The organism is Streptosporangium jomthongense, from assembly GCF_042650425.1.
GTDB lineage: Bacteria > Actinomycetota > Actinomycetes > Streptosporangiales > Streptosporangiaceae > Streptosporangium.
The window spans coordinates 1-111,363 of record NZ_JBHSBC010000045.1 but is presented as its reverse complement, the minus strand read 5'-3'; the positions used below and the strand labels follow the sequence as shown (position 1 = coordinate 111,363).

The 111,363-nt window shown below is 71.5% G+C and carries 98 protein-coding genes; 46 read left to right on the top strand and 52 right to left on the bottom strand.

The window, feature by feature from the left end; all coding sequences use genetic code 11:
• Positions 1-10: 10 nt before the first annotated feature.
• Positions 11-898 carry an SIR2 family NAD-dependent protein deacylase gene (locus tag ACFOYY_RS34880; protein WP_352011728.1) on the bottom strand — a complete coding sequence of 296 codons (888 nt, stop codon included), beginning with the start codon at positions 896-898 and terminating at the stop codon, positions 11-13.
• Positions 899-1,688: 790 nt separating this feature from the next.
• On the opposite strand from ACFOYY_RS34880, the gene ACFOYY_RS34875 reads away from it, so the two are divergent.
• Together ACFOYY_RS34875 and ACFOYY_RS34870 are read left to right on the top strand one after the other, a co-directional pair.
• Entirely contained in the window at positions 1,689-2,918 is a 1,230-nt protein-coding gene (locus ACFOYY_RS34875) for an FxsB family cyclophane-forming radical SAM/SPASM peptide maturase (protein ID WP_386195418.1), read from the top strand.
• Positions 2,915-4,261, top strand: coding sequence for an HEXXH motif domain-containing protein (locus tag ACFOYY_RS34870; RefSeq protein WP_386195416.1), 1,347 nt, complete (start codon positions 2,915-2,917; stop codon positions 4,259-4,261). Before ACFOYY_RS34875 ends, ACFOYY_RS34870 begins: the two co-directional genes overlap by 4 nt.
• Before the next feature lies 1 nt (position 4,262).
• Here ACFOYY_RS34870 and fxsT read toward each other — a convergent pair whose 3' ends face one another.
• On the bottom strand, positions 4,263-6,800 hold the full coding sequence (gene fxsT / locus ACFOYY_RS34865) for an FxSxx-COOH system tetratricopeptide repeat protein (RefSeq protein ID WP_352011548.1): 2,538 nt from the start codon (positions 6,798-6,800) through the stop codon (positions 4,263-4,265).
• A 260-nt stretch (positions 6,801-7,060) separates the two neighbouring features.
• Here fxsT and fxsA point away from each other — a divergent pair, with 260 nt between their 5' ends.
• Both fxsA and ACFOYY_RS34855 read left to right on the top strand, forming a co-directional pair.
• Positions 7,061-7,225, top strand: a complete 165-nt coding sequence (gene fxsA / locus ACFOYY_RS34860) for an FxSxx-COOH cyclophane-containing RiPP peptide (RefSeq protein WP_352011547.1) — start codon at positions 7,061-7,063, stop codon at positions 7,223-7,225.
• A 252-nt stretch (positions 7,226-7,477) separates the two neighbouring features.
• On the top strand, positions 7,478-9,454 hold the full coding sequence (locus ACFOYY_RS34855; RefSeq protein ID WP_352011546.1) for a tetratricopeptide repeat protein: 1,977 nt from the start codon (positions 7,478-7,480) through the stop codon (positions 9,452-9,454).
• Here ACFOYY_RS34855 and ACFOYY_RS34850 read toward each other — a convergent pair.
• Both ACFOYY_RS34850 and ACFOYY_RS34845 read right to left on the bottom strand, forming a co-directional pair.
• The gene (locus ACFOYY_RS34850; RefSeq protein WP_352011545.1) at positions 9,441-10,277 is read right to left on the bottom strand and encodes a hypothetical protein; all 837 of its coding nucleotides are present in this window, start codon (positions 10,275-10,277) and stop codon (positions 9,441-9,443) included. The genes ACFOYY_RS34855 and ACFOYY_RS34850 overlap by 14 nt on opposite strands.
• Positions 10,278-10,382: 105 nt before the next feature.
• On the bottom strand, positions 10,383-10,811 hold the full coding sequence (locus ACFOYY_RS34845) for a DoxX family protein (protein WP_386195413.1): 429 nt from the start codon (positions 10,809-10,811) through the stop codon (positions 10,383-10,385).
• Between the two features lie 81 nt (positions 10,812-10,892).
• On the opposite strand from ACFOYY_RS34845, the gene ACFOYY_RS34840 reads away from it, so the two are divergent.
• Complete coding sequence (locus ACFOYY_RS34840) at positions 10,893-11,453, top strand: MarR family winged helix-turn-helix transcriptional regulator (protein ID WP_386195411.1); 561 nt, start codon at positions 10,893-10,895, stop codon at positions 11,451-11,453.
• Between the two features lie 6 nt (positions 11,454-11,459).
• Here the strand turns inward: ACFOYY_RS34840 and ACFOYY_RS34835 are convergent, their stop codons facing one another.
• From ACFOYY_RS34835 to ACFOYY_RS34815, 5 genes are all read right to left on the bottom strand, one after another.
• Complete coding sequence (locus ACFOYY_RS34835) at positions 11,460-11,765, bottom strand: hypothetical protein (RefSeq protein WP_386195409.1); 306 nt, start codon at positions 11,763-11,765, stop codon at positions 11,460-11,462.
• Positions 11,766-11,866: 101 nt separating this feature from the next.
• Entirely contained in the window at positions 11,867-13,054 is a 1,188-nt protein-coding gene (locus ACFOYY_RS34830; RefSeq protein ID WP_386195407.1) for an acyl-CoA dehydrogenase family protein, read from the bottom strand.
• Between the two features lie 2 nt (positions 13,055-13,056).
• A complete protein-coding gene (locus tag ACFOYY_RS34825; protein ID WP_352011540.1) occupies positions 13,057-14,004 on the bottom strand; it encodes a hydroxymethylglutaryl-CoA lyase in 948 nt (315 codons plus the stop codon).
• On the bottom strand, positions 14,001-16,040 hold the full coding sequence (locus tag ACFOYY_RS34820; protein ID WP_386195405.1) for an acetyl/propionyl/methylcrotonyl-CoA carboxylase subunit alpha: 2,040 nt from the start codon (positions 16,038-16,040) through the stop codon (positions 14,001-14,003). Before ACFOYY_RS34820 ends, ACFOYY_RS34825 begins: the two co-directional genes overlap by 4 nt.
• 7 nt (positions 16,041-16,047) lie before the next feature.
• Entirely contained in the window at positions 16,048-17,616 is a 1,569-nt protein-coding gene (locus tag ACFOYY_RS34815; RefSeq protein WP_352011538.1) for a carboxyl transferase domain-containing protein, read from the bottom strand.
• A gap of 100 nt (positions 17,617-17,716) precedes the next feature.
• Here ACFOYY_RS34815 and ACFOYY_RS34810 point away from each other — a divergent pair, with 100 nt between their 5' ends.
• The 3 genes from ACFOYY_RS34810 (at position 17,717) to ACFOYY_RS34800 (ending at position 21,413) form a co-directional block, all read left to right on the top strand.
• Complete coding sequence (locus ACFOYY_RS34810) at positions 17,717-18,325, top strand: SACE_7040 family transcriptional regulator (RefSeq protein ID WP_352011537.1); 609 nt, start codon at positions 17,717-17,719, stop codon at positions 18,323-18,325.
• Between the two features lie 286 nt (positions 18,326-18,611).
• Complete coding sequence (locus ACFOYY_RS34805; RefSeq protein ID WP_362775694.1) at positions 18,612-20,822, top strand: thiamine pyrophosphate-dependent enzyme; 2,211 nt, start codon at positions 18,612-18,614, stop codon at positions 20,820-20,822.
• A gap of 114 nt (positions 20,823-20,936) precedes the next feature.
• Positions 20,937-21,413 carry a hypothetical protein gene (locus ACFOYY_RS34800; RefSeq protein ID WP_386195402.1) on the top strand — a complete coding sequence of 159 codons (477 nt, stop codon included), beginning with the start codon at positions 20,937-20,939 and terminating at the stop codon, positions 21,411-21,413.
• A 188-nt stretch (positions 21,414-21,601) separates the two neighbouring features.
• On the opposite strand, the gene ACFOYY_RS34795 is transcribed toward ACFOYY_RS34800, so the two are convergent.
• Together ACFOYY_RS34795 and ACFOYY_RS34790 are read right to left on the bottom strand one after the other, a co-directional pair.
• Entirely contained in the window at positions 21,602-22,741 is a 1,140-nt protein-coding gene (locus ACFOYY_RS34795; RefSeq protein ID WP_362775690.1) for a magnesium and cobalt transport protein CorA, read from the bottom strand.
• 19 nt (positions 22,742-22,760) lie between these two features.
• Positions 22,761-23,237, bottom strand: coding sequence for a nuclear transport factor 2 family protein (locus ACFOYY_RS34790; RefSeq protein ID WP_352011533.1), 477 nt, complete (start codon positions 23,235-23,237; stop codon positions 22,761-22,763).
• 279 nt (positions 23,238-23,516) lie between these two features.
• Between ACFOYY_RS34790 and ACFOYY_RS34785 the strand changes: the two genes are divergently transcribed.
• From ACFOYY_RS34785 to ACFOYY_RS34745, 9 genes are all read left to right on the top strand, one after another.
• Positions 23,517-24,233 (top strand): M50 family metallopeptidase, encoded by a 717-nt coding sequence (locus ACFOYY_RS34785; RefSeq protein ID WP_352011532.1) that lies wholly within the window; start codon positions 23,517-23,519, stop codon positions 24,231-24,233.
• A 151-nt stretch (positions 24,234-24,384) separates the two neighbouring features.
• Positions 24,385-25,143, top strand: coding sequence for a sensor histidine kinase (locus tag ACFOYY_RS34780; protein ID WP_352011531.1), 759 nt, complete (start codon positions 24,385-24,387; stop codon positions 25,141-25,143).
• 151 nt (positions 25,144-25,294) lie between these two features.
• A complete protein-coding gene (gene lanKC / locus ACFOYY_RS34775; RefSeq protein WP_386195399.1) occupies positions 25,295-27,889 on the top strand; it encodes a class III lanthionine synthetase LanKC in 2,595 nt (864 codons plus the stop codon).
• A 56-nt stretch (positions 27,890-27,945) separates the two neighbouring features.
• Positions 27,946-28,077 (top strand): SapB/AmfS family lanthipeptide, encoded by a 132-nt coding sequence (locus ACFOYY_RS34770; protein ID WP_352011529.1) that lies wholly within the window; start codon positions 27,946-27,948, stop codon positions 28,075-28,077.
• A 40-nt stretch (positions 28,078-28,117) separates the two neighbouring features.
• The gene (locus ACFOYY_RS34765) at positions 28,118-28,249 is read left to right on the top strand and encodes a SapB/AmfS family lanthipeptide (protein WP_366280410.1); all 132 of its coding nucleotides are present in this window, start codon (positions 28,118-28,120) and stop codon (positions 28,247-28,249) included.
• Between the two features lie 65 nt (positions 28,250-28,314).
• Positions 28,315-28,446, top strand: coding sequence for a SapB/AmfS family lanthipeptide (locus ACFOYY_RS34760; RefSeq protein WP_366280410.1), 132 nt, complete (start codon positions 28,315-28,317; stop codon positions 28,444-28,446).
• A 136-nt stretch (positions 28,447-28,582) separates the two neighbouring features.
• The gene (locus tag ACFOYY_RS34755) at positions 28,583-30,289 is read left to right on the top strand and encodes an ABC transporter transmembrane domain-containing protein (protein ID WP_386195397.1); all 1,707 of its coding nucleotides are present in this window, start codon (positions 28,583-28,585) and stop codon (positions 30,287-30,289) included.
• Entirely contained in the window at positions 30,286-31,998 is a 1,713-nt protein-coding gene (locus ACFOYY_RS34750; RefSeq protein WP_386195395.1) for an ATP-binding cassette domain-containing protein, read from the top strand. The genes ACFOYY_RS34755 and ACFOYY_RS34750 overlap by 4 nt, the downstream gene beginning before the upstream one ends.
• Positions 31,995-34,016, top strand: a complete 2,022-nt coding sequence (locus ACFOYY_RS34745) for a prolyl oligopeptidase family serine peptidase (protein ID WP_386195393.1) — start codon at positions 31,995-31,997, stop codon at positions 34,014-34,016. The genes ACFOYY_RS34750 and ACFOYY_RS34745 overlap by 4 nt, the downstream gene beginning before the upstream one ends.
• Here ACFOYY_RS34745 and ACFOYY_RS34740 read toward each other — a convergent pair.
• Positions 34,005-34,661, bottom strand: coding sequence for a response regulator transcription factor (locus ACFOYY_RS34740; RefSeq protein WP_352011523.1), 657 nt, complete (start codon positions 34,659-34,661; stop codon positions 34,005-34,007). The two genes, ACFOYY_RS34745 and ACFOYY_RS34740, sit on opposite strands and share 12 nt — an antisense overlap.
• Before the next feature lie 519 nt (positions 34,662-35,180).
• Here ACFOYY_RS34740 and ACFOYY_RS34735 point away from each other — a divergent pair.
• From ACFOYY_RS34735 to ACFOYY_RS34720, 4 genes are all read left to right on the top strand, one after another.
• Entirely contained in the window at positions 35,181-36,398 is a 1,218-nt protein-coding gene (locus tag ACFOYY_RS34735) for a hypothetical protein (protein WP_386195390.1), read from the top strand.
• Positions 36,388-37,617 (top strand): hypothetical protein, encoded by a 1,230-nt coding sequence (locus tag ACFOYY_RS34730; protein ID WP_386195388.1) that lies wholly within the window; start codon positions 36,388-36,390, stop codon positions 37,615-37,617. The genes ACFOYY_RS34735 and ACFOYY_RS34730 overlap by 11 nt, the downstream gene beginning before the upstream one ends.
• 23 nt (positions 37,618-37,640) lie before the next feature.
• Positions 37,641-40,742, top strand: a complete 3,102-nt coding sequence (locus tag ACFOYY_RS34725) for a chromosome partitioning protein ParA (RefSeq protein WP_386195386.1) — start codon at positions 37,641-37,643, stop codon at positions 40,740-40,742.
• A 72-nt stretch (positions 40,743-40,814) separates the two neighbouring features.
• The gene (locus ACFOYY_RS34720) at positions 40,815-42,161 is read left to right on the top strand and encodes a threonine/serine exporter family protein (protein ID WP_352011519.1); all 1,347 of its coding nucleotides are present in this window, start codon (positions 40,815-40,817) and stop codon (positions 42,159-42,161) included.
• On the opposite strand, the gene ACFOYY_RS34715 is transcribed toward ACFOYY_RS34720, so the two are convergent.
• From ACFOYY_RS34715 to ACFOYY_RS34705, 3 genes are all read right to left on the bottom strand, one after another.
• Entirely contained in the window at positions 42,155-42,718 is a 564-nt protein-coding gene (locus tag ACFOYY_RS34715; protein WP_352011518.1) for a TetR/AcrR family transcriptional regulator, read from the bottom strand. The two genes, ACFOYY_RS34720 and ACFOYY_RS34715, sit on opposite strands and share 7 nt — an antisense overlap.
• Positions 42,719-42,823: 105 nt before the next feature.
• Positions 42,824-46,627, bottom strand: coding sequence for an AAA family ATPase (locus ACFOYY_RS34710; protein ID WP_386195383.1), 3,804 nt, complete (start codon positions 46,625-46,627; stop codon positions 42,824-42,826).
• Positions 46,628-47,773 carry an exonuclease SbcCD subunit D gene (locus ACFOYY_RS34705; RefSeq protein WP_352011516.1) on the bottom strand — a complete coding sequence of 382 codons (1,146 nt, stop codon included), beginning with the start codon at positions 47,771-47,773 and terminating at the stop codon, positions 46,628-46,630.
• A 147-nt stretch (positions 47,774-47,920) separates the two neighbouring features.
• On the opposite strand from ACFOYY_RS34705, the gene ACFOYY_RS34700 reads away from it, so the two are divergent.
• Positions 47,921-49,408, top strand: coding sequence for an alpha/beta hydrolase family protein (locus ACFOYY_RS34700; RefSeq protein ID WP_362775665.1), 1,488 nt, complete (start codon positions 47,921-47,923; stop codon positions 49,406-49,408).
• Between the two features lie 223 nt (positions 49,409-49,631).
• Positions 49,632-51,215, top strand: coding sequence for an LCP family protein (locus tag ACFOYY_RS34695; protein WP_386195381.1), 1,584 nt, complete (start codon positions 49,632-49,634; stop codon positions 51,213-51,215).
• A gap of 389 nt (positions 51,216-51,604) precedes the next feature.
• On the opposite strand, the gene ACFOYY_RS34690 is transcribed toward ACFOYY_RS34695, so the two are convergent.
• The 3 genes from ACFOYY_RS34690 to ACFOYY_RS34680 are packed head-to-tail and all read right to left on the bottom strand — an operon-like array spanning position 51,605 to position 52,857.
• Positions 51,605-51,805, bottom strand: coding sequence for a DUF397 domain-containing protein (locus ACFOYY_RS34690; protein ID WP_386195379.1), 201 nt, complete (start codon positions 51,803-51,805; stop codon positions 51,605-51,607).
• 33 nt (positions 51,806-51,838) lie between these two features.
• Positions 51,839-52,021, bottom strand: a complete 183-nt coding sequence (locus ACFOYY_RS34685; protein WP_386195441.1) for a DUF397 domain-containing protein — start codon at positions 52,019-52,021, stop codon at positions 51,839-51,841.
• Between the two features lie 8 nt (positions 52,022-52,029).
• On the bottom strand, positions 52,030-52,857 hold the full coding sequence (locus ACFOYY_RS34680; RefSeq protein ID WP_386195377.1) for a helix-turn-helix domain-containing protein: 828 nt from the start codon (positions 52,855-52,857) through the stop codon (positions 52,030-52,032).
• Between the two features lie 290 nt (positions 52,858-53,147).
• Here ACFOYY_RS34680 and ACFOYY_RS34675 point away from each other — a divergent pair, with 290 nt between their 5' ends.
• The 3 genes from ACFOYY_RS34675 to ACFOYY_RS34665 all read left to right on the top strand — a co-directional run bounded on the left by ACFOYY_RS34675 (position 53,148) and on the right by ACFOYY_RS34665 (position 54,448).
• Positions 53,148-53,432: a hypothetical protein gene (locus tag ACFOYY_RS34675; RefSeq protein WP_362911524.1), complete on the top strand. Its 285-nt coding sequence runs from the start codon at positions 53,148-53,150 to the stop codon at positions 53,430-53,432.
• On the top strand, positions 53,429-53,878 hold the full coding sequence (locus ACFOYY_RS34670) for an ATP-binding protein (RefSeq protein ID WP_386195375.1): 450 nt from the start codon (positions 53,429-53,431) through the stop codon (positions 53,876-53,878). Before ACFOYY_RS34675 ends, ACFOYY_RS34670 begins: the two co-directional genes overlap by 4 nt.
• Before the next feature lie 90 nt (positions 53,879-53,968).
• Entirely contained in the window at positions 53,969-54,448 is a 480-nt protein-coding gene (locus tag ACFOYY_RS34665) for a hypothetical protein (protein ID WP_386195373.1), read from the top strand.
• A 4-nt stretch (positions 54,449-54,452) separates the two neighbouring features.
• Here the strand turns inward: ACFOYY_RS34665 and ACFOYY_RS34660 are convergent, their stop codons facing one another.
• Together ACFOYY_RS34660 and ACFOYY_RS34655 are read right to left on the bottom strand one after the other, a co-directional pair.
• Positions 54,453-56,441, bottom strand: a complete 1,989-nt coding sequence (locus ACFOYY_RS34660; protein WP_386195371.1) for a hypothetical protein — start codon at positions 56,439-56,441, stop codon at positions 54,453-54,455.
• Between the two features lie 25 nt (positions 56,442-56,466).
• Entirely contained in the window at positions 56,467-56,775 is a 309-nt protein-coding gene (locus ACFOYY_RS34655) for a hypothetical protein (RefSeq protein WP_362775649.1), read from the bottom strand.
• A 161-nt stretch (positions 56,776-56,936) separates the two neighbouring features.
• On the opposite strand from ACFOYY_RS34655, the gene ACFOYY_RS34650 reads away from it, so the two are divergent.
• Entirely contained in the window at positions 56,937-57,383 is a 447-nt protein-coding gene (locus ACFOYY_RS34650) for a helix-turn-helix domain-containing protein (protein WP_362911529.1), read from the top strand.
• Positions 57,384-57,484: 101 nt separating this feature from the next.
• Entirely contained in the window at positions 57,485-57,784 is a 300-nt protein-coding gene (locus ACFOYY_RS34645; protein ID WP_352011505.1) for a hypothetical protein, read from the top strand.
• A 73-nt stretch (positions 57,785-57,857) separates the two neighbouring features.
• Here the strand turns inward: ACFOYY_RS34645 and ACFOYY_RS34640 are convergent, their stop codons facing one another.
• Both ACFOYY_RS34640 and ACFOYY_RS34635 read right to left on the bottom strand, forming a co-directional pair.
• On the bottom strand, positions 57,858-58,862 hold the full coding sequence (locus tag ACFOYY_RS34640) for an enolase C-terminal domain-like protein (RefSeq protein ID WP_386195368.1): 1,005 nt from the start codon (positions 58,860-58,862) through the stop codon (positions 57,858-57,860).
• A gap of 460 nt (positions 58,863-59,322) precedes the next feature.
• A complete protein-coding gene (locus tag ACFOYY_RS34635) occupies positions 59,323-60,678 on the bottom strand; it encodes an MFS transporter (protein WP_352011503.1) in 1,356 nt (451 codons plus the stop codon).
• A gap of 165 nt (positions 60,679-60,843) precedes the next feature.
• Between ACFOYY_RS34635 and ACFOYY_RS34630 the strand changes: the two genes are divergently transcribed.
• Together ACFOYY_RS34630 and ACFOYY_RS34625 are read left to right on the top strand one after the other, a co-directional pair.
• The gene (locus ACFOYY_RS34630) at positions 60,844-61,473 is read left to right on the top strand and encodes a helix-turn-helix domain-containing protein (RefSeq protein WP_352011502.1); all 630 of its coding nucleotides are present in this window, start codon (positions 60,844-60,846) and stop codon (positions 61,471-61,473) included.
• A gap of 1 nt (position 61,474) precedes the next feature.
• Positions 61,475-61,915 (top strand): acyl-CoA thioesterase, encoded by a 441-nt coding sequence (locus ACFOYY_RS34625; protein WP_362775643.1) that lies wholly within the window; start codon positions 61,475-61,477, stop codon positions 61,913-61,915.
• Positions 61,916-61,973: 58 nt separating this feature from the next.
• On the opposite strand, the gene ACFOYY_RS34620 is transcribed toward ACFOYY_RS34625, so the two are convergent.
• The 5 genes from ACFOYY_RS34620 to ACFOYY_RS34600 form a co-directional block, all read right to left on the bottom strand.
• Positions 61,974-63,137 (bottom strand): VWA domain-containing protein, encoded by a 1,164-nt coding sequence (locus ACFOYY_RS34620; protein ID WP_352011500.1) that lies wholly within the window; start codon positions 63,135-63,137, stop codon positions 61,974-61,976.
• The gene (locus ACFOYY_RS34615; RefSeq protein ID WP_386195364.1) at positions 63,134-65,422 is read right to left on the bottom strand and encodes a DUF5682 family protein; all 2,289 of its coding nucleotides are present in this window, start codon (positions 65,420-65,422) and stop codon (positions 63,134-63,136) included. The genes ACFOYY_RS34620 and ACFOYY_RS34615 overlap by 4 nt, the downstream gene beginning before the upstream one ends.
• A gap of 129 nt (positions 65,423-65,551) precedes the next feature.
• Positions 65,552-66,619, bottom strand: a complete 1,068-nt coding sequence (locus ACFOYY_RS34610; protein WP_352011498.1) for an ATP-binding protein — start codon at positions 66,617-66,619, stop codon at positions 65,552-65,554.
• Positions 66,616-68,025 (bottom strand): DUF5691 domain-containing protein, encoded by a 1,410-nt coding sequence (locus tag ACFOYY_RS34605; protein WP_386195361.1) that lies wholly within the window; start codon positions 68,023-68,025, stop codon positions 66,616-66,618. Before ACFOYY_RS34605 ends, ACFOYY_RS34610 begins: the two co-directional genes overlap by 4 nt.
• Complete coding sequence (locus ACFOYY_RS34600; protein WP_386195359.1) at positions 68,022-69,452, bottom strand: SWIM zinc finger family protein; 1,431 nt, start codon at positions 69,450-69,452, stop codon at positions 68,022-68,024. Before ACFOYY_RS34600 ends, ACFOYY_RS34605 begins: the two co-directional genes overlap by 4 nt.
• Before the next feature lie 54 nt (positions 69,453-69,506).
• On the opposite strand from ACFOYY_RS34600, the gene ACFOYY_RS34595 reads away from it, so the two are divergent.
• Together ACFOYY_RS34595 and ACFOYY_RS34590 are read left to right on the top strand one after the other, a co-directional pair.
• Positions 69,507-69,935 carry a cupin domain-containing protein gene (locus tag ACFOYY_RS34595; protein WP_352011495.1) on the top strand — a complete coding sequence of 143 codons (429 nt, stop codon included), beginning with the start codon at positions 69,507-69,509 and terminating at the stop codon, positions 69,933-69,935.
• 75 nt (positions 69,936-70,010) lie between these two features.
• On the top strand, positions 70,011-71,552 hold the full coding sequence (locus ACFOYY_RS34590) for an aldehyde dehydrogenase family protein (RefSeq protein ID WP_386195357.1): 1,542 nt from the start codon (positions 70,011-70,013) through the stop codon (positions 71,550-71,552).
• Between the two features lie 581 nt (positions 71,553-72,133).
• Here the strand turns inward: ACFOYY_RS34590 and ACFOYY_RS34585 are convergent.
• Entirely contained in the window at positions 72,134-72,586 is a 453-nt protein-coding gene (locus tag ACFOYY_RS34585; RefSeq protein ID WP_386195355.1) for a hypothetical protein, read from the bottom strand.
• A gap of 188 nt (positions 72,587-72,774) precedes the next feature.
• Here ACFOYY_RS34585 and ACFOYY_RS34580 point away from each other — a divergent pair, with 188 nt between their 5' ends.
• Positions 72,775-73,584 (top strand): class I SAM-dependent methyltransferase, encoded by an 810-nt coding sequence (locus ACFOYY_RS34580; RefSeq protein ID WP_386195353.1) that lies wholly within the window; start codon positions 72,775-72,777, stop codon positions 73,582-73,584.
• 24 nt (positions 73,585-73,608) lie between these two features.
• Here the strand turns inward: ACFOYY_RS34580 and ACFOYY_RS34575 are convergent, their stop codons facing one another.
• Together ACFOYY_RS34575 and ACFOYY_RS34570 are read right to left on the bottom strand one after the other, a co-directional pair.
• Positions 73,609-74,892, bottom strand: coding sequence for a M14 family metallopeptidase (locus ACFOYY_RS34575; protein ID WP_386195351.1), 1,284 nt, complete (start codon positions 74,890-74,892; stop codon positions 73,609-73,611).
• Between the two features lie 84 nt (positions 74,893-74,976).
• Complete coding sequence (locus tag ACFOYY_RS34570) at positions 74,977-75,384, bottom strand: ATP-binding protein (RefSeq protein ID WP_362775630.1); 408 nt, start codon at positions 75,382-75,384, stop codon at positions 74,977-74,979.
• A 149-nt stretch (positions 75,385-75,533) separates the two neighbouring features.
• Between ACFOYY_RS34570 and ACFOYY_RS34565 the strand changes: the two genes are divergently transcribed.
• The 3 genes from ACFOYY_RS34565 to ACFOYY_RS34555 all read left to right on the top strand — a co-directional run bounded on the left by ACFOYY_RS34565 (position 75,534) and on the right by ACFOYY_RS34555 (position 78,264).
• Positions 75,534-76,400: a helix-turn-helix domain-containing protein gene (locus ACFOYY_RS34565; protein WP_386195349.1), complete on the top strand. Its 867-nt coding sequence runs from the start codon at positions 75,534-75,536 to the stop codon at positions 76,398-76,400.
• Positions 76,401-76,422: 22 nt separating this feature from the next.
• Positions 76,423-76,653, top strand: a complete 231-nt coding sequence (locus ACFOYY_RS34560) for a DUF397 domain-containing protein (protein WP_352011488.1) — start codon at positions 76,423-76,425, stop codon at positions 76,651-76,653.
• Between the two features lie 531 nt (positions 76,654-77,184).
• A complete protein-coding gene (locus ACFOYY_RS34555; RefSeq protein WP_352011487.1) occupies positions 77,185-78,264 on the top strand; it encodes a glycosyltransferase family 4 protein in 1,080 nt (359 codons plus the stop codon).
• On the opposite strand, the gene ACFOYY_RS34550 is transcribed toward ACFOYY_RS34555, so the two are convergent.
• A complete protein-coding gene (locus ACFOYY_RS34550) occupies positions 78,236-78,523 on the bottom strand; it encodes a hypothetical protein (RefSeq protein WP_352011486.1) in 288 nt (95 codons plus the stop codon). The two genes, ACFOYY_RS34555 and ACFOYY_RS34550, sit on opposite strands and share 29 nt — an antisense overlap.
• A gap of 151 nt (positions 78,524-78,674) precedes the next feature.
• Positions 78,675-79,751 (bottom strand): PQQ-dependent sugar dehydrogenase, encoded by a 1,077-nt coding sequence (locus ACFOYY_RS34545; RefSeq protein ID WP_386195346.1) that lies wholly within the window; start codon positions 79,749-79,751, stop codon positions 78,675-78,677.
• A gap of 123 nt (positions 79,752-79,874) precedes the next feature.
• Here ACFOYY_RS34545 and ACFOYY_RS34540 point away from each other — a divergent pair, with 123 nt between their 5' ends.
• Positions 79,875-80,627, top strand: coding sequence for an SDR family NAD(P)-dependent oxidoreductase (locus ACFOYY_RS34540; protein ID WP_352011484.1), 753 nt, complete (start codon positions 79,875-79,877; stop codon positions 80,625-80,627).
• Between the two features lie 92 nt (positions 80,628-80,719).
• Here ACFOYY_RS34540 and ACFOYY_RS34535 read toward each other — a convergent pair whose 3' ends face one another.
• Complete coding sequence (locus ACFOYY_RS34535) at positions 80,720-81,940, bottom strand: ABC transporter ATP-binding protein (protein WP_352011483.1); 1,221 nt, start codon at positions 81,938-81,940, stop codon at positions 80,720-80,722.
• A gap of 176 nt (positions 81,941-82,116) precedes the next feature.
• Between ACFOYY_RS34535 and ACFOYY_RS34530 the strand changes: the two genes are divergently transcribed.
• Complete coding sequence (locus ACFOYY_RS34530; protein WP_386195344.1) at positions 82,117-83,115, top strand: LacI family DNA-binding transcriptional regulator; 999 nt, start codon at positions 82,117-82,119, stop codon at positions 83,113-83,115.
• Here ACFOYY_RS34530 and ACFOYY_RS34525 read toward each other — a convergent pair.
• Complete coding sequence (locus ACFOYY_RS34525) at positions 83,087-83,572, bottom strand: glutathione peroxidase (protein WP_352011481.1); 486 nt, start codon at positions 83,570-83,572, stop codon at positions 83,087-83,089. The genes ACFOYY_RS34530 and ACFOYY_RS34525 overlap by 29 nt on opposite strands.
• A 220-nt stretch (positions 83,573-83,792) precedes the next feature.
• Between ACFOYY_RS34525 and ACFOYY_RS34520 the strand changes: the two genes are divergently transcribed.
• Positions 83,793-84,203 (top strand): aggregation-promoting factor C-terminal-like domain-containing protein, encoded by a 411-nt coding sequence (locus ACFOYY_RS34520; protein ID WP_352011480.1) that lies wholly within the window; start codon positions 83,793-83,795, stop codon positions 84,201-84,203.
• A gap of 322 nt (positions 84,204-84,525) precedes the next feature.
• Complete coding sequence (locus ACFOYY_RS34515) at positions 84,526-85,110, top strand: aggregation-promoting factor C-terminal-like domain-containing protein (RefSeq protein WP_386195341.1); 585 nt, start codon at positions 84,526-84,528, stop codon at positions 85,108-85,110.
• A 129-nt stretch (positions 85,111-85,239) separates the two neighbouring features.
• On the opposite strand, the gene ACFOYY_RS34510 is transcribed toward ACFOYY_RS34515, so the two are convergent.
• The gene (locus tag ACFOYY_RS34510) at positions 85,240-85,962 is read right to left on the bottom strand and encodes a hypothetical protein (protein ID WP_386195340.1); all 723 of its coding nucleotides are present in this window, start codon (positions 85,960-85,962) and stop codon (positions 85,240-85,242) included.
• 90 nt (positions 85,963-86,052) lie between these two features.
• Here ACFOYY_RS34510 and ACFOYY_RS34505 point away from each other — a divergent pair.
• Positions 86,053-86,891 (top strand): IS5 family transposase gene (locus ACFOYY_RS34505; protein WP_386195338.1). Its coding sequence is split into 2 segments (ribosomal slippage): positions 86,053-86,431 and positions 86,431-86,891, totalling 840 coding nucleotides; the frame shifts between segments, so codons are not numbered across the junction.
• 57 nt (positions 86,892-86,948) lie between these two features.
• On the opposite strand, the gene ACFOYY_RS34500 is transcribed toward ACFOYY_RS34505, so the two are convergent.
• The 3 genes from ACFOYY_RS34500 to ACFOYY_RS34490 form a co-directional block, all read right to left on the bottom strand.
• On the bottom strand, positions 86,949-87,272 hold the full coding sequence (locus ACFOYY_RS34500; protein ID WP_386195336.1) for a DUF202 domain-containing protein: 324 nt from the start codon (positions 87,270-87,272) through the stop codon (positions 86,949-86,951).
• Positions 87,269-87,610 carry a YidH family protein gene (locus tag ACFOYY_RS34495; protein WP_352011476.1) on the bottom strand — a complete coding sequence of 114 codons (342 nt, stop codon included), beginning with the start codon at positions 87,608-87,610 and terminating at the stop codon, positions 87,269-87,271. The genes ACFOYY_RS34500 and ACFOYY_RS34495 overlap by 4 nt, the downstream gene beginning before the upstream one ends.
• Before the next feature lie 88 nt (positions 87,611-87,698).
• The gene (locus ACFOYY_RS34490; RefSeq protein ID WP_352011475.1) at positions 87,699-88,100 is read right to left on the bottom strand and encodes a hypothetical protein; all 402 of its coding nucleotides are present in this window, start codon (positions 88,098-88,100) and stop codon (positions 87,699-87,701) included.
• A gap of 231 nt (positions 88,101-88,331) precedes the next feature.
• Here ACFOYY_RS34490 and ACFOYY_RS34485 point away from each other — a divergent pair, with 231 nt between their 5' ends.
• Positions 88,332-88,589, top strand: coding sequence for a ubiquitin carboxyl-terminal hydrolase 14 (locus ACFOYY_RS34485; RefSeq protein WP_352011474.1), 258 nt, complete (start codon positions 88,332-88,334; stop codon positions 88,587-88,589).
• A gap of 9 nt (positions 88,590-88,598) precedes the next feature.
• Here the strand turns inward: ACFOYY_RS34485 and ACFOYY_RS34480 are convergent, their stop codons facing one another.
• Both ACFOYY_RS34480 and ACFOYY_RS34475 read right to left on the bottom strand, forming a co-directional pair.
• Positions 88,599-90,182, bottom strand: coding sequence for a Na+/H+ antiporter (locus ACFOYY_RS34480; RefSeq protein ID WP_352011473.1), 1,584 nt, complete (start codon positions 90,180-90,182; stop codon positions 88,599-88,601).
• Positions 90,183-90,242: 60 nt separating this feature from the next.
• Positions 90,243-91,538: a hypothetical protein gene (locus tag ACFOYY_RS34475; protein WP_362911545.1), complete on the bottom strand. Its 1,296-nt coding sequence runs from the start codon at positions 91,536-91,538 to the stop codon at positions 90,243-90,245.
• Positions 91,539-91,803: 265 nt separating this feature from the next.
• Here ACFOYY_RS34475 and ACFOYY_RS34470 point away from each other — a divergent pair, with 265 nt between their 5' ends.
• Complete coding sequence (locus ACFOYY_RS34470; protein ID WP_386195332.1) at positions 91,804-93,843, top strand: ATP-dependent DNA helicase; 2,040 nt, start codon at positions 91,804-91,806, stop codon at positions 93,841-93,843.
• Between the two features lie 48 nt (positions 93,844-93,891).
• Here ACFOYY_RS34470 and ACFOYY_RS34465 read toward each other — a convergent pair whose 3' ends face one another.
• The 12 genes from ACFOYY_RS34465 to ACFOYY_RS34410 all read right to left on the bottom strand — a co-directional run bounded on the left by ACFOYY_RS34465 (position 93,892) and on the right by ACFOYY_RS34410 (position 106,173).
• Positions 93,892-94,671, bottom strand: a complete 780-nt coding sequence (locus ACFOYY_RS34465) for an SGNH/GDSL hydrolase family protein (RefSeq protein ID WP_386195330.1) — start codon at positions 94,669-94,671, stop codon at positions 93,892-93,894.
• Positions 94,671-95,102 (bottom strand): type II 3-dehydroquinate dehydratase, encoded by a 432-nt coding sequence (aroQ, locus tag ACFOYY_RS34460; RefSeq protein WP_352011393.1) that lies wholly within the window; start codon positions 95,100-95,102, stop codon positions 94,671-94,673. The genes ACFOYY_RS34465 and aroQ overlap by 1 nt, the downstream gene beginning before the upstream one ends.
• Positions 95,103-95,106: 4 nt before the next feature.
• The gene (aroB, locus tag ACFOYY_RS34455) at positions 95,107-96,183 is read right to left on the bottom strand and encodes a 3-dehydroquinate synthase (protein ID WP_386195328.1); all 1,077 of its coding nucleotides are present in this window, start codon (positions 96,181-96,183) and stop codon (positions 95,107-95,109) included.
• Positions 96,180-96,683, bottom strand: a complete 504-nt coding sequence (locus ACFOYY_RS34450; protein ID WP_352011391.1) for a shikimate kinase — start codon at positions 96,681-96,683, stop codon at positions 96,180-96,182. The genes aroB and ACFOYY_RS34450 overlap by 4 nt, the downstream gene beginning before the upstream one ends.
• Positions 96,684-96,705: 22 nt before the next feature.
• Positions 96,706-97,884, bottom strand: a complete 1,179-nt coding sequence (gene aroC / locus ACFOYY_RS34445) for a chorismate synthase (protein WP_352011390.1) — start codon at positions 97,882-97,884, stop codon at positions 96,706-96,708.
• 68 nt (positions 97,885-97,952) lie between these two features.
• Positions 97,953-98,693 (bottom strand): prepilin peptidase, encoded by a 741-nt coding sequence (locus ACFOYY_RS34440; RefSeq protein WP_386195325.1) that lies wholly within the window; start codon positions 98,691-98,693, stop codon positions 97,953-97,955.
• A gap of 59 nt (positions 98,694-98,752) precedes the next feature.
• Positions 98,753-99,361, bottom strand: a complete 609-nt coding sequence (locus ACFOYY_RS34435) for an SseB family protein (RefSeq protein ID WP_386195323.1) — start codon at positions 99,359-99,361, stop codon at positions 98,753-98,755.
• A gap of 50 nt (positions 99,362-99,411) precedes the next feature.
• A complete protein-coding gene (locus ACFOYY_RS34430) occupies positions 99,412-99,984 on the bottom strand; it encodes an OmpA family protein (RefSeq protein WP_386195321.1) in 573 nt (190 codons plus the stop codon).
• Positions 99,968-100,594 (bottom strand): hypothetical protein, encoded by a 627-nt coding sequence (locus tag ACFOYY_RS34425; protein WP_386195319.1) that lies wholly within the window; start codon positions 100,592-100,594, stop codon positions 99,968-99,970. Before ACFOYY_RS34425 ends, ACFOYY_RS34430 begins: the two co-directional genes overlap by 17 nt.
• 79 nt (positions 100,595-100,673) lie before the next feature.
• Positions 100,674-103,499: an AfsR/SARP family transcriptional regulator gene (locus ACFOYY_RS34420; protein WP_386195317.1), complete on the bottom strand. Its 2,826-nt coding sequence runs from the start codon at positions 103,497-103,499 to the stop codon at positions 100,674-100,676.
• 4 nt (positions 103,500-103,503) lie between these two features.
• Entirely contained in the window at positions 103,504-105,030 is a 1,527-nt protein-coding gene (locus tag ACFOYY_RS34415; protein ID WP_386195315.1) for a serine/threonine-protein kinase, read from the bottom strand.
• Between the two features lie 51 nt (positions 105,031-105,081).
• Positions 105,082-106,173, bottom strand: coding sequence for a barbiturase (locus ACFOYY_RS34410; RefSeq protein ID WP_362775606.1), 1,092 nt, complete (start codon positions 106,171-106,173; stop codon positions 105,082-105,084).
• A 745-nt stretch (positions 106,174-106,918) separates the two neighbouring features.
• Here ACFOYY_RS34410 and ACFOYY_RS34405 point away from each other — a divergent pair.
• From ACFOYY_RS34405 to ACFOYY_RS34395, 3 genes are all read left to right on the top strand, one after another.
• Entirely contained in the window at positions 106,919-108,235 is a 1,317-nt protein-coding gene (locus ACFOYY_RS34405) for a glycosyltransferase (protein ID WP_386195313.1), read from the top strand.
• Positions 108,236-108,335: 100 nt separating this feature from the next.
• Entirely contained in the window at positions 108,336-110,375 is a 2,040-nt protein-coding gene (locus ACFOYY_RS34400; RefSeq protein WP_386195311.1) for an acyltransferase family protein, read from the top strand.
• A complete protein-coding gene (locus tag ACFOYY_RS34395; RefSeq protein ID WP_352011380.1) occupies positions 110,372-111,262 on the top strand; it encodes a glycoside hydrolase family 16 protein in 891 nt (296 codons plus the stop codon). The genes ACFOYY_RS34400 and ACFOYY_RS34395 overlap by 4 nt, the downstream gene beginning before the upstream one ends.
• Positions 111,263-111,363 lie beyond the last annotated feature (101 nt).

Below are 111,363 nucleotides of genomic sequence, written 5' to 3'. Positions count from 1 at the left end.
CCCACCGGGTTCACGGGACCGGCCCCATCCGCCGTCGCAGCTCGCGGCAGAAATCCCTGGCCGTCCCCCAGAAGATGGATATCCGCCAGTCCTCGTAGTAACGGGCCACGTCCCGCTGGATCTGCAGGATGTCCGCCCTCGCGCCGGCGGGGGACGGCGCGAGCTGCACGCTCACGTGCCTGCGGCGGTTGATGCCGGGCACCGCCTTCACCAGGCTGTGGAACAGGAAGCGGAAGGTCCAGTCCTGCAGGCTGTACCCCATGAAGAGGATGGGCCTCCTGGTCAGTGCCTCCAGGATCGAGGTGGGCAGCATCCGCTGCCCGTCGGCCGCGCTGTCCAGCGCCAGGTTGGCGACGAACTCCAGGTAGTCGTCCTCGGCCAGCACGATCGAGGCCGGGTCTCCCAGCCTGCCGTGCAGGTGGTAGACGAGCGGCCTGTCAGGACGGGGGCCACTCCCGTCCCCGGCGAAGAGGTCCTTGGCGTAGGCGAGCCCGTCGTTCCAGGCGCACACCGCGACGTCGGGGCTTTTCCCCGCCGCCTCAAGCGACCGGAAGATGAAGTCGTCGTAGTTGGTCGTCAGATAAACCGGCAGCGGAAAACTCGCCAGCAGGCTGTGCGGTTCCAGCGGATCGAGGAAATCGGGGACCGCCCCGGCGTCCAGTTCCTGGCAGACCAGCCGTTTGACGTACACAGGGTCGCCATAACGCATGGCCGCGAACTGCGCGACCCGGGGAAGGTCGTAGTCGTTGTCGAATGGATAATCCCACCGGCGTGCCATGTTCCGGCTGAGCGCCGTCCCCGTGGGAAGGACACCGGCGCAGGCGCCCGACCCGAGAAACGGTGTGCAGTCCCCGTGTTTCAACTGGTCGAGCAGTCGTTCCCACTCGGCCTCCCCCATGTCGTGCACCTAGGGCACCACCTCGAAGACCGGGATTCCAGCGGAAACGGCTCCCCGGCGGCGCGTTTGCGCCGGTAGGGCACCCCTCCGCCCGTGGAGCGCGCCGCCTTGCCGTACGGCAGGGGCGGAACGCGGCCGCGCCCGTCCTCTCGACCGTCGTGAACGTCCGGGGGTGCGGGAAGGGTTCACCTCAGGCCTCTTCCCCGTATCGCGGCCCCGGCGTTTTCGAGTTTTTCCCGGCGTTCGGTCAACGAGACGCGGGACCTGGGGAGCGATCGGCCTCTTCTCGACGCCGTGAATATATGATCTTCACGCCCCATCGCGCCTCACATTCAGGTTTCGGTCAACCAAAAGCACACCACGACGCTATTCAAGGGAGCCTGCACCTTTTAGTGGCTTACGCGATTCTGTAATACCCCATCCCGTAAATCAACCTTCGGCGCCGGCGGCGCTTTCCTCGGGGAGGAGGAAGCCTCGCCACGGGGAGAGGGATCCGCTTCCGTGGCCTCGCGGCACGCGGGGCCCACTTCCCGAGAACGGGCCCAGGCGCCCGGAAATCACTCTATTTTACGAAATATCCTGTATACCCGTACAACATACTTACCGATGCCAACTCCACCCCCACCGGGAACTTCATCCCGAACAGCGGCTCACGTCCCGATCGGAGCGCCGCGAATTTCCGCACAGGCGTTCGGCCCGCCTCTCCTCAATGACCCCGGGCACTTTCCCCTATGCTGTAATCCCCCTGAGGCGTCACACGACCTGGTCTCGAAGCGGAGGCTGATCAGCGGTGCGCGAGTGGCCTTCGAATCTGGATGTCGAGGGTCTGACGGCCGGAGGCTGGCAGCCGACTCCGTTCCGCCAGTTCGTAGTCAAGATTCACAGCCGTTGTGATTTGGCGTGCAAGTACTGTTATGTGTACGAAATGGCGGATTCAAGCTGGCGTGACCGTCCCAAAGTCATGTCAGCCGAGATCCTCGCCGCCACGGCGGCGAGAATCGGCGAGCACGTCCGCGCCCACGACCTCGACACCGTCGAACTCGTCCTGCACGGCGGCGAACCGCTGCTCGCCGGTACGGAGCCGATCCGCGAGATCGTGACCCGCGTCCGCTCGGAGACGGCTCCCGGCACCCGTCTGAAGGTCAGCCTTCAGTCCAACGCCACCCTGCTCGACCTTCGCTACCTCAGGCTCTTCGACGAGCTGGGGGTCCGGGTCGGGGTGAGCCTCGACGGCGACGAGGCGATGCACGACCGCAGCCGCCGCCGCGTCAACGGCCAGGGCAGCCACGCGGCGGTCATGACGGCCCTCGGGCTGCTGACCTCGCCGGACTTCCGGCATCTCTTCGGCGGCCTGCTGTGCACCGTCGACCTCAGAAACGACCCGGTCGGCGCCTACGAGGCCCTCGCCGCCTTCGATCCGCCCGCCGTCGACTTCCTGCTTCCGCACGGCAACTGGTCGGCGCCCCCGCCCGGCCGGGAGGCGGGCGCCTGCGGCACACCGTACGCCGACTGGCTGATCCGGGTGTTCGACCACTGGTACGGTACGCCGCGCCGGCGCACGGACGTCCGGCTGTTCGGCGAGATCATCCACCTGCTTCTCGGCGGCTCCTCCGCGAGCGAGCAGGTGGGGCTGTCCCCGGTCGCGATGGTGGTCGTGGAGACCGACGGGGGCGTCGAACAGTCCGACCTGCTCAAGTCGGCCTACCAGGGCGCTCCCGAGACGGGCCTGCACGTGACCCGCGACCCCTTCGACGCCGCTCTCGCGCTGCCCGCGATCGCCGCCCGCCAGATCGGCGCCCTCGCGCTGGCCGCCGAATGCCGTCAATGCCCGGTGGGCGGGGTGTGCGGAGGCGGGCTCTACGCGCACCGTTACCGCGCGGGCAGCGGCTTCGCCAACCCGTCGGTCTACTGCCCGGACCTGCTCCGCCTCGTCGGGCACGTCAGGAAGACCGTGGAGAAGGACCTGGCGGCCCGGGTGGGAGCCGCAGCCGAGAGAGCGCGAGACGAAGGAGCACGATGAACCTGCGTGAACACCGGATTCCGGAGGAGATGTTCGCCGAGCTCGCCCGGGGCGGCGGCGGGACCGCGGCCGTCACGTGCCTGGCCGCGGCCCAGCACAGCAAGCACGTCCTCCTCGTGCGCGGGGTGCTGGAGGCCGCGCGGGCGTGCGGTCATCCCGAGGCCGCCGCCACCCGCCGCGCCTACGACCTGCTGGCCACGATCCAGCGCGCGCACCCCGGCGTCGTCAACGCCGTCGTCCGCCATCCGGCGGTGGGCGCCTGGGCACGGCGTACGATCAAGGCCCTTGAGTCCGGGGATCCGGAGGCCGCCCCCGCCCGGCTCGCCGCGCTCGCCGCGGTCGCCGCGATCCGCTCCGGCACGACCTGTGACATCGACGTCCCCGCGGTCGAGGGGGTGGTCACCCTGCCGTCCCTGGGACAGGCCGTCCTGTCGCCGACCGTCTCCTGCGTGACGGTCCAGTGCGATCCGGAGTGCGCCGAGGTCGCGGCAGAGGGGGTGATCGTCCGCATTCCCGCCGACCCCCGGCAGGACGCCCCCGGCTGGCGGGGGATGCGGGAGCTGTCCGCGGAGACGGACGGCACCCCGATCAACGTCGTCATCGACGACATCGACCCCTACCGCATGCCGGAGACCACGAACATGGGCGAGCGCCTCACCCAGGCCGAGGCGAGGCGCTGGCAGGAGACGCTGCACAGGGCGTGGGGCCTGCTGGTCCGCCACCATCGGACCACCGCGGATGAGGTGGCCGCGGCCATAACGGTGCTGACCCCTCTGCGGCCCCCGGCGCTGGGACAGTCGAGCTCGACCTCCAGGGAGACCTTCGGCTGCGTCGCGCTGTCGACCCCGCCCGACGCCTCGACCCTGGCCGTCACCCTGGCGCACGAGACCCAGCACGCCAAGCTCTCGGCCCTTCTCGACCTCGTCCCGCTGACCATGCCCGACGACGGGTCGCGTTACTACGCCCCCTGGCGTGAGGATCCCCGCCCGGTTCCCGGTCTTCTCCAGGGCGCCTACGCCTATCTGGGGGTGACCGACTTCTGGCGGCGTCAGCGGCACCTGGAGACGGGCCAGGCCCGGGTGCACGCGGACGCCGAGTTCTCCCGGTGGCGTGAGGCCGCCTCCATGGTGGCGCGGACCCTCATCGACAGCGGAAGGCTGACCGCCCCGGGCAGGACCTTCGTCACCGAGATGGCGCGCCGGCTCGACGGCTGGGCGGGCGAACCGGTCCCCGCGGGCGCACGGGCGATCGGTGAGGAGCGCGCGAGCCTCCACCGCGCGCGCTGGCTCAGGAACAACGGGCGGGCGGACATCTCCCCCGTGCCCCCTCCGGCGGGCACGTGAGTCACAGCGCGGGCGGGTCGAAGTCGAAGTCGAGCCGCTCACCGCGCATCGCCACCTTCACGTCGGGATGCTCGTTGGTCAGCACACGCTGGTAGCGCTCGAAGGTGTCGACCGCCAGGATGTCGGCCCATTCCTGCTCGCCCTCTGCGCGCAGGTCCGCGATCAGGTTGATGGCGCAGGCCAGGGTCAGCGGATGGTCGGTGCCCAGCAGCGCCCGCAGCTGCTCCAGCGTCCGTCCGCCCAGCTCTCTGGCGGTGTGCGTGTCGCCCTGGGCGGCCAGGTCGCTGGCCAGGTTGATGGCGCAGGTGAGCGAGTAGTGGTGCTCCCTGCCGAGTCTCACGTCGAAGCCCGCCAGTGATCTGCGGTCGAGTTCCGCGGCCTCGTCGACGTCCCCGTTGACGCGTATCAGCAGCGCGAGGTTCATGTCGCAGCCGTACTTGAAGGGATGGTCGCCGCCGTAGATGCGGGGGTAGCGGTCGGCGGTGTCCCGCAGCAGTTCGAGCGCCGCGGTGACCTCCCCCGTCGCGCGCTGCGCGTTGGCCAGGCACAGCGCCGCCGCGAGGGTGTCGGGATGGTCCCTGCCGAAGGTGCGCTCCTCGCGCTCGAAGGTCCGCTGGGCGATCTCCAGGGCCTCGTCGGTAAGCCCCGCCCTGCGTTTGGCGATGGACAGGTCCTTGGCCGTCCGCAGGGTCCAGGGGTGGTCGCCGCCCAGTTCCTGGACGCCGAACTCGTAGGCGTCCTGACCGAGGTCGCAGGCCTCCGAGTAGTTCCCGCTGAGCCTGACGACACGGGCGAGGCCGTTCCAGGAGGCCAGCACGTTGGAGGTGCTGGCGTCCGAGTTGGCCAGGCTCTGCAGTCTGTAGGCGTTCTCCTGGAGTTTGCGCGCCTCGACGTAGTTGCCCAGCAGGAGATAGTCGATGGAGAGGTTGTTCATCGCCCGCAGGGTCCGGCGGTGGCGAGGACCGAAGACGATCTCATGCTGGCGCCAGGACTCCTCATCGTGCCTGAGCGCGGCGGCGAAGTCTCCCCGGGTCCGCAGGTCGCCGCCGTGGCTGTTGGTGAGCAGGAGAGTCTCCTCGTGCTGCTCGCCGAGGATCGTCCGCATGCGGTCCAGGGTCCTGCGGTTGAGCTCGTAGGAGGCGCGGTAGTCACCGAGCTCGCGCAGGACGATGCCGAAGTGCCGCTGCGCGGAGAGCACGTACTGGTCGTCGGGACCGCTGTCGGCCCGCCACCTCTCGATGAGACGGCCGACCAGGTCACTGGCCGACTGGTAGCTCCCCGAGGAGTACAGGTAGCGCACCATGTCGAGGGCGAACCCACGGATGCCGGGCTTGCTGCTGCTCTCCACGTCCGCGGGCGTCACGTGCCCCAGCAGCTGGGAGTATCCCTGCCACAGGGCGTTGTCGTCGGGAAGACCCGGCGCCGCCGCCGCCAGAAGCAGGTGCGCCTCGTCGCGGTAGGCGGGGTGCTCCCGGGGGTCGAGGCCGTCGCGCAGCAGCGCCTGGACCAGCCGGTGGACCTGGATGGTCCGCGCGTCCGAGTCGATGCGCGCCAGGGCGTAGCGGCCGAGCTCCCTGATCGCCTTGCTCAGCAGGATCGGGTTGGCCAGGAGCGCGCCGAGCTTGGAGTCGGAGGCGAGGTCCTCGGGCAGTCCCTTGAACACGTCCCTGGGGATGGGCTCGGGACCGAAGAAGGCGCAGCATCGCAGCAGTTCGACCGCCTCGGGCAGCTTCGCCTGGAGCTGCGAGACCGACAGCGACCACGCCGCCGTCATGGACAGCGGGTAGTCCGAGGGTTTGTTGGCGTCGAGCAACTGGGTCGTCTGCTCACGCAGCAGCCGGAAGTACTCCTCGACCGACATCCCGGTCTCCGCCTGCAACGCCCCCGCCTGTTCGAGGGCCAGCGGCAGATCTCCCAGTTCCTCGGCCAGCCGCTCCGTCTCCTCGGCGCCGACCTTCCCCGGCAGCCGCTTGCCGAGGAACTCGACGCTCTCCTGCCTGCTGAACACGTCGACGGGCAGGGTCTCGACCACGCTCCCCCACGAGTGGTTGCGCGAGGTGATCAGCACGTGCCCCGGCCCTCGGGGCACGATCTCGTTGATCTCCTCCGGCTGCTCGGCGTTGTCGAAGATGAGCAGCCACTTGGAGTACGGCCTGCCCCTGCGCAGCGCGTCGAGCACGGCGGTGAACGCGTCCTCGATCCCGGTCGTGGTCAGGGACGGCAGGCCGAGGTGCGGCGCGAGACCGGCCAGTGAGGAGCGCACCAGTATGGGTTGGTCCGCCGGAATCCACCAGACCACGTCGTACTCGTGGCGGAAGCGCCAGGCGTACTCGATGGCCACGTGTGTCTTGCCCACTCCGCCGAAGCCGTGCAGGGCGTGGGGGACGACCGCGGTGACGTCGGACGTGACCGACTCGTGCAGTCTTTCGAGCAGGCTCTCCCGGCCGGTGAAGTTCTTGTTCTGCTGCGGCACCTTGCCCCAGACCTGGGGCTGGCGTCCCGGTGTCCGGGAACCCTCCGACGATTGTGCAACGGACACGCGACCGCCTCCACTCGCCCGATCCGAGATGAGTTTAGACTTCCGAACACGGCGCGCACCCATACAAAGAGGCCAGACTCCCGTTTCAATGCCACTAAATATGTTTTAGGGAGCAAATCGCCCGACTTCTTTGGTGAGCGCGGGTCGCCGGTCCCCCGATGTTAGGAGCCCCCGGCCGGACATGGAAGGATGACCGGGTAAGCCGAGCGGGCGGAAAACGGCACGGACGCCGGCCTCGCCTCCAAGCGCCAGGAGTCCAGATGAGCGAAAAGGCCACAGATTTCAGCAACGGCCTGATTGACGTCACCTCTTTGAACCTCGCCGACCTCGACCGGGTCGACGACTCTCGCCTCAGCCAGGCCTTGCGGCGCCTGCTCGACACCGAGGAAACCGGTCCGGTCGCCGGTTTCCAGTCGGCCATATAACGCCGTTCCATCCGGCCGGGAAACGCGCCCGGCGGCCGTGGGGCCGGGTTTTCCGAACCCGGCCGACGGCGATCGCCCCTCCCTCCGGCGAAGGAGACCGGAACCGATCCCCCCGGCGACTGGCCCGTCCTTCTCCTCCGCCTTATCGTGCGAAAAGCCGCTCCATCCCGAACGACCGTACGGCTCGATCTTCCTGGCCACCGCGCCGGAGCTCCCCAACGGCCCCGGCGGAGACAAGAACGGACGGGCGCCATGACGGACCCGGCGCAGGTGAGAGGTGAACCCGTCCAGCCCTACGTGGGGCTGCGTCCCTATCTGCGGGCCGACCACGCGCGTTTCTTCGCACGCGAACGGGAGACCCGTGAGGTCGCGACCATCTGGCAGGCCGCCGGGCTGACCGTGCTGTTCGGAGCGTCGGGGGTCGGCAAGACCTCCCTGCTGCACGCCGGGGTGCTGTCCCGCATCGAGACCGAGCGGGCGGACGTGCTGCCCATCGCCCGGGTCTCCCCGCGCGGGTTCTCCACCAGGGGAACGGCCAACCCGTACGTCCTGGCGCTGCTGTCGGCGTGGGCGCCGGACGAACCGTTGTCGGTGCTCGCCGGGCTGACGGTCTCCGAGTTCCTCGCCGGGCGTCCCGAGCGGACCGACCGGTACGGTGACCCCGTGCCGACCCTGGCGGCCGTCGACCAGGCCGAAGAGCTGTTCGGCGGCTCGCTTCGCGGGGAGGAGGACCGCGGCGCCCTGCTCGCCCAGCTGGTCCAGGCCGTGGACGAGCATCCGGGCCTCCACCTGCTGCTGTCGCTGCGCGAGGAGCACCTGGCCGCCGTGCTTCCGTACGAACGCCCGCTGGGCCGGGGGTCGCGGGCGCGTTTCCACCTGTTGCCCTTCACCCCCGCAGCGGCCCTGGACGCCGTGACCAAGCCGATCGAGGGCACGGGGCGGTTCTTCGCCAGGGGCGCGGCCGAACTGCTGGTCAACGACCTCCAGACGACCGTGATCGCCAACGACGAGGGGGACCGGACCATACTGACCCTGAAGTCCATAGAGCCGGTCCAGCTTCAGGTCGTCTGCTCGGCGCTGTGGGAGTCCCTGCCCCCCTCCCTGCGCGAGATCACCTCCGAGCACGTGAACCTGCACGTGAACGTCGACCGGTTCCTCACCGGGTTCTGCAGGACGGCTCTCGACGCCGTCGCCGCCGAGCACGACGTGCCCCCCGCGGAGCTCGGATACTGGCTGCGCAACGCCTTCGTCACCGAGCACGGCACCCGCAACACGGTCTACGAGGGTCTTCAGGAGACCGCGGGCATGCCCAACGCCGTCGCCAGGGCCCTGGAGGACCGTCATGTCCTGAAGGCCGAGCACCGGCTGGGAATCCGCTGGTACGAGCTGCAGCACGATCGTCTCATCAGCTCCGTCCGCGGGCCGGAACGCCCCGCCTCCTACCTCAGGGACGCACGGGAGCTGCTGGCCAGGCAGAGCTGGGAGAGCGCGGGAAGGCTCGCCGAGGAGGCGGCTCGTGTCGCGGAGTTCGACGAGGTGTGGGTGCGGGCGGAGGTGAAGGCCATCCTGGGGGAGGTCGCCGCCGCCCGGGGCGAGGTGGAGACCGCCCGCGCGCACCTCAGGGAGGCCGCTGAGACGTTCGCGGTGCTCCAGCGCTTCGACGGGGTGGCGCGGGCGCTGACCGCCGACGGGCGGCTCAGACTGGCGCAGGGTGAGTACGCCGAGGCCGTCGACGTGCTCAAGTCCGCCCTGTCGTGGGCCCCGAACGACATGTTCGTCCAGTCGGCGCTGGGGCAGGCCCTGTGGTGGCTCGGGCAGCCGCTCGCCGCCCTCGCGATGCTCAACGGAGCGGTGAACCTCGCCGGGGAGCCGCCGGTCGAGGCGCTGGCGTTGCGCGGTGAGATCCTCGCCGATCTGGGCAGGTCCGATGAGGCGTTGCGTGACCTGAACCGGGTGCGGCACCACCAGCGGGCCGGCACGGTCGCGGCCAGGGCGCTGGCCCTCGCCCAGGCGCAGCGGCTCGACGCCGCCGAGCAGGAGATCCTGGACGCCACGGGCGCGGAACCGGGCAACGGGCCGGTGCTGCTTCGGGCCGCACGGGTCAACGCGCTGCTCGGCAGGACGGGGGTCTCGGCGGATCTGGCCGCCCGCGCGCTGGAGGCGGGCGATCCCGGGCTGCCGCCGCACCTGCGCGGGCAGGCGGGACAGCTCCTGCTCAGGTCCGCCTGACGCCCGGCGCCGGGTTCTGCAGGGTTCGCTCCCCGGCCTCCGCCGCGTCGGCGGGGAGAACGGGGACCGGGGGGACGTCGTGCCGGGCGGCGTTCCAGATGTGGTCGAACTGCTCGACCCAGTATCCGTACCAGCGCTCGTCGCGCCCGCGGGTCAGTTCCAGGTGCATGCGGGAGGAGGTCGAGAGGTTGTGGAAGCCGTGGATCTCCACGATCACCCGGCCCGCCGGGGTGTCCGGGTCGAGGAGCACGAGGCTGAAGCCGGGGCTGTAGGACAGCAGGCGGTAGTCGAAGGCGCCCGGGGTCTTCCAGCGGCTCATCAGCCGCAGCCGTTCCATCGTGGTCTCCAGCGCGGCGGGCAGCCGCTGGACGGGGAACTCGACCGACTCGTCGAGCTGCCTTGACGCCTGTCTGACCGACGCCTCCTCGCGGGGGTCGAGGATGACGATCCTGACCCTGCCGTTCTCGCGCCGCAGCACGCTGTTGCGCAGGATCTCGCAGGTCTGCGCCGACAGCAGGTTGACGGCCGAGGGGGCGAAGACCCGGACGTCGCGCACCCCGGCGAACAACGACGCCGCCGGGACCGTGTCGTAGACCGACCGGTCGTACAGGACGCCCTCGGCCATCTCGGGGGTCTCATCGGGAAGCGAGCGGTAGATCAGCAGGCCGAGCCCCGACAGCAGCACCGCCCATCTGAAGTCGTCGTCCAGCCTGTCGCTGAAGAGCGAAACCAGGGCGTAGAGGACTGCGACGACGGTCAGGGCGTGGGCGTCGATGTTCCGCCGCTTCCTGAGGTCGCCGGCGACCCGCCGCAGCCATCCCACTTCGCCCCCCGGCTCCTTGGTCGTCCCCGGTCGTGGTGCCGATTGTCGCCCGCACCGGACCGGCGATCCATGGAGCCGGAGGTGACATCCAGGTTCGGCGGGCCGTCAGGAGACGCCGGCCGTACGGCGCCGCTGCCAGAGGTCGTCGAGGGCGAGAGCGCCACCACCGCTGAAGGCGATGGCGAGCAGGGCGCAGATCAGGGCCAGGACGAACTCGTAGCCCCCCTTGGCCACGTCGAAGCCGTTGGCGCCGTGGACGAAGACGATCGCCCCGAGCATGTCCAGGACGAGCAGGATCGCGGCGATCGGCAGGGCGGCGCCGAGAATGAGCGCGATGCCGCCGACCAGCTCGATCACGGCGACCGCCGGTGCCGCCAGGCCCGGCAGCGGTACGTCGATCTGCTCGAAGAAGGCCGTCGTGCCGCTCAGGCCCATGGTGGCGAACTTCTGCCAGCCGTGGACGACGAAGATCACTCCGACGCCGATCCGTGCCAGCAGCAGCGCGATCGGCCTCGCACGCTCAAGCCAAAACATGAGGACTCCCCATGGTCGTTCGAATTTGAACCACCACCTTAACTCTCTGGTTCAAATTCGAACAACCCATACACTGGAAAAGTGGCGGACACGAGATGGTTGAGTGAAGGTGAACTGGATGCCTGGATGGCCTACCTCAGGGCGACGCACCTGCTGGAGCGGCGCATCGAGGAGCAACTGAAGGCCGACTCTGGACTTACCCATCCCCACTACGAGATTCTCGCCAAGCTCTCGATCGCGCCGCAGCGGCGGCTGCGCATGAGCGACCTCGCCCGCAGGCTGGTCGTCTCGAAGAGCGGGCTGACCTACCAGATAGGGCAGCTTGAGAAACGAGGGCTGGTCGAGCGGATGGACTGCCCCTCCGACGAACGGGGCGTGCTCGCGGTGCTCACCGACGAGGGAGTGCGCTGCCTTGAGAAGACCGCGCCCGGCCATGTGGCCGTCGTCCGCGCCTTCCTGATCGACCAGCTGACCCCCGAGGAGCTGGCGACCATGGCGCGCATCATGTCGAAGGCCGCCGCGGCGATGTCCCCGAACGGCTCGCACGGCTCGCACGGTTCACCGCCCGGCTCCCCAGGCGAGTCGCAGGGTGGCTCCCCGAACGGAGACCGGCCGAGCCCGTCACAGGCCGACCCCGCCTGAGGGACCTCACCCCCGCCTCGCACGCCGTACGGCGAGGGCGATCAGCCGCATCTGCACGGCCGGCGGCGGCGGGGTCAGCGGCGCCGCGGCAAGAAGGGCCTCCAGCATGCCCGCAGACCCCCCACACTCCATGGACCCCCGGTACACCGGCCGGGTGCAGGAGCCGTGGTCGAGGAGCCAGGCGAGCAGCGTCCGGTCGGCGAGGGCGGTCACCGGCGGTACCGCGACCGCGACCAGGACAGCGCACCCCGCCCTGTCACGGGCCGTGTCCGTCCTGACCGCAACCGGCTGAAGACGCCTGGGAACCTCCATGAGGTCAGCCCGGCACGGAAACGTGCGGATTCCGTGCGGGAAACGTGGAGATCACGCACCAACCCCGGCGCCGCCGTCCTGGCGGCGCCGGGGACGGGGTCTCACAGGCTGGACAGGCCCAGCTCACGGGCGATGAGCATGCGCTGCACCTCGCTGGTGCCCTCGCCGATCTCCAGGATCTTGGCGTCGCGGTAGAAACGGCCCACCGGGTACTCGTTCATGAAGCCGTAGCCGCCGAAGATCTGGGTGGCGTCGCGGGCGTTGTCCATGGCCGCGTTGCTGGAGACCAGCTTGGCGATGGCCGCCTCCTTCTTGAACGGCTCGCCCGCCAGCATCCGCTCCGCCGCGTGGTGGTAGGCCAGGCGGGCGGTGTGGGTACGGACCTCCATGTCCGCGATCTTGAACTGGATGGCCTGGTAGTGGCCGATCGGGTGGCCGAAGGCCCGGCGCTCGTGGACGTAGCGCAGGCACTCGTCGACACAGCCCTGGGCCAGGCCGACGGACAGGGCCGCGATCGCGATGCGGCCCTCGTCGAGGGTCTGCAGGAACTGCGCGTAGCCCCGCCCCCGCTGGCCGAGGAGGTTGGCCGCCGGGACCCGGCAGTCGGTGAAGGACAGCTCACGGGTGTCGGAGCAGTTCCAGCCGACCTTGGAGTACTTCTTCGAGACGGTGAAGCCAGGCGTTCCCGAAGGGACCAGGATGGTCGAGATCTCCGGTTTACCCCCACGACCGTGGGGAGAGGCCTCACCGTCGACCTCACGATAACCGGTGATGGCGGCCACGCCGACGACGCCGGTGATGTCGGTGCCGGAGTTGGTGATGAACGCCTTGGAGCCGTTGATCACCCACTCGTCCCCGTCGAGCACGGCCGTGGTCCGCATGCCGCCGGGCACGTCCGAACCGCCGCCGGGCTCGGTCAGGCCGAAGGCGCCCAGAATCTCGCCCGAGGCCAGGCGGGGAAGCCACGTGGCGCGCTGCTCGTCCGTACCGAAGCGGTAGATCGGCATGGCGCCCAGCGAGACCGCGGCCTCAAGGGTGATGGAGACGCTGGAGTCGACCCTGGCCAGCTCCTCAAGGGCCAGGCAGAGCGCGAAGTAGTCGCCCCCCATACCGCCGTGCTCCTCCGGGATCGGCAGGCCGAACAGGCCCATCGCGCCCATCTGCCGCACGATGTCGTAGGGGAACTCCTCGCGTTCGTACAGGTCCCCGATCACCGGGGCCACCACGTCGCGGGCGAACTCCTCGACGGTCTTTCGCAGGTCCTCGTATTCCTCAGCGAGCTTGGGCATCGTCACTCCTTGACGTCCGGGGCCGTTCCCAGGGCCTGTACGACCCGGGAGGGGCTGGGGCGGCCGAGCCGCTCAGCCAGCCAGGTGCTGGTCTGCACCAGCGAGGGCAGGTCGAGCCCGGTCTCCACGCCGAGACCGTGCAGCATCCACACCAGGTCCTCGGTCGCGAGGTTGCCGGTCGCGCTCTCGGCGTACGGGCAGCCCCCGATGCCGCCGGTCGAGGCGTCGACCACGGTCACGCCCTCGCGCAGGGCGGTGAGGGTGTTGGCCAGGGCCTGGCCGTAGGTGTCGTGGAAGTGCACCGCGAGCCGCTCCGGACCGCCGAGGTCCCCGGCCAGGGCCCCGATGAGGGCGGCCACGTGCCCGGGGGTGCCCACCCCCACGGTGTCGCCCAGCGAGAGCTCGTAGCAGCCGAGGTCCAGGAGCCTGCGCCCGACGGAGACCACCTGGGCCACGGGGGTCGGCCCCTCCCACGGATCGCCGAAGCACATCGAGACGTACGCCCTGACGCGCAGGCCGTTGCCGAGCGCCCGCGCGACCACCGGCTCGAACATCTCGAACTGCGACTCAAGCGTCCGGTTCAGGTTCCTGTTCGCGAACGTCTCGGTGGCGCTGGCGAAGATCGCGATCTCCTCGACGCCGTGTTCGAGCGCCCGGTCGAGCCCCCGCTCGTTGGGCACGAGCACCGGGTAGCGCACACCGGGCACCCGTTCCACCCGTTCCAGCAGTTCGGCGGCGTCGGCGAGCTGGGGAACCCACTTCGGGTGCACGAAGCTGGTCGTCTCGATCACCCGGTGGCCCGCGGCGGCGAGCCTGGCGACGAACTCCGCCTTGACCTCGACCGGGACCGTGACCGCCTCGTTCTGCAGCCCGTCGCGCGGGCCGACCTCGTAGACGGTGACCCGCTCGGGCAGCCCCCGTGCCTCGATCCTGTACGGCTCACGCATCATGCCCGGTCCTCCCCGCCCTCGCCGGAAACCTCCGCGACGTCGACGACCGCGAGCACGGCGTCCATGTCGACCGCCTGCCCGGCCCTGACCCGCAGCTCCGTGACCGTCCCCGCGGCCGGGGCGGTCACGGTGTGCTCCATCTTCATGGCCTCGACGACGAGCAGCGGCTGGTCCCGCTCGACCCGCTCCCCGACCACGGCCTTGACCAGCAGTACCGTTCCCGGCATGGGGCTGCGGACGACTCCGTCGCCTCCCGAGCCGGCTCCCGCCCGGTCTCCCGGGTCGCCCAGGTGGTGGCGGGTCAGCGCCCAGGCGTCCCCGTCACGCCCCAGCCAGAGCGTGTCCTCGGCCCCCTGGGCCCAGCCGTAGCGCCTGCCGACCCCGTCCAGCGTGACCAGCAGGTCGCCCCCGTTCAGGGCGAGGCTCGCCCGCGCGGTCCTCCCGCCGGGCAGCCGGACCTCGGCGCCGCGCGCGGGCAGCCCGCGCACCCCGACCTCGACGACCTCGCCCCGGTTCTCCAGCCGCCAGACGGTCCAGGCGGCTCCGCCGAGACGCCAGCCGTCCGGCACCTCCCAGGGGTCGGCGACCGCCGGTACGGCGGGCGTCCGCCCGTGGTGCAGCAGCAGCGCCGCGGCGACCGGCACGTCCTCGGGCAGGCCCTCCTCGGGCAGGAGGTCGTCCAGGTTGCGTTCGACCAGGCCGGTGTCGAGGTCTCCGGCGACAACCTCGGGGTGGGTGACCAGCGCCCGCAGGAACGCGACGTTGGTCGGCACACCGAGCACCGCGGTGGCGGCGAGCGCCCCGTCGAGGCGCCGCAGCGCGCTGTCCCTGTCCGGTCCCCAGGCGACGATCTTCGACAGCATCGGGTCGTAGCCGCTGCCGACGACCCCGCCCTCGGCCAGGCCCGAGTCGACCCTGACCCCCTCGACGACTCCCTCGGGCTCGCGCAGCGCCAGCACCCGGCCTCCGGTCGGCAGGAAGCCCCTGGCGGGGTCCTCCGCGTAGACGCGGGCCTCGACGGCGTGGCCGCGCAGCCGTACCTGGTCCTGGGTGAGCGGCAGGGGCTCGCCCGCCGCCACCCTGAGCTGCAGTTCGACCAGGTCGAGGCCGGTGACCAGCTCGGTGACGGGGTGCTCGACCTGGAGCCTGGTGTTCATCTCCATGAAGTAGTAGTCGCCGGTCGTGCCCTGCACGATGAACTCGACCGTCCCGGCGCCGGTGTAGCCGACGGCCCTGGCCGCCTCGACGGCCGCCGCGCCCATCCGCGCCCTGGACTCCTCGTCGAGCAGCGGGGAGGGCGCCTCCTCGATGATCTTCTGGTGGCGGCGCTGGAGGCTGCACTCGCGCTCGCCCAGGTGGACGACGTTGCCGTGGGCGTCGGCCATCACCTGGATCTCGATGTGCCGCGGCCCCTCGACGAACCGTTCGATCAGCAGGGTCGCGTCGCCGAACGCGGCCGCGGCCGTACGGCGGGCCGACTCCAGGGCCTCGGGCAGTTCGGCGGCCGAGCGCACCAGCACCATGCCTTTGCCGCCGCCGCCCGCCGAGGGCTTGATCAGCGCCGGGAAGCCGACGCGGCCCGCGGCCTCGGCGAGGTCGTCGTCCGGTTCTGCGCCGCCGGGCACGACGGGCACGCCCGCCGCGGAGACGGTCGCCTTGGCGCGGATCTTGTCGCCCATGGCCTCGATGGCCTCCGGCGGCGGCCCGACGAACACCAGGCCCGCCCGCGCGCACTCGCGGGCGAAGGCGGGGTTCTCGGCCAGGAAGCCGTATCCGGGGTGCACGGCCTGGGCTCCGGTGGCCGCCGCGGCGGCCAGGATCCCGTCGATGTCGAGGTAGCCGCCGGCGAGCCGTACCGCGACGTCGGCCTCCCTGACGTGACGGGCGTCGGCGTCGGCGTCGCTGAAGACCGCGACGGAGCGGACGCCGAGCCTGGAGAGGGTGCGGATGACGCGCAGGGCGATCTCACCGCGGTTGGCGACCAGGACGGTGCCGAACATGCCGCGCGGGGCGGGTGCCTGGGTCACAGGTGTCATGAGGTGATCACATCCGGAAGACGCCGTAGCCGACGGGGTCGAGGGGGGCGTTGGCCGCGGCCGACAGGGCCAGGCCGAGGACCGTTCTGGTGTCGAGGGGGTCGATGACGCCGTCGTCCCACAGGCGGGCGGTCGAGTAGTAGGGGTTGCCCTGCTCCTCGTACTGCCTGCGGATGGCCTCGGGGTCGGCGCCGCCGACCGTGGAGAGCACGTTGGCGGCCTGCTCACCGCCCATGACCGAGATGCGGGCGTTCGGCCACATCCACAGGAACCTGGGCGAGTAGGCGCGGCCCGCCATCGCGTAGTTGCCCGCCCCGAAGGAGCCTCCGACGACCACGGTGAACTTCGGCACCCTGGCGCAGGCGACGGCGGTGACCATCTTCGCGCCGTGCTTGGCGATGCCGCCCGCCTCGTAGGCCCTGCCGACCATGAAGCCGCTGATGTTCTGCAGGAAGACCAGCGGGACGCCCCTGCGGTCGCACAGCTCGATGAAGTGGGCGCCCTTGAGCGCGGACTCGGCGAACAGGATGCCGTTGTTGGCGACGATGCCGACGGGGTGGCCGTGGATGTGGGCGAAACCGGTGACGAGCGTGGAGCCGTACTCGGCCTTGAACTCCAGGAAGCGGCTGCCGTCCACGACGCGGGCGATGATCTCCCGCACGTCGTACGGCGTGCGGGTGTCGGCCGGGACGATGCCGTACAGGTCGCGGGGGTCGTGCGCGGGTTCCTCGACGGGGACGCGCTCCCAGGGGGCGGGGGACCGTGGGCCCAGGGTGGCCACGATGTCGCGGACGATCCGCAGCGCGTGCGCGTCGTCCTCGGCCAGGTGGTCGGTGACGCCGCTGACCCTGGCGTGCAGGTCGCCGCCGCCGAGTTCCTCCGCGGTGACCTCCTCCCCCGTGGCGGCCTTGACCAGCGGCGGGCCGCCCAGGAAGATCGTGCCCTGGTTGCGGACGATCACCGCCTCGTCGCTCATCGCCGGGACGTAGGCGCCGCCTGCCGTGCAGGAGCCGAGGACCGCGGCGATCTGCGGGATGCCGCGCGCCGACATGGTCGCCTGGTTGTAGAAGATGCGGCCGAAGTGCTCCCGGTCGGGGAAGACCTCGTCCTGTTTGGGGAGGAACGCGCCTCCCGAGTCGACGAGGTACAGGCACGGCAGGTTGTTGTGGAGGGCGACCTCCTGGGCCCGCAGGTGCTTCTTGACCGTCACGGGGTAGTAGGTGCCGCCCTTGACGGTGGCGTCGTTGGCGACGACCACGCACTCGCGCCCGGAGACCCGGCCGACGCCGGTGATGATCCCGGCCGCGGGGGCCTCGTCACCGTACATTCCGGTCGCGGCGAGCTGGGAGAGCTCAAGGAAGCGCGAGCCCGGGTCGAGCAGGGTGCCGACGCGGTCGCGGGGCAGCAGCTTGCCCCGGGCGACGTGCCTGGCGCGTGAGCGCTCAGGACCGCCCTCCCCCGCGGCGGCGACGCGCTCGGCCAGGTCGGCGACGAGCCGCTCGTTGGTCTCCGCGTTGCCCTTGAACCCCTCACCGCCAGGATCGCAGGCGCTTCGCAGCACCGGCCAGCCACTCATGCGAGCCCCCTTGTCCGGGCCGTCCCCGACTCCGTCGTCGCGGGTTAACGGTCGCTAACGTCACCGCCGATGTTAGTCACCATTAACGTCAGCGTCTACCATGCGAGATGTGACAACCGCTCGGACCCCTGCCCGCAACCGAGGGACGCGACGCGTGGAGATCCTGGACGCCGCGGCCCAGCTGTTCGCGGCGCGGGGCTTCCACGGTGTCTCCATCGAGGACATCGGCGGCGCGGTCGGCGTCTCCGGCCCCGCCCTCTACCGGCACTTCAGCGGCAAGGAGGCGCTGCTCGCCGAGATGCTGCTCGACGTGAGCGAGCGCCTGCACGCCTCGGCCGCGGACCGGGTGACGACCGCCCCCGGCCCGGAGGCCGCGCTGGACGCCCTGCTCAGCGGCCAGATCGAGTTCGCCCTCAGCCATCCTTCGCTGATCACCGTGCACGACCGCGAGCTGGGCAACGTCCCCGAGCCCGCCCGGCGCCAGATCCGCAGGCTCCAGCGCCTCTACGTCGAGGAGTGGGTCACGGTGCTGAGCGAGCTGCACCCCGCGTGCCCGCCCGCCCGCCTGCGCGCCGCGACGCACGCCGTCTTCGGCCTGCTCAACTCGACCCCGCACAGCGCGGGCGAGCTGCCAGGGGAGGCGATGGCGCGCCTGCTGCTCGGCATGGCCCGTACGGCCCTCGCCACGCTGAACGACGACGAAAGTTAGCGTTCGTTAACAGTGGGCGAACGGGGCCGTACGTCCCGGACGTCCGGGAAGGAATGCGTCTTCTTTCGGCCCCTCACTCTTCCATTGATACGCCCAGCCGAAATCTAAGCATCATTAGGTCAAATAGACACACAAGTCGGTCTATTAGTTGATAAATCCGGCAGATGGTGTGAGTTTTCACCGACGACACCTCCCATCAGGCACGACGCCGCAAAACGGGCGGGGCGTGACGCCAAAGACCTCAAGGTGCCGGTGCGGCACTCTCCGATGGGGACATAATCGGGCTGTGGCGCGCGACGCAGTTGAGACCAATTTCACCGAGGCGGTGGCCGCCCTGTCCCCGGGGGCCCCGCGTGATCCCGGCCTTCCCGTGCGTGAGGGCACGAGCCTGACCGGGGCCCGTTGCCGGGAGTTGTTCGAGTTCCAGCTCGGCAGCAGGCTCCTGGACGTGGCCGCCCGCTGGCTGCGCGCCCAGGGGGAGGGCTTCTACACCATCGGTTCCTCGGGGCACGAGGGCAACGCCGCGGTCGCCGCCGCGCTGCGCGTCACCGACCCCGCGCTCCTGCACTACCGTTCTGGGGCCTTCTACCTGACCAGGTCCGCGATGGCCGGACGGCTGCCCGAGCAGGGGTTGCGCGACGTGCTGCTCGGCCTGACCGCCTCGGCGGAGGAGCCCATCGCGGGCGGCCGCCACAAGGTCTTCGGTCACCCCGACCTGGCGGTGATCCCGCAGACCTCGACGGTCGCCAGTCACATGCCGCGCGCGGTCGGGGTCGCCTTCGCCGTCGAACGCGCCAGGGCGCTCGGCCTGCGCTCGGCCTGGCCGGACGACGCGATCACGGTGTGCAGCTTCGGCGACGCGTCGGTCAACCACGCCAGCGCGCTGTCGGCCCTCAACACCGCGGGCTACGTCTCCTACCAGGGGGTGGCGCTGCCCCTGCTGCTCGTCTGCGAGGACAACGGCCTGGGCATCAGCGTGCGGACACCGCAGGGCTGGGTCGAGGCGGCACGCCATCCTCGGCTGACCTACTTCGCCGCCGACGGCTGCGACCTGGCCGACGTCCACGACGTGGCCCTCGCCGCCGCCCGGCACGTCCGCGAGCGCCGCTCCCCCGCCCTGCTGCACGTCCGGACCGTCCGGCTGATGGGGCACGCGGGCTCGGACGTCGAGCTGTCCTACCGGACGAAGCGGGAGATCAACGCCGACCTGGAGCGCGACCCTCTCGTCGCCACGGCCAGGCTGCTCGTCGAGGCGGGCCTGGCCACGCCGGATGAACTGCTGCTGCACTACGAGACGACGCGTGAGCATCTGCTCAAGATGGCCCTGGAGAGTTCGCGCCGCCCGCGTCTGACCTCGGCCGCCGACGTCATGGAGCCGCTGGCGCCCCGGACCCCGCGCACCGTCGCCCCGGCCAGCGCGGTCTCCTCCGGTTCCAGGGAGAAGGCCTTCGCGGGCAGGCTGCCCGAGCAGGAGGGCCCGCTCACCCTCTCCCAGGCGATCAACCGGGCTCTGGCCGACCAGCTCGCCGCCCACCCCGACGTGCTGGTCTTCGGTGAGGACGTGGCCCGCAAGGGCGGCGTCTACGGGGTCACCCGGGGGCTGCAGAAGCGCTTCGGCGCCGGGCGGGTCTTCGACACCCTCCTCGACGAGCAGGCCGTGCTCGGCCTCGCGCTCGGCTCCGGCGTCTCCGGCCTGCTGCCGGTGCCCGAGATCCAGTACCTCGCCTACCTGCACAACGCGCTCGACCAGATCAGGGGTGAGGCGGCGACGCTGTCGTTCTTCTCCCAGGGCGCCTTCCGCAATCCGATGGTCGTGCGGGTGGCCGCCTACGCCTACCAGAAGGGCTTCGGCGGTCACTTCCACAACGACAACTCCGTGGCCGCCCTCCGCGACATCCCCGGTCTCGTGGTCGCCTCCCCCGCCAGGCCCGACGACGCCGCCTCCATGCTGCGCACCTGCGTGGCCGCCGCCAGGACCGACGGCAGTGTGTGCGTCTTCCTTGAGCCGATCGCCCTGTACAACACCCGTGACCTGTTCGAGGAGGGCGACAACGGCTGGCTCTCGCCGTATGTGCCGCCCTCGCGCTGGGCCGAGACGCACGTCCCGATCGGCAGGGCCCGCAGCTACGGCGACGGCCGCGACCTGACCATCGTGACCTTCGGCAACGGCCTGCGCATGAGCCTGCGCGCCGCGGTCAGGCTCACCGCCGAGGGGTACGGCTGCCGCGTCCTCGACCTGCGCTGGCTGTCCCCGCTGCCGGTCGAGGACCTGCTGCGCGCGGCGGAGCTGACCGGCCGGGTGCTGGTCGCCGACGAGACCCGTCGCTCGGGCGGCGTCTCGGAGAGCGTGGTGGCCGAGCTGCTCGACGCCGGGTTCACCGGCCGGATCGCCCGGGTGACCTCCTCCGACAGCTTCGTCCCGCTGGGGGAGGCGGCCAGGCACGTGCTGCTCTCCGAGGCCGAGATCGAGGACGCCGCCCGCAAACTGCTGGGCTGACCTCGCGAAACCGCCCCCGCCCCGTCGTCGACGGTGTTCAATTGGCCACGCACTGTGACGACTCCGTCGCCCGGCCCGCCGTTCGACGGAGGCTCCCCCCGATCAGGAGATAGCATGACCGACGTGGCGACGACGAGCACCTGCCGGCGAGTGGCGGCGCTCGAATCCTGGGCCTTCAGGACGGGCTCGGATCTCGCCGACATCAAGGGGACGCTGGGCAACCTGCCCGTGATCATCCGGGAGGAGATCATGACGTACACCTCCCCCGTGCTCGAAGAGATCATGAACAGGATGGCCACCGGGGACGACCTGGTCGCGCTCACCGCGCGGGCGGACGGCCTGGAGACCGAGGTCAGGAACCTGGGCGTCCGGGTGGGCGGCCTGGAGACCAAGGTCGGCCAACTGGAGACCAAGGTCGACCGGCTGGACGCCAAGGTGGATGGCCTGGAGAGCAGGATGACCGCCCTGGAGACCAAGGTGGACAGCCTTGAGGCCGAGGTGAGAGGCCTGGGCGGCCGGATGGACGCCATGGAGAAACGGATGGACTCCATGGACGACAAGCTCGACCTGATCCTGGCCAAGCTCGGCTGAGCGGCCCCGCAATCCCCTGTGGCCCCGGCCGTGCGCCGGGGCCCCGTCGTGTCCCCGGGCTTCACAGAAACGTCGACAAATTCATTTACCCGGCCCGGTGAGAACACCGTCCGCCCGGCGGCGGCGCCGTACGGGAAAGGCGTTTCACAGCGGGCGGAAAACACGGAGAACGCGGACGGCCGGTTCGGTCACAACCAGTCACGGCGTTTGAAGACGATGTAGAGGGTCACGCAGACGGCCGCCATCAGGAGCACCGCGAACGGGTAGCCGAACCACCAGTGGATCTCCGGCATGACCTCGAAGTTCATGCCGTAGATGGTGCCGACGAGGGTCGGGGCGAAGAGGATCGCGGCCCAGGCGGAGATCTTCTTGACCTCCTCGTTCTGGGCGTTGCTGACCTCGGTGAGGTTGGTCATGTGCTCGTTCTGGGCCTGGGCCACCATGGTCGAGTTGACCACGAGGATGTCGTGGAGCATCTGCCGGAAGCCGCTGACCCGCTCGGCCACGGTGATCGCGTGGTCGGCGACGTCGCGCAGGTGCCGTTGCACCTCCTCGTCCATCCCGTACTTGGGCGCCCCGGCGATGAGTCCCTCGACCATCCCGAGCAGCGGCTGGGTGGCGCGCTGGAACTCGATCACCTCGCGGGACAGCTCGTAGATGCGGCGGGAGACGCCCGGCTTGTTGCTGAAGACCTCGACCTCGATCTCGTCGATGTCGTTCTGCAGCCCAGCGACCACCGGCGCGTAGCCGTCGACGACCGCGTCCAGGATGGCGTAGAACACCGCCTGCGGCCCCTTGGCGAGCAGTTCGGGGTCGCTCTCCATCCTCCTGCGGACCTGGGACAGGTCCGGGGTCTCGCTGTGCCGTACGGTGATCACGAAGTTCTGGCCGACGAAGACGTGCAGTTCGCCGAAGTCGACCTCCTCGGCCTCGTCGAGGTATCTCGCGGGGCGCAGCACCACGAACAGCGTGTCGCCGTAGCGGTCGGCCTTGGGCCGCTGGTGGGCGACGATGGCGTCCTCGACGGCCAGTTCGTGCAGGTCGAACTCCTCGGCCACGTTGACGATGACCGAGTCCTCCGGCCGGTAGAAGCCGATCCAGGCCATGCTGCCCGGCGTCCTCTTCAGGAACTCGAAGGCCTCGGGCAGGGACTCGGGGGTCACGTCCCTGAGACCGTTCACGTAGATCGCGCTGTCGATGACGTGTGAGCGAGGCGGGGGCAGCTGATCGTCCGCCCGGGGGTCCATGGAACGCTCGGGAGAGTCACGCTCTCCTCCGGAACGCCCGCGTACCAGGCTCAGTATGCTGCGCATCTGCCGATCGGCCACGCCTGTCTCCTCATCCGGCTCATCCGGCCCTCATGAAGTCCTCCAGTGACCGCATCGCCCTGCCCCGGATCGTGTCCCGGAACACCGATGTCCAGCCGAACGGCAGGCCGGTCGGCTTGCCCAGCGCCATCCTGGACCAGCGCCTGAAGTCGAACTCGTCGTGGTGCCGGACGATCAGGCCGTCCTCGAACCTGAACAGGGCGTCGATCTCGTTGATCACCGGCCTGCCGGTCCTGCCGAAGACGTAGCGGGCGGTCCAGTGCGCCGCGCCGTCGTAACGCCTGGCGGTGACGTCCCTGACGGACACGGCGACGCCGCCCTCACCGCTCAGCAGCATCCGCCACATGCCCATCACCCTGCTCCTGCCTTCGAGCTCCAGGAAGACGGGGTCGCCGAAGGTGACCTCCGGGTGGTAGCACCGTTCCATGGAGTCGAGGTCTGCGCGGGCGAAGGCCGCGTAGAAGCTCTTGATGAGCCCGGCATTCTGATCGTTCACGTGATTTCCCCCGATCACGGATGTTCCGCTGACCGAGTTTAGGCGGGGACCGGGCCTGGTGACAGCCCTGAAAGTGAGATTGGGAACCCCAGGTTCGGGGGTGAAGGTGACCGCCGAGGGACACCCGGGAGTACGGCGGGCGAACCGGCCGGGACCGTCCTGTCACGGCTTTATCGCCAGCACACCGGATGTCGTGGGACGCTTTGCTCCGGCACCGCGAAAGGCCTGAGGGAGTCAGGGAACTCGAAGGGTTCGGAAGATTCTAAGGAGAGATGGTCGTTGTCGGAGGTCTGGAGGGCCCTGACCAGGGTCCAGACGGAGCCGCCCGGATGGGCCGTGCTGCTGTCCGCGCTGGTGGCCCTGGCCGTGGTGACCTGGCCCACCTCGTGGCAGCTGTCCCGTGGCCTGGTCACGATCGCGCACGAGGGCGGGCACGCGCTGATGGCGCTGCTGACCCGGCGCAAGCTGCAGGGCATCCGGTTGCACTCCGACACCTCGGGCGTGACCCTGACCCGGGGCAGGCCGACGGGGCCGGGGATGATCCTGACCGCCGCCGCCGGATACGTCGCCCCCTCCCTGCTCGGGCTCGGCGGGGCGTGGCTGGTCTCCGCGGGGCACGTGACGGCGCTGATCACGATCGTGCTGGGCCTGCTGCTGTGCATGCTGCTGCTGATCCGCAACCTCTTCGGCGTGGTGAGCCTGCTGGCGACCGGTGGGGCGATCTTCGCCCTGACGTGGTACTCCCCGCCCGCCGTCGACGCCGTCCTGGCCCAGCTCGCCGTGTGGTTCCTGCTGTTCGGCGGGGTCAGGCCGATCCTGGAGCTGCGCCGCAAGCGCCGCCACAGCCGTACTCCCGACTCCGACGCCGACCAGCTCGCCCGGCTGACCGTCCTGCCCGCCGGGTTCTGGATCTTCCTCTTCCTGCTGGTCGCGATCGTCTGCCTGGCCTTCGGCGCCTGGCTGCTGAGCCCGCTGCCTGCCTGGCCGTCGCGCTGACCCTCACGTCCCGCCGGTGAAGGCGGGGAAAAGGGCACGGCCCGCGTCGCCGTTTCACGCCGTTCCCCGCCGAATGACGTTCTCATTCATTGACAGTTAAACGGTTTTTGCCTTTATTGCCGTATATGCACCTGCCGCACAAGGGTCGTTGATGCCGCACCAGCTGTACGCCGTCACGGCGGTCGCGGTGGGGGCCCTGCTGGTCTCGCTGGGCGTCACGATCGCCCTGGCGCTCAGGGTCGGACGGTTGCGCGCCGAGCGGGACAGAGCCGTACGGCATGCCCGGGAGGAGCTGGCCCGCGACATCCACGACCTCGCCGGGCACTGGCTCTGGCTGGCCTCGATCAAGAGTGAGCTGGCCTACCGGCACGCGGCGGACGACGAACGGCTGCGCGAGGAACTGGCCGAGACTCTCCAGGCGGTACGGCGCGCCGCACACGCCGTACGTCACGTCTCCCGGGGGAGCCGGCGGCTGTCGCTGCGGGGGGAGAGCACCCGGGCTCAGGCCCTGCTGACGGGCTTCGGGATCGACTGCTCGGTCAGCCTCGGACGGCCGGGACTGCCGGAGGACGTCAGCGCGGTGCTGGGGACCGTGGTCCGCGAGGCGGTCACGAACATGCTCAGGCACAGCGACCCGGGCAGATGTGTGATCGAGCTGACCGGACGGGACGGCCTGCTGCGGCTGAGCGTGGCCAACGACGGGGCACCCTACGAAGCGCCGCGCAGTGCACCGCGCGGGGCGCCGGACGGGACACCACCTGGGGAGTGGCCGGGTGGGGAGGAGACCGGGGGGAACGGGCTGGGCAACCTGCGGCACCGGGTCACCGGGATCGGCGGCACGTTGCGGGCGACGGCCGGTGAGGACGGCTGGTTCCGGCTCGTCGCCGAGGTACCGGAAAAGTTTTTCTGAATAATTTTCACTTATACCCTAAATGCCCAGGTAGCACCCAATCTCGCGATTAAACCTGTGAATTTTACATATGCGACCCATGGAGTTTGTAACTAGTCATTTCTCTGGTTATCCGGAATTCTTCCTTCTGGAAGACAGCAGGGAGAATGCCGTGAATGCCCAGTATGAGGTTTACTGTCTCGCTGACCGGATCTTTTACGACACCCTCGACGGTTCCCGGGGAGAGCACACCGACTTCCCCCAGGCGACCCGGGAGGTGCCGCCGGGCTGGAGGCACCAGGCCGGCGACACCTGGATGCACTACGCGCCCGCCGACGGCAGGACGCCCGCCCAGGGGTGGAAGATCCACGTCTCGGCGTGCGTCGAGGACGCCGAGCGTGCCCTTGAGGTCGTGTGGGACTACTGCGTGCCCCGGGGTGTGGCGTTCAAGTTCCTGCGCAGCCTGCCGATCATGGCCATGCTGAACTCCAAGGCCGCCGCCCGCGGGTCGAGCGGCAAGCTCGTGACGATCTATCCCGTCGACGAGGCCCAGCTCGAACTGGTCCTGAAGGAGCTCGACGAGCTGCTGCGCGGCGTCAGGGGCCCCTACGTGCTCAGCGACCTGCGCTATGGCGACGGCCCGCTGTTCGTGCGCTACGGGGGTTTCGTGCCCAGGCACTGCGTGGCCGACAACGGCGAGCTGGTGCTGGCCGTCGAGGACGACGCGGGGCGTCTCGTGCCCGACGTCCGCGGCCCCGCCTTCAGTCTGCCCTCCTGGGTACGGCTGCCCGCCTTCCTCGAATCCCACCTCGCCGCCCGCAACGCGGTCACCACCGGCGGCCTGCCGTACGAGATCGAGAGTGTGCTGCAGTTCTCCAACGGCGGGGGCGTCTACCTGGGACGGGACCGGGGCACCGGGCGACGGGTCGTGCTGAAGGAGGGGCGCCCGCACGCCGGGCTCGACGCCGCGGGACGGGACGCGGTCGCACGACTGGCACACGAACGTGACATGCTGCGCAGGCTGGCCGGTCTCGACGCGGTGCCCGAACTGCTCGACTACTTCACGCTGGGCGAGCACCACTTCCTGGTGCAGGAGTTCGTCGACGGCAACCCCCTGCAGCGGCACCTGGTGAAGCGCTACCCCCTGACCAGGGCGGTCCGCGACGAGGAGGCCGTCGCCGGCTACACCGCCTGGGCGCTGGAGATGCTTCCCAAGGTCAGGCAGGCGGTCCGGGCGCTGCACGAGCGCGGCGTCGTCTTCGGCGACCTGCACCCGAACAACATCCTCCTCACCGAGGAGGGACGCCTCGTCCTGATCGACTACGAGGTGGCGACGCTCGCCGAGGACAACGCCCGCGCCAGTCTCGGCCACCCGGCCTTCGGGGCGCCGCGCGACCGCAACGGCGTCGAGATCGACGAATACGCCCTGGCCTGTCTGTGCCTCGGGCTGTTCGCGCCGCAGCTGACCATCATGCTCCCGCTCGACCGGGCCAAGGTCCTGCACCTGGGCGAGCTGGTCACCCGGACCTTCCCGGTGCCGCCCGAGGTGGTCGAGGAGGCCGTCACGACCATCCTCGGCGCGACGGAGACGACCCCCACCCGAATCCCCCGGCCGGAGAGCGACGGCTGGCCGGAGGTCAGGGAGTCACTGGCCAGGGCCATCCTGGCCAGCGCGACCCCCGGGCGGAAGGACCGTCTCTTCCCCGGCGACATCGCCCAGTTCCGTCCCGGCGGCGGTCTCGGCGTCGCCCACGGCGCGGCCGGCGTGCTCTACGCCCTGGAACGGGCGGGTTGCGGCCGTTTCCCCGAGTATGAGGAGTGGCTGCGGCGCGGGGCGCTCGACCCCGAACCGGGCACCGGCCTCGGTTTCTACGACGGCCTGCACGGGGTGGCGTACGTGCTCGACCTGCTCGGACACCGCCAGGACGCGCTCGACATCGTCGAACGGTGCATGCGGGAGAAGTGGGAGGCCCTGGACCTGGGCCTGTTCGGCGGCCTGTCCGGCATCGGGCTCACCCTCTTCCACCTGGGCGAGACGACCGGTGAGACGGGCCTGACCGAGCTGGCCCACCGGATCGCCCGTGTCTGCGCCGACCGGCTCGGCGGCCCCGGCGACGTGCCCGAGATCAGCGGCGGGAGCAACCCCCGCGCGGGACTGATGTACGGCTCAAGCGGCCCGGCCCTGCTCCTCACCCACGCCTACGAGCGTGGCGGCGACCCCTCGATGCTCGACGGCGCGGCCGTCGCGCTCCGCCAGGACCTGCGGCGGTGCACCACAAGCGAGGACGGTTCCCTCCAGGTCACCCAGGGCTGGCGCGTCCTGCCCTATCTCGACGAGGGGTCGGTGGGGATCGCCCTGGCGCTGGGCCGCTATCTGGCCCACCGCGACGACGCGGACCTCAGGACCGCCCTCGACGGCTGCGAGCGTGTCACCGGGGCCGGCTTCTACGTCCAGCCGGGCCTGTTCACCGGCCGCGCCGGCATGATCGTGGCCCTGGGCGCCGGACGGGCCAGGACCGGAGGCTCAACGGCCCTGAACGACCTCGTGTCCGCGCAGCTGAGCGGGCTCGGCTGGCACGCCCTGCCGTACGCGGGCGGCCTGGCCTTCCCCGGTGACCAGCTGATGCGGCTCTCCATGGACTTCGCGACCGGCACGGCCGGAGTCCTCTTCGCGATGAGCACCGTGCTGCGCGACGAGCCGGTGTTCCTCCCCTTTACCGGGCCGCCCGGCGGCGCAGGCTCCCTGACCAAGGCAACGACTGCGTGAACCGCCGAGCGACCTCGACTCCCACGAACACCAAGATCGAAGGAGGTGTAGATCACATGGTACTTCTCGACCTGCAGAGCCTGGAAGCCCCCGGGGGCGGCCACGGCGGCGGCGGCGGCAGCACGCTGACCGTCCTGGGCTGCGAGTCCCACACCCCGAGCAACCTCAGCCTGTTGCTCTGCCACTGACCCCCTCACCCTTCCAGCTCACCAGAAGTGGAGTCACACCATGGTTCTTCTCGACCTGCAGACCCTGGAGACCCCCGGCGGCGGCCACGGTGGCGGCGGCGGCAGCACGCTGACCGTTCTCGGCTGCGAGTCCCACACCCCCAGCAACCTCAGCCTGCTGCTCTGCCACTGAGCCTCCCCCGAGGTTCTTCGCGTATCCCCTGGTAAGCGCTTTTCCCCCAGAAGTGGAGTTACACCATGGTTCTTCTCGACCTGCAGACCCTGGAGACCCCCGGCGGCGGCCACGGTGGCGGCGGCGGCAGCACGCTGACCGTCCTGGGCTGCGAGTCCCACACGCCGAGCAACCTCAGCCTGCTGCTCTGCCACTAGTCAAGCGGATGCCCGGGACGGCCGGCGACGGCAGCCGTCCCGGGCATCGCCCTTTCCAGGAAATACCAAGAAATCTCAGGAAATACCGGGAAATACAAGGAAGCCCTCCACGAGAACCCGCGGCGAAGGAGGAACGGTGCGGACGGCGGATCGGCTGGTCACGCGGACGCTGAGGCACAGCGGTCCCTGGCTGTACGTGCTGGTGTTCACCTCCCTGGCGGGCGCGCTCGGCGAGCTCGCGCTCCCCTACGTCCTGGGCAGGACCGTCGACACGCTCGTGGCGGCCGGGCCCGCGAGCCGTACCTGGCTGGTGACCTGCGGGTCCGTGGTGGTTCTGATCGCGGCCTGCGACGTGCTGGGCGTCTGGGCGGCCGGGGGCGGCGGCGCGCGGGCCACCCGGTGGCTGCGGCTGCGGATCCTGCGGCACGTGCTCGGGGCCGGTCCCGCGATGACCCGCCGTTTCCCCGAGGGGGACCTGGTCACCCGGATGGGCGTCAACGCCGACGAGACCGGGCGTGCGCCCGAGTCGATCGTCACCGGGGCCGCGCTGCTCGTCCCCACCGCGGGCGGCCTGGTCGCCCTCGTCCTCATCGACGTCTGGCTCGCCCTGACCCTGGTCGCCGGTCTGGTGCTCATCGCGTTCGTCCTGCGGGCCTTCCTCAGCACGACCACCTCCCTCGCCGGTGACTACCAGCGGACGCAGGCCGACATCGCCGCGCGCCTGGTCGACGCCCTCTCCGGGGCGTGCACGATCGCCGCGGCCGGCACCGAGGAGCGGGAACGGGCCCGGGTGCTCGCCCCCCTGCCCCGGCTGCGCGCGCACGCCATGGACATGTGGCGGGCCAACGCCCAGGCGGGGGTGAGGGCGGGGGCCGTGGTGCCGCTGCTCGAAGTGGCCGTGCTCGGCGTCGGCGGGCTACGGCTGGCCGGGGGCGACCTCACCGCCGGGGAGCTGTACGCCGCCGCCCGCTACGTCGTGCTCGGCGCCGGACTCGGTGCGGCGCTCGGCCACGTCGGCCGTCTGGCCAGGGCACGGGCCGCCGCGGGCCGCCTGGCGGAGCTGACCGAGGAGCCCGCGATCGCCTACGGAGGCCTGTCCCTGCCGAAGGGCCCCGGCACCCTGGAGCTGCGCGGTGTCGGCGCGGGCGTGCTCAGCGGGATCGACCTGGTCGTCCCCGGCGGCTCCTCGGTCGCCGTCGTCGGCAGGTCCGGCTCGGGCAAGTCCCACCTCGCCGCCCTCTCGGGACGGCTGGCCGACCCGGAGACCGGGCAGGTCCGCCTGGACGGCGTGCCGCTGCCCGACCTGTCCGCGGAGGCGCTCGGCGCGGCCGTCGGCTACGCCTTCGAGCGCCCGGTCCTGGCCGGTGGGACGATCTCCGGCGCCGTCGGCCTCGGCGTCGCCGAGACGGACGGCCGTGAGGCGGCCGTACACGCCGCCGCCCGTGCCGCGTGCGCCGACGGCTTCGTACGCAGGCTCCCCCTCGGGTACGGCACGCCGCTGCGCGAGGCCCCCATGTCCGGCGGGGAACGGCAGCGGCTCGGCCTGGCCAGGGCCTTCGCGCACGGCCGTCGCCTGCTCGTCCTCGACGACGCCACCTCCAGCCTGGACACCGTCACCGAGCGTCAGGTCAGCCGGGCGCTGGCGGGCGAGCTGGGAGGCCGTACCCGGATGATCGTGGCGCACCGGGCCGCGACCGCCGCCTCCGCCGACCTGGTGGTCTGGCTGGAGGAGGGGCGGGTGCGCGCCTGCGACACGCACGCCAGGCTGTGGCGGGACCCCGCCTACCGGGCCGTCTTCCAGCCTCTACCGAGCCCTCCGGTCACCGGGGCGGGTGCGTCGTGAGGGCGGCCGTACCGGGCGGTCCCGTCCGCCGGGCGGTGCTGCGCGAACCCCGCCTGCTGCTGAGGCTGGGCGCCTGGTCGGTCGCCGAGACCGCGCCCGCCCTCGTGGTCGGCCTGGCCGTGGCCAGGGCCATCGACGACGGTTTCGCCGCGGGCCGGGCCGGGATCGGCTTCGCCTGGCTCGCCGTGCTGGGCGGTGCCTGGCTGGTGGCGGCGGTGGGCGCGCGCCAGGTCGTGCTGACCGTCGGCGCCGTCGTCGAGCCCTTCCGCGAGGAGTTGCTCGACCACGTCGTCGGCGGCGCGCTGCGCCGTTCGGCCACGGCGGGGAACGGCCCAGGAACCGCCTCCGTCGCCCGGGCCAACCTCCAGGTCGAGCTGGCCAGGGACGCCCTGGCCTCGGTCATCACGGTCGTCAGGTCCTTCGCCTTCACCGTGGTGAGCGTCGTGCTCGGTCTGGGTGCCCTCGCCCCCGGTGTGCTCGTGCTGGTCCTGCCGCCGTTCGCCGCGGGCCTGTGCCTGTTCCTGCTCTCGCTGCCCGCGCTCGCCCGGCGGCAGCGGGAGTTCATCCTCGCCGACGAGCGCACCGCCGAGTCGCTCGCCGACATGGCGGGCGCGCTGCGTGACATCACCGCCTGCCGCGCCGGGTCGCGGGTGGCCGACGACCTCGGCCGTCAGGTGCGGCTGCAGGAACGGGCCGGGCGCGCCCTGGCCGGGGTGACCGCGCTGCGCACCGCCTCACTCGCCGTCGGGGGCTGGCTTCCTGTGCTGCTGATCCTGGCCGGCACCCCCTGGCTGGTACGCGGCGGGGCCGGGGCCGGGGTGATCCTCGGCGCCCTGGTCTACGTCACCCAGTCGCTCGCCCCCGCGCTGGGCAACCTCGTGCAGGGCCTCGGGATGAGCGGCGTCCGGCTGCGGGTCTCGCTCGAACGCATCCTGCGCCACGGCGCCCCGCCCCGCCCCGAGGTGGAACGGCGCGCCCCCGGGGACGGCGGGGTACGGCTGCGCGACGTGTGGTTCGCCTACGGCCCGCACGCCGAGCCGGTGATCTCCGGCCTCGGCCTGTCGATCCCGGACGGCGACCACGTCGCGGTCGTCGGCCCCAGCGGCATCGGCAAGTCGACGCTGGCCGCGCTCGTCACCGGGGTGCTGCCACCGGACGCGGGGGAGGTCCTGGTCGGCGGCGTCCCCGCGGGCCTGCTCGATCCGGCGAGCCGGGTGCTGATCCCCCAGGAGGCCTACGTCTTCCGGGGAACGCTGCTGGAGAACCTGACCTACCTGGCCGCCGCGGGAACGCCGGTCGAGGCCGTCGAGGAGGCGGTGGACGCGGTCGGGCTGACCGCCCTGGTCGCCAGGCTCGGCGGCCACTCGGCCGAGGTCGATCCGGGCCTGCTCTCCCCCGCCGAACGTCAGCTCGTCGCCCTGGCCCGCGCCTACCTGAGCCCCGCCCGCCTGGTGGTCCTCGACGAGGCGACCTGCCACCTGGACCCGGTCGCCGAGGCCGTCGCGGAGGAGGCCTTCGCCCGCAGGGGCGGCACGCTGCTGGTCGTCGCCCACCGGCTGACCTCCGCGAGAAGGGCCCGGCGGATCCTCGTCATGGACGGCGTCGACGTCCGGCTGGGGACCCACGACGAACTGCTCGCCTCGTGCCCGCCGTACGCGGAACTGGCCGGGCACTGGAACCCCGCCGAGAACCAGGAGCTTGTCCCATGATCTATCCGCCCGCCGAGCGGGAACCGGTCGTCGACCTTCTGGGCGGGCGGGCCGTACCCGATCCGTACCGGTGGCTTGAGGACGGAGACGACCCGAGGACGCGTGACTGGCTCGCCGCCCAGGACGAGCTGTGGCGTGCCCACGCCGCCACGCTGCCCGGCCGTGACGGGTGGCACGCCAGGGTTGCCGCGCTCACCGAGGCGGGGACCGCGGGGACGCCGATGTGGCGGGGCGGGCGCCGCTTCTTCCTGCGCCGTACGGCCGGGCAGGAGCACGCCGTGCTGTACACCGCCGCAGCGGGGGAGAACGTCAGGGCGCTCGTCGATCCGGGGGTGCTCGACCCCGGCGGCCTGGTCACGCTCGACCACTGGCAGCCGGACGCCGAGGGCCGTCTGCTGGCCTTCCAGCTGTCCAGGAACGGGGACGAGCACTCGCGCCTGTACGTCGCGGACGTCATGACCGGCGAGGTCGTGGACGGGCCGGTCGACCGTTGCCGCTACTCGCCGGTCGCGTGGCTGCCCGGCGGGAAGGCCTTCTTCTACGTGCGGGGGCGCAGGGTCTGCCTGCACCGGCTTGGCACCCCCGCCGACGACGACGTCGTGGTCCTCGCCGAGGAACGCTCCTACGGCCTGGGGATCAGCGGGGACGGACGCTGGCTCACGGTCTCCGCGGGCCGTCCCGGCGGCAACGACCTGTGGCTGGCCGACCTGGTCGCCTCCTCCCCCGAACGGCCCGCGCTGCGGACGGTCCAGGAGGGGACGGACGCGGTGACGGTCGCCGCCGTCGGTCCCGACGGCCGCCTGTACCTGCTGACCACCCGGGACGCGCCCCGAGGCCGGCTGTGCGTCGCCGACCCGGAGCACCCCTCACCCGAGGGCTGGAGCGAACTGGTCGGCCCCGACCCGGAGGCCGTGATCGGGGACTTCGCGATCGCGGAGGGAACCGGAGGACCGGTGCTGCTGGTCGGCCGGACCCGGCACGCGACCGGCGAGATCGGCGTCCACGACCCGGTGACCGGGGAACGGCTCGGCCTGGTCCCCCTGCCCGGCCTCGGCTCCGTCGGGCACATGTCCACCCGTCCTGAGGGGGGACACGAGGTCTGGTTCACCTACACCGACGGCGTCACCCCGGTCGGTGTCCACCGCTACGACGCGCGCACCGGGCGGACAACGCTCTGGGAGGCGGCGCCCGGCGCCGTCGAGGTGCCCGAGGTCGAGTCTCATCGGTTCGTCTGCGTCTCGGCCGACGGCACCCCGGTGCGGGTGGTCGTCCTGGCCCGCCCGGGCGCGGGTCCCCGGCCCGCCGTCCTGTACGGCTACGGCGGATTCGGGCGCCCGCTGGCCCCGTCGTACTCCGGCTACGTGCTGCCCTGGGTCGAGGCGGGCGGGATCTTCGCGTTCGCCCAGGTGCGGGGCGGCGGCGAGGAGGGGGCCGACTGGCACAGGGCGGGCACACTCGGCCGCAAGCAGAACACCTTCGACGACTTCGTCGCGGTGGCCGAACACCTCGTCGCGGAGGGCTGGACCACCCCGTCCCGGCTGGGCGTGTGCGGCGAGTCGAACGGCGGCCTGCTGGCGGGCGCGGTGCTGACGCAGCGTCCCGATCTGTTCGCCGCCGTGGTCTGCTCGGCCCCGCTGCTCGACATGGTCCGCTACGAGCGCTCCGGCCTCGGCCCCTCCTGGCGGGGTGAGTACGGCTCGGCCGACGACCCCGAGCAGTTGGGCTGGCTGCTCGGCTACTCCCCCTACCACCGGGTCGAGAAGGGCACGGACTATCCGGCGACGCTGCTGACCACCTTCGGCGGCGACTCCCGGGTCGACCCCCTCCACGCCCGCAAGATGTGCGCGGCCCTGCAGTGGGCGACCTCGGGAGACAGGCCCGTCGTGCTGCGCCACGAGGACGGCGTGGGACACGGGGCCAGGTCGGTCAGCCGGTCGGTCGGCCTGGCCGCGGACATGCTGGCCTTCCTCGCCCGGCACACCGGTCTCGAACCGGGAGCGCCTGGATCAGGCCCGTGAGCGGTAGCGGATCAGGCCGATCCGCCTGACGTCCTCGGGCCACAGCCAGCCCGACTCCTGGGCGATGGTGACCGCCTCGACCCTGGTTCTGGCCCCCATCTTGGCGAGGATCCGCGACAGGTAGTTTCGGACCGTTCCGCCGGAGAGGAAGAGCCGTTTGGCGATCTCGTTGACCGGCTCCCCCTCGGCCGCGACCTGGAGCACCTCAAGCTCGCGGGCGGTGAGCGGGTTCTCCCGCGCGTGGAGGGCGGCGACGGCCAGCTCCGCGTCGATGACCCGCTCGCCCGCGGCGACCCTGCGCACGCACTCGGCGAGTTCTCCCGCCGGGGCGTCCTTGACGACGAAGCCTCGCGCCCCGGCGTCGAGCGCGCGCCGCAGCGCGGCGGGGGTGGCCAGGCCCGTCAGCATGACGTTCTTGCAGGAGGGCAGCACCCTGGCCAGTTCGCAGGCCGCCGACAGGCCGTCGGTGCCGGGCAGCCCGATGTCGAGGAGGGCGACGTCCGGCCTGGCCCGCAGGCAGGAGGGCACCACGTCGTCGCCGTGACCGACCTCCTCGACCACCTTGATGTCATGCTCGACGGAGAGCAACGCGGCCATCGCTCCGCGAACGAGGTGCATGTCCTCGGCGATCAGGACGCTTATCACGGGTCGTGTCCCCTTTTCGGCGGGAAGCTTATGTGTTAATTGCTCCGGATGTCACCCGCGGAAATCATTGTGCTACCCGCCGGAACCGTTCGCCACCCGGATAGGCCAGACGAGTACCCACCCCCCGCGAATTACGCCTCCCCAGGGGCGCGAATCCGAACAATCGGATATCCGGAACGGCTCTTCCGCCCCCAGACCAGGTGAAATCCATCCTGCCCCGGCCTGCGTCCACGGTCCAGTCCACGACCACCCCCGCCCTGTCCACGATCGCAAAATGGACCTCCAACGCAAACATTCAAGGACTGCCACAATTCGTTAAACACGGCAGGTATCAGGAAATATCACGCATGATCGGGAATTCGCCCTGATCCATTATCCTTTGTGAGCCGGCCGGAACCCCCGTCCCCTTTCCCGCCGATCATCTTCGTGCGCCTCACGTGCCGTACGGCCCCACCGCGGGCGCGGTGCCGTACGGCGTCAGGGCCGTGATTGTCGGGCCCAAGCCTTACGGTAGGGCGCGTGCCAGAGACGAACCACGAGATCACGCTCGACTCGGCCCTCTCCGAGGAGGCCGTGCTCGCCACCTACCGCCGCATGTTCGCCGCACTCGCGCGCGACAGCGGCGCCGTGGTCGACGACCCCGTGCTGGTCGACATCGCCGAGACGCTGTTCGCGGCGTTCGCCGAGGCGGGCGAGGAGTGGCTGACCCACGAGCAGATGCGGCACGTCTGCCGGGCCTACCCCCTTGAGCTGTTCGAGAACCGTCTGCGGGTGCTCAGGGGTCTCGGCGCGATCCGTGAGGTCTTCCCCAAACCGAACCAGCTCCGCTACCGGGCGTCGTTCACCAGCGTGGTCGGGCTGATGTTCGTCCGGCGGATGATGGACGACGGCGGTCAGTCGGAGATGCACCGGCTGCTCGCCCTGGAGGACCTCAACGTCGCCGACCCCCGCACGACCATGGAGGAGGCGCGGCTCAGCGCGCAGAACCTGTCGCGGGCCTTCAGGCTGTGGGCGCTTGAGCTGATCACGCTGACCGGCGGCACCATCGAGGAGCTGCGTGAGCAGGCGCCCAAGCTCTGGGGCACCGAGGAGATCGCCCGCAGGGCGCAGAGCCTGCACGCCACGATCCTCACCCGCTGGCCCGACCTGGACCGCACCTGCACCGAGCTGCGCGCCTCGATCTACTCCTACAGTGACGCCTCCCGCCGGGCCGCGGGCCGTCTGGCCGACTCCGCGGGCACGACCAGGAACCTCACCCTGCTGCCCGCCGAGACCTGGCGGACGTTCGCCCAGACCGCGTCCAGGGAGCGGCTCGCCGCCGTGCTCGACGGGTTCGTCTTCGACGTCCCCGCGCCGTGGCACGATCCTGCGGCGATCGTCAGGGCCGTTGACGAGAGTCCCCGGCCCGCCCCCGCGCAGCCGACGCCGCCACGTTCCGCGCTGCCCGATCCCGGCCCCGCCGACTCCCACGAGCCCGGTGGCGGCGGGCTCGACCACCTCACCGCCGTCGCCGAGGCGGCCCTCGCCGGGCGGCCGAGCGCCCGGCTTGAGGAGCTTCTCACCGCGGACGGCGAGTGGGTCTCCGCGCGCAGACTGCTGGCCGACCTCGTCTCGGCCGACCTTCGTCCCGAGTCCCCCTACCGGCTGCGCTGGTCGGACGCCCTCACCGCGGACCCGGACGGGGAGCCGTCATGGCTCTCGCACGGGCTCCTGGAGAGGACGGGCCATGACGCCTGAGCTGGCGCACGCGCGGGCCAGGGCGACCGGCCCCCTCACGCTCGGCGCGGGTGAGCCCGCTCCCCCGGGGATGACCCGGCTCGGCAACCCCGACGGGACCGGTACGGCGCTGCCCGCCTGGCCCGACGGGGCGACGCCGTCCCTCCTCGACGAGTACCAGGTCGCGCCGGTGAACGTGGAGCGGGCCGGAGAGACGAGACGGGTGCTGGCCGCGGCGCTGAAGTGCTGCTGGAACGACCTGTCCGCCGATCCGTGGCCCGGCTCCCCCGCGCCGGTCGAGGACGTGCTGTCCGCCTACCGGGCACTGATCGGCCGCGGTGACGACCTCATGCGCAACTGGGCGATCGGCGCGCTGCGCCGCCTGCACGACTCGGCCTGGCTTGAGGTCGACGCCGGTCTCGTACGGCTCGGCCCCCGCTGCGCCGGCTGGCCCGCCGCCTCCCACGCCCAGCTCAGGGAGTTGCTGCGGCGTCTCCCCTCGGGAGAGGACGGCTCCACCGGACTCGACGTCCTGCCCGCCCCTGACAGGGCACAGGACAGGCCACAGGACAGGACCGGGCGGCAGGCCGCCGAGGAGACCGGGGCGGGCGCGACCGCGAGCGTCTCCGAGCCCGACGGGGTCGACGAGGACCTGCTCGCCCCCTTCGACGAGCGGCGCAGGGCCGAGATCGTGGCCGCCTTCATGGCGGTCGAGCACGCGGCCGAGCCGGTCGGCGAGGCGCGTTTCCCCGCGCTGCGCGATCCGGCGCCACGCCGTACGGTCGCGGAGATGCTGCGGCGGCGGGGCCGCGTCCTGGTCCAGGACCGTGAGCGGTGGACCTCCGGCTACGAGGACGGGACGGCCGCGCTGGCCGGGTCCTCCCTCGGGGAGGCCGAGCGCGCGGTGCTGGTGCTGGTGCTGGTCCACTCGGTGGCCATCCCCCGCGCCGACGGGCTGTTGCCCGCCGACAGCTGGCTGTCTCCGTTCCCCGCCCAGGTCGACGAGCTGCGCAGGCACACCAGGCTGCCGGTCGGCGAGCTGGACGCGGCGCTGCGGACGTTGCGCCACGCGGGCCTGGTCACGCAGGTCAAGGCGGGAGAGGAGGCCGGAGGATACGTCCCCGGGCCGCAGTTCCACCGGTTGACCCCGCAGGCCAGGCGCCGTCTGCAGGAAGAGCTGATCCTCGCCGCGGGGCCGCACACCCCGCTGGCCGCGGCCGTGAGGGCCAACCGCCGATGAGACAGAAGAAGGGAACGACAGGGGTGACCGAGCAGCCGGACCCGTCAGCCGGGGACTCGCCGGACAACGCAGGCGGGCGAGCGGGGCAGGCCAGTCTGGTGCCCGTCGAGGCCAGGGTGGCGGCGCCGGGTGAGAACGTGGTCGGCGACCGGGTGCTGATCGCCGTGCAGGCGGTCAACATCTCCCGGCTGTCCACCCACCCGGTGCCGACGGTGCCGGGGACGCTGATCGTGGTCGCCGGGGCGGGCCCGAAGGACTCCAACGGCGCGGGCAAGTCCTCGTTCATCGCGATGATCACCGCGTTGCTCGGCGACGAGCAGTGGCGCTTCGCCTCCGGGGCGAAGGCGGTCTCCGAGCTGCTGTTCAACGCCGAGCTCGCCGCGGGCGGGGGCGGAAGGACGTGGGCGAGCGCCGACCACGGCTACATCGTGGGCGTCTTCGCGAACGCCGGCGACGGGCGGGCGGGCACCGGCGGGCTGGACGACGCGCTGACCGTGTGGCTGCGGGTCAACCAGGAGGCCCCGCACCTGGAGATCCGCTGGACCCCCGGGGTGTGCGTGGCCACGGCCTCCTCGGAGGCCGAGCGGGTGACGCGGGCCGACCACCTGTGGGCGACGCTGCCCCGCTCGGCGGGCCGCAGGGACGTCGTCGCCCGTGACCTGACCAGGTTCCTGTACGGCGACCGGGTCAGGTGCGTGTCGTTCCTGTCCACCTCGGTGCGCAGCAAGGTCGCGACGAACCTGCTGTCCCAGCCGCTCAACGAGATCTCCCCCGAGCGGGTCTTCGAGGCCATCGCCGCGCTGACCGGCCTGGACACCGAGCTGGACCAGGAACGCGACGCCCGGCGCGACGAGCACGCCAAACGGGTGCGGGCGGCGCGGGCCGCCGAGTTGCTCAGGGAGTTCGAGGACGAGTCGCGGGCGCTGCTTGAGACCTTCGACCGGCGCGACCGGGCCAGGATACGGCTGGCCGAGGGGATGCGCGGCTGGCGTGGGCGGCTGGCGCGCAGGCTGGCCGACACCGCGCGGCGGGACGAGGCTCTCGCCGCCGACCTGGAGCGGGCGACGGCGGAGGGTGAGCGGGCGGCCGAGGCCGTCGCCGAGGTCCGGGCGGAGATCGCGACCCTGAAGGACGACACGCTCGACCGCGGCCTGGCCGAGGCCCGCAGGGAGCTGACTGCCCTGCAGGCGCGGACGGCCAAGCTGGACGCCGACCGCGCGGTCGCGGAGAACGCGGTCGACGAGCTGCGCGGGCAGATCCCCGGCCTTGAGGAACAGCGGCGGCTGGCCGACGGCCGTGACGTGCGGACCGCCGAGGACGAACTCGGACAGGCCAGGCTCAGGCTCAACGAGGCGCTGAAGGCCCTGGGTGTCGCCGACCGCGAGGCCGAGGGGGCCAAGGCCGCGCTCGACGACGCCGAGGGCGGCCCGGCCGCGGCACAGCTCAACGCGCTCGCCGCGGCGGGGGTCGAGGCGAGCGGCCTGCTCGACGCGCTCGACGTCGCCGAGCACGCCAGGGACGACACGGGCGGCCTTGCGGGGCGGGCGGTCGCCGCGGCTCTCGGCGCCCGTGGCTGGCCGAGGGAGCACGCCGTGGTCGTGGACGCCGCCGACCTGGCGTCCGCGGCGCGGGCGCTGGCCGCGCTGCCCGGCTCCGTGCTGGTCAGCGCGGCGGGCGTCACCGTCGTCGGGGCGTTCGAGGCGGTCACGACCGGCAGGGAGGCCCGCATCAAGGCCGCCGAGCTGCGGCTGCACCGGGCGCGTGACGCGCAGGAGGTGGCCGCGGAGACGGTGCGCGCCGCCGAGGACGGCGTCGCGGAGGCCGGGCGGCGGCTGGAGGGGGCCAGGGCCGCCGTACGGCTCGCCGACGTCGAGCGGCGGCTGGCCGAACGGCGGGCCGCGCTCACCGGTCTCACCGAGGCGCTGGCCGAGGCCGGGCCGAAGGTGGGTGAGGCGGAGCGACGGGCAGGCGCCCTCGACTTCCGTGCCAGGACCAGGAACATGGAGATCGAACGCCTTGAGGGGCGCAGGGCCGGGCACGAGGCGGAGCGCGACCGGGCGGCCGAGCGGGCGGCCGCGATCACGGCGGAGCGGCAGGCACTCGGCATCGAGGCGCTGGCCGCCGAGTGGGGCGGCACCGCGCAGAGCGCCCGCGAGTGGCTGGAGGCGCTGGGCGAGCAGGAGTCCCCGCTGACGGCCGAGGAGTGGTGGCGGACCGCGGAACGCCGCCTCGACGAGGCGCTGCGCGACACCTTCCCCGGCGAGGACGACGAGATGCCCGAGGAGCTCGCCTTCCTGGTACGGCGGCGCACCGAGCCCGGCGCCGGGCGCACCGCGCGTGAGCAGACGACCTTCCCCGGCGTCTGCGCCGCCCTGGCGTCCTACCTGCGCGGCCAGGAGGAGTACGAACGTCACCAGCGCCGTCAGATCGAGTCCCAGCTCGCCACCAGGCAGCGTGACCTCGCCGCCGCGGCGAAGGGCGCCGAGGAGGCCGCGCAGTCGACCGCCGTGCACCGGGCGGCGTTGAGCGCGGCGATCAAGGCGCGCCTCACCCGGGTCGCCGAGGAGTTCGACCGGCTGGACACCTCCTACGGCGGCTACGGCGCGACGCTGGAGTTTCCCGTGCCGCCCGCGCCCGCCGACCCCGAGCAGCGCTGGGCGTGGCGGGTCACCCCCAGGTGGCGCAGGGGCGAGGGTCAGGGCTTCGTGCCGTACAACCGGCGGGCCAACACGGCGTTGATGGACGAGAAGGCGGTCAAGCTGGTCTGCGCCGCGGCGATCGCCTCCTCCGGCGGCGGCCACCTGTGCCTCGTCCTCGACGAGCTGGGCCGCAACCTGGGCAAGGAGCACCGCAGGGAGGCCGTGGCGCTGTTCCGCAAGATCGGCGAGACCTACGGCATCACCGTGATCGGCGCGCTCCAGGACGACATGGAGCCCTACGCGGTCGACGCCTGCGGGCAGTACATCAAGCTGCGCCGCTCCTCCGACGCCATGCCGTACAACGAGCCGCCGGTGATCGTCGGTCATGACGCCCACGCGGAGCGGGTGCGGGCGCTGGCCGCCGCAGTGGGCAGGCGGACATCGGAGACGGACGGTGCGGAACAGGTGATGAGGGACGAACGGTGAGAGACGGGCGGCGAACCAGATAATCTCGCATGAGGTGCGGCCGGTGACGGCCGGGAGGGTCAGGGAGGATCGGTGTCGGCGTCGCCGCTGGATCGGACACCCCAGAAACACGACCTCTACCGGGCGATGGCGCTGGCGCTGCGGGTCGGTGAGCTGCTGCTCGGCAGCGGCGAGAGCACCGAGACGGTCTCCGGCGCCATGCGCAGGATCACCAACGCCTACGGCGTGCCGCACTGCGAGGCGGACGTCAACCTGTCGGCCATCACGCTCTCGCACGTCCCCTCCGACGGGAGCGTCCCGGTCACCGCGGAACGCCGGGTACGGCGCCGCCTGCCCGACTACGACCGGTTGATCGCGGTCCACGAGATGATCAGGGAGACCGCGGGCGGATCCATGCCGCTTGAGGAGGCCGAGTCCCGGCTGCGGAAGGTCACCCGCCGGGTCCGGGTCTACCCCGACTGGTTCCTGGTCACGGCGCTCGCGCTGATCGCGGCCTCGGCGAGCATCCTGGTCGGCGGCGGCGCGCTGGTCGCGACGGCGGCGTTCGCGGCGACCGTGCTCGGCGACCGGGCGAGCGCCTGGCTGGCCAGACGCGGCGTCGCGGAGTTCTTCCAGCTCACGGTCGCGGCGATGCTCGGCTCGCTGGTCGCGGTGCTGATGCTCGCGATCGGCGCGCCGGTGCGGGCGGAGGCCGTCGTGGTCGGCGCGGTCGTCGCGCTGCTGCCCGGACGGCCGATGGTCGCCTGCGTGCAGGACGGCATCGCGGGCGAGTACGTCACGGCGACCGGGCGGCTGTTCGAGATCTTCTTCATCCTGACCGCGATCGTGTCGGGCATCGGCATCACGCTGTACGCCGCCGTCCGTCTCGGGGTGCCGCTGACAGTGGAGAACGTGCCGTCCGCGCCGCTGCTGATCAGGCCTGAGCAGCTGCTCGGGGCCGTGGGGGTGACGCTGTCGTTCGCGGTTGCGCTGCTCGTGCCGCCCCGCCATCTGTTCGCGGCGGCGCTCGGCGGCGCGATGGTCTGGGTGGTCTTCGTACAGCTGCACGTCTGGCAGGTGCCGGTCGTCCTGGCCACCGCCGTCGCCGCGGCGGTCGTCGGGCTGTTCGGCGGCGCCTACGCCCTGCGTGCCCGGGTCCCCTCGATGGTGATCACGATCCCGGCGATCGGCTCGCTGCTGCCGGGGACCGCGCTCTACCGGGGCATGCTCGAGGTCAACCTGGGCCACGGGGGCGCGGGGCAGGAGAGCCTGCTCCAGGCCCTGTCGACCGCGCTCGCCCTGGGCGCGGGCGTCATCCTCGGCGGGGAGGTCGTGCGCGCGGTCACCGGTTCCGACCTGACCAGGAGGGTCAGGCGACGGGGTGGCCGTACCCGCGCGTTCATCAGCCGTCCCGCCGCCCGCCGTACGCGGGGCTACTGAGCCCGAAGGCCGTCCATCACCAGGCCGAGGAGGCGTTCCGAGGTGTCGTCGCCGCAGTGCTCGCCGATCCAGGCGACCGCGTTGACGAGGCGCATCAGGTCGGTCCCGGTGACGTCGTCGCGTACGGTGCCGGTCCGCTGGGCGGCGGCCAGCAGCGCCGACCCGCCCGCGCGGGTCTGCTGGCAGGCGCCGTACAGCTCGGAGGCCGGGTCGTTGAGGCTGCTCATCAGTGTCGCGGCCAGTCCCCGGTAGACGGTGGCGTGGGCCATCAGGTGGCGCGTCCACTCAAGGAGCGCCTCCTGCGGGGAGTCCGAACCGAGCAGTTCGCGGGCCTGTGTGTCGAGGGTGACCAGACCGTCGTGGAGCACGGCCTCCAGCAGCGCCCTGCGGGTGGGGAAGTGCCGGTAGAGGGTGCCGATGCCGACCCCGGCGGCCCTCGCGATCTCCTCCAGGGACGCCTCGGTGCCCTGCTCGGCGAAGGCCACCCGCGCGGCGGCCAGCAGTCGTTCGTAGTTGCGCCGCGCGTCGGCCCGCATGGGGCGCTGGGTGGTCGCCACCTTGACTCCTCACTTTCCCGGCGTTCTCCGCACATCTACTCGGAGACCGCCTCCGCATACCCTACCGCCCGGCCCGTGCCGCCGGTCAGGGCTCGTCAGGGCACGTCAGGGCACAGTGACCTCGACGGTCGAGCCCTTGCGGCCCTTGCTGACGCGTAGCTGCGCCGGGACGCGGGAGCGCAGTTCGGTGACGTGGCTGACGATGCCGACGGCCCTGCCGCCGTCGCGCAGGCCGTCGAGGATGTCCAGCACCCCGTCGAGGGTCTCCTCGTCGAGGGTGCCGAACCCCTCGTCGATGAACAGCGCCCCGATCTCGACTCCCCCGGCCTCGGCGCTGACCACGTCGGCCAGGCCGAGGGCGAGTGCCAGCGAGGTGATGAAGCTCTCACCGCCGGACAGGGTCGCCGGGTCGCGGTCCCTGCCGGTCCAGCCGTCCACGATCCGCAGGCCGAGCCCGCCTCCCGACCTGCTGCGGTCGCCCGCCGTACGGCCGAGGCCGTGTTCGAGGAGATAACGGCCGCCCGACATGCGGTCGAGGCGCTCGTTGGCCGAGTCGACCACCTGCCGCAGGCGCTCGCCGAGCACGAAGGCGGAAAGGCGCATCTTCCAGCGGTTGTCGCCCGAGGTCCCGCCGGTCAGGGCCGCCAGCCCCTCGGCGACGTGGTGACGCCGCCGCGCGGGACCCCAGCGGTCCAGGCATCCCGCCAGCTCGGCGCCGAGCGTGACGAGCCTGGCGAGCCGGGCCCGCGCCTGGTTCGCCGCGGACAGCAGCCTCGCCTGGGCGGCCTCCGCGGCGTCACGCGCGGCCCGCAGCCCGTCGAGGTCGGGTTCGGGCTCCGCGGCGGCGGCGACCAGTTCGGGGTCGGCCAGCAGGGCGGTGACCGCGACGCGTTCCCTTTCGAGCTCGCGCAGCCGTTCGGCCTTCTCCTCCCGCTCGGCCGGCGGACGGAAGGCCGCGAGCGCGTCCTCGACACCGGAGAAGCCCGCCTCGACGGCCGCGGCCGTGGCCGTGACATGGGCCGCCGCCAGCTCCGCCGTGGCCGTCCGCTCCAGCCGGGTCGCCTCGACGGCCTCCGTGAGCAGCTCCGCCTCCTCCGCCAGCCGGTCCAGCCTGGCGGCCAGTGTCGGGTCGTCGCCCCGTGCCTCGTCCAGGCGCGCGGTCAGCCGCTCGATGTCCGCGTCCAGCCTCTCCCGCCGCGTACGGCGGGCGGCCAGCGTGACCGCGAGTTCGCGCGAGAGCTCCTCAAGCCTGACCTGTTCGTCCGCGGTCCGCGCGGCCTCCTCGGCCAGCGCGGGTTCGGCCCGCGCCGACTCGGTGAGCCCGGCCAGCGCCTCCTGCGCCCGCGCGAGTTCCCGCGCGGCCTGCTCGGCCGGGACGTCCGTCTCCTCGGACGCCTCCCGGTGCTCCGCCGCCAGTTCCGCGGCGCGACCGGCCGCCTCCGCCGCCGCGGCGAACAGGGCCGCCTCCCGCGTCAGGCGCTCCCTGCGGGCCTGGACGGTCGGGTCGGCGCCGCGTGCCTCGTCGAGCCGGGCGGTCAGCCTGTCCTGTTCCGCCCGCCACTCCTCCTGGCGGGTACGGCCTCCGGCGAGCAGCCGCGCGGCGTCGGCCGCCCCGGTCCGCGCCTCGTCGAGTTCGGCCGTCAGACGCTCCGCCTTCTCGGCGAGGGCGCTCTCCGTCTCCGCGACCGCCGTCAGGGCGGCCAGCGCGCGCCGTACCTCGTCGAGGGCCTCCCGCGCCTGCTCCACGGGCGTGTCCCCGGCCACGGCGAGGGCCTCTTCGAGGCGTGAGGTGAGGGCGGCGACCGCGGTCTCGGCGTTCCTGCGCCGTTCCACGGCGGCGTCGTGGTCGGCCTGGGCGGCGCGCTCGTCCTCGGGGGTCGGGGCCCGCCCCGACCTGGCCGCCGGGTGAGGGTGTTCGGGAGAGCCGCAGACGGCGCAGGGTTCGCCGGGAACGAGTTCGGCCGCCAGTTCCGCGGCCATGCCGTCGATCCTGGCCTGCCGGAGGTCCTGGAGGCGGTCGCGAAGCCGCTGGGCGAGGTCGACGGCCTCGGCCTGGAGCGTCCTGGCGGCGTCGAGTTCGGCGCGCAGGCCGTCGCGGCGTCCGGCCGCGTCGAGTCCGGCCGCGGCGGCGGCGGCACGTGCCCGCGTCTCGGGGATCTCCGCCGCCCTGGCCCTGACCTCGGTGAGCTCCGCGGTGACCTCGGCGAGCGCGGCCGGGAGTTCCGCGCACCGCGCGCCAAGGGCCGTCTCCCGCTCCTGCGCCTCGGCGAGTTCGGCGTCGAGCACGGCCAGCGGCCCGGCCAGTTCGGCGAGCCTGGCCTCGTCGCCGCGCAACCCCTCAAGCCCGGCGAGCAGCCGCCCGTGCTCCCGTTCCCGTACGGCCAGCAGCTCGCGGGTGCGCGCCTCGTCCCCCGGACGGTGCTCCACCGGATCGGGCAGCCTGCCCAGCGCCGTGGCCAGGTGTCCTCGCGCCTCCTCCAGGGCGACGGCCAGGCCGTCCCGCCGCTCCACGGCCTTCAACCGGGCCAGCGCGGCGTCGCGCGCCGACTCCGCGGCCGGGACCCGCGCGGCGTCCAGGCGGGCGGCGGAAAGCCTTGCCTCCGCCTCGCGTCTGAGGCCGGGCAGAACCCCAAGACGGCTGTCGGTCTCCTTCTGGCGGGCTTCCAGCTCCGCGATCTCCCGGGTGAGCGTCGCACGCTCCAGGAGGTCCTTCGACAGCAGCGGTTCCTGCGTGCGCAGTTCCTCCAGCCTGGTGATCTCCTCCCGCCGGTCGAGCGCCATCGCGGCCAGCCGTTCGACGCCGGCCGCGTTCTCGCCCGCTGCCCCGGCTGCCGGCCCGATCAGGGGCAGGGCTCGGGCGACGGCGTCGGCGGCCATCCGGTGCGCCTTGGTCGCGGTCTCCTCCCGCTGCTCGGCGGCCCGGATCATGGGCAGCACCCGGTCGGCCCTGGCCGCCTCGTCGAGCACGTCCTCCAGATCGGCCCGTTCCTGCGCGCTCTCCCCGAGGGCGCGTTCGCGCGCCACCGCCTCGGCGTGGCGGCGGCGCCGGTCGGCGAGCGCGTTTCCCTGCTCAAGGGCGGCCCGCGCCAGCCGTACGGTCTCCAGGACACCGTCGTTGTCGCGGCCCGCGCCGGCCTCGGCGTCGGCGGCGAGCGCCTCGATCGCGGCGGCCCAGGCGAGCGGGTCCTCCTCGCTGGAGGAGTCCCCGGCGTTCTCGGCGAGGAGGGCGAGCAGTTCGGGGCCCGCCGCCTCCTCGATGCGTTTGACGGCGAAGTCGACCTCGGTGCGCAGGCTCTGCTGCTCGCGGAAGGCCTCGGTGCGCTGGTCGGCGAGCCACGCCTCGGCGCCGGCGTAGACCCTCACGGAGAACAGCCGTTCGAGCACCCTGCGACGGTCCTCGCCGTCGGCGCGCAGGAACCTGGCGAAGTCCCCCTGCGGGAGCATCGCCACCTGGAAGAACTGGTCGGCGTTCATGCCCAGCAGGGTGCCGATCAGCTCGCCCGCCTCGTCGACCCGCGTGGTCAGCCCGGTCCACTCGCCCGAGGGGGTGAACTCCTGGACGAGTGCCTTCTCCTTCTCCCCGGTCATGCCCTCTCCCCTGAGCTTGGGGCGCTGCCAGGCCGGGGAACGGGTGATCTTCAGCCGCCGCCCCCTGAGGGTGACCTCCAAGGCGACCGAGGGCCCCCTGCCGGGTGGGGCGTGGTCGCAGCGCAGGCTCTTGGCGTTGTCGCGCCTGCCGGGCACCCTGCCGTACAGGGCGTAGCAGAGCGCGTCCAGCACGGTGGTCTTGCCCGCGCCGGTCGGGCCGTGGATCAGGAACAGCCCCGCCTCTGCGAGAGCGTCGAAGTCGATCTCCTCCTCACCCGGGAAGGAGCCGAACGCGGTGATCCACAGACGGTGCGGGCGCATCTACGCCATCGCCTCCCTGATTCGGCAGTTCTCAATGGCCTCGCGGAGCAGCGTGGTCTCCTCGGGGTCGGCCTCCTCGCCCCGGACCTCACGGACGAAGTCGAGCGCCACCTCGATCTCCGGTTTTCCGGCGAGCCTCGGCCGTACCGCGCCCTGCTGGGTGCCGCCCTCGGGCTCGAAGGAGAGGCTGAGGGTGTGCGGGAAGCGGGTCCTGAGGCGTTCCATGGCCTCCTTCGGCCTGACCGGGTCGGTCAGCGTGACCTGGAGCCAGTGGTCCTCGTAACCCGCGTGGTCCGCCGAGGTCAGCAGGTCGTCGAGACGTCCCCTGCGCGTGGCGATCGGCCGGGGGACGGGGGCCTCGGCGAACTCCGCGCTCACCCGCCCCCGCGCGTCGACCTCCACCAGCCACGAGCCCTTCACCTGGCGCTCCTCGGAGAAGGAGTAGGCGATCGGGGAGCCCGAGTACCGTACGGTCTCACTCATCCGCTGGCGGCCGTGCAGGTGGCCGAGCGCCACGTAGTCGACGCCGTCGAAGACGGAGAGCGGGACGTGCTCGACCCCGCCGACGCTGATGTCGCGCTCGCTGTCACTGGCCCGCCCGCCGGTGACGAAGGCGTGGGCGAGCACGACCGAGCGGGTCCCCCTGCGGGCCAGGTCCGCGCGGACCAGGGACATGGCGTGCCCGAGCGCCGCGGTGTGGGTGCGTTCGGGCAGCTCCCACGGTTCGCGCACCAGCTCGGGTTCCAGGTAGGGGATGCCGTAGAAGGCCACCTGCCCGTCGCCCGAGGGGTCCTCGACGAGGACCGGCTCGCCCGCCCGCGCGGGGTCGGTGCGCAGGTGGACGCCCGCCGCGTCGATCAGGTCCGCGCCGAAGCCGAGCCTGCGCGCGGAGTCGTGGTTGCCGCTGATCAGCACGGTGCGCACCCGTTCGCCGACCAACCGCCGCAGGGCCTGGTTGCACAGGTCGACCGCGTCGACCGAGGGCAGCGCCCTGTCGTAGACGTCGCCGGAGACGACGACCACGTCGATCCGTTCGCTCCTGATCGTCTCGATCAGGTGGTCGACGAAGGCGCCCTGGGCGTTCAGGAGGCTCTCGCGGTGGAAGGAGCGGCCCAGGTGCCAGTCGGAGGTGTGGAGCACGCGCATGTCACGTGAAGCTAACAGGCCTCGAACGCACACGAGACCACTGTGACCACTCTGCTCCCATTCGTCCTGTCGGGTGTGACCGGCCGTGGGTACGCTGAAGATCGTACGTTTCTCCCGGAGGCGAACAACGACCAGGGAGCGATCGGCATGCGAGCTGGCCGAGGCGTGGTGAGCGTGGCCGCGGGTGTGGTCCTGCTGGCCCTGGCGACGGTCGGCTACACCCTGCCGCCTCCCTTCGATCCGCCGCCGCTGAACGTGGACCCGATCTTCCAGAACCTCCCCGCCCAGCCCGCCGCGGAGGCCAGGCCGGTCTCGGCGAACGGGCGTTTCTCCGTTGAGGACATCACCGTCGACGCCGGGGACACGACGCTCGACGCGACGATCCGCGCGCCGCTGTCCCCCGGCAGGCATCCCGCCCTGGTCTTCGTCCAGGGGGCGGGTCCCGGGGTGCGTGACGAGTTCACCGACCAGGCCGAGTGGCTGGCCGGGGCGGGGATCGTCACGCTCGTCTACGACAAGCGGACCGTCCGCTACGACTTCCGCAACCGCGACTTCGAGCTGCTGGCCGAGGACGCCCTGCGCCTGCTGGCCAGGCTGCGGCTGCGCGCCGACGTCGACCCCGCCAGGACCGGCCTGTGGGGGGTGAGCGAGGGCAGCTGGGTGGCGCCGATCGCCGCGGCCAGGAGCCGGGACGTCGGGTTCACCGTGCTGGTCTCCGCGCCGAACGTCTCACCGTTACGCCAGGTCACCTGGGCGCTCGGCGAGCAGCTCGACCGGCTGCACGCCCCCGCGGGGACCAGGGAGCTGCTGGTCAGGGCGATGAGCGCGGTGCACATGAACTTCCTGCGCCACGACGGCATGCCCGCGCTGCGCAGGGTGCGCGCCCCCGTCCTGGCCCTGTACGGCACGAGCGACCCGTCGATCCCGTTCGTCGAGAGCAGCAAGGCCCTGACCGGCGCGCTCGCCGAGGGAGGCAACCCCGACTACACGATCCGCTACCTGAAGGGCGCCGACCACGGCATGCGCCTGCACGGCGGCCCCTTCGCGCCCGGGTATCTGGAGACGCTGGCCAACTGGGTCACGGGACTGCCGGGAACCGCCAGACCCGCCGCGCACATCGCGGGCGCGACACCCGTACAGCGCTACGAGGCCAGCGAGGTCCCCGCGGCGCCGTGGTACGCGGGCGGGGCGGTCCTGGGGATGACGCTGTGCCTGACCGCGGTCGGCTACGTGGTCGGACCGGTGACCGAGATGGTGCTACGGCTGCGCGGGCGGCCGTCCGGCGAGACCGGCGCCAGAGTCTGGCCCCCGGTCAGGCGCAGGTTCCGGCGGATGGCGTGGACCGGCGCCGGGCTGCTGGTCTCGGTGGTCGCGCTCATCACCCTGCTGGTGCTGTTCTCGGTCAACCAGGCGGGGGCCTGGCCCGCGGTGCTCGCCGGGTGGCTGGTCATCAGGATGCTGGCCGTACTCATGCTGTTGCAGGAGGTCACGGCCGGCGCGGCGGTCGTCTCCGGGCTGCGGGAGGGCTGGCGGCCGAGCCGCCCGCAGTGGGCCGCGATCATCGGGGTGCTCGGCGGGACCGGCCTGCTGCTGGTCGCCGCGGCCTACTACGACCTGTTCTCCTTCCCCTGGTAGAGGTTCCCCTGGTAGAGGCCCTCCGGAAAGGTCTGGTTCGCCGGAGCGCATGGTCACCTCCGGACCGGGTTTCGGCCAAGAAAGTCACAGCCTTAGGAAATATGTCAGGATAAAGGCGGATTTCTTTTCCAAGGTGTTCATCCGTACGTCGCCCCTCAGCCTCGGCGCCCGCCCTACCATCTCCCCTGCGGCGCTCAAGCGCGTGGGGAGATCGGGGAAGCGGGTGCAGGACGGATCAAGGCGACCGGGACCACGGGGGCCGCGAAGGCTCGGCGCGGTCGTCGGCTGGACGGCCCTGTCGGCGATACTGCCCGGCGCGGGGCACCTACGGGCGGGATGGCGCAGGACCGGGATCGCCCTGCTGTCGGTCTACGCCCTGCTGCTGCTCGGCGTGCTGTGGGTGCTGCTCACCACCGACCTCGGAGACCTGGCCGGGCTGCTGGTCACCTCGACCTGGCTGTCCGCCATCACGATCGGCGCCCCGGTCCTCGGCCTGGCCTGGTTCGTCCTGGTCGTGCACTCCTTCACGGTGCTTCGGCCCGGCATGCTCCGCGGCCCCGCACAGGCGGTCGCGGGGGTGATCGCGGGTCTGCTCGCCATCACGGTCGTGCTGCCGTTCGGCCTGGCCGGGCAGTACGCCACGGTCTCGCAGTCGGCGCTCGACCGGATCTTCAGCGCCCCGCCGGCCACCCCCGCCCCCCGGGCCAGTTCCTCCCAGGAGAGCGATCCGTGGGAGGGCAGGACCCGGGTGAACATCCTGCTGCTCGGCGGTGACGCCGACACCCACCGGGTCGGCGTACGGACCGACAGCATCAACCTGGCCAGCATCGACGTCAGAACCGGCAACACCGTACTGCTCGGCCTGCCGCGCAACCTGGAGAACATCCGGTTCGTCCCCGGCTCCCCGATGGCCAAGCGCTTTCCCAACGGCTTCCGGCTGCCCGCCAACCCGGACGGCTCCCGCGAGGACCTGCTGTTCTCGGTCTGGGAGTACGCCGACTCCCACCCGGAGCTCTTCGGCGGACGCAAGAACCAGGGCGCCAGGACCCTCATGGAGACGGTCGGATACACATTCGGCCTGCGGGTCGACTGGTACGCCCTGGTGAACATGTGGGGCCTGGCCCGGTTGATCGACGCCATCGGCGGCCTGCGGCTGACCGTGCCGCAGGACATCGTCTTCGGCAAGTACAACGAGGGCCTGGTCAAGGCGGGGACCCGCAGGCTCGGGGGGGCGGACACCATGTGGTTCGCCCGCTCGCGCACCTTCAGCGACGACTACACCCGGATGGGCCGCCAGCGCTGCGTGCTGAGCGCCCTGCTCCAGCAGGCCGACCCGGCGACCGTGCTCTCCCGGTTCAACCGGATCGCGCTGGCCACCAGGGAACTCCTCCAGACCGACATCCCACGGCCGATGCTGGAGCACCTGGTGCCGCTGGCCCTGAAGGTGAAGAGCGCCGAGGTGACCAGCGTCCAGTTCGTCCCGCCGCTGATCAGCACCGGCTACCCCGACTGGGCCAAGATCCGCTCCCTCACCGCCAAGGCCGTCCACACCTCGTCCACCGCTTCGGCGTCCCGGGAACGACTCGCCGCCCCCGCGACTCCCACCTCAGGCACCACCGCCACGCCAGGGGTCACCTCTTCTCCGAGCGCCACCGCCTCTTCGGGCGCCACTGCTTCTCCGAACGCTACTGCTTCTTCGGGTGCCACCGCCGGCCCGAGCGGCGCGCGGGACACAGGAACCACCTCCAAGTCGGGCAAGCCGACGGAACCGGCCCCGGTCAAGGAGATCAACGAAGGCTGCGCCTGACCTCGGAGCACGGCTGAGTACGGCGCACGCCCAGCGCGCCCTCCCACACTCTGGAGCATCGGCGCCCAACCTCTGAACACGGCTGTGTACGGCGCACGCCTCGCCCCTCCCGTCCACGCCGGTCGATGCCATCGCGCCTGCGGACGACCTCGGCGAGGATTGTGGGCACGACGGCCTCAGTGAGGAGGCTCCCGGATGACCTCTGTGGGGCTCGCGGACGACCTCAGTGAGGGGGAACGGCCCACACCTCACCGCCTTGGTTAAGCCTTCTTCAGCGACGGCCTGTCCCGCCCGAGAGGCTTTTTCTCAAGGAAAGCGACCGGCGAAGGAGGGTGGCGTCGCCCGTCGCCGATCCCGGCGGTCGGCTACTCTCGATCATCCGGACCACATCAGTGGTCGAACACGCCGTTCTTCACCCCTCCGACGAAGGCGTTCCATCCGGCGGGAGCGAAAAGAAGTTTGGGACCGTCCGGGTCTTTGCTGTCACGAACGGCGACCACCCCGGGAAGGTTCACGGCCACCTCCACACACTGGCCGCCGTTGTCTCCGGAACGTGACGACTTTCGCCATGCAGCGGCGCTCAAGTCCATGCCCCCTCGCTTTCTCCGATCGCCCGAATCAGGTCAGCGGTCGAACTCACCGGTCTTGACTTCACCAACGAAGGACCGCCACGCATGAGGGGCAAAGAACAGCGTGGGACCGTCCGAGTCCTTGCTGTCACGAACGATGACCATCTCGGGAAGGTTCACGGCTACCTCCACACACTGGCCGCCGTTCCCTGAAGACAGCGATGATTTCCGCCACACGGCGGCGCTCAGGTCCACTCGCGTCTCGCTTTCTCGATCATCTTGAGGGATGCGCGTTCAGGATAAGCCCACAGACGTATCGCCTCATATCGCTCCTGAATCAGGGTCACGAGTTCGCAGTCAGCCGTGACATGCCCCTGGGCTGGTGAGTCCGCATGGACGGTGACCGGGTTCCCATCAGGAAGCTCGGCAATCATAAAGGCCCCCGCCAAACCTGGAAGACAGTCCGGGTCGACAACCTGAATGGAGACCGCAGGACGCTCAACGATCTTCAGAAGACAGTCCAATTGCTCACGCATCACCTTGGCATCGCCGACCTTGCGATGCGGTACACCGGCGTCGACGAGCACGAGGACAAGTGGAGGGCTGTCACGATCGAGGATTCGCTGTCGCCGCATTCGCGCTTCGACCTGATTCTGAACCACTTCGGCAGTGGCCCTGGGCTCCAAGCTGAAAAGGTGCCGGGCATAGGCCTCCGTCTGGAGGAGTCCAGGAATCAGGAGGGGGTCCCAGGATCGTAGGACGCGGGCGGTGGGCTCGATCTCCTCGGCCCAGCTCCGGAACCAGACCGGGCCGCCGGGCTGGGCGGTGATCCGCTCGTAGAGCCGGACGAAGGAGACACCGCCCTCGGCGCCGAAGAGCCGGTCCAGCCGCTCGGCGTCGGACTTCGACGGACTGCGGACGGCCTTCTCCAGACGGCTCACCTGGGTCTGGGTGCACCCGAGCCGGGAGGCCACGGCGGCCTGCGGCAGCTGGGCGCCCTCCCGCAGGCGGCGCAGCTCGACGCCGAACCGCACACGCGGGGACGCAGGATCAAGAGCCGGCACCACTTCCATCACATTCCCTCCCGAATTATAAAAAACTGACCTATTGCCCGGCCGGTGATACCGAATTCAGTCCCGGACAGACCAACGGCTGTCATCATCCACCCTGCTCTGGACTGCGGAACAGATACCCGACCAGGCATCAGGGGAGCATCATAAACGCACTCCCCTATCGCCGGGAGGAGCGAAGAAGAAAGCAATCAATCACCTCTGCACCGGGAAGGAAGCAACCCTCCAATGAATACGCCGATGAAATTCAGTCTCCCGGCCGGGCACGCCGGAAAGCATTCCGGAGCCCGGCCGTGACGCCTGGCGAGCAGCGCGAGAGATTCGACCACCTGGTCCGGCTCGGCCGGACGATGCACACCCTCGGCGCCTGCGTCGTCCTGGTCCTTCCCACAGCGGGTGAACCGGTTCTGGAAGTGCGGTCAGCGTCCGGCACCCTGGCCCGCGTCATCGTCATATGGCGTTCCGGCTGGGCCTTCACCTGGCGTCCGTGGTGGGCTCGAATGTGGCCGGGAGGCAAATGGGTGGCGGCCCACGCCGACAACGCCGCCGACGTCATCATGGCGGAGGTGGGCGCATGAGAGGCAACAATCCGATCGGCCATTACGGCGACACCCGGCCGAAGGCGCCTCACGACACCTGGCAGCGGAACTTCCCGGGAAAGGAGATATCCATTCCCATCGCCCGAAAATGGGCACGCGATCTCCTGACCGGGCAAATCGCCGGCCCGGTTCTCGACGATGTGCTACTCCTGCTGAGTGAGGTGGCCACCAACGCGGTCACCCACTCGAACTCGGGACGCACGCCGGGCGGGCAGGTGACCGTACGAATGACGCACGCTCCCGGCGACGTCCACGTGCAGGTGACCGACGACGACTCGTCCACCAGTGCGCCAATCGTCCGGACACCCGATCTCGACGAGGACGGCGGACGCGGCCTTTGGCTGGTGAATCTGCTCGCGACCACATGGGGGACGCACCGCGGTGAGACCACCCGATCGGTCTGGTTCCGAATCTCCGACTTCTGACGCCGAATGCGGTCAAGAACGTGGCGGAGGCGATCCGACTAGGCGAAGATCGGTATGTCTCAGCGTCAACCGTACTTTCGGAGGTAAGGCATGCGCGTCACCCGATCACTGGCCATCGGCCTGACGCTGATAATCGCGGCCTCGGGATGCACCACCTCCGAACCCTCCCTGAAGGAAGCCACCGCAGAACTCCAGAAGGACACCCACCTCCTGGAAACCGACGACCTGTTCAAAAACCCACTTATGAATCTCCATATCCTCCAACGCCCCGATAAGGACGTCCCCTGCGGAGAGAACGGATTCAAGCGAGTGTTACGAGCGACAGCAGACGAGGAGCGCAAAAAAGAAGAAAGTACCGACACCTACCTGGATACCGCCGAGAGGGTTATGCAGAACACTCTTTCCAAGACCCTGGGGTACAAAATTGAATACGACACCACCCAAATAGACACCCCAGAAGGGCGGTTCATCAAAGGCATTAAGAATACTGGGGTAAGTGTGGATGTTTACGTATCACCAGAAGCCCCCACCTGGCGACTGCGCGCACAGACGGCCTGCCTGCCGAAATAACGAGTCAATCTTCTTTTCCCGGACGTCTCAACAGATTTTCTGCCAGATCACTAGACTGGAATCGCGAAGAGTATTCAATCTCCTTGTCGAGATTGCCATTTTCGTCCATCCAGTTCTCATAGGCAGACAGCTTCGCCTGGAGCGCTTCCTCCCACTTCCCTTCACCGGCCGCTTCACGCTTGGCGTCAATTACAAGTTCTTCATATGTTTTGAGGGTACCCGTGGCCGTGTTGACGAGCTCTTGGGGCGGTCTACTCGTTGGGTAGCCTCCGCTGTAGAGAAGGTGAGCCATGTCGAACTTCATACGCCTCGCGAGGTCGGCTCGCTGCCCAGTGGCCTTTTCTACCTGCTTCTCAAAGCTGTCGTCCCACCTGTCTCCCAGGTCACTGAAGCCGTATGCCTGAAAGACCTCCCAGCCAAGGTCAATGAACTCGTTCGTGAAAGAGAATCCGCCCATCAGGAAGCCTGAGGTGTTCTTGATGAAATTGCGGGCGTGTTCACCTGCGGCGTCCTCTTCACCAAGCGCATCCTTCGTCGCCTTGAACATGACACTACTGAAGTCCCCAAACATCATGGAGATGTCACGAAAATAGTTGTCGTCACTCTGGGCGTCCAGCCGGGCGGCGGCCAGCAGGGTGTCATGCCGGAACCTGGCCATTGCCGAGTTGAAATCGGCGACAGAATTCTCTTCTCCAACGAAGGTTTTCATGAACCGGTAGGTGTCGCCAGGGCTGAGATAGAACGCGGGGGTGACCCCTGGAAGGGAAACCCAATGCTCCGGGATGCGCATTCCCGACGCTCTGTTCGCGGCCTTGTCGAAACGGGCCCCCGAGGCCAGCTCATGAACGTACGACCTGCCGATCACGCCCATAGAATCCTTGGCGGTCGCTGGCAAGGCCACGCCGAAAGGCCCTGTGACCAGCATCGTGTCCAGAGCGAAGGCGGCTGCAGCTTGGCTATGTTGTCCCGGCTTCTCGGTTGTGGCCTCGGCGCCGGACTCCAGCACCCGGCCGAAAGCGTCAGCGACCTCGTCCCCGGCACTCACCTGATCGGCGTAGTCGAGGAAGAGCTTCATCTTCTCGACCTGGCTGAGTTTGACGCCCGTCCCACCCATACCCGCGAACGCCTCACGCACCGCCGCACCGTCCCCCGCAAGCACCTCGAGGGCCATCGCCACCAGGTCGGGGGGCAGGTCGTACTTCTTGGCCTCGTCGAAGTTCGCCCGCCAGTCCTGTTCGGGGTTCTTCATGAAGTCGTCCAGAACCAGCGCGCGGGCCGCCGCACTACGCACCTTGGCGGGGGCGTTCGCCCCCTTGAGCAGCGCGAGACGGTTCCACGCGACGATCTTGCTTCCTGCTGGTTTGGTCAGATCCTCCCTGACCTTGGCGAACGCCGGGACCAGCAGGGGCGCGTTCAAAGCCGCCCCCAGTGCCTTACTGAAGGCCGCCAAGTCCTGCTTGGCGGTCTTGCTACCAGCCGCCATGAGAAGACTCGGCAGCTTAACGCGAGACTTGGCGGGCAGCAGGGCGAAAAAGGCGGCGGCGGCCTGAGGGTTGTCGGCCAGCGCGGCGACCTCGTCGGCGTGATCATGGACGAGGTTGGCCAGAGCGTCACCGTCGCTCCTGGCCAGGATGTCGTTTCCGTACATCCTGGCCAGCCCCTGAGCGACTTCCATGGACTCCAGGTCATCGGGCAGACGAACAAGCCCCTGGCCGCCCGTCATCGCGACGGCACCTCCCAGTTCGGGGGCCCCGGCACCCAGGTTTCCGACCAAATCGATCCGGCCGTGCAGCATGGAGACCTGGGTGCCGCCCCATTCGGCGATGTCGGAGATCTCCCGCAGCGCGGGGGTGCCGATCCCGTACCGGCCGAGTTTGCCCTCGTACTCCCTGCTGAACGCGGTCAGCCGGTCGGCCGCGCCCCGCAGGGAGACGGCCAGCCGCCCCATCTCATCGGGGTCGATCCCGCAGAACTCGTCGCTGTCCGCCAACACGCCTTCCCCTCAACGACTGAGGCGGTCACACCCGCCCGGCCATTTCCCGGCGCATGGCGTCCGCCTCGGACTCGGTCACCAGCGGAGGCTGCCTGCGCAGTTCCTCCTCGATCGCCTCCACGACCCGCCGGGCGAGCTGTCCCAGTCGCTGGTGCCGTGCCTCAAGCTCGGCGCCCCACTTGACGGCCGTCGGCCCCGTCCAGACCTTTCCCGACTGCATCGCTCCAACGGCGCGCTGATAGGCCTGCCGAACCTCCTGGGAACCGTACTCGGCCTCTCTCAGGAGTTGTTTCAGCCGTTCGTGCCGAGGGTTGGGCACCATCCGCTCGGTCACGCCACCCCGTCTCCCCCAGCTCACCGTGGATGGAAAAGCTGGATATCACACTAAACGCCGGATATTTACGGCGGCAGGGTCGACCCCCGTCAGTGCCGCGCCGCCGCCGTTTCGATTGCTTCGCCTGTTTCAGATAGTGCGATTACGAGGGGAAGATAGACGTGCCCGGCATTCACGTCAAGTTCTCGGTCAATCCAGGATCGATGGACACTCGAAAAGCGGCCGACGCCGCCGGGCGGCTCGAAGAGATTCTCAGGCGACACCCCGGCGAGAGCGGCGTCCGGTTCACCGCCGACCCAGGTGACGAAAATCCGCTGGTTCTCCCACGCGAGGCCCTCCTCCTGCTCGCCCACGTTCTGACGCAGGTCGCACGAGGCCGGGGCGTTTCGGTCATCCCCTCGGGGGCCGAACTGACCACCCAGCAGGCGGCGGACGTGCTGCGCGTGTCGCGCCCCTACCTGATCAGCCTGCTGGAGGCCGGCCTGATCCCTTACCGGCTGGTGGGCAGGCACCGTCGCGTCGTCACCGAGGATCTCATGGAGTACGCGCACGGGCTGTGGCCGGAAGGCAATCGCCCATCACCCGGAAACGGCACAGAAAGACCGTAGTCCATCCCCGGGAACTCCACCCGCCGTCAAAACCGTTCCCATCCCGCCGCGACCCCGCGAACCCGAAAGCAGGCCACTCCCCACGAGGAGAGCGTTAACGAATGTCGTTCTTCGACAGAAACATCGACGCGATAGACAACGCCGCAAAAATCGTATTCTTCGGAAGTCTCGCGATTCTCGCCCTGATATTCGTCACCGGCCCGGTCGGCCTGTTCACCCTCGTCGTGCTGGCCACGCTCATCGGCTCCGGGCTCGTCCTGAACGAGGTCGCGGACGCCCAGGCGCGCATGGACCAGGAGGCTGCCGAACGGGGGACACAGTGGCACGAGCGGCTGCGTGCGAACCGTGAGCGTGAGCTGCACCGCGAGATCCAGAGGCTACGACGGGAACGCGAACGTTGACCGTCCCGGCTCGTGAGTCGTGCCCGACCGACCGAGCGCGCCGTGGCGCGGTGACCATGAACTGAGCCACCGCTCAGACGGCGTAGGTCTCCTTGGCCAGGCGGCGGACACGATTGACGTCGACCGTGTGGCCCAGGCCCGGCTGGGTGAGCGGTACTGCGATCACGCCGTCCGAGGCACCCACCGGCGGTGTGACGATCTGCGCGCTGCGCGGGGGTTCGGCCACGTCGCAGGGCAGCCCGCAGCCGGGCAGGCTGGCCGCGGCGACCGTCGCCGCCCTGGCCAGGCCGGTGCCCTGGCCTCCCGAGCAGGCGATCTCCCATCCGGCCGCGGCGGCGATGTCGTGCATCCGCCGTACCTCACGCAGGGAGCCGATGGCCGAGGGGCGCAGCAGCAGCGCCCGGCCCGCGCGCGTGACCACCGCCTCGTCGAGCTCGGCGGCCGAGGAGACCTCGACCAGCACCGGGGCTGCGACGCGTTCCTGCAGGTCGGCGTGGCCCGCGAGACCGGTGAAGGGGCGCTCGATGGACGAGAGCGTGTAGGCGTCCATCGCCTCAAGGGCCCTGGCGTCGGTGTAGCCCCCACGCGCGTCGACGCCGATGCCGAGGGCGGGGTAGGCCTGACGCACCGCGCGCAGCGGCTCGACGTCCCAGCCGGGGTGGACGTCCAGGGTGACGTGGGCGTATCCGGCGCAGACGTGCCGGTTGACCCGTGCGACCAGGCTTTCCAGGTTGCGTTCCGCGCCGATCCTGACGGTGGCCATCAGCGAGGTACGGCTACCGCCGAGCGCGTGGGAGAGCGGCACGCCGCGCATCCTCGCCCACAGGTCCCAGCAGGCCATGTCGGCGGCCGGTCCGCCGGGAACGTCGCCCAGTTCGTCGGGATGCTCCCAGTCGAGGCCGATCAGCGCGCCGCTCAGCTCTTCCTGCAGGAGCCTCCAGGTCTTGGGGCCCGGGTCGACGATCTCCCCCCACCCGGTCATGCCCCCATAGTCGGTGAGCCGGACGAGGACCGCCTCGGGACGCCTGCCGTAGGGCAGAACCAGCCGGAACACCTCAAGCTCACGTACGCGCGGCATGGACCCCCTCGATTCCGTACAGATCGGGAAAACGCCTTGGGAGACGTCTCGGAAACACAATGAGTCCCGCTCTGGGGCGGGACTCCTTCTCCCAACACGAAAGGCGCTCGGCGTCTTCCCCATGGTGTCACGGCCACGGACCTCCCCGTCCGGCCGCGCCTCACGCTCAGGGCCCCGACCGTCCCCGCCCCGACCCACGTTCGGCCCCGAACCGGCCCCGGTCCAGGCCCCGCCCCGACCACGCCCCACGCTCAAACCCCGAACCGCTCCCGCCCCGAACCGGCCGGGCCTCCACCCCCGGCGCGACCTGCGCCCGGCTTCCGAACCGCCCCCGACCGTGTCCCGCCCAGCCCTCAAACCGCCCCCGGCCGGATCTCGCGCTCAAACTCCGAACCGGCCCGAATCACCCCCCGACCGCGTCCCGCTCAGCCCTCAAACCGTCCCCGGCCATGGTCCCCGCTCAGGTCCTGAAGCGGCCCCCGGCGAAGGTGCCCGTGGCGGCCACGAGCGCCGTCAGCGCGAAGCAGGCCAGGTACACCGGCCCGGACGCGCCGAAGGCCGCGACGATCGCCCCGACGACCGCGACCAGGACGACCGTGAAGACCGACTCGCCGATGCCCATCGAGGCGCTGTTCTCCCCCTCCTCCCCAGGCTTCGACAGTTCCAGGACGAGCACGGACAACGTGGGGTAGACGCTTCCGATGCCGAGTCCCACGATCGTCTCTCCGGCGACGGCCAGCGCGACCGGGACCTCGGGGAAGATCGTCAGAGCCATCAGCGCGATGCCCAGGGCGATCATGACAGGTCCCGCCCGCAGGATCAGCACCCTGCCGATCCAGCCCCGTCCGACGACCCACGAGGCGAACGCCCAGGCCAGCGCGCCCGCGGTGAGCACCATCCCGGCCGCGGCCGGTGACAGTCCCCGTTCCCCGGTGAGCATGAGCGGCAGGAAGACCTCAGCGCCGAGGGCGGTGCCGGCGACGACGCCGCGCAGCGCGATCACCGACGGCAGGCCCCGCGCGGCCCTGAGGGTGCCCGGCGGCAGCAGCCTGGGCAGTGACAGGGCCAGTACGGCCAGCCCGGCGGCCAGCAGGACGAGCCCGACGCCGCGGGCCGCTCCGCCGTACTGCATGAGGGCCGCGCCGACGGCCGTCAGCGCGGCCCAGCCGAGACGCCTGGCGATGGGGGTGCGCCTGCCCGTCTCCTCTTCACGCTCCCCTTCGGGGACGACGGCCAGGCCCCGCCAGAGCAGCAGCGCGGCGGGCAGGACGAACATCGGCACGCCGAGGAAGACCCAGCGCCAGCCGAGATGTTCGACCACGACGCCCGCGACCAGCGGCCCGGCCATGGACGGCACGACCCAGCCCGCGGCCAGGGCCGAGAACACCCTGGGGTGCATCTGTGCCGGATAGACCCGAGAGACCAGCACGTACAGCGCCACCTGGAAGATCCCGCCGCCGAATCCCTGGATGAACCGGCCGAGGACGAACACGTCCATGGTCGGCGCGATCCCGGCCACGACCAGTCCGGCGGCGAAGGCCCCGATTCCGGTCCAGAGCGGGGCCACCGGCCCGCGCAGGTCTCCCCAGCGCCCGCCGAGCACGGTCGCGACCATCCCGGCGGCCAGCGCCCCGCTGAAGGCCAGGGCGTAGAGCGCGATCCCGTCGAGTTCGCGGCCCACGACCGGCATCGCGGTGGCGACCGCGAGCGCCTCGAAGGCGACCAGAACGATCAATGCGACCATACCGACCGTCAGTGCGCGATAACGTTCGGCGAACATCCCCTCCTGGGGGGCTTCGACCACGGTGGAAGTCATGCACTGGACGGTACGGTCGCCGCCCCGCCCCGGCATCGGTCCCGTGAGTCGGCCCTTGGTCGTAGGACCACGCGCCGTAGAACCACGCCCCGCGAACCGTGCGCCGTGGGCCGTGCGTGAAAATATGTGCGACCGATCGGTCATATTGTTTGCTAGGGTGGGCGCGTGATCGACGGACGGCTTCTGCGTGGCGAGCGAACTCGCGGGACGGTGCTCGACGCCGCCGTCCGCCTGGCCTCGGTCGAGGGCCTCGAAGGCCTCTCGCTCGCCCGGCTCGCCCAGACGCTCGGCGTCAGCAAGTCCGGGCTCTTCGCGCATTGGCCCGACAAGCGGTCCCTGCAGCTCGCGATCGTGGAGCACGCCCGGCGGCAGTGGATCGAGCAGATCGTCGAGCCCGCCCTGGGCGCGCCACGGGGGCTGCCCAGGTTGCTGGCCCTGCACGAGCTCCGCCTGGACTTCTACGCCTCGGAGCGGCTGCCCGGCGGCTGCTTCTTTCAGGCCGTCGGCAGTGAGTTCGACGACCGGCCCGGGCCGGTGCGTGACGCCGTCGCCGCCGCGATCGACGACTGGATGGACCTGCTGGCCGGGCTCGCCGGGCGGGCCGTCGCCCTGGGTCAGCTCCGGCCCGAGACCGACCCCCGGCAGCTGGCCTTCGAGATCGAGGCACTCGGCGCGGTGGTGGTCGTCCACACCCGCCTGCTCCAGCACGAACGGAGCCGTGAGCACGCCCGCCGGGCCGTGCTCGACCGGCTCCGCACCCTGGCGACCGACCCCAGCATCCTCCCGGAGGCCTGACATGACGACCGCCCTGCTACCCGGGCACGTCCACCCCGTCCAGATCCACTTCGAGGACCTCGACGCCATGGGCGTCGTGCACAACGCCCGGTATGTCCTGCTGCTCGAACGGGCCCTCTCGGGCTACTGGGCCGCGCGGGGCTGGGCCTTCGACCCCTCGGAGCCGCACTTCGCCGACCTGTTCTTCGTGGTGCGCGAGTTCTCCGTCACCTACCACGCCCCCATCTCCAAGGTGGGCGAGGCGTCCGTGCACTTCTGGGTCGAGCACCTCGGCACGACCAGCCTCGTGTACGGCTTCCGCGTGCTGTCTGCCGACATGTCGGTCGTGCACGCCGAGGGCCGCCGGGTCCAGGTGAAGCTCGACCCGGCCACCCTCCGCCCCTCCCCCATCTCCCCCGATCTGCGTGAGGCCGTCGGCCCCCTGCTCTGCCCCGCGCCCTGATCGTTCCCGTCGCCCTTCGGCGGGGCCGGGCCTCCGTACCGCCCCCGCCGGGACCGGGTCAGGTGGCCGCGACCCCCAGCTCCCGCTCGGCCCACACCCCGACGTCACGGCGCTCGATGGCCGCGGCCATGAGGCCGGGGAAGGCGTCGGGGGTGCAGGCGAAGGCGGGCACGCCGAGAGCGGCGAGGGCCGCGGCGTTCTCGTGGTCGTAGAAGGGCGCGCCCTCGTCGGACAACGCCAGCAGCACGATCACCTGGACGCCCGCCGCGGTCATCTGGGCCACCCTGCGGAGCATCTCCTGCCTGACGCCTCCCTCGTAGAGGTCGCTGATCAGGACGAAGATCGAGTCGGTGGGCCGGGTGATGAGCCCCTGGCAGTAGGCGATGGCCCGGTTGATGTCGGTGCCACCGCCGAGCTGCGTGCCGAACAGCAGCTCGACCGGGTCGTGGAGCTGCTCGGTCAGGTCGACGATCGAGGTGTCGAAGACCACCAGCGAGGTCTTCAGCGAGCGCATCGAGGCGAGGACCGCGCCGAACACGCTCGAATAGACGACCGAGGCCGCCATGGACCCGCTCTGGTCGATGCAGAGCACGACCTCCCGCTGGACCGCGCGCTGGCGCCTGCCGTACCCGACGAGCCTTGAGGGCACGACGGTGCCGCGTTCGGGCAGGTAGTTGTGCAGGTTGGCCCTGATCGTGCGGTCCCAGTCGATGTCGGCGACCCGGCGGGGCCGGTTGGTCTTGGCGGCGCGGTCGAGCGCCCCCGTCACCGCCGCCTTCGTCTTCTGGGTGAGCCGGCGCTCCAGGTCGGCCACCACCTTCGCGACCAGCGCCCTGGCCGACTCGCGTGCCTTCTCCGGCATCACCCGGTTGAGGGACAGCAGGGTGCCGACCAGATGGACGTCCGGTTCCACCGCCTCGAGCATCTCCGGTTCGAGCAGCAGCCGCGTGAGGTTCAGCCGTTCGACCGCGTCCTTCTGCATGACCTGCACGACGGTCGAGGGGAAGTAGGAGCGGATGTCCCCCAGCCAGCGCGCCACCCTGGGTGCGGAGCCGCCGAGGCCCGCGCTCCGCTCACCGCCCTCCCTGCCGCCTTCCCCACCGCCGTAGAGCGCCGCCAGGGCGCCGTCCATCTGCGCGTCCACCCCGCCGAGCGCGCATCCGGTGCCGTCCGCGTCGCCGCCGAGCACGAGCCGCCAGCGGCGCAGCCTCTCGTCCGTCACGCGATCTCCGTCCTTCCCAGAAGTGCCAGCACGGTGCGCGTGGCCGCCGCCGCGCGTTCCTCGTCGATCTCCTCGGCGTCCCCGGTCATGGCGGGGCCCTCCCCGGTGCCCAGTGACCTGACCCGGGAGCCGATCGAGCGCCGCTCGGGTGCGGCGAAGGCGCCGAACGTACGGCGCAGCAGCGGCAGCACGTCGACGAACGTCTCCGGCGCCAGCCCGGTCAGCCACTCGTCGATCAGCGCCAGCAGCCGGGAGTCGTGGACCAGCAGCAGGCCGCCCCCGGACAGGAAGCCCTCGACCCAGGCGGCGGCGCGGGCCGGGGGGTGCCCAGCGGACATGGCCCTGGCCATGACGGCGCCCACCTGGCCCGCTTCGAGGTTCCCGGCGTCCAGCAGGAGCCTGGTGAGGCGTCCTTCGATCACCCCGGGCAGGCCGGAACGTCCCGAGACCCCGCGCAGCGCGCCCAGCCAACGCGCCGCCGGTGAGTCCTCCCCCTCGGGCACCGGGGCGTCCTGGAGCAGGGTCACGGCCGCGTGCACCGCGTCGACGTGTTTCAGCAGGTCGCGGGCGGCGTCCTCGTCGAGCCCGGCGGCGGCGCCGCCGAACCCGAGGCAGATCCTGGTGAGCATGGCGTCGGCGACGGCCGCCAGCCCCTCCGCGGGGGTCGCGCGCACGTCGCCGTAGCGCTGGGCGCGCACCATCGCGGGGAAGGCGGCCATCAGGTGCGTGACGTCGCCGTCCAGGGCGGCCTGTTCGGACAGGACCTCGATCACGTACGGCAGCGCGTCCGGCAGGTCGGCCAGCAGGCACTGCTCGACCAGGCCGGTGAGGACGGCCAGCGGGACCTCCCGCTTCTCCTGCCCGCCGCGTGCCAGGTCATGGACCCGGGCGACGGCGGCCGCGGGGACGGTCGTGCCCCACACGCCCGCCTCGATCAGGTCGATGTCGAACTCGGGCCGCCAGGCGAGTGTCCACGACTCACGGAAGGTGCCCTTGCCCCGGCTCTCCTTCGGCGTCCCCCAGCCGACGCCGAGCAGGCGCAGCCGGTGCAGCAGTCTGCTGCGCTCCAGGTCGAGGGGTTTGCGCAGGTCGAGGTCGTGCTCGCGGTCCAAGGCCTCCGGCTTGAGCCGTACCCGGCGCTGCTCCTGACGCAGGTGGCGCTGCAGCGGGACCATCGGGGTCGAGTCGGGGACCGTGCCCAGCCGCTCTCCCACGACCATGCGCCGCTGGACCAGTTCGACCGGCAGGTCGTCACCCTCGCAGAGCACCGCCCTGACCGCCTCGGTCGCCTCGGCGAGCCCGGCCAGCGGTCTTCCCCTGAGCGTGGCCAGGCTCCTGGCGAGCCGTACCGCCTCGATGACGTGGGCGGATGAGACGGGCAGGTCCTCGGCGCGCAGTGTGCCCGCCGCCTCGGTCAGCCAGCGCTCGACCGGACGGTCGGGCGCGGTGAACAGGTGGTGGTACCAGCCGGGCGAGGTCACCCCGGCGCCGTATCCGCTCCAGGCGGCCAGCCGCCCGTACGTCCACGGCACCCACGTCGTCTCGACCTTGACCTTCGGCAGGCCGCGCAGCAGCGCGTCGTCGGCCTTGGCCGTCGGCAGCCCGGCCCCCCAGGCACCGCCGGGTGACCCGGCGTCCGGCGGCCCGGCCAGCGCGGGCACGTGCCAGGCGCCGCAGACGACGACGATCCGCTCGTGGCCGTCCCTGATCGCCGTACGGATCGCACGCCGCATGAAGGCCTCCCGCCGGGCCTCCTCCTCGCCGGGGACGTGCCCCTCCCGGACCGCGGCCATCGCCTCGGCGATCACCTGGAACGGTGTGTCCCCCCGGTGCTCGACCGCGTCCTCCCACCAGCGTTCCGGGTCGTCGTATCCGGCGGCGTGGGCGAGCGCGCCGATCGGATCGGCCCGTACGGCGGGCGCCCGGTCGTCCTCCTCGTTCCCTTCCTCGTCCCGCTCCTCGGAGGCCGGGGCGAGGCTGTGCGCGGCGGGCATGTCGCAGAAACGGACCGGGACGTCCGCCTCGACCGCGTGCCGGATCGCCTGCCACTCGGGGGAGAACACCGCGAACGGCCAGAACGCGGCCTTGGACGACTCACCGGGGACGTGGGCCAGCAGCGCGACCGGGGGTTGAAGCTCGGGATCCTTGGCCAGCCCGACCAGGTCGTCGGCCTCCGGCGGCCCCTCGATGAGCACGATGTCGGGCTTGAGGCGCGTCAGCTCCTCCCGCAGGGAGCGCGCCGAGCCGGGACCATGGTGCCGGACCCCCAGCACGGAGACGCTCACCGGCGCCTCCCGACGGTCGGCTCCCGCGTGCCGGCGGGCACCGCCCCGGCCCGAGCCGTCTCAGCCCGCGCTCCGGCGGCCCGTGCCACAGCGCCCCGCACCCCGGCGGTCCGCGTCACGGTGGTCCTCTCAGCCCGCGTCACGGCAGGCCCGGTAGAAGTCGCGCCAGTCCTGGCGTTCGCGGACGACGGTCTCCAGGTATTCGCGCCAGACCACCCGGTCGGAGACCGGGTCCTGCACCACGGCGCCGACGATCCCGGCGGCCACGTCGGCGGGGCGCAGCACACCGTCGCCGAAGTGGGCGGCCAGCGCGATGCCGTTGGTGAGGACCGAGATGGCCTCGGCGGTGCTGAGCGTGCCGCTGGGGGACTTGACCTTGGCGCGGCCGTCCTCGGTGACCCCCGAGCGCAGCTCACGGAAGACCGTGACGACGCGGCGGATCTCCTCAAGGCCGGTCAGCGCGGGCGGCAGCTCCAGTGAACGGCCGAGCTGCTCGACGCGGCGGGAGACGATGTCCACCTCCTCCTCCGCGGTCGCCGGGACCGGCAGCACGACCGTGTTGAACCTGCGGCGCAGCGCGCTGGACAGCTCGTTGACGCCCCGGTCGCGGTCGTTGGCGGTGGCGATGACGTTGAACCCCCGGGTGGCCTGCACCTCCTCGTTCAGCTCGGGGATGGGCAGGGTCTTCTCCGACAGCACGGTGATCAGCGCGTCCTGGACGTCGGAGGGCATGCGGGTCAGCTCCTCGACCCTGGCGACGCGCCCCTCGGACATGGCGCGCATCACCGGGCTCGGGGTGAGTGCCTGCCGTGACGGCCCCTCGGCGAGCAGCCTGGCGTAGTTCCAGCCGTAGCGGACGGCCTCCTCAGCCGTGCCTGCGGTGCCCTGGACGAGCAGGGTCGAGTCACCGCTGACCGCCGCCGCCAGGTGCTCCGACAGCCAGGTCTTCGCGGTGCCGGGGACGCCGAGCAGCAGCAGCGCCCGGTCGGTGGCCAGGGTCGCGACCGCCACCTCGACGATGCGCCTCGGACCGATGTACTTGGGGGTGATCCGGTCGCCGTCGCCCAGGATGTAGGTGGTCACCGCCCAGGGGGACAGTTTCCAGCCCGGAGGGCGGGGCCGGTCGTCGTCCTTGGCCAGGATCGCCAGTTCGTCGGCGTACTGGTCTTCGGCGTGGGCCCGCAGGACCGTCGTCACTGAAGCTCCTTCAACATGTCGTCACGGAAACGCAGGAGGGCGGCGACCTCCTGGATGGGGGGTTCGGGTGAGAGGCGTTCGGCCATGCCGTACAGGGCGGGGTCGATGCGCTCGCCCGCGAGCCTGCTCAGCTCGCTGAGGTTCCACGGCTGGGTGCCGGAGACCTGGAGGATCTTCTCCAGCACCGCCAGCGCGAGGTCGGGGCCCCAGGGCGCCGCGGCGCCACCGAGAACCATGATCAATTGTCCGTCGAGGCCGTGTCTGCGGACGAACCCGGCCGCCACGTCCTCCCGGTCCTTCCTGGGCAGCACGGCCAGCAGGTCGGCGAGTGGGTCCCAGGCGAACAGGACGCGGGCCCACTCGGGGTCGCCCTGGAGCACGGTCGCCCTGACCCAGCCCGCCATGACCTCGCGCCCCCAGTCGGGGATCTTCATCCGGACCAGCTCTCCGGGCGGGCGGCCGAACAGCCTGGGCCAGATCTCAAGGGGTGCCCTGGCCACGATCTGCTGGAGCCACCAGCTTCGCTCGCCGGTTCCCCTGGGGGGTTTGGCCCTGACGCCGTCACGCTCCATCGCGGCGTCGCAGGCCAGGGGCGGGGCGATGTGGAGCTCACCGTTCTCCGTGTGCAGGCAGGCGGCGGCCCGCTCGGCCATGCGCAGCGCGAGGCGGGAACCGGGCAACCGGGTGAGCAGGTCGGCCGCCTCGTGACGGACCTCCCGGCGACGGTCGTCGAGCGCGTTCTCCAGGAACGGCTCGTCGTCGAGGGACAGCCCGTCGGCCAGGATCTCAAGGAAGGCGGCGCGGTCCTGCGGGGTCTCCTTCTCCCAGGTCTCCTCAAGCAGGTGCCTGGCCCGTGCGGGGTCGGCCGCCCGCACCGCGCCGAGGTGGGCCTTACGGTCACCCGAGGTGCCCAGCTCCCACGTCTCGTGCGCGGCTCCCGGCGCGGTGACCTCTTCGAGCAGGAAGCCCCAGGCGGGGTTGAGCCCGGCCAGCCAGCGGCCCCTGGCTCCCGCGAGGACGCCCAGGTGGGGACGGATCGACCGGTCCCTGGCCGCCTGGTCGAGCAGCTCGGGCAGCAGGTGCGGGCTGAGCCGGTGACCGCGCGCGGCGGCGGCCTGCAGCCACTCGGTGAGCAGTCTCGGCCGTTCACCGCCCAGGATGCGGGCGAGCCTGTCACCGGCCGCCCGTGAGACCTCCGGCTGCCGTTCCTGCGGGGCGGCCTCAAGCGGGCGGCCCTCGCGCGGCGTCTGACCGGCGCGCGCCCTGACGGTCAGCAGCGCGGCGTGGTCGAACAGCTCGGCCTCCGGGGTGGCCGCCCCCGAGGGGAGGGGACGGCGGTCGGTGCCGACGAGCGCGGCCGAGACGAGGTCCTCCCAGCCGTGCGTGGGGTTCCACGAGGAGTTCACAGCACGATCACCCTTCCCTGGTCGTCCCAGGTCGTCAGGGGAAGCAGCCCCCGCGGGGTCCACTCCGCGGCGACGGTCAGCGGGCGCCCGCCGGAGACCGCGACGAGCCGCCACGGTGTGCCCGCCGACGGGTGCAGCGGCAGGCCACGGTTCAGACCAGCGCCCGGACCGCCTTTCGGATCACTGTCCGGGCCACCGTCCGGGCCACTGTCCGGGCCACTGTCCGGGCCGCCGAGCAGCCAGGACCCGGTCTTCCCCTGAGCCGTCATGGGGGTCACCTCCCTCAGCACGACGGGCCATGAGTCGAGCCAGGGATCTCCCGCCAGCGCGCGGGCCACCTCCTCCAGCGCCTCCCCCGGGGTGCGTCCCGCAGGAGGGAGCACGGGAACGGCGCCGTCGTGACGGGCCGCGACCAGGGCGCGCAGCGGCGCGGAGCCGGGGTAGAAGGCCAGCTCGGCGTCGAGGGAGACACCGGTGACCAGGGAGGCGTCGAGCGCCTGTCCCACGGGGGCGTGGGAGAGCACGAGGGCGGCCCGGCCCGTGTTCCTGCCGCGCAGCCAGACCCGGCGGGTGATCAACCTGTCCTGCTCGGAGTCGCGGCGCCCCAGCACGTCCCACACGTCGCGGACCGCGGGCTCGGCGAGCACCTCCTCCTTCGCGACGGGGAAGCCGATCCGGTCACGGACCGTGCGGACCAGCCCTCCGCCGTCGCCCTCCCCACCACCGTGGCCGGCGCCGTACGGCTGCGTGGCGGCCATGCGGCGGTGCGCCACCGAGAGCAGGTGCAGCAGGGAGTATTCGCCGAGGAGACGGGCGGGCCAGTCCTCCCCCGCCAGCACGTCACCGAGGCGGGAGACGGTACCCGCGACACCGGGGGCCTGGGCGTCGACGAGACGTTTGACGAGGTCGTCCCAGTGGTCGTGCCGCCGTGACCCGGCGATGCCCTGCCTGACCTGGTCGGCGAGCCAGAGTTCGAGCTCGGCCAGGCCCGCGCTCACGCGCTGCTCACGCTGCTCGGCCCTGCGGGGGTCGGGGGTGGCCTTCCCCTTACCGCCCTCGGCGGCCGAGGTGGCGGCGGTCGCGGCCTTCTCCGCCCGCGTCCGGCGCTGGTCGAGCCACTCGCCCACCCAGTCGGCGGGCTCCTCGGCGGCGGGGACGGCGTCGGCCGACCACAGCAGCAACAGGCCCAGGGCGTGCTTGCAGGGGAACTTCCTGCTGGGGCAACTGCACCGGTAGGCGGGCTCCGACAGGTCGACGCACGCGCGGTACGGCTTGGAGCCGCTGCCCGCGCACTCGCCCCACACCGCCTCGGCCGTGGCGCCCGCACCCGACCACTTGCCGGGTGAGGAGACCCCCTGGGCCGCCTTTCTCGACGGGGCGTCAGGCGCGAGCGCGAGCACCTGATCCCGGTTCCACCGTTCGATCACACGCCGAACGCTAGCCAACGTCGCCGACAAAAAGAGCGGCCTAGGATCGGTGCAATGACGACAACGCGTCCCGCGCTCGCCGAAGCCCTGGATCTGCTGCCCCACCCCGAGGGAGGCTGGTACCGGGAGACCTGGAGAACCTCCGTCGCTCTCACCCCGGCCGGCTACGACGGCCCTCGCGCCACGGCGACCGGCATCTACTTCCTGCTCGAACCGGGGCAGGAGTCCCGTCCGCACGTGGTCCGCTCGGACGAGGTGTGGCTCTGGCACAGGGGCGGCCCGCTGGCCCTGACCCTCGGCGGCCACGAGGGTCAGCCCGCCGAGACGATCGTGCTCGGCCCGCTGGTCGAGCAGGGCCAGGTTCCGCAGGCGCTGGTTCCCGCGGGAACCTGGCAGGCCGCCCGGCCCACGGGGGAGGAGGGCGTGCTGGTGAGCTGCGTGGTCTCCCCCGGCTTCGACTTCGCCGACTTCCGTATGGTCTGACGCGGGTCGAGTGGGCGTGACGGCCCCGTTCCCCGGGGGAAGAATTGCGATCACAACGATACGAGGAGGTCAACGGTGACCGATGAGATCATCTCCGTCATCGGGGGGAAGCAGACGTCAGGAACGCCCGGCGACGTCTACGAGTCGGTCAATCCCGCCCATCTGGACGAGGTGGTCGCACGGGTCGGACTCGCGGACGCGGAGACGTTCGCCGCCGCCTGCCGTACGGCCGCCGCCGCGCAGACCGAGTGGGCCGCGGTCCCCGCGCCCGTCAGGGGCAGGGTGATCGCCTCGATCGGACGGCTGGTCGAGGCGAACGCCGAGACGCTCGCCCGGCTCGTCACCCGGGAGATCGGCAAGCCGTACGCGGAGGCACTGGGCGAGGTCCGCGAGATCGTCGACACGTGCGACTTCTTCCTCGGCGAGGGAAGGCGGCTCTACGGGCAGACCGTCCCCTCGGAGATGCCCGACAAGAGCCTGTTCACCTTCCGGGTCCCGGTCGGGGTCGCCGCGGTGATCACGGCGGGCAACTTCCCGGTCGCGGTGCCCTCGTGGTACCTGGTCCCGGCGCTGCTGGCGGGCAACGCCGTCGTGTGGAAGCCCGCCGAGTACGCCGCCGCCTCGGCGCACGCGCTCCACCGGCTGTTCACGGCGGCCGGACTGCCCGACGGTGTGCTGAACCTGGTCCTCACCGACGGGGCCACCGCCTACCGGGGGCTGGAGACCGCGCTGGGCGAGAGCACCGTGCACAAGGTCGGCTTCACCGGCTCGACCGAGGTCGGCCGCAGGATCGGCGAACTGTGCGGACGGCACCTGCAGTCGCCCTGCCTCGAACTCGGCGGCAAGAACCCGATGGTGGTCATGCCCGACGCCGACCTGGACCTGGCGGTCGAGGGAGCCCTGTTCGCCGGATTCGGCACGGCCGGGCAGCGGTGCACCTCGCTCGGCACCGTGATCGTCCACGAGAGCGTCCGCGAGGAGTTCCTCACCCGTTACACGCGCGCCGTCGCCGACGCCGTGATCGGCGACCCCTCGGAGGACGTGCTGTGCGGACCGCTGCTCGACGAGAGGTTCGCCGCCCGTTTCGAGGAGTATCTCGGCTGGATCGGACCGCACCACAGCGTCGTCTCCGGGCCGGTCGGCAGGATCACCCCGGACAACCCCCGGAGGAACTTCACCGGCGAGGGCGGCCTGTACTACCACCCCGTCGTCGTGGACGGCGTGCGGCCCGACGACCGGCTGTTCCTTGAGGAGACGTTCGGCCCGATCGTGGGCGTGACCGGCTTCACCACCCTGGAGGAGGCGATCGGACTCGCCAACCGGCCCGGCTACGGGCTCTCCTCCTCCATCTACACCACCGACCCGAAGGCCGCCTTCCGGTTCCGTTCGGGCATCGGCGCGGGCATGGTCAGCGTCAACAACTCCACCTCGGGCGCCGAGGCGCACCTGCCCTTCGGCGGAAACGGCAAGTCCGGCAACGGCAGCCGCCAGTCGGGAGTGTGGGTGCTCGACCAGTTCACCCGCTGGCAGGCCCTGAACTGGGACTACTCCGGCAGGCTGCAGAAGGCCCAGATGGACGTCGCCGAAATCATCCCCGATCTGGACTTCAGGCTCTGACTTTGCCCATCCGGGAGGTTCTCCCCATCATGATCGCGGGATGTCTTCCGGTGAGACGGGCGGACGCCCCCGGCGGCCTGCGGGTCCCGGCAGGCGAGCGGCCTCCCCGCGTGGCCCCGCCACGCGGGTGACGGCGCCGGCCCGTCCCCCATGCGGCGGCGTGCCCGCCGTACCGGAACCCTCCGGTACGGCGGGGCACGACGTCACCCGCCTGGAAGGGCCGCAGCCCTGCCGGGGGCACACGAGGGGCCGCGTGCTGCGGCGCGGCCCCTGTGTCTCTTTGCGGTGCCTTCGGCACCGCGGGCTGTGTCTCTTTGCTCCGCCTGACGGCGTCGCGGGCTTGGGCGCTTCGGGTCGGCGTCTTCCCTCGTCACTCCGTCGCTTCGCTCCTGCGTTCCTCAGTCCAGACACCGACGCGCCCAAGCCGACACCCCTCACGCACGGCACCGGTAAAACCCAAACCACACCCTTCACGCTTGGGGCCGGGGAAGCACAAGGCCACACCTTCCCCGGATGGTGAGATCGGGGTCCCCGTGTCGGGCCTGCTAAGTCGCGGCCGGTCGGGTCACCGGTTGCGGGGATCAGTGGTGGATCGCCACTCGTTCCACCAGTTCGAAGCCTGTGACCAGGAGGAACGCGATCCCCAGCAGGGCGTACAGCAGTGCGGGCTGCCGGGTCAGGCCGGGGACTCGGATGCCTCCCCGCCGTCGGCCGCCCGTGCGGCCGTGCGCCGGGGCGGGGAGCGGCGCCGGGGCGGGTTCCACGGCGACAGGCTGGACGGCCACGGCGGCGGGTTCCGCCACCGGGATCGGACGGCTTCCCGGCGGGAAGGCCGCCACGCGGCTGTGCCCGCAGCCGGGACAGCTCGTTCCCGACCAGGGCGGCTGGACCGGCGTTCCCCCGCGCAGCCACACGACGACGTCGTGGCCGTGCGCGTCGGTCAGATGACGGACGACGTACTTCTCCTGCCAGACGTGCCAGCAACGCAGGCACTCCATCGGCCAGGTCTCACTTGTGCTGAACTCCTCGGTCACGAGGACCACCCCCACGGCGACACCGGTACCGGAACGCCGGTACCGGACCCGAGTGTGAGCGCGCCCCACTGTGACAGCAAGTGTCCGAATGATGCGAAATCCGTAACGACCATATATTGAGACAATCTCTCTTGGAATATGAGATAGGTGCTACGGTTCGGATAGATCGACCGAAGGAGTGATCCGCCATGACGTTCAAGAACGCCGTCTACACCCACGGGCACCACGAGTCGGTGCTGCGCTCGCATCGCTGGCGCACGGTGGAGAACTCCGCTGCCTACCTCCTGCCGCACCTGCGCCCCGGGATGTCCCTGCTGGACGTGGGATGCGGGCCGGGGACCATCACCGCGGAGCTGGCCGCCCTGGTCGCGCCGGGGACGGTCACCGCGGTCGAGGTCACCGAGGACGCGCTGGCCCTGGCCAGGGCCGAGGCCGAGCGCCGAGGGCTGTCCAACATCGAGTTCGCCGTCGCCGACGTGCACGCCCTCGACCTGCCCGACGACGCCTTCGACGTCGTCCACGCCCACCAGGTGCTGCAGCACGTGGGCGACCCCGTCCAGGCGCTGCGGGAGATGCGCCGGGTCTGCGCGCCCGGTGGGGTCGTCGCCGTCCGCGACAGCGACTACGCCGCATTCACCTGGTTCCCCAGGCCCCCGGAGCTCGACGAGTGGCTGAGCCTCTACCAGCGGGTGGCCAGGGCCAACGGCGGCGAGCCGGACGCGGGACGGCGGCTGCTCTCCTGGGCGCACCAGGCAGGGTTCTCCGACGTCACCGCCTCCGCCTCCGCCTGGTGCTTCGCGACACCCGAGGACCGCGACTGGTGGGGCGGCATGTGGGCCGAACGCATCCTGAAGTCCGACATGGCCGGCCAGGCCCTCGCCTCGGGCGTCGCGACCGAGGACGACCTGCGCCGCATCTCCCGTGGCTGGCTGGCCTGGGCCGCCGAGCGGGACGGCTGGCTGTCCATCCTCCACGGCGAGCTGATCTGCCGCCCCTGATCCCGCCCCGCCGTACGGCCCGCGTCAGGTCTGCCGGGCGCCGCAGTACCGGGACTGTTTGCCGATGATCCGGTAGACGCAGTCGCCGTACTCCAGCAGGCGGAGTACGGCCTCCCTGTTGCGGGTCGTCTGCGGGCGGATCTGCTCGTCGGGCGGGTAGAAGCCCGGCGGGGAGTCGGCCGGATACATCTCGAAGGTGTAGCTGAAGATCTTGTAGGTGCCCCACAGCCAGTCGTCGATCGCTCCGTCGACGATGTAGAGGTCGCTGGACTGCATGGCCTCGTAGCCGTTGGTCGAGGCCATGTTCGCGCCGAGGGTGGCGAGGGCGTCGTGTTCGTCCCGCGTCATGCCGGGGGCGATCTCGTCGTAGGTGAAGCCGTACGGCCACAGGACCAGTTCGCTGTAGCTGTGCCAGTCGATGTTCGCCTTGATCTGCTGCTCGCCGCCGACGACCCTGCCGCGCACCCAGTCGGCGACCGCCCTGACCTCGGGCGCGGACTCGGGTGCCGGGCCCCGGTAGGACTCGCTCGACGGTGAACGCGACGAGCCGCCGCAGCAGCCCCACCGATAGGCCCAGTTGCGGTTCAGGTCGGTCCCCACGTACGACGAGCCCGCGTTGGGCTGGCGGTTCTTACGCCAGAGCCGGTAGGAGCCGCTGGAGATGTCGTACTCGCCGCCGTCCGGGTTGAGGTCCGGCATGACCCAGATCTCCCGTGAGTTCACCAGGGAGGTGATCCTGGAGTCGGCGCCGTAGCCGTCGGTGAGCAGGTGGAGGATGTACAGCGCCATCTCCACGGTCAGGTGCTCCCTGGCGTGCTGGTGGTGGGTGAACAGCACCTCGGGTTCGTTCTCGTCCGTTCCCGCGTTGTCACTGATCTTCACCGCGATCAGGTCGCGTCCCTGGACGGAGGTGCCGTAGCTGCTTCTGCGCGCGATCGAGGGGTGGGCGGCGACGATCCGGTCGATCTCGGCGGTCATCTCGGCGTAGTTGTGGTAGCCGGAGTCCGCGGCGGGAAAGTCGAACGGCCTCGCCTCGCGGGAGGGGGGTCCCTGAATCCTCGTGACCGTGTAGCCCAGCCTTCTGATCGCCTCGACCTCGGCGTCCCCCGCGGTGATCACGACCGAGGACTCCTCGACGTGGTCGATCACCGCTCCGGTGGCCGCGACGGCGCTGCGCCGGTGCGGATCATCGGGTCCCTGGACGCGGTACCGGCCGCTCGGCGGCGGGTCTCCGGACGCGCCCGCGGTGGTGACGCCCAGACACGACAGCGCCAGGACCACGAGCACCATGATCGAACGGTGTCTCACCTGATCTCCTCTCCCGGCGCGCCTTGGAATCCACGCACCTCAACCGAGAGTCAGGCATCGACTCCGCAGAGTAAAGCACCCCGGTCAGAAGCCGATCTCGAACCAGACCGTCCGCCGCCCGCCCCGGCGGTCGTCCTTGACGCCCCACCGGTTCGCGAGCAGGTCGACGAGGAACATCCCCCGGCCGTTCTCGGCCTGCGGGTCGTTGCGCACGTGCGGCGCGGACGCGCCCGATCCGGCGTCGGACACCTCGACCAGCACGCTCTGCGCGCCGAGTTCGACGGTCATCGCGACCTGTCCGCCCGTGCCGGAGGCGGAGTGGACCACCGAGTTCGTCACCACCTCGCTGACCAGGAGGACGACGTCCTCCGACACGGGGTGTCCCTCACCGAGAAAGCCCCTGACCCGGTCCCTCGCCTCGGAGACGGCCTCCGGCACGCCCCGCAGGAACATCGTTGACCGCAGCGGCTGGATCCGTTGCACGACCGCCATGATTGGCCTCGCTCCCCGACACACACATTCCCATGCGCGTCGCGCTCTGAGATGGCACACTCACTCACGGTGAACTGTTCTATCAGGGACTTCAATAGCTCATATTGAGATTCCTCAGTTTCGTTGTCATTGGAACGGAGGTATGCACCATGGCTCCCCGGCGTAGTCCAACGGCGCGGCACCGCCGTCTGATGGCTGAACTGAGCCGTCTGCGAGAGAACAGTGGACTGACGCGGGTGGAGGTGGCTGAACGGATCGGCTCCACCGACACCACTCTCTGGAGATACGAGACGGGTTTGACCCGTCCGAAACCCTCAGACGTGTCGGTCCTCACCGATGTGTACGGCGTGACCGGGGAGGCCCGCGCCTCCCTGATCCAGATGGCCAGGGAGGCCCGCCAGCGGGGTTGGTGGCACCGGCACCGGCAGGCGCTGAAACCCGGCTTCGACTCCTACATCGGGCTTGAGGCGGAGGCGTCGGTGGTGCGCACCTACGAACCGCTCGTCGTGCCCGGCCTGATGCAGACCGAGCCGTACGCACGAGCCGTCATCGAGGCGACCGCCATGACCCAGGCTCCCTCCGAGGTCGATGAGAAGGTCTCCGTGCGCATCTCGCGGCAGCAGTTGCTGCACGGCCCCGGTGACCCGATCCAGCTCGTCGCTTTACTCGACGAGGCAGTACTCCGGCGTCAGATCGGCGGGCGCGCGGTGATGCGCGAGCAGCTTGAACACCTCGTCGGGCTCGGCAGGCTGCCGAACGTGGAGATCAGGGTCATCCCCTTCTCCTCGGGGGCGCACGCCGCGATGGACGGCAAGTTCTGCCTGCTCAGCTTCCCCGAGCCCGAAGACCCCGATCTGGTCTACCTAGAGCAGGCCACGAGCGGGCTCATGCCCGAGGACCCGGAGGAGGTGCGCCGTTACACCCTCATGTTCGGCAGCCTGTCGGCACTGGCTCTCGGCGCGGAGGCGTCGGCCACCTTCATCGCCCAGATGGCGAGGCGATGTTCCAGTCCATAGAAAGAGAGTGCGAGGACCATCGATGGATCTGTCCAGCGTCGTATGGCGCAAGAGCAGCCGCAGCACCAACGGAGGAGACTGCGTGGAGGTCGCGGTCGTCCCCGGTGACCCGGCCCTGGCGGCGCACAAGGCCGACGCCGACGCGCTCTACCTCGTCCGTGACTCCAAGGACCCCGGCGGCCCGGCGCTGGCCTTCACTCAGGGTGAGTGGGACGCCTTCGTCGGCGGCGTGAAGGACGGCGAGTTCGGCTGAGTCGCCCTCGGGGGGACCGGGCATCCGGTTCCCCCGGAAAGCACCCCGGCGGCACCCCGATCACACGGCCCCCTGCGTTTCCCACTGTGTCCTCCTCCGCAGCTCCCGCCATGCCCCGGCCATGCGTCGGCAGGGGATGGGAAAACATCTCCCCGCCATCGCCATAGCCGCGAAGGAGCGGGCGGACTCCCGGCTAACTTCTCCAGCACGTCCGTGATCCGTCGGGGAGGGACACCGGACGGGCCCGTCGGTGAAAGGCACCCGGTGCGGGACGCCGGGTGGGTTTACGGCCGGACACGTCACCGTCCCGGACCGGCACGAGAACGGCACCTGCGAGGGGGCCGGGGAACGTGTCCGTCGTGCGCACGGCCGCCGAGCTAGCGAGAGGTGACTGACCGTGAAGATCGTTGCGACCGGCGCAACCGGGGCCGCCCGTGCGAAGCCGTATGTGAGACCGCGGCGTTGTGGTGCCTCCGTGGGGAACGTGCCCCGCGGGACTATCCGCCGGGTGCCGGGCGCCGGGAGCGCCCGGTGATCTCCGCGGTGGTCTCCGGGGAGTCCCTCACCGTCATCGCGTCGGCGGGCGCGGCGGCGTTCGTCCTGGTGGCCGTGTTCACCGAGTTCACCCGGCGGTTCGCCCTGCGGCTGAAGATCGTCGATCGTCCCGGGGCGTACCGGCCGCACCGGCGCCCGACGCCCCGGCTCGGCGGACCGGCCGTCGCGGCGGGAACGTTGCTGCCCACGACGGCACTGGCCGGCGAGTGGAACCTCCAGCTCATCATGATCATGATGAGCGGTGTCCTCGTCGCCCTGCTCGGGGTGATCCACGACTGCAGGCGGCTGCGGCCCGCGTGGCGGCTGGCCGTCGAGAGCGTCGCCGCGACCCTGGTCGTGGCATCCGGGGTGCGCGTCGAGATCTTCGGCGCCTGGATCGACATGGCGGGCACGCTGCTGTGGATCGTGTTCGTCGCCAACGCGTTCGCCATGATCGACAACACCGACGGCGTGCTCGGAGGCGTCGGAGCCGTGGGCGCGGGCATCCTGGCCGTCACCGCGCTCGCCTCGGGCCAGCCCGCCTTCGCCCTGCTCCTGTTCTCGCTGGCCTGTGGTTGCGTGGGCTTCGCCGCCCACGGCTGGAGCCCCGCCCGCATTCGCATGGGCAAGGCGGGCCCGCTGTTCGTCGGCTTCACCCTGGCGGCGAGCGCGGTCGCGGTCTCCGGCCAGGCGGAGCCGGTCACGGTCGTCCCGGCGCTGCTGCTCTTCGCCTTCGTCCCGGTGCTCGACACCTGCCTGGCGGTCGCCGCCCGTCAGCGGGCCGGCCGCCCCTGGCTGCTGGCGGGCCCGGACCACCTGGCGCACCGCTGCGTCGCCGCGGGTCTCACCGCACGGCAGGTCGCCCTGGTCATGAGCGCCGCGGCCACCGCGGCGGGCCTGCTCGGCATGTACGTGATGCTCGGCCGGGTGCCGGGGGCCGTCGCGCTCCCCGGCGTCGTCTGCGCCGGTGCCGGGCTTCTGGCGTTCCTGGTGCGGATGCCGGGACGCTACCCCGTCGCCCCGCTCCGGGCCCGCCGCCTGGGAAGGGTCACGGCTTCCGCGGAGGGGAGAGGGTGAACCCGCCGGGCTGCTGCCTGCCGGAGCGCTTCCTCAGGTAGGCGGCGAACTTCCTGGAGAGCTTGCGGTCGGCGAAGTGGCGGCCGGTGAACTCGCGTTCCGCGAGGTTCTGGCCGTCGTCGCCCAGCCGGGGCGACGGCTGGGCGTGCGCGGTCGGTTCGGGGACGGGTTCCGCGCCCGCCCCGGTCGCCGTGAACATCGGCCCGGCCGCGACCAGGGCCATGCCGAGAAGGATGGGCGTCACACGTCTTGCGGTCATCTCGAACTCCCCCGCCGGTGGTGAACTTCAGGGGAGACACGGGTGGGGCCTCCCCGCAGTCCGTGGTACCGGCCGCGGCCGGGGGTGGCCCGCGCGCCCCGCGAGATGCTTGCCGAAGGATCGCGGACTGTTCTCCGGGCGTTGACGCCGGTCAGCCGGTCGCCGCCTCGATCCGGTAGAGGGGGCCGGACAGGCTCAGGGCGTACAGCTCGCCGTCGTGGTCCTCACCGAAGGAGGACAGCTGTTCGATCCTGCCCACCTCCTCACCGGCCCCGGGCCGGTCGGCGGGGGTCGTCCTGACCCAGCCCGCGCAGAAGTCGCCGTAGAGGAAGCGCCCGGACAGGGCGGGGACGCGCGTTCCCCGGTAGACGTGCCCGGCGATGACCGAGCAGTTCCCGCCCTCGTGCAGGGGATACTCGATGACCGGTTCGGCCGTTCCCGTGACCTGGCCGCCTCGGAAGTCGTGTTTGCCCTCCCTGCGGTTCCAGCCGTAGTTCACGCCGCCCTTGCCCTTCGGGGCGAAGTCGACCTCCTCCCAGGAGTCCTGGCCGACGTCCCCGATCCACATGTCGCCCGTCTTCCTGTCGAAGGAGAACCGCCAGGGGTTCCGCAGGCCGTACGCCCATATTTCGGGTTTCGCTCCCTGGGTGGCCGTGAAGGGGTTGTCCTCCGGCACCCGGTACGGCGTGCCACGTGGGTCGATCCTGAGGATCTTGCCCAGCCAGGTCCCGGTGTTCTGGCCGTTTCCCTGCGGGTCTCCCCCGCTGCCCCCGTCGCCGAGGGCGATGTAGAGGTAGCCGTCCGGCCCGAAGGCGAGCTGCCCCCCGTTGTGGTTGGCGTACGGCTGCCGCTGGAAGAGCACGTCCCTGCGGTTCGTGGCCCTGACGCCGTCGAAGGCCCACTCGGTGACGTGGGTGTGCCCCTCGGCGTCGGTCCAGTCGAGGTAGAGGTGACCGCCGTCCGGATGGAAGGCGACGCCCAGCAGGCCCTGCTCGTTTCCTCCGCTCACCTCGGCGGAGAGGTCGACCACGGGCTCCGGCGCGACCTTGCCGTCCTTCACCGCGCGCAGCCGCCCGGTCTGCTCGGCGACGTAGAGCGTCTGGTCGCCCTTGCGTACGGCCATCGCCACCGGCATGTCGAGCCGCGCCAGCTCGGTGAACCGTACGGGCGAGGCGGCGGGCGGGGCCGCGGCGGGGGTGGGGGTGGAGCAGGCCGAGACGGAGACCAACAGGGCCGCGCATAACGCGGCCGCTCCCGGCCCGGTCCCACGGGAGATCGACACATTCCTCATGTCCCAATCATGCGTCGTGGGCCCGCGAGCGTTTCCGATCACAGGAACTAGACTGCGGACATGCCTTCAGCACTGATCACGGGCGCGACGGCCGGCATCGGTGCCGCCTTCGCGCGACGGCTCGCCGCCGACGGGTTCTCCCTCGTCCTGGTCGCCCGCGACGAGGAACGGCTGAGCGCCGCCGCCGAGTCCCTGCGCCTGCGGTACGGGGTCGAGGCCGAGGTGCTCGCCGCCGACCTGGCGACCGACGAGGGGTTGGAGCGGGTCGAGGCGCGGCTGCGCCAGGGGGTCGACCTGCTGGTCAACAACGCGGGCTTCGGCCATCCCGGCTCGTTCCTCGACGTCCCGGTCCCCGACGAGCTGCGGATGCTGAAGGTGCACTGCGAGGCGGTGCTGCGGCTGACGATGGCCGCGCTGCCCGGCATGCGCAAGCGGAACCGGGGCGCGGTGATCAACGTGGCGTCGGTCGCGGCCTTCCTCAACCGCGGCACCTACAGCGCCTCCAAGGCCTGGGTCGTCAACTACAGCGAGTCGATGGCCGCCGAGCTGGTGGGGACGCGCGTGCGGGTGATGGCGCTGTGCCCGGGGTTCGTCAGGACCGAGTTCCACGAGCGCGCCTCGATGGACACCTCGGGCATCCCCGGTTTCCTGTGGCTGTCGGCCGACGACGTGGTGAACGAGTCCATGCGCGACCTGGCGCTCGGCAAGCGGGTGAGCGTGCCCGACCTGCGCTACAAGGTCATCGTCGGGGTGAGCAGGCTGGTGCCCCGCGGTCTCGCGGCCGGTGTCTCCCGGCGTCTCGGCCGGAGATGACCGGAGACAGCCGGGAGGAACGGAAACGGAGAAGGAAGGGCCCGCGCGGCAGGAGGGGGTTGCGGCGCGGGCCCTTCCGGTACTCGGATCGGTCAGACGTGCAGGTTGGCCGGGTGGCCGATCGACAGACCGGAGACCGGGTCGAAGAAGTGCAGGTTGTGGGTGTCGACGACCAGCTCGACGTTCTGGCCGGGACGGACGTGGCTGCGGGAGTTGACGCGGGCGGTCCACAGCGACTTGTCGCCGACCAGCGGCAGCGTCGTCTCCTCGTCCTCACCGGCGTCCGCGGCGGCGACGGTGTCCTGGTGCTGGACCGGCGGGGCGTCGATCAGGAACAGGACGTTGATCTCGGAGCCGAGCTCCTCGGTGACCTCGGCGCGCACCTGCAGGCGGCTCCAGTGGCCCGGAGCGCCGCTGGCGGCGGCCGCATCGTCGAAGTCGGAGGGCCGGACGCCCAGGATGACCTTCTTGCCGAGCCACTGGTCGAGACCGGGCTTGTCGGTGAAGCTCTGGTTGGGCACCGGGAGCTTGATGCCGGCGAACGAGACGAAGGCGCCGCCGTCACCGCGGACGAGCTCGGCGTTGACGAGGTTCATCGACGGTGAGCCCATGAAGCCCGCGACGAAGAGGTTGACCGGGCTGTCGAAGAGGTTCTGCGGGGTGTCGACCTGCTGGAGCAGACCGTCGCGCAGCACGCAGACCCGGTCGCCGAGGGTCATGGCCTCGACCTGGTCGTGGGTGACGTAGACGGTGGTGACGCCGAGGCGGTCGTGCAGCGTGTTGAGGGAGGCGCGCATGGAGACACGGAGCTTGGCGTCCAGGTTGGACAGCGGCTCGTCCATGAGGAAGGCCTGCGGCTCACGCACGATGGCGCGGCCCATCGCGACACGCTGACGCTGACCACCGGACAGGGCGGCGGGCTTGCGCTTGAGGTACTGCTCAAGGCCGAGCATCTTGGCGGCCTCGTTGACCCTCTTGGAGATCTCCGCCTTGGGCATCTTGCGGAGCTTGAGGCCGAAGGCGAGGTTCTCCTCGACCGTCATGTGCGGGTAGAGCGCGTAGTTCTGGAAGACCATGGCGATGTCGCGGTCCTTCGGCGGCAGGTGGTTGACCACCCGGCCCCCGATGGAGATCTCGCCGCCGCTGATGTCCTCAAGGCCGGCGATCATGCGCAGAGCGGTGGACTTGCCGCAGCCGGACGGGCCGACCAGCACCATGAACTCGCCGTCCTTGATCTCAAGGTCAAGGCCGTTCACGGCTTTGACACCGCCTGCGTAGATCTTGTCGACTTTGCTGAGAACGATGGATGCCATGGAAGTCCTTAGCGCCTCGGGCCAAACCCGCGTTCACCCGATGTGGATACGTTTTCATGCATCTCACCGGAAACGAAGATCCCTGTCAACCCCTCAGCCGGTACTACCTTGTCAGCGGCGCTTCCGTTATCTCTCCGCGCTGGATCGAATACTGAAAACATGATGGAATCGTTTCCATGAGCATGCGTCGTACGACCATCAAGGACGTCGCGGAGGCGGCGGGGGTCGGGGTGGCAACGGTCTCGCGGGTTCTGTCCGGGGGGTCGGCCAGCCCCGAGACCAGGGAGCGGGTGCTGACCGTCGCGGCCCAGCTCGACTACCGGCCGAGCGCGCTCGGCCGTAACCTGCGCCAGCAGCGCTCGGGCGGGATCGGGCTGCTGTTGCCCGACATCACCGACACCTTCTACGGCCGGCTGGCCGACGGCGTGCTCGCCTGCGCCCGTTCGGCGGGCGAGCCGGTGATCCTGGGCGCCACGGGCGACGACGAGGAGCGCGAGGGCGAGCTGATCGGCATGCTGGTCGAACAGGGCGTCGACCGGGTGATCGCGGTGCCCTCGGGCGAGGGCGAGATCTGGGCTCCGACGCTGCGGGCCGGGCTCACCACGGTGTTCGCGCACCGGAGCGCGGGCGGGCGCGACGAGGTGCCCTCGGTGCTGGCCGACGACCGCGCGGGCGTGCGGACCGCGATCGACTATCTGACGGGCCTGGGCCATCGACGCATCGCCTACCTCGGCGGTCCTGGGCAGTCCCAGCGCCTGACCGCCTTCCGCCAGGCGCTGGGCCCCCTGGTCGACGAGGAGCTGATCGTGCTGGCGCGCGGCACCAGGGACTCCGCCTACGCCGCGGCGGCCGGGCTGTTCCAGCACCGGCCCGACCTGACCGCCGTGCTCGCCGGGGGCAACCTGCTGGGCGAGGCCGCCGTGCTCGCCGCGAGGGAGCTGGACGTACGGGTGCCCAGGGACCTGTCACTGATCATGTTCGACGACGTTCCCTGGGCCGAGCTGTGCTCTCCCCCGCTGACGGTGATCGCCCAGCCCGCGCGGGACATCGGCTACCGGGCGGCCGAGCTGGTGCTCCGCGCGGGCGCCAGGCGCCCGCGCGGTGTGCTTCTGCCGACCGAGCTGATCGTGAGGGGAAGCTGCGGACCTAGAGGGTCTTCTCGATCGCCGCGATGACGGCCGGGTCGCCGGGCTCGACGCCCGGCCGGAACCTGGCCAGCACCTCGCCCTCACGCGAGACCAGGAACTTCTCGAAGTTCCACTGGACGTCCCCGGCCGTCCCCTCGGCGTCCGGGGTCTCGGTGAGCGAGGCGTACAGCGGGTGCCGCCCCTCACCGTTGACATCGGTCTTGGCCAGCAGCGGGAAGTCCACGCCGTAGGTGGTCGAGCAGAACTCCTGGATCTCCTCGGGGCTGCCGGGCTCCTGCCCCATGAACTGGTTGCAGGGGACCCCGACGACGGTGAGACCCGCCCCGCCGTAGGTCCGCTGGAGTTCGACGAGCCCGGAGTACTGCGGGGTGAGGCCGCAGCGGGAGGCGACGTTCACGACGAGGGCGGCGCCGTCCCCGGCCAGCTCGGCGAGGGTCGTCGGCGCGTCGGCGAGAGTGCGCAGAGGAATATCACGAATGCTCATGATCTGCACCCTAAACCCGCTGTCACATCCAAGAGTTATGACACCCGGGAAAGGAAATGTGACGGACGCCACAGGTGATTCGACGGCCCCCTGAGCAGGCACTTGATCCTTTTCTAACCGATCTTTGACAGAAGGCTTGACAAAGCCTGTCGGCTGGCCCACTGGAAATCACTGGGCATCGTGACGGCGTCCCCCGAAACCGGCGAAAGGTCACTTTCCTATGCCGACGCCACGCCGTACCAGCCTGTCGCTGGGCCTCATGGCGCTCGCCGTCAGCACCACCGCCACGGTCGTCGACGTCTCCCCCGCGGCCGCCTCGTCGTCCGCGTTGCGGGGCAACCAGGCCCTCGCGGCGCCCATGGTGGCCGCCAGGGGCTGGAGCCGCGCCAACTTCGACTGTCTCCGGCGACTCTGGACAAGGGAGAGCAACTGGAACCACAGGGCGCACAACCGCTCCTCCGGCGCGTACGGAATCCCCCAGGCACTGCCCGGGAAGAAGATGGCCGACGCGGGCCGGGACTGGCGGACCAACCCCAGAACACAGATCAGATGGGGCCTCGGCTACATCCGGCAACGCTACGGCTCGCCGTGCGGGGCATGGGCGCACTTCCGCTCCCACGGCTGGTACTAGATCCAAACCCCAAGGCGGGGTGATTTTCGTCTCCCGCCGGTCTCCAGGCAGATCACCGCCGGTCAGGTGATCACCGCCGAACCACCCGCATGCCGCGAAGATCGGGCAAACACCTTCCCCGCACGTGTCCCAGGCGCCCGTCGCCGCTCCTCCGGCGTACTAGAAAGCCGCCTAGGAAACACGTCGCGGTGTCTCATGCCGGAAACGGGCCGGCGAGACCACGCGGGCGTCCCGCCCGAGCCACGGGTGCCGGATCGTCGAGCGCGCGGGGGACTCCGGTTCCACGCGCCTTCCCGCACGCGGCCAGCGGACAAGGATGAAAGTGGACAGAAACCGTGTTCTGCGCAACACCGTTCTGAGCATGATCGCCGCCTCGACCGTGGTCGGTTCGGCGTCCATCGGACGGGCCGACGACATCACGACGACCGCGAACGCCGGTACCACCGAGGCGACCGGCACCGCCGGCGGCCCTGCGGCGTCCGAGGAGGCCGCCCGGACCGGGAGGGCCGCGGCCGTGGCCGTGAGTCCTCAGGTCAGGAGGGTCCACCGGGCCGTCTGGGTCACCAGGACCGTGCCCAAGGTCAGAACGGCCGCCAGAACATCGAAAAGCAGGAACAAGGCGATCGCGTTCCGCCTCGTCACGCGCCGTTCGTGGTCTCGCGACCAGTTCCAGTGCCTGGACAGTCTCTGGACCAGGGAGAGCAACTGGAACCACCAGGCGCACAACCCCTCTTCGGGTGCCTACGGCATCCCCCAGGCCCTGCCTGGTTCGAAGATGAGGGGCGTCGGCGGGGACTGGCGGTCGAATCCGGTCACGCAGATCCACTGGGGTCTGCGCTACATCAAGAGCCGCTACGGGTCACCGTGCGGCGCGTGGGGTCATTTCCGGTCAAGAAACTGGTACTGACCTGGGGAGTGTCCAGGGGAAGGGAACACTCCCCCGGCGTCCGGGGCCCACAGGTCCCGGACGCCACCCCGTTCACCTCCCCGTACGGCCCGGACCGTGTTCAGTGGCCAGCAGGTGCCCGGGCAGCTCCTAGTGACCGAGGGCGCTCAGGCCCAGCAGGAGTGACTGCCGTTCTCCGGTGGTCAGGACCTCGTACGGCACGGCGGCCCTGCGGTTCGTGTCCTCCTCGATGCGCTCGCGGGAGGGGCCGGAGGACAGGCCGACGATCTGGGTGGCGGTGAGACCGGCCTCCTCCCACGCGGCGGCGTGGGCGTCGGCCCGGTGGTAACGCAGCGCGGCCAGCCGGTTGAACAGCAGCACCCCCTCTGAGGTCCCCTCCGGTTCGTACGGTGGCGCCGCCTGGGCGAAGGCCTCGCCACCGCTGTCCGCCGAGGCCTCGACGAGCCGCCCGGCGAGGCCGGCCAGCTCGGGCAGCCGTTCGGCGTGCCCGGCCCACATCTCCCCGGTCACCGTCGTGTGCAGGCCGTACAGCTCCGTGATGAAGGCCAGCGCCCTGGGGGTGGCGCGCAGGGTGCCGTCGTGGTCGGTGACGAGGGTCCCCTGGGCGAGCTGGACCCCGATCTCGTTGTCGTCGAACGGGTTGTACCGGTAGAGCGCGGCCAGCCCTCGCCGGGTGAGCGGGCGGGCGGGGAGCACGTACCGGAGATCGACCAGCAGGTCCGCCTGCAGTCCTGACCGTTCGACGAGTTCCCGGCCGAGCGGCCTGCCCGCGATGAGGACGCCGAGGTGGACGGCGTCGATCAGCGGGGCGATCGACGCGGCGTAGCCAGGCAGATCATCGAACCGTGACATGCTGCGCTATCCTGCCGTATTTTCCTTGAAGCAGGAGTACTTATAGCTCCTAACAGAATGATCTCCGTTGTGGTTTGATCTCTCGCTGTAATGACAGTGGGAGGGGTGAGCGGGTTGGCGCGGCTGAAGCCGTGGGAGGTCGGCGACGAGCTGTGGGCGATCATCGAGCCCCTGTTGCCCAAACATCAGCGGCGGACGCGCTGGCCAGGGCGAAAGCGCCTGGATGACCGTCTGGCGCTGCAGGGTGTGCTGTTCGTGCTGCATACCGGGATCTCCTGGGAGCACCTGCCGCAGGAACTCGGGTACGGCTCGGGCATGACGTGCTGGCGGCGGCTGAACGAGTGGCACAAGGCCGGTGTCTGGCAGCGCCTGCACGAGGTGCTCCTGGCCCGACTGCGCGCGGCAGGAGCGATCGACTTCTCCCGGGCTTCGGTGGACTCCTCCCACGTCAGAGCTCTAAAAGGGGGGCGCAGACCGGCCCGTCGCCGGTCGATCGGGGACGATCCGGCAGCAAGCACCACCTGATCGTCGACGCAGGCGGCATCCCCCTGGCGGTGATCCTGACCGGCGGCAACCGCAACGATGTCACCCAGCTCATCCCGCTTCTGCAGGCCGTTCCACCGGTGCGCGGCAAGCGCGGTCGGCCCCGCAAGCGTCCCGAAGTCGTGCTGGCCGATCGCGGCTACGACCACGACAAGTACCGCAAGCAGGTCCGCGCCCTCGGCATCCGTCCGCTGATCGCTCGACGTGGCACTGAGAACGGATCTGGTCTGGGCAAACACCGCTGGGTCGTCGAGCGGACCTTCGCTCTGCTGCACCACTTCCGCCGCCTGCGCATCCGCTGGGAGGTCCGTGACGACATCCACGAAGCCTTCCTCAGCCTCGGCTGCGCCCTGATCTGCTGGCGCCGCCTCAGCTCATTGCGTTAGCAGTTCTTAGGCGGCGGAAACAGCCGACCGGCCGGATATTCGCGCCGAACGCCGTGGCTATCTGACGACGACGAAGACGGCGGCCCCGAGAGCAGCGGCCATCGTGCCGAGCCAGGCGACGAGGGTGTCCACCCGGACGTCGAGGGGACTGCCCTCGTGCAGGGCGCGCTGGACGCGCCGGTAGCGGACGCCGGTGCGGGCCAGCAGGAGGGCGCCCGCGGCCGCGGAGAGGAAGAAGGGGGTCACGGCCGCCGGGGGCACCCCGGCGCGCAGCGCGACACCGCCCGCCCCCAGGCCGCCGACCGCCTGCACCGCGGCGGTGCGGACCCAGGCCAGCCGGGTCCGCTCGTTCTGCAGCCCCTCGTCCCAGATGGGGATCATCGGCCCAGGAGGATGAGAACCATGGCGAGCACGGCCACGGCCGCGACGCCGTACCCCAGGAGCGGGGCGATGGCGGGTTCGGGCAGCGGCGCCGCCTGGCGCAGGGCGCGCTGCACCCTGCGCCAGCGCGGGTAGGCCATCGCGGCGCACAGGGCCGAGAGCGAGACCAGGGTGACCGCCAGTACGGTCCTCATCCACGGGACGAAGACGTCGGCGGAGACGGCGGCCATGGCGACGCCGCCCGCGCTCAGGGCGAGCGACGTGCTGAGCCAGGTGAGGAACGTGCGTTCGTTCGCGAGGGTGAATCGGGGGTCCGGTTCGTCCCTGGATAGGTCCATATTGACGACGCTAGTTCAACCATATTTCCCATAGAGAACCCGGGAATGCGGGAGGCCTTCCCCTTTTCTCCGGCAGGGAAAGCGCCTCTCAGCTGCAGGCTTCGGTCAACTTCCTGATCCAGGCCACCGAGTCGTTGCCCGCCTTCTGCACGGCGTCGACGGCGCTCTGCGCGTCGGTGACGTTCAGGTTCTTCAGGCTCTCGGAGACGTCGTCCGCGGCCTGCTTGAGCGTGGTGTTGGACGCCTTGTCCGCCAGCTCTCCCAGCTTCGCGGCCCCGTCGTTCAGCGCCTTCTCCGCCGCGCCGGGGTCGTCGGCCAGGGTGGCGAGCTTCTTCACCGTGTCGGTGACGATGCCCGCGGCCTGCACGCACTGCTGGGCCTTGTCGACGCCGTCCGAGACCTGCTGGATCTCCGCGCAGCCGGAGAGAAGGAGGACGGCGGCCAGCCCGGAGGCGGCGATGGCGGGAATTCGTCGCGGAAGGGGTCGCATGCCCCGACCCTACCCAAGTGCCCGGCCAGGCAGGCGCCGCCGTATCGGCCTTGTCACCCCATGGAGACTCCCCATGCCCGGTCCCCGCGCCCCTGGGGGTGTCCTGGGGGTAAGTAGAGTGGACTGGCCCGCCACGGTGCCGTCCGTGGATCTCGCAGGGGCGGGTTCGCGGGCCGGGCCGCGCGACGGCTCCGGCCGTACGGCCGGCACGACGATCCACCGAGAGGAACCATGTCCACCTGCGACCACCTCACCCAGGCCCAGAACCCGGCTCCCCGCACTCCCGAGGGGTGCGAGGAGTGCCTCGCGACCGGAAGCCGCTGGGTCCACCTGCGCAGATGCCTGTCGTGTGGGCACATCGGCTGCTGCGACTCCTCGCCGAACAAGCACGCCAGCGCCCACTTCGCCCAGGAGGGGCACCCGGTCGTCGCCTCCTTCGAGCCCGGCGAGAGCTGGCGGTGGTGCTACGTCGACGACATCCTCGGCTGAGGGGGACCCTCAGTCCCGCTCCAGGGTCGCCTCCTCGAAGTCGAGTTCGTGCATGACCCTGTTGAGCACCTCGTCGTCGAGACGCCCCTCGTCGCGCAGACGCACGAACACCTCGCGGCCCGCGGCGAGCATCTCCCTGCGCAGCCGCCGGTAGACGGTGCTCGGCGTCTCCTCACCCCTCGGCCCCGTGCCGCCGCCGAGGCGTTCCCAGGCGGTGAGGGCGCGGCGCTCGGCCCGCGACCTGAGCTGGTCGACGACCTCCCGGTGCACCTCGTCGATCCCCTCGGCGACCAACTCGTCGAGGCGGGCCAGCTCGGCCGCGGCGGCCGCCTGCTGGGCCGCGGCCTCGGTGAGGTTGTCGTTGAAGACCTCCTCCTCGTTGGAGATCCGCAGCCGCCTGATCAGCGCGGGGAACGTCAACCCCTGGATCAGCAGGGTGCCGATCACCACGACGAAGGTGAGGAAGAGCAGCGTCGGCCGCCCGGGGAAGTCCGGCGGGATGGCGAAGGCGGCGGCGAGTGAGACGACACCGCGCATTCCCGCCCAGCTGACGACGACCGTGTTGCGCCACGACGGCGCGTTCGGCTCGTTCCTGCGCACCCCCGCCGACAACACCCGGGGGAGGTAGATGCTGGGCACGACCCAGACGGCCCTGGAGAGCACCGCGGCGGCGAAGACCGCGACCGCCATGCCGGTGAGCAGCCAGGGGTCGGCGTCCCTCAGCTCCGTCATGATCGGCCACAGCTGCAGGCCGATCAGGGCGAAGACGATCGTCTCCAGGAAGAAGTCGACGACCCGCCAGACGGCGCCGGACAGCAGGCGGGTGCCGAAGCCCGCGCGGGGCATGCGATGACCGACGTAGAGGCCGACGATCACCACCGCGATCACACCGGAGACGTGTACGGCCTCCGCGGCGAGGTAGACGCCGAACGGGATGAGCAGCATGACGGTGTTCTCGACCAGGGCGTCCCGCAGCATCAGCAGGACCCTGGCCAGGCACCAGGCGAGCACCAGCCCGACGACCACGCCTCCGACGGCCGCGTAGAGGAACCGTCCCACGGCGTCCAGCCAGCTGATCCCCTCCCCGAGCGCGGCGGCGACGGCCACCCGGTAGGCGGTCAGCGCGGTCGCGTCGTTGAAGAGGCTCTCCCCCACCAGGATGGTGACCACCTTGCGGGGCAGCCCGAGCCTGCGGGCGACCGCGACGGCGGCCACCGCGTCCGGCGGCGCCACGATCGCGCCGAGCGCGAAGGCGGCGGCCAGCGGCAGCGACGGCATGAGCAGGTGGACGACCCAGCCGATGACGAGCGTGGTGAACAGCACCAGCCCGATCGAGAGCAGCGCGACCGGGCGCCGTACCGCCTTGAGACGCATGTAGGAGCTGTCGATGGCCGCGGAGTAGAGCAGGGGCGGCAGGAAGACCAGCAGGACCAGCTCGGGGTCCAGCTGGTAGCCGGGCACGAACGGCGACAGCACCAGCCCGGCGAACACCAGCAGCAGCGGCGACGGCCACCCCCTGCGCCTGGCCACGGCCGCCACCGCGATCGCGATGATCGGAACGACCAGAAGCTGTACGGCGGACGCCTGGTTCATCCCACTCCTCACCCGTTCGGGTGATCAGACTACGGGATGGCCCTTCGGTGATCCGTCAGGTCACCAGTCGCGGCGTTCCTCGTGCTCCGGACGCAGCCGCTCACCGGTCGAGTGCGGCGACTCCTGGGAGCGTGAGCGCGAGCGCCTGTCCTGCTGCTGGCCTCCGAAGATGCCCAGCGGGTCGGACGGGTCGACGTCCTGCTGGTAGGCGGGCGGCTCCTGGTAGGAGGTCTGCTGCTCCTGGTAAACCGGCTGTTCCTGGTAGCCCTGCGGGCCGTACAGGTCTCTCAGGTCCGCCGGATGGCCCGCCTGCCTGGCGCCGAAGGCGTAGGGGTCGGGCTGCGCCGGGGCCGGATAACCGTAGGGGTCGGGCTGCGCCTGAGGGTAGGAGTGGGCCGGGAAGCCCGAGGGGTCGGTCGTGCCCGCCTGGACGTAGGGGTCGGCGGGACGCTGTCCGGAGCGCTGTCCGGGGCCCTGGGACGCGTAGGGGTCGGCGGGCAGCGGGGCGGGGGCCGTGACACCGTACGGGTCGGGGCGGTTCTGCGGCGCGAACGGGTCGGGCTGCTGCGCGAACGGGTCGGGCTGCTGAACGGGAGCGGCGGCGTAGGGATCGGCCTGCTGGGCCGGGCCACCGTAGGGGTCGGGCTGGTGGGCGGGGGCCGTGGCGTAGGGATCGGGCTGCCTGGCCGCGCCGTACGGGTCCTGGGGCTGCGCGCCGTACCCCTGCGGGGCCGCTCCGCCGTAGGGGGCGGCGGGCTGCTGGGGCGGATAGAGGTCGCCCGGCATCTGGTAGACCGGCTCCGCCTGGCCGTGCCCGGCCTGCTCGGCGGGCTGACCGTAGGACAGGCTGTCGTTGACGATCATGTTCTCCCGGGGCACCACGCCGTCGGGACCGTATCCCGCGGGCGGGCGCTCGACGGGCGGGACGGCACCTCTGGCGACGAGCACGTCGGTCGGGCTGAGCGCGGCGGGACGCGGTTCCTCGGCGGCGGGGACCACCTGGGTGGCCGCGGGGTCGGTGTACTGCTGCGGCGGGCTCGCGTAGTCCTCAGGCGCCGGCCTGGCGTACTGCCCGGTCCCGGGGAACCCGTTGGGGTCCTGGTAGCCGCCCTGCCCCGTCGTCTCGCCGACCTCGTCGGGGTACTGTCCCCCGGCCTCGACGAACCCCTCGTCGAGGGTGTCGACCAGGCGCCCGACATCGTTCATGGGCATGCGAAAACTGGCGGTGCACATCTCGCCGCGCCACAGGCTCAGCACCAGGGTGCCTTCGTGCCAGGTGACCCGGAGCACCCGCTCCTGGCCACGCTCGTCGAAGAACACCTCACCGAACGACGGCAAGGGGACAACTTCCGACATAGAGGACATAGTGCTTTAACCAGCCTTTATTCGTCCACTCAACCCCGGAAAACCCTACCGAACCGGTCTTTCCACCCCCATCCTCCATCCCGGTGAGCCGAAACGGGCGATCTTCTTTGACCGTACGAGGGCGGTGATCCGGATTGATCCAGCCAAGTCTGCCACGCGCCGCGAGCCTCGCGTCCCGGAATGCCGGGATGCGCACAGGGGGTGACTCACCGGAGCCAGCCGCGTCTGTCGGGGGAAGCCGGTACGGTTGGCTGTCGTGCCGACCGACTCGATCACCTCCGCCGAAGACGCCCCCACGGCGGTCCCCGCGACCGCGCCTGACCTGCCCCGGGTCGAGGAGTTGCTGAGCGCCGCCGTCGAGGCGGTCGGCGGGGTCGAACGCCCCGGCCAGATCGAGATGGTGCGGGCGGTCCAGCGGGCGATCTCCTCCGGCGACCACCTCGCCGTCCAGGCGGGCACCGGCACCGGCAAGTCCCTGGCCTATCTGATCCCCTCCATCCGGCACGCGATGTCATCGAAAGGCGCGGTGATCGTCTCCACCGCGACCATCGCGCTGCAGCGTCAGCTCGTCGACCGCGACCTGCCCAGGCTCTCCGAGGCCCTCGCCCCCCGGCTGCCGCACCAGCCGACCTTCGCCATCCTCAAGGGCCGCCGCAACTACCTGTGCCGCTACAAGGCCGCGGCCGGCTGGCCCGAGGAGGAGCAGGACCAGCTCTTCGACCCGCGCGAGGTCAACGCGACCGGCCGGATGGTCCAGCGCATCCAGGAGTGGGCCCAGGAGACCGAGACCGGCGACCGCGACGAGCTGGTGCCGGGCGTCAACGAGCAGGCCTGGCGGCAGTTCTCCGTGAGCTCACGCGAGTGCCTGGGCGCCACCCGCTGCCCCAGCGGCGCCGAGTGCTTCGCCGAGCTGGCCAGGGCCCGCGCGGGCGAGTCCGACGTCGTCGTCACCAACCACGCGCTGCTGGCCATCGACGCCATGGAGGACTTCTCCCTGCTGCCCGAGCACGAGGTGGTCGTGGTCGACGAGGCGCACGAGCTGGTCGACCGGGTCACCTCGGTGGTCAGCGGCGAGCTGTCGGAGGCCATGGTCTCGGTGACGGTCCGCCGGGTCGGGCGGCTGATCGAGCAGGCGATCTCCGACCGGCTCATGGAGGCGGGCGAGCAGCTCAAGGACCTGCTCGCCGTCGCCCCCGCCGGGCGCCTCGACGAGCTGCCCCCGGTGCTCGGGATGACCCTGGCCCTGGTGCGCGACGCGGCCTGGGCCTGCATCACCGCGCTCGGACCCAGGTCCGGCGGCGACAAGGACGACCCGGAGGGCGCGGGCCTGCGCAAGGCGGCCTTCACCGCCCTCGACGAGATCCACGACACCGCGCAGCGGATGCTGGACGCCTTCGGTCACGCGGAGGAGGTCGACCGGGCCGAGGTGGTCTGGCTGGAGGCGGCGACCGACCGGCGCCCGCCCCTGCTGCGGATCGCCCCGCTCACCGTGGCCGGGATGCTCCGCGACAAGCTCTTCGGCGACCGTACGGTGGTCCTCACCTCGGCGACGCTGGCGCTCGGCGGCGCCTTCGACGGCCTGGCCCGCCAGTGGGGTCTCGGCTCAGGGGACGGCAAGGGCGCCAAGGACGGCTGGCGGGGTCTGGACGTCGGCTCCCCCTTCGACCACGCGCGCAGCGGCATCCTCTACGTCGCCAAGCACCTGCCCCAGCCGGGCCGTGACGGCCTTCCCGAGGCCTACCTCGAGGAGATCACCGAGCTGATCGAGGCCGCGGGGGGCCGCACCCTGGGCCTGTTCTCCTCGATGCGGGCCGCCAAGGCCGCCACGGAGGCGCTGCGGGAGCGGCTGAGCGTGCCGTTGCTCTGCCAGGGCGACGACTCAACGATGCTGCTGGTCAAGCAGTTCGCCGAGGACGAGCCGACCTGCCTGTTCGGCACCCTGACCCTGTGGCAGGGCGTGGACGTGCCCGGCCCCTCCCTGCGGCTGGTCATCATCGACCGCATCCCGTTCCCGCGCCCCGACGACCCGCTGAGCTCCGCCAGGCAGCGCCACGTGACCGCCAGGGGCGGCAACGGCTTCATGTCGGTCGCCGCGACCCACGCGGCCCTGCTGCTCGCCCAGGGGGCGGGCCGCCTGCTGCGCAGCCAGCACGACAAGGGGGTGGTCGCGGTCCTCGACCCCCGCCTCGCCACCGCCCGCTACGCCGGTTTCCTGCGCGACTCGCTGCCGCCCTTCTGGCCGACCAACGACCCGGGAAAGGTCCGCGACGCGCTCAGGCGCCTCGGGAAGGGCTGAAGCCCGTTTCGCGGATCCTCGCCGTGGCGAGGGTCCGCGAAACAGGCCCTAGAGATCGAGAAGGCCCAGGTCGGGGCGCTTGGGGTCGAGGCCGTCGCCTGAGGAGCGTCCGCGTAGCCTGCGGACGACCCAGGGGCCCAGGTGCTCTCTGACCCACCGGACGTCCTCGCGCCGCCGCTCACCGGGGGTGACCCGCTCACGCGGCGGCCACCGCTTGCGCCACTCGTCCGCGCACTCGATCCCCAGGACGTCGCACACCTTGGCGGCCACCAGCCGGTGCCCCTCGGCGTTCATGTGCAGCCGGTCCTCGCTCCAGGCGCGCCAGTCGCGCAGGCCCTGCATCGACCACTGGTCGACCAGGCGGCAGCCGTACAGGTCGGCGATGGATCTGACGTGCATGTAGAAGATCGCGAAGGTGCCGCGGGCACGGCGCATGATCGGGGTGTCACGCGGGTCGACACCGGTGAACAGCAGCACCTCCGCGCCGGTCGCCCGCAGATCCCGTACGGCTCCCGCCAGCAGCCGGGCCATCGCGTCCGGGTCACAGCCGGGGCGCAGCAGGTCGTTTCCCCCCGCGCAGAGGCTGACCAGGTCGGGCCGCATCTCGACCGCCCTGGGGACCTGCTGCTCGACGACCTGGCCGAGCAGCCTGCCCCGCACGGCGAGGTTGGCGTAGCGGAACTCCGGTTCGAGCGCGGCCAGCCGTTCCGCGACCCGGTCGGCCCAGCCCCTGAAGGGTCCGCCCTCGCCGCCGGGGCCGGGGTCGTTCAGTCCCTCGGTGAAGCTGTCGCCCAGCGCGGCGAAGGAGGCGAAGGTACGGTGGCCCACTACACGAGCTCCGCCACGGCCTGCAGCGCCAGCACGTAGGACCTCAGCCCGAAGCCCGCGATCGTGCCGGTCGCCACGCCCGCGACCACCGAGTTGTGCCGGAACTCCTCACGGGCGGCCGGGTTGGAGATGTGCACCTCGACCAGGGGCGCGGTCCGCTGGGCGATGGCGTCGCGCAGCGCGTAGGAGTAGTGGGTGAACGCCGCGGGGTTCAGCACCACCGGGATCCGGCCGTCGGCCGCCTCGTGCAGCCAGGAGATCATCTCGGCCTCGTCGTCGGTCTGCCTGACGTCCACGGACAGGCCCAGCCCCCGGCCCGTCTCCCGGCACAGCGCCGCCAGGTCGGCCAGGGTCTCCGCGCCGTAGACGTCGGGCTCCCTGGTGCCCAGTCGCGACAGGTTGGGGCCGCTGAGCACGTAGACGGGTCTCATCCGATCACCTGGCGATCTCCTCGTAGGCGGCTTCGAGCAGCTCCTCCGGCGGGTCCTCAAGCGGGGACACCTTCGCCAGGTCGTCGAGGACGACGAAGCGCAGCCTGGCGCCGCGGCTCTTCTTGTCAAGGCGCATGTGTTCGCGCAGACCGGGCCAGGCGTCGCGGCGGTAGGCCGTGGGCAGCCCGACGGAGGTCAGGATGGACCGGGTGCGCTCGACGACGGCGGCGCCGATCCGGCCGTCCAGGCGGGACAGCTCGGCGGCGTAGACCATGCCGATGGCGACGGCCTCTCCGTGGCGGATCCGGTACCCCTCGGCCCGTTCGATGGCGTGGGCCAGGGTGTGGCCGTAGTTGAGGATCTCCCGCAGGCCGCCCTCACGCAGGTCGGCGCCGACCACGTCGGCCTTGATCTGCACCTTGCGCTCGATGAGCTCGCGGGTGTGCCGCCCCTCGGGGTGCCTGGCCTCCTGCGGGGCCTCCTCGATGAGGTCGAGGATCACCGGGTCGGCGATGAAGCCGCCCTTGATGACCTCGGCCAGGCCGCCGACGTAGTCGTCGCGGGGCACCGAGACCAGCGTGGCCAGGTCGCACAGCACGCCCGCCGGAGGGTGGAAGGAGCCGACCAGGTTCTTGCCCTCGGGGGTGTTGATCCCGGTCTTGCCGCCGACCGCCGCGTCGACCATGCCCAGCAGCGTGGTCGGCACCTGCACGACCTTGACGCCGCGCAGCCAGGTGGCGGCGGCGAAGCCCGCCAGGTCGGTGGTCGCCCCTCCGCCGACGCCGACGACCGCGTCGGAGCGTGTGACACCGTGCGCGCCGAAGGCCGACCAGAGCCCGGCGGCCACCTCGACCGTCTTGGCCTGCTCGGCGTCGGGCACCGGCAGCGCGACGACCTGGTAACCGGCCGCCTCGATCGCCCCGCACACGGGCCTGGCGATCTCCGGCAGGCTCGCCGGGTGGACCACCGCGACGGTGCGGACCGCGGGACCGAGCAGGGCGGGAAGCTCGCCGAGCACCCCGGTGCCGATCACCACGTCGTAGGGGGACTCTCCGGACACCTTGATCCTGGAGGTCGTCATGATCCGAGTCCCTTCACGATCTCGTCGACGACCTGTTCCGGGTCGCGCTCGTCGGTGGCCACGGTGAGGACGGCCAGCCCCTCGTAGATCGGGCGGCGGTCCTCCATGAGCTTCTTGAGCCGGCTGCGCGGGTTGAGCACCAGCAGTGGCCGGGCCGAGGCCAGACCGACCCGCTGCACCGCCTGCGCCAGGCCGACCTCCAGGTAGACCACGGGGTGACCGGCGAGCAGTTCCCGCGTCGCCTCGGCCAGCACCGCGCCGCCGCCCAAGGACAGCACGCCGTCGTGTTCGTCGAGCGCCAGCCGTACGGCCCGCGCCTCAAGCTCTCTGAAGTGCTCCTCGCCGTCCTCGACGAAGATGTCACTGACCGGTTTGCCCGCCGTGGCCTCGACGTCGGCGTCGGTGTCGCGGAAGGCGACCCCCAGCCGTTCGGCGAGCAGGTGGCCTACGGTCGACTTGCCCGCGCCGGGGGCGCCGACCAGGACTACGCGGGGACTCACCGTTCCTCCTCGGTTCGCACGCTCACTTGATCACCATCGAGGAGAGGTAGCCGGACAGGTTCCTGGCGACCTCCTCGACGGAGTCACCGCCGAACTTCTCCACCGCGGCGTCGGCGAGGACCAGCGCGACCATCGCCTCGGCGACGATCGCGGCGGCGGGCACGGCGCACACGTCGGAACGCTCGTGGTGGGCCTTGGCGGCCTCACCGGTCAGCACGTCGATGGTGGCCAGTGCCCTGGGCACGGTGGAGATCGGCTTCATGGCGGCGCTGACCCGCAGCGGCTCGCCGTTGGTCATGCCGCCCTCGACGCCGCCCGCGCGGTTGGTGATGCGGCGCACGCCGTCCGAGGTGTTCTCGATCTCGTCGTGGGCCCGGGAACCGGGACGGCGGGCGGTCTCGAAGCCGTCGCCGACGGCGACGCCCTTGATGGCCTGGATGCCCATCAGCGCGGCGGCCAGGCGGGCGTCGAGACGGCGGTCCCAGTGGGTGTAGCTGCCCAGGCCCGGCGGCAGGCCGTAGGCGACGACCTCGACGACCCCGCCGAGGGTGTCGCCGTCCTTGTGGGCCTTGTCGATCTCGGCGACCATCGCGGCGCTGCCCTCGGGGTCGGCGCAGCGCACCGGGTCGGCGTCGACGGCGGCCATGTCCTCTGGGCCGGGCAGGACGCCCGGCGTCGCCTGCGCCCCTCCGATGGAGACGACGTGGCTGACGATGTCGACGCCCAGGGCCTGCTTGAGGAAGGCGCGGGCGACCTGGCCCAGGGCGACCCTGGCGGCGGTCTCGCGGGCGCTGGCCCGGTCGAGCACGGGGCGGGCGTCGTCGAAGCCGTACTTCTGCATGCCCGCCAGGTCGGCGTGGCCCGGCCGGGGGCGTGAGCGCGGCGCGTTGCGCGCCTGCCCCTCCAGCAGCGCGGGATCGACCGGGTCGGCCGCCATGACGGTCTCCCACTTGGGCCATTCGGTGTTGCCGACGCGGATGGCGACCGGGCTGCCGAGCGTGCGGCCGTGCCGTACGCCGCCCACGATGTTCACCACGTCCTGCTCGAACTTCATCCGGGCGCCGCGGCCGTAACCGAGGCGGCGTCTGGCCAGTGCCCCGTCGATGTCGGCCGTGGTCACCTCCACCCCTGCGGGCAGGCCCTCAAGGATCGCGACGAGCTCGGGGCCGTGGGATTCTCCGGCGGTCAACCAGCGCAACATGGTGACAAGTCTTCCATGTGCCGCCCACTGGAATGGCCGAGGCTCACTGGTTGAGACGCTCCGGCATGTCAGCGGATTCCCTGGGCCGTGAGGATGACCGCGAAGGCACCGGCGGCCATGAAGGGGCCGAAGGGGATCTCACTGCCGCGTCCCGCCCGGCGCGCGGCCACCAGGGCGCCGCCGTACAGGCCTCCGGCGAGGAAGCCGAGGAAGGCGCCGGTGACCAGGGCGTCCCAGCCGAGCCGGCCGAGCGCCACGCCCAGCGCCGCCGCGAACTTGACGTCGCCGAGCCCCATGCCCTCCGGGTTGACCAGGAAGAGCAGGAGGTACAGGCCGGTCAGGACCAGGCCGCCGAGCAGCGCCCTGGCCAGGTCCGGGGCGCCGTCCCGTGTCAGGGCCGCGGCCGTCAGCGGCGCCGCCGTGCCCAGGAAGGCGTCGGCGGTGAGCCGGTCGAGCAGCCGGTCGACGGCGACGTCCACGGCGACCAGGGCGACCGTGACGGCCGTGAGCCACCCGTAGGCGGCCAGCTCGGGCCATGGGTACCGCGACGCGAGGGCGGCCAGCGTCACCGCGGTGAGGACCTCGGCCACCAGCGGCGGCGGCCCGATCCGTGCCCGGCACTCCGGGCAGCGCCCGGCCGCGAGTCTCAGGGACGCGACCGGGCCGCCGCCGACCGCCGTGGCGCAGCGCGGGCAGGCGTGCCCGAGGAGGGCCTCCTCCCCGACCGAGTGGCGGATGGCCAGGTCTCTCGCCCAGAAGCCGAGCGGCAGCCCGGCCAGGGCGGCGGCGAGGGGCAGGAGGTGGTTCACCGTGCCCCCGGGGAAGGTCGGCCGTGTTCGTCCACGGCCCGAACCCTAACGCGGGAAGGTCAGTCCCGGCCGCGTGACGACCTGCCGACCAGCGGCCAGCCGAGGCGGCGGCGCCGGGGGACGGCCGTCTCGGATCCGGCCTCCGTTCGGGCCTCCGTTCGGGCCTCCATTCGGGCCACGGTGACCCCGGGGGTCTCGGAGCCGAGCCGGTCGAGGGTGCCGGCCCCGACCGCGGCGAACGCCTGCAGCACGGCTCCCTCGATCACGAACGGCACCGGGCCCGCGACGTCGATCACCACGGCCGCGGCGTCCTCGTGCGCCGCCGCCTGGCAGACCTGCGGGGTCGTCGCCTGGATGGGGCGGGCGTCGGGACGCCACAGCTTCAGCGGGCCGGTCCCGGTGAAGGCGAGCACCGCCTGCCTGCCGTCCTTGCCGACGAGCTTCGGCAGGGCCATCTCGCTCTCCTTCTCCTGCCGCAGCCCGTGCTCGCCGACCTCGGACTCCGTCAGCAGGGCCACAACCGGGACGAGCAGCCGCGCCCCGCCGAGGGCGGCGATCACCGCGCCCACGTCGGCCGTGCCCGCGGAGAAGGCGGCGAGCGCGGACGAGACGGCGGCGTCGGCTGAGCCGTCGTCGCCGGGGACCAGTGGCTGGGGAATGCTCGGCACGACCCCGAAGCCTACCCTCGGTGACCGGCGGGTCCTCGGCCGAGGGAGGGTCACCGGGCGGCGTCGAAGACGATCTCGACCCGCCGGTTCCTCGCGCGGTTCGCCTCGACGGGAGCGCCGTCGACGATGTTGGGCACCTTGGGCCTGGACTCGCCGAACCCCCTGGCCAGCAGGGTCGTCCCGGTGCCGGCGAGGGCGGCCCGCAGGACCTGCCCCACGGCCCGTGCCCGTCTGAGCGAGAGCGCGTCGTTGTAGGCGTCGCTCCCCTGGTCGTCGGTGTGCCCCTCGATCCTGACCTCGCCGCCCGTGGACTCGGCGCGGACGCGCTCGGCGATCCGCCGCAGGCGCAGCTTCGCCCCGGTGGTCAGCACGGCCCTGTCGAGGGCGAACAGCACGTCGCTGGTGAGCGCGACGGTGATCTGTTCCCCGCGTTTCGACTCGCTCTCCGCGCCGTCGAGCGACTCGACCTCGGCGACGACGTCCTCGACACGGGCGACGATCTCCTCGACCCCGGCCGTGGCCGCCTCGGGGTCGGCGGGGTCGGCCCACGCGGCCGCCGGATGTCCCACCGTCAGGACGAGTGCGAGCGCCAGGGCCGTGAGACGTTCAGGAGATCGGGACATCGGCGAACACGCCCAGCACCTTGAGGTCCACGTTGATCTTCGTGACGTCCGGCGGCGGGGCGGCGAACGTCGCGTGCAGCGGCAGCACCTCGTCCGGCTCGGTGAACACGTCGTAGCTGGAGCACAGGCAGGTGACCTTGGGATAGGCGCCGGTGCGCGCGACGGTGTAGCGCTTGCCGTTGACCGGGTCGACCAGGCTGATCCCCCCGACGGTCAGCCCCAGACCGCCCGGGGTGTCCCCCATGTCGTTGCTCATCTGCCATCTGGCGTCGCCCGTGTTGGTGACCGTCCAGGTCAGCGTGGCCAGCCTGCCCTGCCGCCTGAGGCCGGTGATCCGTACGACCAGGTCGGCGCCGCCCGCCTTGACCTTCCTGGCGGCGATCACCTTCTCCTGTTCGACGTCCTGTTCGACGGGCACGTCCCGCTGCTCCGAGGGCTGTTCCGAAGACCTCTCCGCGGGTTGCCCGGCGGCCCCGGTCGTGGCCGCGGAGGCGGGGAGCGGCTGCCTCTCCTCACCGCCGCCGCCCCGCTGCCCGGGGAGCGCCCCGCATCCGCTCAGCACGGCCGCCAGCACGGCGGCGGCCAGCGCCGGCGTGATCCCTCTTCCCATCGTGCTTCCACCTCTTGCCCGTCGTGGTTCGCGTCGGTCCCGACCGTAGGCGGGCCACCTTCAGGACGCGTATAGCGCGCTATACGCGCAGGCCACGGCGGCGTCGTACCTCGTCGGCGAGCTCTTCCGCCGCGGCGCGGCCTCGCCGGTCACCGAGAGCGTCGAACTCTCCCATAACTCGCATTACTCCATCAAACGCCTCATCAATCTCATCAAGCCCGAGCAACGCCTCCGCCAGGGTGAGCGTCGCCCGCGCGGCACCGGCGCGGTCTCCGTGCTCGCGGAAGGTCTCCAGCGCCTCCCGCGCGTTCTGCCCGGCGACGTCCGCCCTGCCCTCCGCCAGGGCGATCCCGGCCAGGACCGTCAGCGCCGCGGCCTCGGGCAGCCGGTCCCCCAGCCGCCTGGCCAGGCCGAGGCCGTGTTCCGCCCGTTCGTTCGCCTCCCGAAGCCGCCGCGTGTCCAGGAGAAGCCCGGCGAGGTCGAGCGAGACCGCCGCCTCACCCCGTGGGTCGCCCAGCTCGCGGTAGGCCTCCAGACTCCTTGAGAGCAGGTCCCCATCCCGGCGCAGTCCGCCGAGGGCGCGCAGCGCGTCGGCCCTGCCCCGCCGGTCGCCCGCCGCGGAGAAGGCGGCCAGGCACGCCACGAAACACGCCTGCGCCTCGGACAGCCGTTCCCCGGCGAGGTGGACCAGGCCGAGCCGGTACCGGACGCGGGCCGCCTCCCCCGGCTCCGCGAGCCCGAGCGCCCGCCGCAGTGCCTCGGCCGCCTCGGGCAGCCTGCCCTCCACACGGTGCAGGTCGGCCAGGGATCTGAGCAGCAGCGCCTCACCGTTGCGGTGCCCCGCGCGCCGTACGGCCCGCAGCCCCTCCTCCACGGCCGAGCGCCAGTCCTCGCGGTGCGCGCCCAGCTCGAAGAAGGGCGTCAGGTAGAAGGCCAGCCGCCAGGCCGCCTCGTCCAGGCCCGCCCGCCGCGCGTCGGCGACGGTCGCGACCAGGAACCTCCGTTCCGCGGCCAGCCAGCGGGCCGACTCCCGAAGGAGCGCGGTCTCCGCGGCCGCGGCCTGCTCGGCCGTACGGGCCAGGGTCAGGCCCGAGCCCGGCTCCGCGGGCAGGAGCAGCGTCCTGGCCCGCCGGGCGCGGTCGAGGATCTCCGGGGCCGCGGCGGCCAGGACCCCGGCGGGCGGACCCTCCTCCGCGGCCAGGCGCTCGGCCGCGTAGAGCCTGGTCAGGTCGTGCCAGCCGTACCTCTCCTGACCTGCCGGGTCGAGACCCCGCGCCTGCAGCAGGCCCGCCCCGGCCAGCGCCTCAAGCGTCTCCTCGGCGGGCGCGCCGAGGACGGCCGAGGCCGCCCAGGGGGCGAAGTCGGGGGCCGACAGCGCGCCGAGACGGCGCAGCAGCAGGCGTTCCCGGTCGGAGAGGGCGCGGTAGCCCAGCGCCAGGCTGCCGCGCACGGCCAGGTCACCCGCGCTGAGCTCGTCCAGGCGTCCGCGTTCGTCCTCAAGACGTCCCGCCAGGTGTTCCAGGGTCCAGCCGGGACGCCTGGCCAGCCTGGACCCGGCGATTCTGAGGGCCAGCGGCAGCCCGCCGCACAACTCGGCGATCCGCGCCGCCGCCCGTGGCTCCGCCTCGACGCGACGCCGCCCGGCCACCCCGGCCAGCATCGCCACGGACTCGTCCCGGTCGAACACGCCGAGTTCGCGGGCGCGCGCCGCCTCCAGGCCGTGCAGCGGCGAGCGGCTGGTCACCAGCGTCAGGCAGCCGGGCCCGGTGGGCAGCAGCGGGCGTACCTGGGCCTCCCGCTCCGCGTCGTCGAGCACCACCAGCAGGCGCCGTCCGCTCACCGTGCTGCGGTAGAGACGGACGCGCCCGTCCAGGCCTGCGGGGATCGCCGTCTCCTGGCAGCCGAGCGAGCGCAGCAGGTCCTCAAGCACCGCCTCCGGCGTCCTGCCGCCGAGCGAGGCGTGCAGCCGCCCGCCGGGGAAGTCGAGCGCGGTGGCCGCGTGGACCGCGACCGCGGACTTGCCCACCCCCGCCGGGCCGTGCAGCACCAGGTGGACGGGCGCGCCCGCGGCGTCGGGCACCGACCGGCGAATCCAGTCCAGCACGTGTTCACGCCCGGTGAAGTCGGCGATGTCCGGCGGTGTCTCGTTCGGTGTCTCGTTCGGCACCTGTCCGGCCCGGGTCGAGGTGCCCGCGAGCACGCGTTCGTGCGCCTCGCGCAGCGCCTCCCCCGGTTCGAGGCCGAGTTCCCCGACCAGCAGCCGCCGCGCCTCCTGGTAGGCGCCCAGCGCCTCCGACCTGCGTCCCGCCTGGCCGAGGGCCGTGATGAGCTGCCCCCACGCCCGTTCCCGCAGCGGGTAGGCCGCCACGAGCGCGCGCAGTTCCCCGGTCACCCGCGCGCCCCGGCCGAGCGCCAGGTCCAGTTCGACCCGCTCCTCGACCGTGGTCAGCCGCAGTTCCTCAAGCCGTACGGCGTGCGCGCGCCGCAGCGTGTCCGACTCGACGTCGGCCAGCGCGGGCCCCCGCCAGAGCGCGAGGGCCGCGCGCAGCCCCTCTGCCGCCTCGGCCCGCCCGCCCGCCTCCCCGGCTCGCGTGGCCTCCGCCACCAGCCGCTCGAACCGGTGCGCGTCCACCCGGTCGGGGTCGACGTCGAGGAGGTATCCGCCGGGCACGGTGCGAATCCCCTCCACCACCTTGCGCAGGGCGCTGACGTAGACCCGCAGCACCGCCTCCGCCGAGGCCGGCGGCCGTCCGTCCCACACCTCGTCGACCAGCCGGACGACGGCCACCGGCCGCGCGGGCCGCAGCAGCAGGGCGGCCAGCAGCGCGCGGTGTTTCGCGGGCCCGGGGGTCAGGTCGCGATCACCGTCGAGGACCAGCAACGGCCCCAGCACGCCGAACCGCACCGTCTCAGCCCTTCGGCCCGCTGAGGTCGAAGGAGCGGAACCTGACCCGGACCGGGGCGCCGGTGTCCGGCGCCGCGTGGACTCCGGCCGCGCCGGGGCCGTACGGATCGCGTGTGTCGACGGCCTCGGCGACCAGGACGTCGTCGACCCACATGCTCAGGGCGGTTGCCGTACCCCGTTGACCGCACCGGGCCACGACACGGCTGTCCGCCGTTCCCCGTACCCGGACCGGCCCGTCCAGGACGACGCCCCGCCCCGCGCGCCGTTTGACGATGGAGGCGTCTCCGGAACCCGCGACCGTGAACTCGTACCGGTCGCCGGTGCCCAGGTCGCCACGGCACCACACGCCGAACTCCCCCGACCCCGCTTCGAGCCGGGCCGAGGAGCTGACCACGACGTCCTGCGCGCGTTCGCCGGGGAAGGGGGCCGACTTCCACAGCCGCCACCCTGGGTTGGCGGTCAGCAGGTAGGCGGCGCCGTCCCGCTCGCTCCGGCCGCCCTCGGTCACGCCGACCTCCCAGGAGTCGGCGAAGTCCGCGTGGTAGGGCAGGGCGGGCGCGGCGCCGAAACCGGCCTGGACGGCCACGCCTGCGGTGACGGCCGTGGCGAGCGCGACCGCGCCCAGAGCCCACGGCCACCGGCGCCGGACCCTCTTCCCCGGCGCGACGACGGCGGGCCCGTCAGGGACGGCGGGCTCCTCCTGAGCGGTGACCGTCCAGGAGCGTTCTACGGCCTGGGTGGCGGTCGCCGGGGTCGGGCTGCCGCCGATCAGCTCGCCCAGCAGCCGCCCGGCGCTCGGCCTGCGCGCTGGGTCCTTGGCCATGGCCCGTTCGACGACCGCGCGCATCCGGTCTTCGAGGCCGTCGAGGTTCGGCCCCTCGTTGACGATCCGGTACAGGACCTCGGGCGGGGAGCCTCCGCCGAACGGCAGGCGGCCCGTGCCCGCGAACGCGATCACCCCGCCCCACGCGTAGACGTCGGCGGCGGGGGTCGGCGGCTCACCGCGCACCTGCTCGGGCGCCATGAACGCGGGCGTGCCCAGGATCGCCTGGCTGGCCAGGCTCTCCTCGTCGGCGAGCCGTGCGATGCCGAAGTCGATCACCCGCGGGCCGAGCGGGGACAGCAGCACGTTCGACGGCTTGAGGTCGCGGTGGATCACCCCGGCCTCGTGGATGGCGTGGAGCGCGGTGGCGATCCCGGCCGCGAGCGCCTCCAGGTTGGCGCCGGTCAGCGGCCCCTGCTCCCGTACGGCCTGCGCCAGGCTTGGGCCCTTGACGTACTCGGTGACGAGGTAGGCGACGTCCCCGTCGACCCCGGCGTCCAGGACGGGGGCGGTGCAGAACCTGGCCACCCTGCGGGCCGCGGCCACCTCGCGCTCGAAGCGCCGGACGAAGGCCGGATCGTCGGTGAGCCGGGGATGGATCACCTTCACCGCGGCCAGGCCGCCGGTCGGGGTGGTGGCGAGGTGCACCACGCCCATGCCGCCCCGGCCAAGCTCACGCCTGAGCACGTATCCGCCGATCACGTTCACCGGAGTCACCCTACGATCAAACACCGACACCAGGGACAAAAGCCCCGGCACTCAGCCCAGGTCGGCGATGGCGGCGACCGGGCCGCCCCCGCTGGGGCCCTGGTGGACGGCGGCGACCGAGACGAAGACGGCGGGGTCGCCGGTGACGCTGGCCGCGACACCGCCGACGGTCGCCTTGATCTGGCGGTGCCAGTGCACGTCGGAGTCGTCGAGCATGATGTTGCGCCTGCCCCTGACCCTGCCCGAGGGGTCCGCCTCGCACTTCATGAACACGTTGACCAGCCTGCCGTCCAGGTCGGAGGGGTGCGGGCGCTCCGGCAGGTCGATCCCGCTCGACCGGATGGCCGCCCAGATGCCGTCGGCGTCCAGCGCGTCCCGCATGACGGAGTGGCCGATCCGGTAGCGCCCGCCGATGCCCCTGACGTTGCCGACGACGACGATCTGCGCCCTGTCCAGCTCGACCCCCGAGGAGCAGGAGGCGACGGAGGAGTACAGCGACAGGTCCCGGTGGATCTGCCCGGCCGTGGGCGTCCCGATCTCGCCGAGCGCGACCGCGACGCCGAGGGCGGTGGTCGAGTTGGAGATGTCCATCGAGGGCCCGGTGTCCTCGACGACCACGTCCTGGCCCCGGGACCTGGCGTCGTTGATGGTGGCGAGGGTGAGCAGGGGCGTCTTGGTCTGGACGTAGTGGACGTCGGCGGGGTCGTCGATCCCGGCGGCCTCCATGGCCTTCCTGACGCCCGCGGCGACCTTCTCGACCATCGCGGGGCGGCCGATGTCCTCGGGCAGGATGACCTCGCTCATCGCGACCCCGACGCTCAGGCGAGGTTCCTGGCTCGGTTCGGCGTCCGCCGTGGTCGCGAAGATCGTCGCGTGCGGGCTGAGCACGCCGTCGGTGCCGCCGGACCAGACCAGCGGGACGTCCTGGGGCGCCGGATGCCCCCGCTCGGCGAGCACCTCACGGAAGGCGCGGTCGGCCAGGATGCGGGTGTAGTCGTTCACCCCGCCGTTCCCCTCGGTCTTGCCGATCACCGCGAGGACCCGGTGCGCCTCGATCACCCCGTCGTCGATGAGCCGGGACAACCCGGAGGCGTCGGTCACGCTCTCGATCGCCACCTTGCGCACTTCAATCGGTTCCGGCATCCCTGTCACCTCTCGGTCCCGCTGCTTCCCTGTGGGTTCCCTGCGGCCTCGCTGTGGGTTCCCTGCGGCCTCGCTGTGGCCTCGCGACCCCCGGCCCGGACCGGCCCCGGGGTCGCGACACCCGTTGCGATACCCACCGCGCGGGGCGGGCACCGGCGCGGGGAGCGGTTTCCCCGTCCGGGGACGGACACGCGTGAGGAGGGCGCCCGGGGCCTCCTTGATCGGTAATCGTTCTCCCGGGGCGGTCCGCGCACCCGGCCCCCGCACGGTACGGCCCCACCCGCGGGCCGCTTCAAACCTGTGATCTGCGACACATCCAAACATCCGATGATTTTGGACATATCGCCACTTCTCACAACATCGACGGATATTTCACAGCACCGAATGACGTTCAGTTAACGTCACGTTTCCCGCTAGATCATCTGCCCGCGCACGCGACACCAATAACTTTGTTTACAGTTGATCCAGCGGTGGAAAACGAGCCGCTCCACGCAGCTGAGAAAACGGGGTTCTCCGCATGCTTGCATTACTTGACGCGCCTCCTGACAAGGCCGATCAATATCTTCCACAGCCTCCGTCCGACGACGAGCTGAAACTGTATTTCGGGCCACAAAAGCGCTGGGTGCTTCTGTCCGTGCCCCTTTCCCTGACATTAACCGCAGGGACTCTTTTCCTATTCTCCATGCGCCATCCCGCGTTGTGGCCGTTTTTCGTTGCCCTGCTGCTGAACCTCAGTGGATGGACGATGTCGTTCGTCGACGGGCAGCGTCAGCGGCTGACCACCTGGGAGTCCCACGAGCTGCTCGTGCGTTCCTGGCGGCCCGCCCGCCTGCCCTCCGTGGACGTCTTCCTGCCGACCAGGGGCGAACCCATGGAGATCCTGCGCAACACCTTCCGCCACGTGGGAGCGCTCCGGTGGAACGGTCCAGTCACGGTCTGGGTGCTCGACGACGCCGCCCGCGACGAGGTGGAGGAGCTGGCCGTACGGCACGGCTTCCGGTACAGCGCGCGGCCCGACCAGGGGTACCTGAAGAAGGCCGGCAACCTCAACCACGGCCTGTCGATCAGCTCGGGCGAGGTCGTCGCGGTCTTCGACGCCGACTTCTGCCCGAGGCCCGACTTCCTGTCCCACCTGGTCCCCTATCTGGAGGACCCGAGGATCGCCGTGGCCCAGTCGCCGCAGTACTTCGACACCACGCAGGAGATGCCCTGGCTGCAGCGTACGGCCGGGGCCGCCCAGGAGATGTTCTACCGGTGGCTGCAACCGTCGCGGGACGCCGACGGCGGAGCCATCTGCGTGGGCACGAACGTGGTCTACCGGCGCGCGACGCTTGAGGAGATCGGGGGCTTCCCCAAGATCGACCACAGCGAGGACATCTACACCAGCGTCGAGCTGATGAAGCACGGCTACCGCACCAAGTACGTCCCGGTGCTGCTGGCCAAGGGCCTGTCCCCCGACAACGTCGCCTCCTACATCGCCCAGCAGTACCGGTGGGCGATGGGCTGCATGAGCCTGCTGTTCGACCGTGACTTCCACCGCACGCCGATGTCGTGGCGGGTACGGCTGTCCTACTACAGCGGTTTCCTGAGCTACTTCGTCTCCGCCGCCAACATCGCGGCCGTCCCGCTGCCCGGGCTCGTCATGCTCGCCTTCTATCCGGACGAGGTCAGGGCGTGGCACATGATCCCGTTCGTGGGGCCCCTCTGGGTGGCGCTGGTGCTGCTGCCCGCGGTCTCGGTGAGCCGCTGGCGCTTCGAGGTGACCCGCGCCCAGACCCTGTACGCCTACTGTCATCTGATCTCCATCGTGCACGCGGTGCGCAACCAGGCCGCGGCGTGGGTGCCCAGCGGCGCCGCCGCGGGCAAGAGCACGCTCGTCTCGACCGTCGCCCGCATGGCCTTCGTCTGGCTGACCGTCACCACGGCCGCCACCTGGATCGGCATCGCGCTGCGCGCGTCCGTCTACGGGTGGGGTGAGTACTGGGCGCTGACCCTGTTCGCCGTCGGCACCACCTACATCGCCCTCCCCCTCATTCGTGATCTGTGGAGGATTCTCCGTTGAACCACCGTCTGCGCTGGCCAGAGGCCCTGGCCATCACCGTCCTGTTACTGCTCGGCGTGCTGCTCGCCTCCGGCCTCGCCGTACTGCCCCCGCTGCTGCCGTGACGCCGCGCTACCGTCTCGGCTTCAGGCCGGACATCGAGGGGCTCCGGGCGGTCGCCGTCCTGGCCGTGCTCGCCTTCCACGCGACCGTGCCCGGCATGGCCGGGGGGTTCGCCGGGGTGGACGTGTTCTTCGTCATCTCCGGGTTCCTGATCACCGGTCTGCTGCTGCGCGACATCTCGGCCGAGGGCCGTTTCTCACTGGCGGACTTCTACGCCAGGAGGGCCAGGCGCATCCTGCCCGCCGCCGGGGTCGTGCTGCTCGCCACGACGGCCGGGGCCTGGCTGCTGCTGCCGCCGCTGCGCGGCACCGACGTCGCCGGTGACGTGGTCGCCGCCGCCCTGTATCTCGCCAACTGGCGGTTCGTCGCGGGCCAGACCGACTACCTGGCCGCCGCGCGGGACCCGAGTCCTCTGCTGCACTACTGGTCGCTGGCCGTCGAGGAGCAGTTCTACCTCCTGTGGGCGCCGCTGCTGCTGGTGCTCGTGCTGGTGGCGCGCCGCCTCGGCCGCAGTCCCCTGCCCGCGATCGCGGTGGCCGTCGTGGCGCTGACCGGTGTCTCGTTCGCGCTCGCGCTGTGGTGGACGGGCACCAGCGCCCCGCTCGCCTACCTGTCCTCCCCCTCCCGTGCCTGGCAGTTCGGCGTGGGTGCCCTGGCCGCCCTGCTCACGCCGTACGGCGGGCGTCTCGGCGCGCGTCCCGGAGGCGGCGAGGGCCACCGGGACGTCCCGCGCTTCTCCCTGCGGGTCGTCTCCGGGGCACTCGGCCTGGCCGGGGCGGCCGCGGTCGCCTGGTCGATCGTGGCGCTCGGCCCGCAGACGCCGTACCCGGGGACGGCCGCGCTGGTCCCCACGCTCGGCACGGCGGCGGTCATCGTGTTCCGCTCGCCGGTCTCAGCCGCGCTGTCCTGGGCACCGGTCCGGCTGGCGGGGCGGCTGTCGTTCTCCTGGTACCTGTGGCACTGGCCGGTCCTGGTCCTCACCGAGGCCGCGCTCGGCGAGCAGTCGTGGCCGGTACGGCTGGCGCTGGTGCTGGCCTGCGCGCTTCCCGCGGCCCTGACGCTGAGGCTGGTCGAACAGCCGCTGCGGACGTCACGGGTCGTGGCGGCGCTGCCCCGGCGCGGCCTGGCCCTGGGCACCAGCGCGATGGCCGTGCCCGTCGCCGCCGCGCTCCTGCTCAACGGCGGGATCGTGCAGGGCGCCACGACCACCACGGTCACCGTGGCGCAGTCGGCCGAGACACCGGACACCCCCGGTACGGCGCTGCTCCCGCCACCCGCGCAGGCCAGGAACGACTTCCCCAAGTCCCAGGGCTGCGAGATCGCGCTGACCGCGACGACGAGCCCGCCGTGCCTGTTCGGCGACACCTCCTCCAAGGACAGGGTCGTCCTCATCGGCGACTCCCACGCGGGCCAGTGGTTCGCCGCGGCCGAGCGCATCGCCGTACGGAGAGGGTGGGCCCTGGAGGTCCTCACCAAGCCCGGCTGCCCGCTGCCCCGGCTCACGGTCGTCGACCCCCGGCTGGGCAGGGAGTACCGCGAGTGCGACGCCTGGCGGGAGTACGCGATGAAACGGCTGGCGAGCGAGGCTCCGCCCCGGCTGATCCTGCTGGCCTCGCTCAACGCGTACACCACCGACAGGGCCGCGCTGACCCGCGCCTGGGACTCGACCCTCACCCCGCTGTCACGGCTCGGCGCCTCGCTGGTCTACCTGCGTGACACGCCGCTGCCCGGCAAGGACGTGCCCGCCTGTCTTTCCGGGGGTCCCGTCTCCGGCTGCGCATTCCCGCGCGCCGCCGGGCTGCGCCCCGATCCGCTGGCCGAGCAGATCACCGCGGGGGGACGTCCGGGGGTCCGTCTGCTGGACGTGACGCCGCTGCTGTGCCCGGAGGACTCCGGTTCGGCCACCTGCCCCGCGGCGCTCGACGGCATCGTGCTCTACCGCGACGACGCGCACATCACCGACACCCTCGCGGTACGGCTCGCTCCCCGGATCGAGCAGGACCTTGAGGACCTCGACCTGATCCCCACGGTGCTGTGAGGCCCGCCACCCGGGTGGTCCTCGCCCTTGTCGTCCTCCTGGCCGGGTGCTCGGGGCCCGGCCGGGAGGCCCGGGAGGCACGCTGGACCGAGATCTTCCGTGACGACTTCTCCGGGGCCGCCGGATCCCCGCTTCCCCAGGGATGGCTGCACGACCTCGGTACCTGCTATCCCGGCTGCCCCGCCCCCCGGTGGGGCACCGGGGAGATCGAGACCATGACCGACTCGACGGAGAACGTCTCCCTCGACGGTGCGGGGAACCTGGCCATCACCCCGCTGCTGCGCGAGGGGGCCTGGACGTCGGGCCGGGTGGAGACCGCCCGCTCCGACTTCAGGCCCCCGCCGGGAGGCGTGCTGCGTGTGGAGGCCAGGATCCGGCTCCCGGCGGTGACCCCGGCGGACGGCGCGGGCTACTGGCCCGCGTTCTGGATGCTGGGCGCCCCGCTGCGCGACGGTTACACCGGCTGGCCCGCCATCGGCGAGATCGACGTGATGGAGGCGGTCAACGGCCGTCCCTCGGTCATGGCCGCCATGCACTGCGGTGTGATGCCCGGCGGGCCGTGCGGCGAGCCTTCGGGTATCGGCTCCGGCGAGCGTCCCTGCCCGTCCTGTCACGGGAGCTTCCACCGCTACACCGTGGAGATCGACGAGAAGGAGATCCGCTGGTATCTCGACGACGCCCCCGTCCTGACCGTCGCCGCCACCCGGATGGACCCGCAGACCTGGGGCAGGGCGACGGCGCACGGCTTCTTCCTGATCCTGAACGTCGCCGTGGGCGGCGGCCTCCCCAACGCCTTCGGCGGCGGCCCCACCCCCGCCACCGTCCCCGGCCGCCCCATGCTCATCGACTACGTCTCGGTGAAGACCAAACCCGCCCCCAAGGCATGAACACCCCCAAGTGCGAGAAGTTTCGTCTCATGCTTTCCCGGTGCCACGTGTGAGGGGTTTCGGCTTGGGCGCGTCGGTGCTTGGACTGAGGAACGCAGGAG

Excerpts from the sequence above, each read along its gene's own strand:
- ACFOYY_RS34880 (WP_352011728.1), bottom strand. The coding sequence starts at position 898 with ATGGGGGAGGCCGAGTGGGAACGACTGCTCGACCAGTTGAAACACGGG.
- ACFOYY_RS34870 (WP_386195416.1), top strand. The coding sequence starts at position 2,915 with ATGAACCTGCGTGAACACCGGATTCCGGAGGAGATGTTCGCCGAGCTC.
- fxsA (WP_352011547.1), top strand. The coding sequence starts at position 7,061 with ATGAGCGAAAAGGCCACAGATTTCAGCAACGGCCTGATTGACGTCACC.
- ACFOYY_RS34855 (WP_352011546.1), top strand. The coding sequence starts at position 7,478 with ATGACGGACCCGGCGCAGGTGAGAGGTGAACCCGTCCAGCCCTACGTG.
- ACFOYY_RS34845 (WP_386195413.1), bottom strand. The coding sequence starts at position 10,811 with ATGTTTTGGCTTGAGCGTGCGAGGCCGATCGCGCTGCTGCTGGCACGG.
- ACFOYY_RS34835 (WP_386195409.1), bottom strand. The coding sequence starts at position 11,765 with ATGGAGGTTCCCAGGCGTCTTCAGCCGGTTGCGGTCAGGACGGACACG.
- ACFOYY_RS34830 (WP_386195407.1), bottom strand. The coding sequence starts at position 13,054 with ATGCCCAAGCTCGCTGAGGAATACGAGGACCTGCGAAAGACCGTCGAG.
- ACFOYY_RS34825 (WP_352011540.1), bottom strand. The coding sequence starts at position 14,004 with ATGATGCGTGAGCCGTACAGGATCGAGGCACGGGGGCTGCCCGAGCGG.
- ACFOYY_RS34820 (WP_386195405.1), bottom strand. The coding sequence starts at position 16,040 with ATGACACCTGTGACCCAGGCACCCGCCCCGCGCGGCATGTTCGGCACC.
- ACFOYY_RS34815 (WP_352011538.1), bottom strand. The coding sequence starts at position 17,616 with ATGAGTGGCTGGCCGGTGCTGCGAAGCGCCTGCGATCCTGGCGGTGAG.
- ACFOYY_RS34810 (WP_352011537.1), top strand. The coding sequence starts at position 17,717 with ATGCGAGATGTGACAACCGCTCGGACCCCTGCCCGCAACCGAGGGACG.
- ACFOYY_RS34800 (WP_386195402.1), top strand. The coding sequence starts at position 20,937 with ATGACCGACGTGGCGACGACGAGCACCTGCCGGCGAGTGGCGGCGCTC.
- ACFOYY_RS34780 (WP_352011531.1), top strand. The coding sequence starts at position 24,385 with ATGCCGCACCAGCTGTACGCCGTCACGGCGGTCGCGGTGGGGGCCCTG.
- ACFOYY_RS34770 (WP_352011529.1), top strand. The coding sequence starts at position 27,946 with ATGGTACTTCTCGACCTGCAGAGCCTGGAAGCCCCCGGGGGCGGCCAC.
- ACFOYY_RS34765 (WP_366280410.1), top strand. The coding sequence starts at position 28,118 with ATGGTTCTTCTCGACCTGCAGACCCTGGAGACCCCCGGCGGCGGCCAC.
- ACFOYY_RS34760 (WP_366280410.1), top strand. The coding sequence starts at position 28,315 with ATGGTTCTTCTCGACCTGCAGACCCTGGAGACCCCCGGCGGCGGCCAC.
- ACFOYY_RS34745 (WP_386195393.1), top strand. The coding sequence starts at position 31,995 with ATGATCTATCCGCCCGCCGAGCGGGAACCGGTCGTCGACCTTCTGGGC.
- ACFOYY_RS34730 (WP_386195388.1), top strand. The coding sequence starts at position 36,388 with ATGACGCCTGAGCTGGCGCACGCGCGGGCCAGGGCGACCGGCCCCCTC.
- ACFOYY_RS34710 (WP_386195383.1), bottom strand. The coding sequence starts at position 46,627 with ATGCGCCCGCACCGTCTGTGGATCACCGCGTTCGGCTCCTTCCCGGGT.
- ACFOYY_RS34705 (WP_352011516.1), bottom strand. The coding sequence starts at position 47,773 with ATGCGCGTGCTCCACACCTCCGACTGGCACCTGGGCCGCTCCTTCCAC.
- ACFOYY_RS34700 (WP_362775665.1), top strand. The coding sequence starts at position 47,921 with ATGCGAGCTGGCCGAGGCGTGGTGAGCGTGGCCGCGGGTGTGGTCCTG.
- ACFOYY_RS34690 (WP_386195379.1), bottom strand. The coding sequence starts at position 51,805 with ATGGACTTGAGCGCCGCTGCATGGCGAAAGTCGTCACGTTCCGGAGAC.
- ACFOYY_RS34680 (WP_386195377.1), bottom strand. The coding sequence starts at position 52,857 with ATGGAAGTGGTGCCGGCTCTTGATCCTGCGTCCCCGCGTGTGCGGTTC.
- ACFOYY_RS34670 (WP_386195375.1), top strand. The coding sequence starts at position 53,429 with ATGAGAGGCAACAATCCGATCGGCCATTACGGCGACACCCGGCCGAAG.
- ACFOYY_RS34665 (WP_386195373.1), top strand. The coding sequence starts at position 53,969 with ATGCGCGTCACCCGATCACTGGCCATCGGCCTGACGCTGATAATCGCG.
- ACFOYY_RS34645 (WP_352011505.1), top strand. The coding sequence starts at position 57,485 with ATGTCGTTCTTCGACAGAAACATCGACGCGATAGACAACGCCGCAAAA.
- ACFOYY_RS34640 (WP_386195368.1), bottom strand. The coding sequence starts at position 58,862 with ATGCCGCGCGTACGTGAGCTTGAGGTGTTCCGGCTGGTTCTGCCCTAC.
- ACFOYY_RS34635 (WP_352011503.1), bottom strand. The coding sequence starts at position 60,678 with ATGACTTCCACCGTGGTCGAAGCCCCCCAGGAGGGGATGTTCGCCGAA.
- ACFOYY_RS34625 (WP_362775643.1), top strand. The coding sequence starts at position 61,475 with ATGACGACCGCCCTGCTACCCGGGCACGTCCACCCCGTCCAGATCCAC.
- ACFOYY_RS34595 (WP_352011495.1), top strand. The coding sequence starts at position 69,507 with ATGACGACAACGCGTCCCGCGCTCGCCGAAGCCCTGGATCTGCTGCCC.
- ACFOYY_RS34580 (WP_386195353.1), top strand. The coding sequence starts at position 72,775 with ATGACGTTCAAGAACGCCGTCTACACCCACGGGCACCACGAGTCGGTG.
- ACFOYY_RS34570 (WP_362775630.1), bottom strand. The coding sequence starts at position 75,384 with ATGGCGGTCGTGCAACGGATCCAGCCGCTGCGGTCAACGATGTTCCTG.
- ACFOYY_RS34565 (WP_386195349.1), top strand. The coding sequence starts at position 75,534 with ATGGCTCCCCGGCGTAGTCCAACGGCGCGGCACCGCCGTCTGATGGCT.
- ACFOYY_RS34560 (WP_352011488.1), top strand. The coding sequence starts at position 76,423 with ATGGATCTGTCCAGCGTCGTATGGCGCAAGAGCAGCCGCAGCACCAAC.
- ACFOYY_RS34550 (WP_352011486.1), bottom strand. The coding sequence starts at position 78,523 with ATGACCGCAAGACGTGTGACGCCCATCCTTCTCGGCATGGCCCTGGTC.
- ACFOYY_RS34540 (WP_352011484.1), top strand. The coding sequence starts at position 79,875 with ATGCCTTCAGCACTGATCACGGGCGCGACGGCCGGCATCGGTGCCGCC.
- ACFOYY_RS34535 (WP_352011483.1), bottom strand. The coding sequence starts at position 81,940 with ATGGCATCCATCGTTCTCAGCAAAGTCGACAAGATCTACGCAGGCGGT.
- ACFOYY_RS34530 (WP_386195344.1), top strand. The coding sequence starts at position 82,117 with ATGAGCATGCGTCGTACGACCATCAAGGACGTCGCGGAGGCGGCGGGG.
- ACFOYY_RS34525 (WP_352011481.1), bottom strand. The coding sequence starts at position 83,572 with ATGAGCATTCGTGATATTCCTCTGCGCACTCTCGCCGACGCGCCGACG.
- ACFOYY_RS34520 (WP_352011480.1), top strand. The coding sequence starts at position 83,793 with ATGCCGACGCCACGCCGTACCAGCCTGTCGCTGGGCCTCATGGCGCTC.
- ACFOYY_RS34510 (WP_386195340.1), bottom strand. The coding sequence starts at position 85,962 with ATGTCACGGTTCGATGATCTGCCTGGCTACGCCGCGTCGATCGCCCCG.
- ACFOYY_RS34500 (WP_386195336.1), bottom strand. The coding sequence starts at position 87,272 with ATGATCCCCATCTGGGACGAGGGGCTGCAGAACGAGCGGACCCGGCTG.
- ACFOYY_RS34495 (WP_352011476.1), bottom strand. The coding sequence starts at position 87,610 with ATGGACCTATCCAGGGACGAACCGGACCCCCGATTCACCCTCGCGAAC.
- ACFOYY_RS34490 (WP_352011475.1), bottom strand. The coding sequence starts at position 88,100 with ATGCGACCCCTTCCGCGACGAATTCCCGCCATCGCCGCCTCCGGGCTG.
- ACFOYY_RS34485 (WP_352011474.1), top strand. The coding sequence starts at position 88,332 with ATGTCCACCTGCGACCACCTCACCCAGGCCCAGAACCCGGCTCCCCGC.
- ACFOYY_RS34480 (WP_352011473.1), bottom strand. The coding sequence starts at position 90,182 with ATGAACCAGGCGTCCGCCGTACAGCTTCTGGTCGTTCCGATCATCGCG.
- ACFOYY_RS34475 (WP_362911545.1), bottom strand. The coding sequence starts at position 91,538 with ATGTCGGAAGTTGTCCCCTTGCCGTCGTTCGGTGAGGTGTTCTTCGAC.
- aroQ (WP_352011393.1), bottom strand. The coding sequence starts at position 95,102 with ATGAGACCCGTCTACGTGCTCAGCGGCCCCAACCTGTCGCGACTGGGC.
- aroB (WP_386195328.1), bottom strand. The coding sequence starts at position 96,183 with ATGACGACCTCCAGGATCAAGGTGTCCGGAGAGTCCCCCTACGACGTG.
- aroC (WP_352011390.1), bottom strand. The coding sequence starts at position 97,884 with ATGTTGCGCTGGTTGACCGCCGGAGAATCCCACGGCCCCGAGCTCGTC.
- ACFOYY_RS34430 (WP_386195321.1), bottom strand. The coding sequence starts at position 99,984 with ATGTCCCGATCTCCTGAACGTCTCACGGCCCTGGCGCTCGCACTCGTC.
- ACFOYY_RS34425 (WP_386195319.1), bottom strand. The coding sequence starts at position 100,594 with ATGGGAAGAGGGATCACGCCGGCGCTGGCCGCCGCCGTGCTGGCGGCC.
- ACFOYY_RS34410 (WP_362775606.1), bottom strand. The coding sequence starts at position 106,173 with ATGCCGGAACCGATTGAAGTGCGCAAGGTGGCGATCGAGAGCGTGACC.
- ACFOYY_RS34405 (WP_386195313.1), top strand. The coding sequence starts at position 106,919 with ATGTCGTTCGTCGACGGGCAGCGTCAGCGGCTGACCACCTGGGAGTCC.